Genomic DNA, 115,343 nt, shown 5'->3' with positions numbered 1-115,343 from the left:
AGCGGGTTAGAGATCAGGACATTAGGCGAATTCGTACCGATTCTCAATAAAATGAGGGATCAGGTGCGGTTGGAACTCACATTGGAGAATGCACTTCTCTGGGGTGAGGCAGTTATCCATGCAGCGGAAATTATCGAGGCAGTAAGATATGCAACAGGAGCACATGAATTTCTCCCCAGACCGTGGACAGGGTTTCTCTCTGACACTTATGTTCGTAAATGGGGTATCAAACACGTAGACTGGACGATCCCGGGCGAAGTTGTAATCGTTGGCCGCTTCCGGACCTCCGATGATGCCCTCAGGATTGTCAACAAGCTGGTGCAAAAGGGCTTCATGATCTTCCTGGTGGACGAAGTCATCGAGCAGTTGCTGGAGAAAGGATATAAGTTTGATATTGATGCTTGGCCGGTGTATCCGCTGGGTAACTTCACCCAGGTCATCCATGCCGTTAACTATGCTCTTCGTGCCTCCTCAATCTTCCCGGGCATCCCAGCCGGCGACAAGTTTATGCACAGGAACTATCAGCGTGACCGTATTCTCGTTTTCGTGATGGCGCTGGGAGAGAGGGATATAGTAAAGGTTGCCGCCTGCTTCGCTGCCATTTACCTGGGCTTCCCGTGCCTTGTCGATCAGCCGCTTGATGAAGACGAGATCTGGCCGGATTGGTACTTCTCTGTTCCCGATTACGATGAAATGGTGCAGGAAGGCATCGAGGTGCGCGGAATAAAGATTACCGCCATTGATATTGACGTTCCGATTGCTCACGGCCCTGCCTTTGAGGGGGAAGCCATCCGCAAGGCCGATATGTTTGTCGAGTTCGGCGGCGGGCGTTCCCCTGCCTGCGAGCTGGTCAAGATGGTTCCGGCGGAGGAGGTTACCGACGGCAAGATCGAGGTGATCGGCCCCGATGTCGACCAGATGGAGGAAGGGAAGGCCTATCCTTTGGGGATTTTGATCAAGGTTTACGGGCGGAAATTCCAGGAGGACTTCGAGCCGGTCCTCGAGCGGAGGGTACACTACTACTTCAACTACGGTGAAGGCGTCTGGCACATGGGTCAGAGGGACCAGAACTGGGCGCGTATCAGCAAAGCGGCACGTGAGAAGGGCGTGACCCTCAAAGATATCGGAAAGATTCTCTACGCCTACTACAAGAAAGAGTATGCTGCAATAGTCGACAGGCTTGAGGTGCAGTTCATGACAGATGCTTCAGAAGTCGAAAAACTATTAAAAGAGGCGCGGGAGAAGTACCAGAAGCGTGATGACAGGCTGAAGAACCTGCGGGACGATGCGGTAGACGTCTTCTACACTTGCACCCTCTGCCAGTCCTTTGCACCCACCCATATCTGTTTTGTGTCTCCGGAGCGGACGGGTCTCTGCGGTGCCGTCAGCTGGCTTGACGCCAAGGCAACTTATGAGATCGACCCGACTGGTGTCTGCCAGCCCGTACCGATTACGTCGGAGTATGTGATCGATCCTGTTAAGGGCGAGTGGTCTTCCCTTAACGAAGAGGCAGCAGCCAGAACCCAAGGGAAGACGACTTCGGTCTGCATGTACACCATGATGGACCGCCCGATGACTACCTGCGGGTGCTGCGAGTGTATCCTGGCGGTAGTGCCCGAGTGCAACGGCATCATGGTAACCACCCGTGAGCATAAAGGGGATACTCCCGTGGGTATGACCTTCTCTACCCTGGCCGGTATGGTCGGTGGTGGTAACCAGACACCAGGATTTATTGGAGTCGGTCGCCTCTACCTCGTAAGCCGCAAATTCCTGCCAGCCGACGGTGGAATCGGAAGGCTCGTCTGGATGCCCAAAGAGTTGAAGGAGCAGTTGCGGGATCAGTTGAATGAACGTGGTAAGGAAGAAGGCTTTGGGGACAACTTCGCCGATATGATCGCTGATGAAACAATAGGCGTTACCGCAGATGAGATCCTGCCCTACCTTGAGGAGAAGGGGCATCCTGCACTTAAGATGGATCCGCTGATGTAACGCTGAGAAGAACCCAGTACCAGGGTCACCGGTTCCTCCCGGTGACCCTGGGATGGTTCTTTAAAAAAAGAATAAAGTAAAGAAAGGAGAAGTGACAAATGGGTTTAACAGGACTAGCTATCTTCAAGCTGCTTCCAAAGACAAACTGTAAAGAGTGTGGCGTACCGACGTGCATGGCTTTCGCCATGGCTCTGGCAGCGGGGAAGGCTACGCTGGATCAGTGCCCTTATGTCTCCGATGAGGCCAAAGAAGCCCTGGAGTCGGCAACAGCTCCGCCGATTAAACTCGTAAAAGCGGGGTCAGGGGACAAGGTGCTCGAGATGGGTGATGAGCAGGTCATCTTCCGTCATGACAAAACCTTCTATCACCCGACGGGTATCTTCATCGAGGTGGCTGATGACAGCAATGTTGAGGCGAAAGTTGAGGAGATTAACGGGATTGTCTTCGAGCGTGTCGGACAGAGGTATGAGATTGACGGTGTAGCCATAGTTAACGCCTCCGGTAATGCTGATACCTTCAAGAATGCCGTGGCTGCGGCTGCTGCCAAGACCGGCAAGGTGCTACTGTTGGTCAGCGAGGATCCGGCAGCGATAGAGGCGGCGGCAGCCGGTGTAGCGGAGCGGAAACCGATTCTTTATGCTGCCAACGGCGACAACTACGAAAAGATGGTTGAAATCGCTAAGAAGATCAATGCTCCCCTGGTTGTTAAGGGCAAGGACCTGAGCGATCTGGCAGATCTGGTAGGGAAAATCGTAGGGCTCGGTTACAAGGAGCTGATCCTGGATAGCGGCGAGCGTGAAACATCCAAGGTGCTGGCCGACCTTACCCAGATCCGGCGGCAGGCCATCAAAAAACGCTTCCGGCCATTCGGTTACCCAACGATTGCCTTCACCACAGAAGAGGATCCGTACCTGGAGGCCCTACAGGCGCAGGTCTATGTCTCTAAGTATGCCAGTGTCGTCGTTATGAAGACAACCGAACTTGCCAGCCTGTTGACGCTATTCAGCTGGAGAGACAATATTTACACCGATCCGCAGAAGCCGATCGCGGTGCAGCCCGGTGTTTATGCCATCGGCGATGTAACGCCGGATTCTCCTGTCTACATTACGACCAACTTCTCGTTGACCTTCTACACGGTGCAGACCGAAATTGAGGCGACCAAGCTTCCGAGCTACCTGATTGCCTTCGACACAGAGGGATTATCAGTGCTTACTGCTTGGGCGGGTGGCAAGTTCATCGGCGAAAACATCGGTCCCTGGCTGAAGGATTCTGACCTCAACCAGAAGGTAAGCCACAAGAAGCTCATAATCCCGGGTGGCGTCGCAGCGATCAAGGGCAAGATCGAAGAGCTCTCCGGGTGGGAGGTCATTGTCGGACCGCGCGAGGCCAATGGAATCGGGACCTTTGCAAAACTGAAATTAGGTGCTTAATAGATTAGACGGTTGGCCCGGGGAACCCGCTTGCTGAGCTGTAACAATAGATGGGCGAAAAAGAAAGAGAAAGGTGGGCTTGAACATGGCAAAGCATTTAGCAATGGCCGGAAAGGGAGGAACAGGTAAAACCACAATCGCTTCACTCCTGATAAGATATTTGATAGAGCAGAAGAAGGGTTCAATACTGGCAGTTGATGCTGACCCTAATTCCAATCTTAATGAGGCGCTGGGGTTCGAGGTTCCCAATACAATCTCAACAATTTTAGCGGACATTAAGAAGAACAACGTCCCGACCGGCATGACCAAAGAAACGTACCTGCAGTTAAAGCTTCACCAAGCCCTTGTTGAAACTAAAGATGTTGATCTGCTGGTAATGGGAGGACCGCAAGGGCCAGGATGTTACTGTTTTCCGACCGACCTGCTCAAGCGACACCTTGCCGTGTTGGACAAGAATTATGACTACATGGTGATCGATAACGAGGCCGGCATGGAGCACATCAGCCGGCAGACCATTCAAGATGTCGATATTATGTTTGTCGTTTCAGATGCCACGGCGAAAGGTGTGCGTACGGCGGGCAGGATCTATGAACTGGCAAAATCGTTAAATATTAAAATAGGAGAAGCGTACCTTATTATCACGAAAATATCCGACCCGGAGCCCCTCCAGAGTGAGATTGATGCTACCGCGCTCAATTTGTTAGGGATTGTGCCCAATGATCCAATGGTGGTGGAGTTCGATCTGGAGGGGAAACCGATGATGGATCTCCCGGCTAGCTGCCCTGCAGTTCAGGCAACGCGGGAGATGTTCGGTAAACTATCACTTTAGTAAAGAAAGGAGAGAAAATTATGCCAGCTGAGATTTTGAAAGAAAAATTTACTGGTAGAGTGCAGGAAGTAGTACTCGGCGCAACCAAGGATGAAGGCGGAACGAGAGCCTATACTGTTAAGCTGGGCGGCAGTTCAACCCTTCCCTTTCTCCAGTTTGAAGGTGATATACCCAACCGTCCGGTTATAGCGTTTGAAATCTGGGATATTAAGCCCGATTGGCACGAATGCTTTGCCGAGTACTACAGCGATGTTTGGGAAGATCCCGTAGCCTGGGCGAAAAAAGCCGAGGAATTGGGAGCGGATGTTATTTACCTGAAGTTAAGAGGTGCCGATCCGGAACTGGAAAATTCCAAGTCTCCCGATGAGTGCGCAAAAGTTGTCAAAGCCGTCTTGGAGAACACCGGAGCGCCTTTGATGGTAGAGGGGCCAGGTAACCCCGATAAGGACAATGAGGTGCTGCAGGCTGTGGCGGAGGCAGCTGCTGGTGAAAACATAGCTATAGGCCTTGCAGAGAAGGACAACTACCGCGGTATTGCTGCTGCCGCCATGATGGGCAAACACTGCATTATCGCCCGTTCACCGGTGGACATAAATATTTTGAAACAGCTGAACCTCATGATTACCGAAATGGGAGTTGCACCCGAAAAGATCATAAATGACCCCTTGACTGGTGGTCTGGGATACGGAATCGAATACTCCTACTCCATTATGGAGAGAGCGCGCTGGGGAGCTCTGATTGGCGACAAGATGATGGCCTTCCCGGTTGTTTGCCTGGCTGGTCCAGAAGCCTGGCGGGCGAAGGAAGCCAATGCTCCTCTTGAGGATGCCGGCCCCGGTTGGGGTGAGCAGAAGCCGAGGGGCATTATGTGGGAGGCCATGACTGCAGCCGCTCTTCTGCAGGCGGGTGGTGACCTCGTCTTGATGAGGCATCCTGAGGCTGCGAAGCTGCTGAAAAAGCACATTGAGAGCCTGATGGTGCCTAACGTGTATTAATTTCATGGGTGAGGGGTAAGCGATTTACTTATAAAAAAGGAGGAGGTAAGCAGATGGCTTTTTATATGATCGGTGAGAGAATTAATGGTATGTTTAAGGACATCGGGGAAGCCGTCGCCAAGTTTGATCCGAAGCCGATCCAGGAATGGGCTATTAAACAGACAGAAGCAGGGGCGGCGTATCTTGATGTCAACGTAGGTCCAACGGCGGCCGATCGTGTCAAATCGATGCGCTGGATGGTGGAGGTCATTCAGGAGGTCTGCGATACCCCGCTCGCCCTGGACTCTACCAACTACGATGCCATCGAAGCAGGCCTGGAGATCTGCAAAAAGCCGGCTTTGATAAACTCCTGCCCCTGTGAGAGGCCGAAGATCGAGCGCGTCTTCCCAATGGCGAAGAAATACGGCGCCAAGATTATCGCCCTGACCATGGATAAAAGCGGTATTCCCAAGAGCGCCGATGCTCGTGTTGCCTTCGCCATGGAACTGGTGGCGGCTGCAGACGAGTTCGGGCTTTCGCCGGACGATCTGTTTATAGACCCCCTGATCCTGCCCTGCAACGTTGCACAGGACCATGCCCCCGAAGTTTTGGAGGCGCTGCGCCAGATCAGGACACTTTCCGATCCGCCGCCACATACTACACTAGGGCTTAGCAACGTTTCCCAGGGCACCCCGTTCCGTCCTCTGATCAACCGGACGTACTGCGTCATGGCAATGACCTGCGGGCTTGACTCGGCGATTATGGACGTTAACGACGACGAACTGGTAGATGCCATAGCCACCGCAGAGGTGCTGTTGAATCAGTCGATTTACTGCGATTCTTATGCGAAAGTGTTCAGGCAGAGATAAACATCAGCAGATAGTGAGGTCCTGCCGTTAAGCAGGACCTCACTAAAAACATTTGGTTATCTGTAAGTGGGGTGTGAGAAAAGTTCGTTTTTCAATAGGGGGAAACTCAATGAGCGAAAAGAAGAATATCAGACTGGGTATCTACCTCTGTGACTGTGATGGTAAATTGAAAGATTCCATCGATCTGAACAAAGTTAAAACAGTTATTCAGAGTGAAGCCGATTTTGAGTATATTCGGGTGGCCAGTGTTCTTTGCGGAAAGCTGGAGCAGGAAAAGATGGACAAAGAGATTGATAAGTATTCCCTCAATCGTCTACTAATTGCCGGCTGTACAGATTCCACTGTCAAACGGCAGTTCTTACAGCTAGCTGAGGTAAAAGGGATCAGCCGTTATGAAGTAGAGTTTGTTGAGCTGACAGTTCCCGGAAGGGATAGCACCGAGGGGGCGATAGCAACCATCAACGAAGTTCTCTCACAGCTCCATGCCCGCAGTGAAATTTATCTTGAGGAGATCGATGTTCTACCCAATGTTTTGGTGATCGGTGCCGGCCGGGAAGGGGCTGCTGCTGCGCTGGCGATTGCCGAAGGTCAGCCTGTTACGGTGATCGACAATGAGGGAACTCATGAGGGAATAGCTCAGGTCCAGGGAAGAAAAAACATAACCGTCAAAACAGGGGTCAAAGTCATCGGGCTTGACGGATTTCCGGGCAACTTTTTGGTCCGTTTTTTGGACAATGGCAAGTACACAAAACAAAGTTTCGGGTCGATCGTGATCGCTCTCGAGGCTCAACCGGTTTACGATAAGAGTAAGTACGATGGTGTAGAACCGGGAGATCGAATCTTGACGCTGTCTCAGTTTCTGAAAGGAGAAGGGGATTATGCCGGTCAGAAGATCACCTTTGTTTTAGGTAAAGCCGATAAGGATTCACTTCTTTCCTGCGCTGCGGTTCTATCGAAAGCAATTGCGCTAAAAGAACGGGGGGCTGAAGAGGTTAATGTTCTCTACGAAGATATGAAGGTGTCTGCCGATCGGTTGGAACAGGATTATGAGCGAGCACGCGCCCGAGGTGTGAATTTTTTAAAGTATAGCGAGGATTTGCAAATTCTTACTACTGTCGTTGCGGCAACAGTTCGCTACAAAGAACCTTTTCTCGCCAAGCGAGTCAAGCTGGTAACGGATTATCTCGTATTGGCCGAGGATTATCTGCCGGCACAGGGGACCGCGGAACTCGCTGCGGCTCTGGATCTAAGGCTGGGGCCGGGCGGGTTTTTCCAGGAGGATAATGTTCATTTTCTGCCTATTAAATCAAACCGAGAGGGTATCTTCTTCGTCGGTAGCTGCCATGGCCCCATTCACGGGGTTGATCTGGATAAAGAGATCGCAGCTGTAAAGGCTGAAGTGGGCAAGTTTGCCGGCGGTAAGGTCAGAGTGCCTGCTCTGCAACCGCGCGTTACAGCAGAGAAGTGCGCTGTATGCCTTACCTGCTACCGGAGTTGCCCTCATCATGCTATTGAAATAATTCATGATCAGTCACTCAACAATATGTATCATTCGGCAGCGAGAATGAACCCACTGGCTTGCCGTCGCTGCGGAACTTGTGCTGGGGAATGCCCGGGAAAGGCTATTCAGTTGCCCTTCTATTCTGACCAGGAGATACTTGTTAAGGTTTCCCGTCCTCCTAAATTGGTTGCCTATGCCTGCGAGAACTCCGGCGCACTGGCGGCTGAGTTTGCGAAGGAACTCGAGCCGGGTATCCAAGAGAATCTTCAGATAGTGCCGGTACCCTGTTCCGGTAAAATCGACGCCCTTTACCTGCTTAAGGCGCTGGAGCGAGGCGCAGATGGAGTATTGTTGCTCGTCTGCCATAAAGGAAACTGCAAATATGTGTGGGGCAATGAAAGGGCTGAAAAGCGCAAAGAGCAGGTGCGCAGGAGGTTAGAGGAGATCGGTTTAGAGGGGGATCGCGTCGAGATCGTACATATCGCCGCCAACCAGGGCAATCAGTTTAATGATATTGTACGCTCGATGGCTGCTCGTATTCACCAGTTAGGAACAAATCCGGGGAAGGTGATAAAATGATCGTTGTTGAGAATAAACCTGTTGAAGAGATACTCCAAATGATCGCACCTTATAAAAAGATTTTAATAGCCGGTTGCTATGGCTGTGTTACTGTTTGCCTGGCCGGTGGGGAAAAAGAGGTCGGTTTGCTTGCCTCCCAGATTAGGATGGCCCGCAGCAAAGAAGGCAACGAAATCGAGGTGCTCGAACAGACTGTAGAGCGCCAGTGTGACAAGGAGTATTTGCTGAAATTCCAGGACAATGCCAGGGAAGTGGAAGCGATCGTTTCGCTCGCCTGTGGAATCGGAATTCAGTACCTTGCCGAAATTTACGAGCCCATTCCGGTTTATCCGGGTGTAAACACCCAATTCCTGGGGGCCAACCGCGATATAGGAAAATGGGAAGAGTTCTGTATGGCGTGCGGCGAGTGCGTTCTTGACAAAACAGGTGGCATCTGCCCGATAGCACGCTGCTCCAAACACCTATTAAACGGTCCCTGCGGAGGATCCCAGTACGGTAAATGCGAAGTATCTAAAGATGTGGACTGCGGCTGGCACTTAATCTACGAACGGCTCAAAGCACTTGGCCAGCTGGATAAGATGGCGGAATTTATCCCGGCCAAGAACTGGCACCGAGATAAGGGCCCGAGAAAACTGGTGAAGGAGGAATTGACCCTTGAAAGAGATTAATCCTGAAAAGCTGAAAGCTGGCAGCAACCTGGAAAAGGTATTGGTTTCGGGTCAGTTTGCCTGTACCGGAGAAATTGGTCCTCCAACCTATGCAAGCTTTGATGTGATCGATAAACACGCTGAGGAAATGCGGGGCCTTGTCGACTCCATCAACTTCACCGACAACCAAACAGCCGTTGTGCGGCTTTCCAGTTGGGCGGCTTCTGTGCATTTGATTCAGTTAGGTTTAGAACCCAATCTGCAGATGGTCTGCAGAGACCGCAACCGTCTGGCCATGCAGAGCGATTTGCTGGGGGCTTATGCTTTAGGCGTTCGCAATGTCCTCTGCCTTACCGGTGATCACCAGGCTTTCGGTAACCACCCCGGATGCAAAGGCGTCTTCGATGTTGATTCTGTTCAGCTGATCCATATGTTGAAGAGGCTGCGTGACGACGGATGCTTTGAGTGCGGGGCGGAATGTAAAGTTCCACCTAAGTTCTTCATCGGCTGTGCCGAAAACCCCTTCGGAGATCCCTTTGAGTTCCGGGCTATTCGCCTGGAAAAGAAGATCGAAGCTGGGGCCGACTTTGTGCAGACGCAGTGCATCCTGGATATGGAGAGATTTGAGCTCTTTATGGAGAAGGTGCGCGAGCGCGGCCTGCATAAGCGTGCCTATATCTGCGCCGGAATCATGCCGGTAAAATCACCCAGGATGGCGCGCTACATGCAGACAGGGGTTCCCGGAATGCTGGTCTCTGAGGAATTCTGCCAGCGACTGGAAAAGGCGGAAGACCCTAAGGCAGAAGCGGTTGAAATATCTGTCGAATATATCAAGAGGTGCCAGCAAATCGAAGGCGTAGCAGGTGTCCACATTATGGCCGTTGCTTGGGAGTCAATTGTGCCTACAATTGTTAAAAAAGCCGGTCTCGCTCCCAGGCCGACCTTTTAACAGTGCGGCAACGGGAGGGGTGCAATTTGGAAAAGAAAAGGGTGCTTGTTATCGGTGGTGGTACCGCAGGAATGACCAGCGCTCTGGAAATGGCCGAGCGCGGGATTGAGGTAATTCTAATTGAAAAGGAAAAGGAGATCGGCGGCAGGGCTGCTACATATTGCTGCAAGGCAACGGATGAATGCAATCGCTGTGCTGCATGCCTGGTTCTACAACAGAGGGACGATGTGTTGAAGGAGCCCAGTATTCAAGTCTACACAGATGCTCGTATAACAAAGATCGGCAAGAACGGAAGGGGTTTTCAGGCGACTATCATCAGCAGTGATGCCACCGTGAATTTGGAAGTAGGTGCTGTAATCCTGGCAACAGGTTTTGATCCTTACGATCTTAGCAAAAGAAGTGAATTTGCTTATGGTCTTGAAAAAAATGTAGTCACTGGACTGGAACTGGAGAAAGCCATCAAGGAGAAGGGAAGCATTACTGCTGCCTACGGAGCAGGAATTAAAAGGATAGGGTTTGTTCAGTGTGTGGGAAGTCGGGATCTTTCCATCGGCAACGGGTATTGCTCAAGAGTATGCTGTATGTACGCCGCTAAGCTTGCTAAAGTGATTCGTCATGAACTGCCTGAGTCTGAAATTGATATATTTTACATGGACTTCCAGACTTTTGGCAAAGGGTTCAGCGCTTTTAAAGAAACTCTGCAGGAGACAGACAAGGTTAGACTGGTTCGGGGTATTCCCTCAAAAATTTACGGGTTCCCCTACGACCGGCTGACACTGCGCTATGCGGAATCTCAGGGCGGCAAGCAGTGCGAAGAGAAGTACGATTTGATCGTCCTTTCCCTCGCTATAACCCCGACGAAGGAGAGCAGGGAGTTGGCGGAGCAGTTGAACGTAGACTTAGATTCGTACGGCTTTATGACCGCAGGGCCTGAAGGTGTTTTCCTTGCCGGTGTCTGTGAGGGGCCGAAAGACATACCTCAGACAATTGGCCATGCGAAAGCCGCTGCTGGAGCTGCTTACCGTTACCTGTGCAGTTGATCTGTTATTAAGGAGTGCCCCCGGTAGTTCTTACTACCTGGGGGTTTTTATTTTGGAATAAAATAACTGGCGCCGGAATAATGATCTTATGGAGAAGGTACAAGGTGGGTGAGGGATATGTCATATGAAGAAAAATTTCCCGAAAAGCAGATCCTGGACATGGTGGACCGGCTTGCAGCAATAATCGGATCTCTCAGAAAAAAGGAGTATGATAAAGAAAAGTTAAGAGAGGGGCATCTTTGTACACAAAAACTCCTGGCTATGCTCGAACAATTGATCGGCTCGCACGAGGAATACCTGAAAGAGGCTGTAAAAGAATTGGTCAGACAGAGGATGAGCGGCGAGGAGTGGAATCCGGGTGTTGAAAATATTCTTGATGATTTTTACAGGCAGGTGCGCAATACCCTTGATTCCGGTCCTCAACCGGATGACGATTTCCGGACCGAAACGGCGGTAAAAAGTCCGCCGGATAAACTGGGTCGCGCCATAAATTATTTATTCCCCCGTTGCAATGTCATTAAAGGCTTCAGGCATAGAGATCGGTTTTATCAGTACTATCTTCCTGAACTCAATCTGGCAGTTCTGGACTGTTCTGAGGTGAAGAGTAGTGCTAGGAAACTGAATAGGGGATGCAGCGATAAGCAAGCAGGTATCAGAGTTGTTGCTGTTGACTGCCGGATGTTGCCGTGCTCCCGTGAAATAGCTCGAGCGATAAAAAGGCAGGTTGACACTGGCGGGATCTCTATGCTAAAATCAGGCCAATAACAGAATAATGTATTACCCGTGAAGGGGAAGAGTAGGTGTCATCTGCCTCTAAAAGCGAGCCGGTGAGGGTGAGAGACCGGTAGAGCAGAGCACTGAAGGCCGCCCTGGAGGTGCCTGCTGAAAGGGTTTTACCCGAGTAAGCGAGGACGGTCTCACCGTTAAAAGAGCAAGAGTTGGACCTTTCCATAAGGTCAATTAGGGTGGTACCGCGGAAACCCCGTCCCTTTGGGACGGGGTTTTTATATTATGAGGCAGAAAGAGGGAGTAAGGATGAATGAGAGGAGAATTATGCAAGAGAAGAATAAAGAAGGATTTGTATCCGATATTGTGCGGAATCTTCCGCCATCAGGAATTCGCAAATTCTTTGATCTCATAGCCCGTACCTCCGGAGTTATTTCCCTTGGGGTAGGGGAACCAGATTTTATCACACCGGAGGTTATTCGCGCCGCCTGCCGTAAGGCTTTACAGGAAGGCAGGACAAAATATACCTCCAACGGAGGAATGCCGGAGCTCCGTCAGGCAATTACTTGTTACTTAAAGAGGTTTGACTTAAATTATGAAGCTGAAAATATCCTGGTTACCGTTGGTGTTAGTGAAGCTGTGGATCTCGTCTTACGAGCGATTGTCAACCCCGGCGATGAGATATTAATTGCAGAGCCCTGTTATGTGTCTTATGTTCCCAGCACAAAACTCGCAGGTGGAGTTCCGGTAATAGTCCCTACCAGTGCTGAGGATGAATTCAAGATCAAAAAAAAGGATTTAATTGCCAGGATTACCCCCAAATCCAAAGCGATTATTATATCCTATCCCAATAACCCAACTGGTGCCATTATGGAGCGAGCCGATCTGGAAGAGATAGCACAGGTGGCGAGGAAGTACAACCTGCTAGTTATTTCTGATGAGGTTTATGCTGAACTAACATACGGAACAAAGCACATCAGTATTGCCTCTCTACCCGGCATGCAGGAGAGGACAATCCTGCTCAACGGGTTTTCCAAAGCTTTTGCCATGACAGGCTGGCGCCTTGGTTTTGCTGCAGGACCGGCGGAGATAATTGAGGCCATGCTCAAAATTCATCAATATACAATGCTTTGCGCTCCATCGATCAGCCAGTGCGCTGCTTTGGCTGCTTTGCAAGAAGGATTTCCCTTTATTGAAGAAATGGTTTCCTCATATGACAAAAGGAGACAACTTATGGTTCACGGTTTGACAGAGCTGGGGCTGACCTGCTATCGTCCCAGGGGTGCATTTTATGTTTTTCCTAGTATTAAAGAAACGGGAATGAGTTCTGAAGAATTCTGCGAAAAGTTGTTATTCGAAGAAAAAGTTGCCGTAGTTCCTGGGAATGCCTTTGGCCAAAGCGGTGAAGGTTTTGTTCGCTGCTGTTATGCAGCAGCGCAAAATGAGATCGAGGAGGCCCTGGAAAGGATAGAGCGGTTTTTACGCCGGCTTCGGAGATTACCGAGAACGGCTATTGTATAAGGCACTTGCGGCGATTTTTCCTTATTTTGTTTTGTATATTAATGTTAAGGCTTCTTGGTAGCTTACAGCCAGCAGACGCCTAATAAAGGGGTGCTTTGTCCAGGGAATGACTTCTCCGAGTGTGATGAATACTGCCGAGGCCTTCTTTACCAATGAGATGTCAGGGCATCTTCTAATGAAATTAGCCAGTGTAAAAAGAATCTGTTGTTTGCGGGATAGATTAAGAAAGAGCTCTAACTTATACTCATCAGCAGCAGTGAAGGTATATTTGGAAATGGCATTCCAGAAAGGTGCCATTTCTGGTGCAGTAAAGTAGACACCGCTAAAATCGGGGAGCTCTGCCAGCAGCTCTGCCTGCTCCATGTAAAAAGGTAGATTGGACAGTAGTTCCTCCTGCGATTCCGGTATCAACTTCCGATAATAGGGATTCGTTTTCAGCAGGTTCAGGTTCTTGAAAAGTAAGAAACGATGTTGAGGTGAGGCTTTTGGGCTATTGATGGCAAGTATCAGAACTTCTTTGATGATAAAGCGTGCCTCCCTGCTGAGGACGAATTCACTATCCGACAATACCTCTCTTTCCATAGCATTCTGTAAGATGGTTGTGTATTCGGCAAAACCCCGGTAAATGTCTTCAAATTTCGTTATAAAAAAGCGTCGCAGGGCCGAAAACGAGTTAATAGCAGGATGTGTGGGATAGAAGTCGAAGAAGATTTTATTTAGTACTAGTTCGGGTTGTTGATTGACTAACTGAAGAAATTTTTTTTGTGAGAAAGAGTTGTTGGAATTGTTGAATCTCCAGTCATCCAAAACTTCTGACAGCAAGTTGTTAATATAGTGGCTCATCTTTATTCCTCTTTTTATTCTTGTTTATATAATTTTTTCCTGAATAATCACATTTTATTTATTTTCAAAGAAGGTTTAAAATTATTTCTGGCTGAGGCAGGTTTTTGCAGGAGGCCGGCTAATAATTCAAATAGAAGAATAAAAGGGATGGTATCCATGAAGGACTGCGGCAGGTTTCATATACCGGCACTCTTCAGCAAAGACTTTTTTGCGGCGGGGTTTACGCTGATACCCAATTTGCTTCTTAAGTATAGTGGGAGACTGAATCTCGATGGGACGGATATCTTAGTGGTAATTGCCTTCTGCTATTATCAGCAGACGGGGAAGCATGAACTTGAGATAGCAGATTTTTCTGAGCTTTTGCATATCCCTGAAGTACAGATACAGGAATCTTTGAAAAAAATGTGTGGCCTGGGACTGCTGATCAACTCCGGAAGCTCATTGGATCCGACCGGCCTTTTTCAGAAGATGGCGGATTTGTGGGCTGAAGAAAAGCTTCAGACTATACAGAAAACGCCACAGGAAATTGCAGCAACATTACAGATCCGAGATATGAACGGGAAGGATATAGAAGAAATCTGTCAGCCTGTCCTTAATCTAATCAAAACCTTCGAACAGGAATTCGGCAGGCCTTTAACGCCCATAGAAACAGCGCAGATTGAAAGCTGGTATCGAGATGAAGGTTATTCGGAGGAATTAATTAAAGAGGCATTAAAGCGGGCGGTATTGCGGGGTGTCCTTAATTTAAACTATGTAGACCGGATTTTGTCTCAATGGGCAAAAAAGAACTTACGAACACCTCGTGAGGTTATACAATATGAAAACGAGTTTTTATCAAAACGGCAGAAAAATAAAGAACAGGGCTGTTGGGAGCATCAGAGGATGGGAGACCGTTTTAAGGATATCTACATCACATAGCCGGGTAGGATGAAAATGAGGAGGATTATGGATATCCTTAATAGCTTGCAGAAGTTGCTGCGAAATAAGGGGCAGGAGCAATATTCTCTCAAAGAAAAACCTCGTTGCCTTATCTGCTGTGATCGAGGGGTTATTATCGAGGGAGAAAAGGCCCGTATTTGCCCTTGCGTTAAACAACAATATTTAGAGCGGCGATACGCTTATGCTAATATTACGCCGGAGATCAGTTCCTACACCTTTGAAGGGTTTTCTCTTGACTATTACCAGGGGGAGCACAGGGAAAGGGCTGCCCGGGTTCTCCAGGGAGCTCGCCAGTTCGTCCAAGATTACTTAAGAAATAAGAAGACGCCTGGGCTTTTATTAACAGGCGATGTAGGTTCAGGTAAAACGTACCTTGCAGGAGCGATTGCCAATTACCTGCTTCAAAAAGGGGTTCAAGTTCTCTTTCTGGTAGTGCCCGACTTTCTAGATGAGTTAAGGTCGACTTACCATCGTGGAACGCCCGGTGAAGCAGCAGAAATTGATGATGTGGCCTTATTGAACGGAGCACGACGAGTAGAAGTCCTCATATTGGATGATTTGGGAGCACATAACTACACCTCCTGGACCTGTAATAAATTGTACTCGCTTTTCAATTATCGCTTAAATTATCAGTTGCCGGTTATTATTACGACCAATCTTGACCTTTCGGAAATTGAAAAATATCTTGGAAAACGAACAACATCCAGAATTGTTCAGATGTGCAACGTTTATAGGCTAACCGTTGAGGATGATATCAGATATCAAAAGTCACGGGAAAAACGTAAAAATTAAGAGGGAGGTATCTAAGTTGTCTTATCAGTTTGTGGAGGAGCATAGTTCTGCATACAAGGTCCAGTGGGGTATTAACGAGGTCCTCTATTCGGAGAAAACGCCGTATCAAAACCTGTCAATCGTTGACTTTGTTGAGCTAGGCCGTGCCCTGGTCCTGGATGATGCGGTGCAGACGACAATTCAGGATGAGTTTTATTACCACGAAATGATCGCTCATGTGCCTCTCTTTACCCATCCTGATCCGCGGGATGTTCTCATTATTGGAGGCGGAGACGGAGGAACGGCACGAGAGGTTTTAAAACATAAGAGTGTACGAAGGGTTGACCTGGTAGAAATTGATGAACGCGTGATTGCAGCTTGTAAAAAGTACCTTCCTGAAATAAGCTGTTCTTTTGATGATCCCCGCTTAAACGTTATTATCGCTGATGGGGTTGAATATATAAAGAGGCCAGAAAACGAATACGATGTTGTCATCATCGATTCCTCTGATCCGGTTGGGCCTGCCATTGAATTATTTAGCAAGGATTTTTATAAAGATGTTTACCATTCGCTTAGGCCCGACGGCATTATGGTTGCTCAGACGGATTCCCCCTGTTTTAACGCCAAATTCTTTAAGGAAATCTTTTTTAGTATAAGTGCTCAATTTTCCTTAACAAAAGCTTATTTGGTTTGCGTGCCGAGCTATATAAGCGGTTTCTGGAGTTTTACACTCGGCTCCAAGAAGTATAACCCCGTCGAGGATTACCGGAAGGAGCCTGTTATTGCAACTCGTTTTTATACACCGGAATTGCATAAGGCTTCTTTCGTACTGCCCCGATTTATTGAAGAACTGCTTAAATAATATAATCTTAATAATCTTACTGCCGTCGATTTGCAGCAGGAGATTATCAATTTTTGGAGAAGATAAATGTTTAGGAGGGGTAAGAATTGGATGATGTGAACAGACTGGGACGCCGGGCGATATTTGATCTTAAACCATACGTACCTGGCAAACCGATTGAAGAAGTTGAGCGAGAATACGGAATTACCGGGGTCATTAAATTGGCGTCTAATGAAAATCCGCTGGGGCCATCTCCTGCTGCATTGAATGCCCTGAAGGATGCTATAAATAAGGTCCATAACTATCCGGATGGCAATTGTTATTATTTAAAGAAAGAACTAGCAAACAGCTTACATTTACCTGAGGATCACTTTATCATCGGCAATGGTACCGACGAGATTCTTAAGATGTTGGGAGAAACCTTCCTGAATCCGAGGGAACGTGTTATCTTCGCATGGCCGTCTTTTTCGGAGTACGATTTTATCACCAGATTAATGGGTGCCAGACCTGTAACGGTCCCGCTGAGGAACTTTGTTCATGATCTGGATGAAATAGCCCGGCAGGTAGATGAAGAGACGAAGCTGATCTTTATCTGCAATCCCAATAACCCCACAGGTACTATAGTGGACGGTCAGGATTTGCGTCTGTTCTTAAATCAAATTCCCTCAGGTGTTCTGGTGGTTGTTGATGAAGCATATTATGAGTATGTGACCGCCCCTCAATACACCAGTGCAGTTGAGCTGGTGAAAGAGGATGAGCGGGTCATTGTGCTGCGGACATTTTCGAAAATATATGGGTTGGCGGGGCTGCGAGTAGGCTATGGTATAGCCGCACCGAAGATCATTCAATTAATTAACAGAGTGCGGGAGCCGTTCAATGTTAATCTGCTTGCCCAAAAGGCAGCTGTAGCGGCTTTGCAGGATAAGGAATTTCTGCAACAAAGCAGGGATGTGGTTCTGAAAGGAAAAGAATACCTTTATGATTCCTTTGCCAGGCTTAAGTTGGAGTATGTTCCATCGGAGGCCAACTTTATTTTCTTGAACCTAAAAAGGGATTCCCGGGAGGTTTTCATGTCCCTGCTGAAAGAAGGTATTATTGTGAGAACTGGGGACATATTCGGTTATCCTACGTGGATTAGGGTTACAGTAGGCACACCGGAGCAAAATAAGCGCTTTATCGCCAGTCTGGAAAAGATTTTGGATGATCGGGTGTGATTTCTTGAGGGGTGTTTTCTTTTGGAAGTGCGCTGCGCCCTTTGCGGAAAGAAAGAAATCATTACAGACGCCCATAAAGATTATGAAAAACTCGAGAAGAATCCGAACTCAACCTACTTTTGTGATCTTTGTTTGGCCAAGCTGCAGTATGATGCTTTAGAGTACAATAAGCCCAAAAAACCTATTGGCTGATATTCGCGAAAAGCCAACAGAATAAGAATAAAATTAAGGTTCAGGGTTTATAAACCCTGAATTTTGTTTTTAAAAAGTTATTAAGGTACCGGTATTTCGTCAGCATATTCCATATTTACCGAAGGATTCCAGGCGGTAGATAGCGAAGATCCCTCCTAATTAAAAAAGAGGAGGTTGGTAAGGGTGGCTAAAGTTAAGCCCGAACGCAAGATTTCAGAAGTTTTTAACGGTCGCGGTCGAGACGAAGACTTTACCTGGGAGCTGGGGGAGGATTTCAGGGATAATGACCTGAAGAAAAACAGTTCGGTAAAAGAAAAAAAACAGGACATGGGATTGGATCTTGCCGAAAAAAACAAAGTAATCAATGCTCTACGCAAACAAACTGAAGAACTTGTTCGTGCTCTGGAGGAAAAAGAAAAAAAGCTACATGAGGCCCAAATTCTAATCAAAACCATGGAGGCGAATCTCCATCAGCTGGAAGGGGAACGTCGTCAGTTTCTGGAGAGGATAGAGGAATACGGTAAAGAAATCGCCAAGCTTCAGGATAAATACTCGCAGGCAGAGGAGGATATTAAGAATCTAACCGGTCAGCTAAAGTCACGTACTCAGGAGAATATCCTGTTAAATAAAGAGAATAGGGATCTGCAACGCGATAACAATCATCTCCAGGAAACCGTTGCCTTGCAGGAGGAGAAGATAAGGAACCTGGAAAGAGAATTAAGCCAGTTCGAGCCGGCCAGAGCCGAGATGGAAAAGAAGTATAACCGAGCGCTGGAGAGTTTACGAACTGAGGTCAAAGCCAAACATCAGGAGATATTGAGACTCAGCAAGGAAGTAGCTGAAATGAAAAAAGCATATCAGGCACTTCAGAGAACCAATGAGAATCTGGAATTGGAGCTCGATATGCTTAACACTACGAATATTTCCCTTCAGAAGAAGATAGAAAAAATAACTTTGCAGAACAGCATTTTAGAAAAAAAGCTGCAGAATAAGCTGGTTCGGTTTGTTTTGGCTATTTGTGCTCTCTTCGGCTGGAATCCTGAGCGAAAAGTAAAAAAACTGGATATCTCCTGATAAAAAAATGGCGCGCCCGGCAGGAATCGAACCTGCGCACCTGGCTCCGGAGGCCAGCGCTCTATCCCCTGAGCTACGGGCGCACATCTGTATTTAATTTTACCATGGCCATGAGAATTGTCAACAGAAGCTTTTCTGGCTCTCTCACCGGCTGTAAAAATGTTATTATGCCCTTGAACCCCTTTAACGATTCTTACAGGAATGAGAAGGAAGAACTCGGCCTATAACGAATTAATTAATTAAAACTCATTAAGGGGGGTTAGGGCATGGAAATGAGTAAATTCCAATTTAAAAATAAATCCTTTATGAACTGGGATGTTACGCTGGATGTTGCTCAGAAGCAGCTTGGAGAATTTGCGCCAGAGAATATTGCATTCAGAGCAGGAGTCAAATATTTGGAAAAAGAAAAGGAAATAGTTGTGCCTTTTTTGAATAAAGAGTACCGTGTTCGTTACCCGTCCGGTGAAGTCTATCAGGAACAAGAAGGAGAGGTGCCGGTTGTCAACAAGATATTGATACTTCATTACCTGAACTCAGCAGAAGGTGTCGCTATAAAAAATCGCTGGATATCCTTTAAAGAGCTGCCTGCGGGGCAGATTTATATCAATCCTTTTCATAACAGAGCGATTCGCCCATTGATCAAGTTCTTCGGCGAGCGGCCGGAAAATCTTATAAAAGCGGGTAGTATTTTAGGTGGGGTGCGGGAAAGTTTCGGTGATGTCAGCATACGCATCCCAGTCCTCCCTATGGTTCCCGTCGTCTATGTAATCTGGCGCGGGGATGAGGAATTTCCGGCCTCGGGGAATATCCTTTTTGATGCATCGGCACCGAATTACCTGCCTACGGAGGATTATGCGGTTCTCAGCGGAATGGTGGTCTTTGAACTCAAAAAAATAGCTGACCAACAAAAGGCGGAAAAGGTGTTGTAATGAAAGCACATAAGACGGCACGCTGAATATAATAGGACCAAAAGTTAAACCGAGAGGTGATCCTTTTGAAGGTATATTACATCAAGCTGCCGCGTTTTCTGTTAAGCTTTTTAAAAAGAGTTCTCAATAAATAAAGGTTTTCCTACCTTCTAGCGGGTTTTATGAAAAGGCAATACCACAGGCTCCACCTGCAACTGCTGCCACGAGCGCATAGATTCCTTTTATGCCCAGAGTTGCTGCCGATAAGGCAGCCGGATTGGTTAACAGCAGAATCAAGGAGAAAAAGAGAAAATATGCGATCCCTATTTGGGCACCATAGAGCAATGCCTTGCCCCCCGATTTTTTTGTGGCGAGAAAGCCTCCTGCAAAAGCACCTAAGAGATACAAAACCGTTCCTGCAGGCCTAAGATATAGTTCGGAGAAATTGGTGAAATAGGTACAGGATGCCAGGACGAGGATCCCTAATAGACCGATAAGAATCGCTGCCGTAGTACCAAAGATTAATGGGCTGGTGAGGAGAGATTTTTTTTCTTCCGGCATGAGAGCTCTCACCCTTTCCTTATATCTTTCTTTAAAATTATTACGAGTGGTTCTGCAATATGAAAGATGCCGGTTCTTAATAATTGGAATTTTGTATTCTGGGGTTTTATTGTTTAAGGAAATTTTTAAAAATAGTTATATAATAAAGATCGGTGAGGGCTTTGAGAGTTCAAACCAAGGTTTTAATTGTTGATGACGATCCGATAGTGACTCAATTGATAAAGGATACTCTCGGAAAGGCCGGATTTAGTGTTACTGTTCTTCACGATCCCGGCAAAGCCCTTGCTTTTGCCCAGGAATTGCGCCCGGACATTATTCTAATAGACCGGATTATGCCTGTTATGGACGGTTGTGAGCTCTGCCGAAAGATTCGCGAGAATCACCATACAGCCCATCTTCCGATACTTATGCTTACCTCGCGTTCCGAAACGGCAGATGTAATTGCCGGATTGGAGGCCGGTGCCGATGACTACCTTTGCAAGCCATTTGAACCATTAGAACTGGTAGCCCGGCTGCGCGCCTTACTGCGCCGCATTCAACAAGAGCGATACACAAACCCTTTAAGCGGCTTGAGCGGTAACCCCGCTGTGGAAAAGGAGATTAAAGAACGCATTCTTTCTGGGGAAAAATTTGCCGTCCTGTATATCGATATCGATAACTTCAAATCTTACAATGATACCTACGGGTTTTTGCAGGGGGATGAAGTCATTAAATTTCTGGCAGAGATCCTTGTATCAACAGTCGATAAGAAGGGAACTCCAAATGACTTTTTAGGACATATCGGCGGTGATGACTTTCTCGTGATTACCTTACCTCAAAAGGTAGAGGATATCTGTCATCATCTGATAACCGTTTTTGATGAAGGGATCCAAAGATTTTACAGTAAAGAAGATTGGGAACGCGGCTACGTGCTGACCGTTGATCGGAAAAATAGGGAGCAGCTGTTTCCTATTATAAGCCTTTCAATCGCTGTAGTTTCCAACGAGCACCGTAAAATCGACAGCCACTGGGTGGTAGGGGAGATAGCGGCAGAGCTAAAGAAATATGCAAAAACTTTTCCGGGAAGTATCTTCGTAAAGGACCTCCGCAGGAAATAACCGGATTGGGAGGATTCAAGTTGCAGAACAAATTGAATTCTTATTGTAAAAAATTGCAAGCCAATGCCTATAAAATAACCCCGCAGCGGCAGCTTATTCTGAAAGCGTTGCTAGATCATGCGGATGAACATTTATGCGCTGAAGAACTACATTTAATCGTTAAGAAAGAGGATCCTGAAATCGGACTGGCGACGGTTTATCGAACTCTGGAGCTGCTTGCAGGGCTCGGCATCTTAAACAAGCTTGACTTCGGTAACGGTTGCGCAAGATATGAATTAGCCGAACAGCAATCCCACAACCATCATCATTTGATCTGTGTCAACTGCGGCAGGGTGATTGAGTTTAATGATGATTTGTTGGAAAGCCTGGAAACTTGGATTGAGAAAAAAACAGAATTTCGGATCGTTGATCATCAATTAATTTTTTACGGTTACTGTAAAGAATGCCGGCATAATCAATAAAACTTACTTTATTCTTTTGTGTCAAGCAGAACCTCGTGCGTAAACTAAACGAGGTTCTGTTATTTTTTTCATTATTACAAATTTTTTGTGAATGACGAAGAAAGGGGAAATAAGATGGTAAATATTAGCAGGAAATGACTGCTTCGGTAGAGAACTTATACCCAGCAACGTGGGTTAAAAGGAGGCGGTCTAATGCAGTCATCACCTTTTCGGATAGCAAAAATCTTCAGCCAGCTTCTGTCGCTGTTGGAAAGGTGGAGGCGCAGGGAGAGAGGGAAAAGCTTACAGAAATTGTATTTTGTTCGTACAGAGCCCATTACTCTGCAGTATCACTTTTCTCCGGCAGGTGAGTGCCAGCAGGATTCTCCGGAAAGCTGGTGTTGCCGGGCAGAGGAAATGATAAGTAATGCCTGCTATCGAGAGGCCGAAATATGTTTTGATTGCGCCTTAGAGGTCGAGCCCAGCAACGGAAGGGCTCTTGCCGGTAAGGGATTTTGTTTATATAAACTCGGTGATATTGAGAAAGCTCTCAGCTACTTATTAAAGGCCAGCCAGGCTTCTCCGAAAGATAAGATATTACTGAATAACATTGCTATCTGTTATTGTCACCTGAATTGCTATCGGCAAGCGTTGCAATATCTAGAAAAAGCCCAGAATTTCGGGTTGGTTTCCGAGGCTTTATTAAATAACAAGGGGTACTGCCTGGCCAAGTTGAACCGCCATGCAGAGGCTTGTGCTACCTTCAAAAGTGCCCTTGAAACAAGCCAAGAAGAGAGCGTGGAACTGCTCAGCAATCTGGCTGCGGCATTGCTTAAGTCCGGCAAACCCAAAGAAGCTGTCTATTATTTCGATCTCGCTTTGCACCTTAAACCGGACGAGCCGGTATTATTAAACAACGTCGCCGTCTATCTTGCAGAACAGGGCCGTTTGGATCTTGCATTGAAGTGTTGCAACCAAGCTCTTTCGTTGGATCCGGGCAATTTAACCTTTTTGTGCAATAAAGGAGCCTGCTTAGCGCTGATGGGTAAATATGAAGAGGCTGTTAACTGTCTGAAGAAGGTAATCGCTCAGGATAGGGAAAATTATCATGCCTGGAGTATTATGGCAGTTATACACCAGCGAATGGGAGATCAGGTTAGCGCCCTCAGCTGTTTCAACAAGTCATTGGGCTTGGCTTAGATTATCAATTTAAAAATTTAATATCCTCCTGATTCTTGCAGGATATCCCCCCCCATTGACGAATAAAAGTATGGTTAGTGTTATCGGGAGCCGATATTACCATTTAGCGGTAATATATTAGACCTTCTTCAAGAAAAGCATTGATGGGGGGATCAGAACCAAAGTGGACCGGGAAAAGATCTTGCAGGGGGTACGTTTGATTCTAGAAGGTATCGGTGAAGATCCTGAGCGTGAAGGGCTGCGCGGAACTCCGGATCGCGTTGCTCGTATGTATGAAGAGATATTCTGCGGGTTACACCATGACCCCAAGAAAGAATTGAATGTAATTTTTTCGGAAAATCATAATGAGATGGTTTTAGTTAAGGATATACCCATGTATTCCACCTGTGAGCATCATTTCATGCCCTTTTACGGGAAGGCACATGTGGCCTATATACCGCGACAGGGAAGAATAACCGGTTTGAGCAAGCTGGCCCGGGTAGTCGAATGCCTCTCTAAGAGGCCGCAGCTGCAAGAAAGGTTAACATCGCAGATTGCTGACACGATCATGGAGGCTTTAAATCCCCTGGGAGTGATCGTAGTGATTGAAGCGGAGCATATGTGCATGACCATGAGGGGGGTTAAAAAGGCCGGGTCTAAGACGCTTACCTCTGCGGTACGCGGTATCTTTCAAACAAATGAGGCAACGAGGGCGGAGGCATTTGCGCTGATCAGAGGGGGAAATTAACCTGCAGAAAAACTTCTATGGAGCGCCGGATAAGGCGCTTTATTATTGCCAGCATTGGCAGCTTCTTTATTGCGTATTTCATTGGTTCGCGGTAGACTATATGTTGAGGTTGTGGTGGCCATGAAAAAGTTGAGAATTCTTCTGACAAATGACGACAGCATTTATGCTCCCGGGCTGGCCGTTCTCTGGGATGCCCTTCAGGATATAGCAGAGGTTGACGTAGTGGCGCCGGACCGCGAAAGGAGCGCTACCGGTCATGGAATAACGGTAGATCAACCCCTGCGGGCCGAGCGGATCTCTATGTTTGACGGCAGGGCCTGGGCGGTTAACGGCACACCTGCTGACTGCGTTAAGCTTGCTATCAGTTGTCTCCTTAAGGAGAGGCCCGACCTGGTTATCGCCGGCATCAACAGGGGGCCAAACCTGGGGATTGATGTGCTTTATTCCGGCACTGTATCAGGGGCACTCGAGGGGCTGATTTCCGGGATTGCGGCCTTGGCCGTTTCGGTTACAGATTATCATTCTCCGGATTACAGATATGCCGCCTCATTCACCAGAAAACTTGCCCCCCTGGTGCTGGAAAACGGTTTTTGCCGTGATTCGCTGCTCAATATCAATGTGCCGTCCCTTCCCCCAGAACAAATCCGGGGTGTGAAAGTAACAAGATTGGGCAACCGTAAATACGTCAACTGTTTTGAAACTCGAACGGACCCCAGAGGTAGGGCCTATTACTGGTTAGGCGGAGATGTTATCGATGTCATTGATGATTCTTCGGGGATGGATACAGATGTTGCCACTATTAGGGAAAACATGGTTTCTATTACACCGATCCATATTGATTTAACTAATTACCGGGTGCTGAACATTTTAAAGGATTTATTGGGAGAATTATCAGGGGAAGAGAAGTGATGCTGCTGCTCCTGTTGGGTTTATTTATATTGACGCTGATATTCTTTTTTGTTTTAAACTTCCACCAGATTCGTCGGGGACGCTTTGTATTTCAATGGCGGTCTTTCATCCTTCCTTTTTCTCTGAGCCTGGCTCTCCTCATCGTAGATCTATTCTTAAAGGTTGCCCTTCATTATGCCCTGATTATTTTTGTTTTTGTTGCTGCTTCTTGCTATTTACTGCTGCATCTCCTGGCGAAAAGGAGTAAGCCTGAGAGGTGACCAGTGTTGGAAATAAGTCTCGACACTCTACGGGATGGCTTCGCTCAGATGGGCTATGTCATTAAAGAAGAAGCACTCTCTGTTGTTTACCTGGCCCTGAAGCTGGAAAAGCCGCTGCTTGTCTGCGGTGCTGCCGGGGTTGGAAAAACCGAACTGGCAAAGGCCTTGAGCGGCATCCTGAAGGCCAGGCTGATTCGCCTTCAATGCCATGAAGGGCTTGATGAAAGCAAAGCTATTTATGACTGGAATATCCAGCGGCAGCTCGTCAGGATTCACCTTGCCGGCAAAAACAGGAGAGAGGATACTGAGGATCTCTTTTCTCTTCCTTATATTCTTCAGCGCCCGTTGTTGCAGGCCATCACCCAGGAGGGGCAGGTTCTCTTATTAATCGATGAGATTGACCGTGCAGATCGCTCCTTCGAGGCTTTATTACTGGAAATCCTTTCAGATTTTCAGGTCTCGATTCCGGAGATCGGAACCATTAAAGCTGCCCACAGGCCTGTGGTGGTAATTACCAGTAACGGAGAGAGGGAACTCTCTGAGGCCATTCGCAGGCGTTGCGTCTTTTTATATCTTGATTACCCCGATATTAAAGAAGAGGCGGCGATCCTGCGGCTCCGAGCCTCTGAGGTGATTGATGCCCTCGACGAAAACATTGCGCTGGCGGTAGCCCAGGCGCGCGAACAGGGTTACCGGCTGGGAACTGGATCGTCAGCTGCTCTCGATTGGGCGAGGGCCGTCTTTATATTAAATGCAGACCGTTATCAAAAGGATTATGTGGCTGGAACTCTCGATGCTCTAGCCAGAAACAAAGAGAATATCGTTGCCCATGAGGCGTTTCTGCAGGGGGGTGGTTTTATCGGGCACCTGGCAGGAAAAAGGTCTGAAAGCAGAGAATTGAGAGAGTATCACGAGGGGGGAGGGAATGATAACAGTGGCTCTTAGGGAAGATGAACTGAAAGTAATTCGTGAGGAAACGGAAGCAATCCTTAAGAATCACGAAACCGAGCGCCAGGAATTGATCCCTGTGATCCAGGAGGTACAGGAGAGGCTGGGGTATCTCCCGAAAGAAGCAATGCAGCAAATTGCAGAGGCGATGGGGATCCCTGAAGTTGATGTTTACGGCGTAGCTACTTTTTACAATCAGTTCCGTTTAAATCCGCCTGGTAAACACCAGATTAAGGTTTGTATGGGTACTGCCTGCCATATGATGGGCGGCCACATCATTCTGGACTCCTTTGAGCGCCGATTAGAGATTAAAGAAGGAGAGACTACACCTGACCGGGAATTTAGTTTAGAGCGTGTTGCTTGTGTTGGGTGTTGTGCGCTTGCTCCGGTGGTTGTTGTTGATGAAAAGGTAGAGGCAAAGGTTTCTCCTATTCGGGTCGACGGAATTTTGCTCGCCTTTGAAATGCAGAAAGCGGAGCAGGAGAAGGGCAAGAAAAAGAACCCGGAGGAAGGAGGCCAGGAGAATTGAGCATTGCTGAAACTGTAGGACAGAGGTATGAAGCTCTAAAGAGAGCTGCTTTACAAAAAATATCCATTTTAAAGTCGAAGCCGCTCGTTCTTGTTGGGACGGCAACATGCGGGAGAGCAGCGGGGGCCTTGGGGATTCTATCTGTTTTTAAGGAGGAAGTTGATAAGAATCAGCTGGATGTAGAGATTAGAGAGGTCGGATGCATGGGACACTGCTACGCCGAGCCCTTGGTTGTGATCGCCAAGCCCGGGTTTCCAACTCTGTGCTACGGGCCTGTCGATGAAGGGACTGCCAAAAGGATTGTTTCTGATTACCTCCTGGGGGATGACCCTTGCTATGATTTTGCCCTTTTTGCACTGGACCCTAATGATGAATTTCCCACTTATGAAGATTTCCCGCGCGGCGTTATCGAAAAGAAAATCATTCTTGCTGACTGCGGTTTGATTGACCCGGAGGATATTGATCATTATATAGCACGAGATGGCTATGCTGCCCTTACCGGAGTTTTGGAAAAGAAGCCCTCATACGTAATTGAAGAGATCAAAGAATCTAAGCTGAGAGGCCGCGGTGGGGCCGGATTCCCTACTGGGCTAAAGTGGGAAAGGTGCTACCTAGAAAAGGATTTCCCCAAATATGTGATCTGCAATGCCGATGAGGGCGATCCCGGTGCTTTTATGGACAGAGCAATTCTTGAGTCCAACCCCCATCAGCTTATCGAAGGATTGATCATCGCCGGTTATGCAGTGCAAGCAGCGAAGGGATACATTTATGTGCGAGCCGAGTATCCTTTGGCCGTGTCCCGTCTCCGGGTTGCGCTGGCCCAGGCCCGTGAGCGGGGGCTGTTAGGCAACAATATTCTAGGAAGCGATTTTAGCTTTGAGATTGATATCTTCCAAGGGTCTGGGGCATTTGTTTGCGGTGAGGAAACTGCCTTGATTGCCTCTATTGAAGGGTGCGCGGGAGTGCCCAGATATCGCCCTCCTTACCCAGCTACCTGCGGTCTTTTCGGCAAGCCGACGGTAATCAATAATGTCAAAACCCTTTCTTACATTCCTCATATTATGCGCCAGGGAGCTGCCTGGTTTAAAAGTATAGGGACGGAAAACAGCCCAGGTACTGCTGTTTTCGCCCTGGCAGGAAAGGTCGTCGGCACCGGCCTGGTAGAGGTGCCGATGGGAACAACTATTCGAGAATTGATTTACGATGTAGGAAACGGAATCAAGGATGAAAAACAGTTTAAAGCCGTGCAGATCGGCGGCCCCTCGGGCGGCTGCCTTCCTGGATCCGCTCTCGACCTGCCCATCGATTTTGACTCCCTGCAAGAGGCGGGGGCTATGATGGGCTCCGGTGGTCTCGTGGTTTTGGATGAAGATGATTGCATGGTGGAAATTGCCCGCTTTTTCCTTGACTTCACTCAAAAAGAGTCATGTGGTAAATGTACCTTCTGTCGTTTAGGTACCAAGCAGATGCTGGCTATCCTTACAGAAATCACCGAAGGGAAGGGTAAACCCGAGGATATTGAGCTCCTCCAGGAACTGGCGGAAGATGTTAAAATGGGTTCATTATGCAGCCTTGGAAAGACAGCACCCAACCCTATTCTGACAACGCTTCGCTATTTCCGGGATGAGTATGAGGCACACATCCAGGAGGGCCGCTGTCCGGCGCTGATGTGCAAGGAATTGATAACCTATGTGATCATACCCGAGAAGTGCAGCAAGCTTTGCGATGTCTGCATCGGCAGCTGCCCGACGGAAGCCATTTACACAAGGCCAGATATGTTGAAGGCTATTCATCTCGATAAGTGCGTCAAGTGCAACAGCTGCATGGTAGCCTGTCCGCCCCAGTATAAGGCCGTTGTTAAAATATCTCCTCCACTGGCGGTTGAGAAGGAGGAAGGGGGCGCAGAAAGTGAAGGGTAAAGTGACGATAACGATTGACGGGCAGCAGTATCAGGTGCCTGAGGGGGAAAAACTGCTTTGGGCGGCGCTGGACTGCGGAATCTACATTCCGCACCTGTGCAGCATAAGGGGAGAGGAAATCCCAGAGGCGAGCTGCCGGCTTTGCTTTGTGGAAATCGAGGGACTACCCGATCCGGTTACCTCCTGCACCCAGCAGGTATGGGATGGAATGGTGATTAGAACCCGGACACCTAGAGTTGACAGGTTAGTGCGGACTGCTTTTGAACTTCTGCTTTCCAACCACAAGCTGCGTTGTTCAGAGTGCCTGAAGAATCGCAATTGCGAGTTGCAGAAGATTGCCCGGGAAAGAAAGTTGAAGTTAAAGCTAACCCGACTCAGGCCTATGCTGGAGGAAAAGCCGGTGGATGACAGCCCGGACGGTTTCATTTATGATCCCAACAGATGTGTTCTCTGCGGCCAGTGTGTCCGGGTTGACAGGCTGGTTGGAACAGGGGCTATTGGCTTTGTCAACAGAGGCTTTTCCAGAAGGGTTGCTACTTTCGCTGATATACCTCTTGCCGCATCACGCTGTAACCAGTGTGAAGAATGTGTTAAGGTTTGTCCTACCGGTGGTTTGGTCTTCAAAAAATAAAAATAAACAAAAGCCAGGGAGAGCCCTGGCCCGGGTGCACTTGTGGTTTGATTAAGATCGAAACAGATTTTCTGTCTGGAGACTGCGTTCGGCTCTTTCAATGGCGAGTTTTACCAGGTTACCGCAGTAGCGTGAGGGGACGCTTCCCCAGCCCTCACGCTGGACGATATCCAAAACACCCATTTCCTTAGCCAGTTCGTACTTCAGCGCTTCAGACATCAATCCTCTGTTTCGACGTCCCATGAAAACCTCCTTCGTGCACCCGTTAATATTGTTAATGTATCAGGGATCATTTATACTGTTAGTTTATGTCCCGGCGAGTTGTTTTTGACTTCAATAGTAATCTTATAATATAATATTCCCGTGTAATCAGGTGCCAATAAGGTCTTTGAAGCGCATAGTTGGGCGTTTTTACTAAGAGGAGGGAAAATAACCTTGAAAGTCTATGAAACCTCCCGCATCCGCAACATTGCCGTTATTGGACATGGAGGAGCGGGAAAAACTTCTCTTGTTGAAGCATTGCTTTACAATGCCGGTCATACCAGCCGCCTTGGTAAAGTGGATGAGGGGACGGCTACTACCGACTTCTTTCCAGAAGAAGTAAAAAGGAAGATATCAGTTAGCACTGCGCTGGCACCCTGTGAGTGGAAAGATAGCAAGATCAACATAGTGGACACGCCTGGTTATTCCGACTTTTTCGGCGAGGTCAAAGGTGCCCTACGGGTAGTTGACAGCGTCGTAGTCGTACTCTGCGCCGTTTCCGGTGTAGAGGTGCAGACAGAAATCGGATGGAAGGAAGCAGAAAAAGCTAATCATCCAAAAATTGCTTTCGTCAACAAGATGGACCGGGAGAACGCCAATTTTGACCGGGTGCTCCAGCAGATGAAAGATGTCTTTAAAAAGAATGTAATACCCCTTCAGCTTCCGATCGGTTCTGAAGCACAGTTTTCAGGGGTGATTGACCTTCTCAAGATGAAGGCATGCAAATACAACCCCAAAGATGGTTCGTATCAAGAGAAAGAAATTCCTGCAGAACTATCCGGAGCGGTAGAGGCGGCGCGAGATGCCATCATGGAGGCCGCAGCCGAAGGTGATGACGAGCTTCTCATCAAATATCTGGATGGAGAAGTTCTAACCGAAGAGGAAGTATCTTTAGGATTAAAAAAGGCCTTCTGGGCCAACAATTTCGTGCCTGCCTTATGCGGATCAGCCATCAACAACATCGGTGTCAGACATCTGCTGGATTTCCTGGTGGATGTTGCACCATCTCCAGTTGATGTTGCGGATGAAGAGTCACCAACAAATAAGACTTTCTCCGCTCTTGTTTTCAAAACCCTGGCCGACCCCTATGTGGGTAAACTGAGTTTCTTTAGGGTTTTCAGTGGTAATTTAAAGGGAGACAGCACGGTCTATAACGCGAATAAAGAAAAGGAAGAAAAAGTTGGGCAGATTTTCACCATGCGCGGAAAACAGCAAGAACCCCTTTCCGAAGTTAAGGAAGGGGATATCGCGGTGGTGGCCAAGCTCCAGGTGACCGAGACAGGAGATACTATCTGCAGCAAAGAAAACCCTGTGAAGCTCGAGGGGATAGAGTTTCCGGAACCCATGCTGTCCATAGCCATTGAACCGAAAAGCAAGGGTGACGAGGATAAGCTAAGCAGCGCTTTGACAAAGCTGATCGAGGCTGATCCAACTCTGCGACTCACAAAAAATGTAGAGACCAAAGAGACTATTCTGACAGGAACCGGTGAGACCCACCTGGATATTGTACTAGAGCGCCTGCACCAGAAGTACGGGGTTGATGTCAACTCCCATACGCCAAGTGTACCTTACCGGGAGACAATAAGGGGAACAGTCCAACAGGAAGGAAAATACAAAAAGCAGACCGGCGGTCGCGGCCAGTACGGCCATGTCTGGTTGACCCTGGAACCTTATGCCGACGGGGAATTTGCTTTTGAAGAAAAGATTTTCGGTGGAGCAGTTCCCAAGCAGTACTTCCCTGCCGTAGAAAAAGGCTTAAGAGAAGCGATCCAGGAAGGAGTTCTGGCGGGGTATCCGGTAACGGGGGTTAAGGCTACACTTTATGATGGATCATACCACCCTGTAGACTCTTCAGAAATGGCCTTTAAAATTGCAGCATCCATGGCTTTCAAGAAGGGAATGGAGAAAGCCGATCCGGTGCTGCTCGAACCCATTATGAACGTTGAGGTACTGGTGCCAGAGCAGTTCATGGGGGATATTATAGGAGATCTTAACGGCAAACGCGGCCGAATAATGGGTATGGAACCCCAGGAGGGTGGAATGCAGCTGATCAAGGCGCAGGTGCCTCTTGCCGAAATGCAAGACTATGCCACAGCCCTTAAGTCCATTACTCAAGGGCGTGGTTCCTTTAAGATGGAATTTGCCAGTTATGAAGAGGTTCCCGCTCGCCTGGCGGAGGAGATTATTGAAAAGCGCAAAGCGGAACGGGAGAAGGAATAAAAGGCAAGGCCGTCTCGGGAATTGGAGAGACGGCCTTGCCTTGTAAAATCACAGACACGAAACTCAAACATCCTATTTTCTTTGAATGAAACTCTGGTCCTTCTGCAGACCAAGTGATCACATCCTGAGTGATAACCAGTTTTTATCCCCAGTTTATAACAGGAGCAAAAAGAAGAAAATAAGAGAAAAAGCAGGAAAATAAGGATCCCCCCCGCGAAATTAGCTATAAACAACATTTCCAGCTTAGGGAGGATCCACAATATGAAGTTATCGAGTTTTGTCAAATTCTTTATAACATGGCTCCAAGGAATTCACAAGACCCAAATCAAAACCCTGGCCGTTTTAGTCTTTGCCCTGATGTGCACCTGGCGTCTCGGTGTTGCCTCTTTAGGCAGGGCACTGCCTGCGAGAACAGCAGAAAAGCACAGGATCAAAAGGGTAGACCGGTTCTTAGGAAACAATCGCATTCCCACAAAAAAAGCTTGCAAGAGCGCTGGTGCGAACGATAATCGGGCCGAGGAAGCTTGTTCTGGTAGCGATAGACTGGACCGACCTCCACGATGGCAAGCACCAGGTTCTTGCTGCAGGAATCATTGCCAAAGGAAGGGCACTTCCGATTTACTGGACTGTTGTGCGACATAAGCGAAACTTACCCTAAACCAGAACAGGATAGAGACAATTTCGTATCTGCTTTAAGGGAAATCCTCCCCCCGGGGCGGTACAGGGTGGTAATCCTTGCCAACCGGGGCTTTGCCAGGGTGACGTTCTTACAGCACCTGGGGAAACTTAAGTTTAAGTTCGTGGTCAGACCCAGACGAAGGTATGGGTGGAATCTGAAAGCTTCAAGGGAACACTGGGTACCTTGAAGCTTCCTCGGGGCACAAAAACAGACCTGGGGGTAGTTAGTTACCACAAAACAGAACGCTGGCCGGTGCGAATTGTTGTTTGCCTTGATGCAAAGCAAAAAGAGCCCTGGCTTCTGGCAACGAACGCAAAAGGCGAACCGCTCTCCAGGATCATTGCCTGGTATGGATGCCGCATGGAAGTAGATGAGTTTTTCAAGGACCTCAAGAATGAGCGTAACGGCTTTAAGCTGCGGGGGCTTGTACTCTCGTCTGCGGGGCGTTACAACCGTCTTCTTCTCGTTATGGCCTATGCCTATTTTCTTCTCACAGTAATCGGCCTTTGGGCCGAAAAAGGAGGGCTTCACCGGAGGCTTATGGCGAACACCGAAAAGAAGCGCACTCTTGCTTCTTTCCGGGTAGGCTTTTATATCTTCTGTTCCTGGAAACAAAAGTTTTGGCGGAAGCTACCCTCTTTAAAGTCCTTAGTTTTCAGGCACGTGGCGGATCTCTTAGGCGGGACGGGCTAAAAAAGAGGGGATGACTCAGGCCCGCGCGACCTCTTGACGAGGCGTAGATCCGACATTATAATTAGGGATAGAAATCGGGCGCGTAGCTCAGTGGGAGAGCACCTCCTTGACGCGGAGGGGGTCATAGGTTCAATCCCTATCGCGCCCACCATTTATTTTCTGAAAGCCTCGGGAGACAAGGCTTTGCGGGAATTTAAGAAATTGAAATCGGGGGTCAATGAAAGTTCCGCAAGTATCCCTAAGAATCTTGTAATATCAAGGAGTTTCCCTCAATCAAACCTCAAGTGGGTGACAAAGTGGGTGACAAAAAGACTGCAAGCAAAGGGCGCTTGCGGTTTTTTGTTTTTTAATAAATAAATATGGGCTAAAAATACAAGTGCTCGTATGATCTGCTAAGGTGATCGCCTTATGTTCAAGCTCTACGAAATGCCGCTTGACGAAATCCGGCTTAACCCCAACGGTTTACCCGTGGCCTTCCGGTGGCGGGAGCGGTGGTATATCGTGAAATCGTGCATCGTGAAAACGTTGTTGGGTCAGGGAACACCCCGACCGAGAAATAAATATGATTATCTCCCACGGTACCGCTGCGAGACTGAGCAGGGGATGGTGTGCGACCTGGTCAAAGATGGCAAGGTGTGGGTTTTGGAGAGAGTTTAGGATTGAGTAACCCGAAGATGGATGCTTGCCGAAAGGGAAAAAGCAGGAATTGGGCAGTTTTGGGAGAATGAATAAATTAGTTTAACAGGAGGCATTTTCTATTCTTTGTAAGAGCTAGAGAATCTAAGAACTGTTCGCTCCAAGGCAGCACCTCTACTCATTTTTATCCCATGTGGCGCCACTTGTGGTACGGGAGTATAGTCGATTCTTTGAAAGAAATCCTTCTCAAGGTAACTATTGAGCGCCTGGCCGCTATACGGACTGACTAGGGTGGAAAAAAAGTGATGGGAGGATGTTTAAGTGATACGACGACCTGGACCTGACATGAAAGGTTCAGTAAGGCAACTTCAGGCTCTTCTCACCCATCCGCGCGAGGATCTTCACATCGAAGTAAAGTGCTGGCTAGATCTGACTGATGAAGAGCATAAAGCTGACTTGGCCAAGGCAATGTTGGCCCTTGCCAATTCCAGTGGCGGTTATATTTTGTTAGGATTTACACAGGGAGACACTGGCTATATTCCACAACAACCTCGCCCGCAAGACTTGCGGGGGTATTCTCACGACATTGTAAACGGAATTATACGGTCTTACGCAGATCCTCCTTTTCACTGTGAAGTCTATCAAGTGCCCCATCCCGATACAGGAGAGCCTTTTCCCATAATTTATATTCCTGGTGGTCACCGTGTCCCCATTCGAGCGAAACGAGCAGGGCCTCGCGACCGCCACGTTCGAGAGAACGCTTATTACATCCGCAGGCCAGGTCCTACCAGTGAAACTCCCCGAACCGCGCAAGAGTGGGATGATCTCCTGCGGAGGTGTCTCCTAGCTCATCGTGAAGAACTGCTGAACAGTATTCGGGCAATTATTCTTGGGGAAACCTCATCTCCCCAGGCTGGATTGAAGGGAGCAGCGAATGCTCTGAATGAATGGATCTTGCAATCACGAGTACGCTGGGAGAAGGCAGTGACTCAACGACTCGGCGAAATTGGACAGAAGCGCTATGAGCACGGCATATGGAGCATAGCCTACTCCATCATCGGTGATTTCGAGTCGCCCTCGCTTTCTGAGCTGCTGGAGTTGCTTAGGGAGGTGAAGGTTCATGAGTCCGGCTGGCCACCATGGTGGGTGCCAACCCGAGACCAGATCAAGCCTTATGCCTATGAAGGTGTTATCGAATGTCTTATAGCCGAACCAGAGCACGATAGATTCTCAGACGGCGCCTACTCTGACTTTTGGAGAGCATCCCGTGAAGGGAAACTTTTTCTTCTTCGGGGTTATCAGGATGATAGTTCTGACGCACGGCAAAGAGGTGTTCAACCTGGCACTGTCTTTGATTTCGTGCTTCCAATATGGCGTGTAGGAGAATGTCTCCTTCACGCGCATCGACTCGCGATCAGGCTCGCCGATCGGTCCGTGTCCGTTCTCATACGTTTCGCATGGGATGGACTTGCTAATAGAGTGCTGTCAAACTGGGCTTGCCCACGGCGAGTTTTGTTCCACGCCCGGAGATGCTACCAAAACACAGTGACATCCGAGCTTCTAATACCAGCAAGCAACATCATTGACCAACTACCTGAAGCGGTCAAGGAGGTAACTAATCCACTGTATGAAGCCTTTGATTTCTTCGACATGCCGCTAGACGTCATAAGGGAGGAACTTGAAAAGATGAGGGGAAAGCGTGAGTAGGTGGACGTTCAGAGATTCACCTCAGGCACCCGGTACTATGGCATCTCCAGTGGTTTGACGTTCAAGGCGGTGCCAGGCCTCATACTGGAACGACTTGATGTTACCGATTTGTTGGGCCACATGACCGTTTACCGTCAAGGGGATCCCGGGCAGTAACCTCCAATGCTTACTGGGCACGAAAACCTGAACACACGGCCAGGTACATCAGGCCGGGGGGGGGGGGGCGACCTGGAGGTGGCGGTGGAGAAGATAGCGTGGGAGTTGATGAGCCTTCTATCGGAGATTGTTTCATGCAACCTACTGTGGCCTGATCATAGTCGGAGCCCTAAACCTGGGTGGTTTGATTGAAATGATACCCAATCCGGTTGCTGTGGCCAAACTGACGCTGTTATTGCCTCTATCCTCACGAAGGCATAATTTGATCTTCCTGATGAAAAAGATGCGAAGATCAACTATCGAGTTCTATACTGAGATACAACGGATGCTCTACTTAATGAGATTACTGATTGAATTTCTTTTTGATAACTCAGGCCAATATTTATAACAAGCTCTTATTAGAACCCCTTAGAACCTCTGAAGAAAATTCATATGTATATGCAACTTGTACGGGGAAAAAGACTATGAAGGTTTTTAACAAAATGTCAGGAGCAAGGGAGTCCAGCGCCGGTGATGATTTCCAATTGCTGTGGGCGGCGCGGAAAGCACTTAGCCTACTTGACCCTGCCACAGAATTGATGGCATTGAACATTGAAGGACCTGATAAAGATGAGACAGAATTACTTGATCCCGATGGTGACAAGCTCCTGGCAGTTGACCTCGCAGAGTACTTTGGTGGAGAACGTTTTGATACAGCGGATAATGTTGTTCTTTCACAGCTGAAGTACAGTACGCGAAATCCCGGAAAAGAATGGACGGCTGCGCGGCTCTGTGAGGGTAAAGACAGTACCGGTCGAGGTTCGGTCATTCGCCGGCTCGCTGACGCATTTGAACGTTATTACGGCGTTTATGGCCCTGAGGCCGTCATCAGGAAGCTTAAGTTGAAATTGGTTAGTAACCGTCCCACCAGCGAAAGACTTGAAAGTGCTCTCGACGCGGCTCAGGGGTTGCTCTATGAACATCCCTCAACATTTAGGACAGAGACTGTGCTTGAACATCTGGCAGAAGAAGAGCGTGTAGAAATTGAGCGGCTGTACCGGGCTTCCGGACTCGAGTCTGATAAGTTTACTGATTTCCTGAGGGTTCTTGACTTCTCTGACTGCGGTGAGCAATCCCGGTTCGGGCAGGAAATCGCCCTGGTGAAGGAACTGGGCCGCTATGGCCCGGGCGAGGTTTCGGCCCAGTATAGAGCGTTGACAGACCTAATCTGGGACCGTATGATGCCTGAGGCTTGGAAACAGAAACCCCTGACAAAGTACGACATTCTTCCTGTTTTTGGCTGTCCAACTTTTGAGAGAGTTTATCCAGCACAGCCCAAGTTTGAGCTGCCTCCATATGTTCTTGAGAGGAAGGAAGCCTCGGAATTTGCTCACACCGTGGTTGGTTCTGCTGGAAAACCAATCTGCTTGCATTCTTCAGGCGGGAAAGGGAAGACCATCCTTGTTCAAATGCTCGAGAAGAAACTCCCTCAGCATTCGGTTGTAATCGTTTTTGACTGCTATGGAGGAGGAACATATCTTAACCCCGCAGATACCCGCCACACGCCCAACCGGGCTATACTGCAGATCGCCAATGAGCTTGCTGCTCGAACCAGAGGGCCACTTCTGTTACGCTTTGACCTCTTGCCGGAAGATTTATTGCTTGAGTTGCTAAAGCGAGTGGAAATAGCTGTTTCATTAATACAAAAACTCAACCCAGATGCACTGGTGGTAATCGTGGTAGACGCGGCGGACAATAGCGTCTACGCTGCTAGTGAAAAAAACGAAAAGAGCTTCATTCACGACTTACTGGAACAACCGTTGCCCAGGGGATCACGATTGGTTGTTACTTGTCGTACTGAAAACAAGGAAATACTCAATTTGCCGGAGCACGAATCATTTGAACTCGGTGGTTTCGACCTTTCGGAAAGTGCTGCCCATCTTCGGCTCTATTATCCAGACGCAACAGATGAACAGGTCGAGGAGTTCCACCAGCTGACCAATGGTATTCCCAGACTTCAGGAATATGCACTCAGCTTCAGGCAGCAAGGTTTAGATGCCGTTTTGGCTTCCTTGCGCCCTGGCTGGAAGACTCTTGAGGGTTTTCTCGATAATTGCTTTGACGAAGCTAAAAAGCGGTCTGGAACTCCGGAAGATATTAACAGAATTTGCGAAGCTTTGATCGCTCTGCCGAGACCAATACCACTGGTTTATGCCGCGGCGTTAGCTGGTGTTCCACCAGAAGCATTGGAAAGCTTCCGCGTGGATATCAGATGTGGTGTGAGGATAGAAAACGAGACTATTTCTTTTCATGATCAAGATTTTGAAGATTACCTGCGGCAAAGATTTTCCAAAGTTGAAGATATTGCGGGGCGCATTGCCGATCTTCTCTACCAGAACCGCCACCGGGACCGTTATGCCGCCTATCACCTCGATACTTTTTTGGCGTGCACCGGGCGTTACCAAGAACTGCGCGATCTTGTAATCGAAGAAGAACTCGACAGTACTGTTACAGATCCTGTAGAACAACAAGAGATTAAGTTAAACCGGATTCGCTCTGCGCTCAAGATAGCAGCAAACTAGAAGGAGCGGGCAGACATCTTTAAGCTCCTGCTTATTGCTGCAGAGACAGTAAAGACGGATGCCGGCTGTCCGAAAGCTAATTATAGAGAATCCTGACTTGGTAGAAAGATTCGGCGACCCGCAGACGGTTCAACGGCTCCATCTAGATGTTAGTAGACAAAAGTGGCCAGTTCCCGGTCTCCTTCAATGCGCAAAAGTGCTCTCGCGGTTTGAAGCGACGAAGGCAAAAGCTAGAGAGAACCTTAAAGAAGCTGGTGGCTGGCTGAGGTGGCACGCAGACCTTCCGGAGGATCGGCTGCATTTGTACCCTATTGAAAACAGGGACATTGCGGCCGGTGCGGAAGCAATTCTACACCTTCATGGGGCGAAAGCGGCCAAGGATTGGTTGTGTGACTGGAGACCTCCGCGTGTCATATATGATTGCGCTTACCTTCTTGCTTTATCGGTATTACGAGGGGAAGATGGGAAGAACAATCTAAAACATCATCTCTCGAAGCTGACTGTGCGGGCCGATATTATTCTCGCGATACTTCGGGCCTATCGGGAAGCCAGTGTAAAACCACCAATCGAGCTTGTAGCGAGAGCGGTCAAGGTCTGGTGTCGATTCGGACGTATATAATGGACCCAAGATTTTAGACAGTGAGAAAGGGGTTTTTTAGAACCAAATGTCTGTTCGTAAACAATATTCGCCGGAATTCAAAAGCAAGATCGTGCTGGAAATTCTCAAAGAAGAGAAAACCCTCTCACAGCTATCATCGGAATACGGAGTCCATACCACTCAGTTAAAGAATTGGAAAAAAGAAGCGCTTGAAAACCTGCCCCAACTTTTTGATAAAAGAAATATAGAGGCCATGAAAAAAGACTACGAAAAGCAGATCCAGGACTTGTACGCTGAGATTGGCCGTCTGACCACACAACTGTCCTGGTTGAAAAAAAATCTGGCATCCACCATGACCCGTGAGCAACGCATAGCCCTGGTCGAGTGGGATAACCCGGAAATTCCCATTGCAACACAGGCCAGACTTTTGAGCCTTAATCGCACAAGCCTTTATTACAAGCCTGTGGGCCCTTCACCGGAGGAAATCGCTATCAAACACCGCATTGATGAGATCTACACAGAACATCCGTACTACGGCTCCAGACGGATTACAGCACAGCTTCGCCGTGAGGGCTTTGAAGTCAACCGTAAAGCGGTACAGCGACATATGCGGGAAATGGGGATCACCGGCATTCATCCCGGCCCAAATCTGAGCAGGCGCAGTCAGCAACATAAGGTTTATCCTTACTTGCTTAGAAACCTCGAAATCACTCATCCAGACCAGGTGTGGGGCATAGATATTACTTACATTCGCCTGCAAAAGGGCTGGATGTACCTGGTGGCAATCATGGACTGGTACTCCCGCTATGTGGTCGGTTGGGAAATGGATCTCACGTTGGAGATATCCTTTGTCTTGGATGCAGTCGAAAGATCTTTGGCCCGGTCCCGGCCGGAAATCATGAACAGCGACCAGGGAAGCCAGTTTACCAGCCCGCAATACATAGAACTTCTAAAAAACGCAGGGATCCAAATCAGGGCAACTGATAACATCTTTATCGAGCGCCTCTGGCGCAGTCTCAAGTATGAGGAAGTATACTTAAACGAGTACACCAGTCCCCGGGAAGCTAGACAAAGAATTGCCCGCTACCTGGACTTTTTTATAACTATCGCCGCCCGCACCAATCACTGAACTACCAGACGCCTGCAGAACTTTACATGCAATCCTACCAAAATATGCGAGAGGAGGTGGCTGCCACCAGGGATATTGTTACAGAAATGGTAGTAGGGATCGTTCAATAACCCTAACCACTTTGCTGATAACAAACCAACCGAACGTATGTTGGGCTCTTAAATTTTTAAAAAAACTGTCTTGACAATAGGGGCCACCTTGCTTAAAAGTTTGCCGCCAGATACGAAAGAAGTTATTTCAGAAATAGCGGATGTTCAATTAAGAACTAAGGACTTACTTGAAAAATTGGAACAAGATATTGCAATGTCTGAGGAGATGTTAAACGAAAAGAAAGAAATGCTTGATAAATTGGAAAAACAGCATGATTTACTTAAACTTACGCCAGAACAATTAAAGCTGATTCAGGATTATAATAAATCTATAGGAGAGTCAACAACATTTAAAGATTGGATTATGAAAAGAGATGTAAAATATGATTTAATTGCTTCGTTTATTATCTCAGCTGTATTCTTTTGGTTAGGTTTAATAGTAGGTAAGAAAAAGTTTAAAAATAGTTGAATGAACCTCCGGGGTCTTCTATATTATGCCCAGGAAGCGGTCAGCGTGAAGCAAAAGAGTTTGTAAAGTAAATTCCACCCTTCAGGCAGAGTCACCCTGATGGGTTCTTTCTTCCGGGAGAGCTTCAACACGAGGGTGTTATCCTCAATATCGAAGCCCTGCCTCTTCCAGGTGACGGTGCGGAGGTGGTTTTTCGGTTTAAAGTTCGGCGGGTTCATCTCCAGGTGGCCGTTTTCCTTGTGCTTGCAGTAGGCAGACACGGCCTCGAAGTACTCCTCCACTACCGCCTGGGCAGACTGGGAGTGGAGTTCCTTCCATGCGGCGAAAGCCTTAAACTTCGACTTGAGCTCTCCTTCAGTGGGCCACTTGCCTTCAGCTCCACGGATTTCCCTGCTGCACCAGACGCAGGAGTTCCAAATACGGTTGGCCGCCTGCGTGACGGGTCGGAAAACCGGCAGCATTTCCGAGCCCAGCGGGAACTGCTTGGTCAAAAGGAGGCGGTGCGGGTGCGATTTGCTGCTCCAAGCCATGTATTCTCACCTACTCATCCTGGCACTCTGCGATGTAGTGCTGAATAGTTTCGGCAGATACCGTGCCAGCGGTGCCCACGTAGTACGTTCTAGTCCAGAGCCGCGGTCCTGTTTGTTTGCTCAACTCCGGAAACTTCTGGCGCAAGTAGCGGGAAGTATACCCTTTAATGGTGTTGATGAGGACAGAGGGAGCATGTCTTGGAGGAGCTGAAATAAAGAGGTGCGCATGATCGGGCTGAATGGAGAGACTAAGTACCTTACCTCTCTTTCACTGCAAACCTTTCGGATTAGCCGTTCCAGCTCTTCGGCTATCGGACCTACTAAAATCTTACGGCGGTACTTCGGTATCCAGACGAAGTGATAGTTTATGTTGTAGTGAGCATACCTGGTCTTCTTGGTTTTCATAGCAACTTCGGTATACTACACTTGAACAAAAAAAACAATCTGTTTTTTCTTTTCTAACCTGGCCGCCGCTTTCATCCCGCCCCCTGAAGGAGGCGGGTTTTCCCGCGGCGGTTTTATAATAGCAAAAAAATCACCTCACATCCTAATACCAAAATGTCAATGCGAACCAGGGTGGACTGTTTGACATCCTGCTGCCACCCTCCTCTTTACTTATTACATAAAATGTAATATATTATTACGAAAACAGTAATATACCGGAGGTGCCTAACATGCCCGGTAGATTGTTTCCCGTCGGAGGTCCTGTTTCGGAGAAAGACATTGTGGATAGAGAAGACTTTATCGCTTCTCTTGAAGCAAGGCTGGCTGACGGCCAGAGCATAATGCTGGCCGGCCCACGAAGAATAGGAAAGACCTCTATTGCTTACGAAGTTCTCAGGCGGCTGAAAGAGCGGGGGTTTTACACATCTTCGGTGGATTTCTTCCGCCTTTCAGACAAACGGGAGTTTGCGTTCTCCCTGATCAACGCTTGTTTGGAGAACAGGACGGGGGTTCGCAGAACCTTGGAAGCGCTGAAAGACCGCGCCAAAAGCGTCGCCGGCCTGGCAAAGCTGACGGTCAAATTCAGCGACCTGGAATTTAGTGTGGACTTTCTCCGAGACGATCTGGATGAAAACGCGCTGCTTGAGTACGCCCTGGATCTGGCAGAAATCCTTGCAAACCGCGATAGCAAAAACATGGTGGTCTTATTCGACGAATTCCAGGACGCTTCACGCGTAGCCGGTCACAGCGACATTTATAAGAGAATGAGGTCTCACTTTCAAAATCATAAGAGCGTGTCTTATCTGTTCCTCGGCTCAAAGGAAGGGATGATGAATTCTCTGTTCGGAAACCGGAGAGAGGCGTTTTACCGCTTTGCCGTCGTCCTTCCCATCCCCCCTATTCCTGAAGATTCCTGGAGGATGTACATCAGCCAAAAATTTAAGGAGCAGCACATTAAAGCAGATGAGAAAGTTATCAGGGAAATCCTGCAAAAGACAGGCGGCCACCCCCAGGACACGATGCTTGTCTGCTCGGAGATTTACTATGCTCTGCTTGAAACAGGAGAAAAAACCGTGACGCTGGAATATGTCCGACTTGGGTACGACCGCGCCTTGTTAACACTGGCTCAGGTCTACGATGAAATCCTGGACGAGATCGGCCAAAGAGCCTGTGCTCGAGAAGTGCTGAAGCGCATCGCCGCGGGAGATAGGATTTATTCTAAAAAAGATAACCCCAACGAAGTTAAGAGAGCGTTGGATTTTTTAATCACTAAAGCAATCATTGAAAAGAATGGGCGTGGGTCGTATAAGTTCGTTGAACCGATGTTTCGGGAATACATTTTACGAGAGCTTTAACTTTTCCGCCGGGGAGCATCCTCCCATAAGAGAGGAACTTCTCGGTGGAAAAAGTTAAATCCGGAAGAGCAGAGCAAACTTTTTAAAAGACCTTCTCCGGCGAAATGTAGTCCCCAAAATACCGCCGGTCGTGGTCGCGGGAGAAGAGCCGCGCCCTGCAGCCGGGGTACTTTTCTGAAAACCGCTTCACGACCTCTATGATCCCGCCGTCCCCCACGGCGATGGGCTCGCAGAACCGCTCGCCGTCCTGGGTCTCGATAAGCAACAGCGCATAAGTGTCGTCTTGAAAAAGTTTCTCTTCCCACATTTTTAAAAAAAACAGCCTCCTCTTCAGTGAGATATTTTTTTAAAAAAAAACCGCTGCGGCAATAGTGGCGGTTAGTGCGATCTTTGAAAAAATTGTTTTTCATAGCCTGTCTTTTCCTGGAGGAAATGGCCAATAAATGGCGAAATATCCACTGATGACCATCCAGCCCCCGGGGATAGGGATAGCCCAGAAGGAAAAGAGGCTGCTGCTGATGGAGAGGATGCCTTTATATCTGGTGGTGTTTCAGTCCATTCCGGAAACCGCCATCCTTATTTCTTTAGGTTTGACCTTGCTCGGATTCAAGCCAAAGCTGAAAAGCGTCCTGATCATTGCTTCACTTGAATCGTTAGCTTCCTTCCTGATCCGCACTCTCCCGTTAACCCCCGGAATCAATGTTTTCCTCCAGCTGCCTGTGCTGATCGTCTTAACGGCCTGCTGCTGCAGCCTGAATCTGCTGGATGCGGCACTGGCCTCTCTTTTGGGTCTGGTCGTGTTGGCGCTGACGGAAACGGTGTTTAATTTGCTGATCTCCGCCGTTAGCGGGATCGCCGTCCGACAGGCCCTTGAGGATCCCCTGCTGCGGCTGTTGTTCCCGCTTCCCGAGTTCGTTTTTTTGACAGTTGTGATTATTATATTAAGGCGTTATAATTTGGCGCTTTTCGATATTCAGGAGCTGAAGAGTTTGGAGCGGTTGAAAGGTGATGAAAAACAGAAATAACTTATTTATTACTATCTTTGTAATTTTGTTTTCGGCCGTAGTCCTGGTAACTCTGGGTTTTGACTTCCAACGCCTGGTGGAAAGCGGTCGTGTGGTTTCTCCGGAACTGGCGGTGGTCATCATCAATGTTGTTATTTTTAGCATGGTTCCGGTTTGTTTTGCTTGTTATGTCAAGGAAGCTGTTTTTGCTGGAAAGACAGGAGAAATTCGTAAAGATCCAGGAGCTTTATATCGGGAATTTGCAGGAGCTCGTCCGGGTGACGAGGGCTCAGAGGCATGATTTCGTTAATCACCTGCAGGTCATTTATGCTTTGTTGAGAACCGGCAAAATTGAAAAGGCGCAGAGTTATATCGAGAACCTTTATCATGATGTGCGGATATCCGGGGAGATCCTGCGGGTGAATATCCCGGAACTGGCGGCTCTGTTGCTGGTAAAAATGGGCGTCGCCTCATTAAAGAACATCTCCTTCACGATCGAAGTTGATGCAAACTTGAACATGCTCCGGGTTAAAGCCACCGATTTGAACACGGTAGTCGGAAATCTGGTGGATAATGCCTTCGAGGCCGTCGAGCCTTTAAATGCGGATAAAAGGACGGTTGTCCTGAGAATATTCGAGACCGGCAAGTATTTTGTCTTTCAGACCGTCAATCCGGGTTTTATTGAAAAGGAACTCAGGGATAAAATATTCGAGCCGGGCTTTTCCACCAGGTCCGGCAATAGAGGCTTCGGCCTGGTTTCTGTCAAGTCGGCAGTTGAAAAAAACAGGGGGAAAGTCCTGGTGAGCAGCTTCAAGGACCGGGGGACGAAGTTCACAGTGCTTTTCCCTAAACAACGGCGGAAGTGGTAACATGCCGGGTATCCGTGAACTGGCGGAAAAAGCTGCGTGTTACATTGCCGGCGAGTTGGGCCTCGAGAGGCAAAAAGAGAAAATGTTGACCTTCGGCCTGGAGCTGCTGCTGGGTTCGGCGCTGGAGTTTGCCCTGATCATGGCGTTGGCCTCCCTCTTCGGGATATTCCGGGAGACCCTGATCCTGGTTTTAACCGCAGGGATCCTGCGCCTGGTATCCGGGGGTGAGCACTGCCAAGCCTATTACCGCTGCCTGATCGGAGGGACGGTCTTCTTTTTACTGATGGGCTGGCTGGTAAAATGGCTGAATTACGTTATCGCCTGGCGAGGGTTTATTTTGTTAACGATAATTACTTTTATAGCGGTTCCCGGGGTCATCTGGAAGTACGCCCCCGGGGAAACGGAAAACAAGCCGCTGACAGAAAAGGAAAAAGTCAGAGGCAAGAAGCTGTCTTTCATGGTTACAGAGATTTTCGCGGGCGTGGTGATTCTGCTGGCAATTCTCAAAGACGAGCAGAAGTATGGGCTGCCAGTGCTTGCCGGTATGCTCTGCCAGGCCTTTACCCTCACCCCCTGGGGATACCGGTTCATCAGGTGGGTTGACGGCATGTTGAGTTTTAGGGATCAAGGTGGTGACAGTGGTGGGCTTGAAGGTCCTGATAGCCGATGACGACCCGGCAACCGCAGCGTACTTAAAGAAGGTCATCGAAGAGGTGCCCGGGGTCGAAGTGGTTTCCATCGCCGGGGACGGTAAGGAGACCATCAGGCAGGTGGAGATCTACCGGCCTGATGTGGTGTTTCTGGATATTGATATGCCGGGAATGAATGGAGTGGAAGCAGCTAGGGAGCTGGCGGAAATGCGGCCGGGGCTGTACTTTGTTTTCGCCACTGCCTATCCCGACTACACACTGGAGGCATTTGAACTCTATTCGTTTGATTACATATTAAAGCCCTTTGATGAAAAAAGGATCAGGAAGACGATCCGGCGCTTGAGAGATAAAGTTCGTAAAAACCAAACCCAGCATAAAGAAGTTATCTTAATCAAATCGGATAAGCACAAACTGGTGATTCACCCGGAAGAAATTCTTTTTATTGAAAGCCGCCGGCACAAAATTCTCATTAAAACAGAGAGAGGAGAACACCTTGTACCTGGCAGATTGGGCGAACTGGAACGGCAGCTCGATCCCCTGCTTTTCTTCCGGTGCCACAAGGGATATCTCGTTAATTTAGAAAAGATCAGGGAAATTATTCCTTCAGGTCAAACATATGTGATTATTCTGCACTCAGGTGACAGGGTTTTATTAAGCCGGGAGCGAGAGAAGGATTTGCTCAAGAGACTTGGAATGGAGTAGTGCCAGTACTAAAACAAAAAAACCCGCGACAAGTTATTTTGCAGATCATAACCATTAGTTCAACGGTTATTTTTGTTTAAAATCCGTTCATGCAGCTATATCATCCGGTTGTGTAGCGATATGCTCCTTTTGGGAATATCAGGCAGGAAAACAGTTAGCAAAGTCTAAAGTGTTTTGCAATACCAATTTTCCGGGAGGTGAGAACATGTTCAAAACAGTCAAGACAAATCTCCTGCGGTTCGCATCAGCCTTGTTCCTGCTCGTAGCCGCTACGGGAGCAAGCACCGCTTGCTGGTTTCACTGGTATCAGCCGAAAGTGCCGGAAAAGTGATCCACTATATTTTCTTAAAGCTGCCCTAAACGGCCTGTTTCTGTCTAAATTGTATCACCAGGTTGAACAAAAAATTATAGATTAAAGAAAGAGTTGGTTTATTTCCTTGAGCCAGTGTAATTCGTATAGTAATGGTAGCAACCGATGCCAAAATGATAAAAAATGGAGGTGATTAAAAGAAGAGAATGTTTGGTGGAAAGATTAAAAAGGACAGTAAGTTCAAGAGCTATTTGTTTTTTTACTTTTAAGGGGGGTAGCCTGATGTTTGACAAATTGGGTGGACAGTGTTATCAAAGAAATATCCTTGCCTTATCCGTAATTGTTGTGTTTCTCTTTTCAGTATTATTTCCTGTGACTGGCACTTTTGCAAGTGATACTTCTTCTGTGAAAGTCATCTTTCTCTCTGAAAAAGTTGAAAAAGTGCAAGAAAAGGGAATCGATATATTAAGCGCAACACCTGATAAATGGAACGAGCTCGATAAAATTTCGGGAGATGTGATCTGGGTTAAGGGTAACGTCACGTTACAAAATGATGCGAACAGAATATATCTACGGAAAAAATTAGATGAAGGTGCGCGGATCTATTTCATAAAAAAAGGCATTTCAGTTGAAGACATGTTTTCGTATCTAGGAATCAAGGATTATAAGATTCAAACTACTGAGGGTGCCTCACCTGATCCTGCCGATGGGATGAAATCAAATTTGAGTTCAGAGGTAACAGGCATCCAAAGAATTGATAGAGTATACGGTATTTTCGCATTAAGGTTTCAGAACCCGACACCTGCACTGGTAATGGAATCACTGGCAAAAGATTCCCAAAAAGATTTTATCAAGCTCTTCAGGAGTTCAGAATCTAAAGATTTTGTGATTCAAGCCATTGATGACTGGCCGATTGCCTTTATCAGTTCTGTAACGGATTACTACACTCAGGGTACTGTCTCGTTCAGCTATAAACTCTCTGCTCATCCAACTAATCCTATTAATTATAAGTACTATTATGTAGGGCACGAAATTGTTGAAGTAACTGCTAATTACTCTCAGGAAGAGAACTGGGCCAGTATAGACTATTTCTACCCTTGTATCAGTGCGGGTAACAATGGAACAGTTTATGATTACAGTCCCTCCTCAACAACAACGAGTGGTTTAAGTATTACCGTAACCCTTCCATACAACGTTGGATGGACGTTCCCTGTAGGTGCTCCTGGCTCAGGTCTCCAGTTAAGTATGTCTAAGTATAGTGGTGGTATCGGAGGTACATGGGTAAAATGGTGTGCTGAGGCCGTTGATTTATTGGGCAGGCATTGCTACTGTGTAAAAACCTTGAGAGCCGAACCTAGAATGGAATTCTATGTTAATTCGAGTGAGGCAAATGTAAGAGCATATTCTAGCTATACAGTTGATTTTAGAAATAATTACTCTGGATCAGTTGTTTCCTATTTCAACAGTTTTGATGCATGGGTACCGCAAATGTGAGGTCAGGCTAAAGTACGGTTGGGAAGTGATGAAGTAATATTATTGCCCCTTTACTGGGTAACAAGATCGATCAAAAATTTCGGAGTAGCCGGATTGCCGACCTGGGTCCTTTGCTAACACAATTTGCATTCATTATAAGTGCCCAAGCTGAGAAAGTCGAGAAAGGACAGCCAGTGAACACCGATCAGCTAAACGATCTGTTAGATAGTATGAAGAAGGCTGATTTGGCTGTACAGATTAGCAGTTCCAATAGGTGGAGGCTTCTCGGGAGTTCGGTCAAAAAATTGTTATCCCATAAATGATAGAGAAACGCTTTTTCTTTAATCGTTAGTCCATCTTTACCCAACTGCTTCAGGCTGTAAGATAGACTACATCAGCACCGCGCTTCTTTATCTCCACCCCTACCACGAGGTGATTCACGCTAACCCCGCTCACGTAGCCGGCAGAGCAGCGGACATAAAAAGAATTCCTCGTGATCTGGATTATCGTGCCGCAGGTAGGATAGCACTCTTCCCTAAACCGGAAAGGGCGTTTTTCTGGCCTCCCTATTTGATGGGGACCTGATCGCCTATTTTGAATTTTGAAGCGATTTTTGGAAAGTCTGTTTTATACACAGTAATCAGCTCCTTACAAAATAAAAAGACCGCGCCTCAAAATTAAGAAGCGCGGCTTTCTTTCTTTATTTTTATTTTATTACTGGGCCGGAGCGGGAGCCGGAGAAGTCTGCTGTACGGTCTCCTTAGAGCCGGATGTCAGTTGCTCCGCGGTCTGCGGCTCTTGTTCCCCAGGACGGAGCTCCCGGTGCAAAGCCATAGCTTGCCCGTTCTTGACAAGCAGGTCCACCTGGTCGCCCTTCCGGAACCACTTTGTTAAATCGGTCTTTTCGTTAGGTTTGTTGACGAACCCCATACCTATCTGGACGGAAGTATACTCGTTCGTGCGGTACGTGACGGTCTTCCCTTGCTCGAGCTGAGCTTTAGTGACATGGACCGTGATCTGCTCGGGCTTGACATCAACTACCTCTCCGTGTCGGACCATCTTGTTAAGCTCTTCTTGCTGCTTTTTGGCCATCTCTTGCGCTTTCTTCTGCGGCCCTACAACATAATGGTAGTACCCCCTGCCGAAGCCCGCTGCCAGGCCGACGGCAAAAGATACGATAATGATTAAGGCGATAATCCCTCTACGCATTAATCAACTGTCCTCCTTTGAAGCATTTTCTGAATTTTCATTGCTTCCCGCAACGGAAGCGGCGATCTCAGCCATCTTTTCAACCTTCTCTTTCACTAGCCCCACCACGGCGTCGGCCTCTTTTAAAAAGCCAGATATTTTCGTCACAGCGCGTTCCAGCCGCTCTTTCTCAGCCTGTTGCGCTTGTTTACAGCCTTTTAGCACCACCTCCATTTTTGTAAGGATTTCTTTCGCTTCGTTCGCCGAGATCTTGCTTGCGGAGCATTCCGAAATTACGCTCATAATCTCCGCCCCGGCGCTCCTCAGCAAACAGTTTTTGAAAACAAGCGCCAAACCGAGGAATAAGCAGAACGAAACTCCCCCGGCGACGAGAAAAACGAGCGTCAGATCCTCCCCCGCTTGTGGGAGAAGCATAAAACCCCACGCCAACACTGCTGAAACCGCCCCTGCAAGCGGCGAAAGCGCCACCAACGGGGACGCTCTCTTTTTGACAACCTCTATAACTTTTTCCGGATTTGCGGCGCTTATTTTAACCATCCCCTTCTATTGTTGTGTTTTCAACCTCGTGTTTGGCCGCCCCCTTGACGGTGAATACGAAATGGTCAGGGAAAGCATTGTCGCTTTTAATCAACCGGAAAAGCCGCGTAAAAGGGTTCGGCAGATAATAAGTGATCGTGCATGTCGCCCACTCTCCCGTATCGCTGAACTCTACGGCCACCCCCCTTTCTCCTCTCGCCGGCGTCGCCCCGTCTGCCAGGAAGTCCGACCCCGGCGGCATCAGGCCCTCCGCTTGCAGGGTATCCCTGACTTTCTCTTCCGCTATGTCCCGCGCCGGGAGATAGGGGTTTTCGAGGGCTATCCCGTATGCCCTCGCCCCATCCCTTGCAGCCATAGCGACTCCTGCCCGCACCCTGTCCAGGTGCAGGAACACCGCCCCAAAGAAGAAGATAAAAAAGACGAGGGGGACGATGACCACCCAGCTGACGACGTCCCCCCGCTGGCATCTTAAAAATCTGACAACCGTTTCTATCATGTCTGATCACCCGTCTCCCCTGAAACAAAGAAAGCTTCTCCTATCAGTGATCTCGACGGCGGCTCCTCGCCCCTCCACAGAGGCACCCCAGCGTTAGAGACCATTCTCCAAAAGCCCTTCAGAGGTACCGGATAGTGGTACGTCACCCGGCAATAAGCGTATCCGTCCGCCCGCGGCTGCCCGACGGGGTCGCCAGCCGGAGCTTCCGGGTCGCCCGCGACAGGGTCGTTGCAGAGCACGTCCTTATCGAGGTCGAAAGTAACCACCGCGTTCCAATCGCTGGGGAAATATTCCTCAATCGAAGAGACGAGGAATATTTTCTGCTCCGGCCCCTTGCCATCCCCCCACACAATGGCGTCTTTGCCGGCCACGGTGGAAAGGTCGGGACCCTGAGAGTCCAGGAGCGTCACCCCGATCCAGTAGTCCTCCCCGTCGTAAGTGATCATTCCTTGAAGCAGATCCCCATCGGGGATCTGCACATCGGCCTTTATGTAGGGGCAAGGGTCTTGATCGTCCTCGCACCACCACGCCAGGCCGTTCTGAATGACAGAGGCCATACTGATTACGAGGGAATACGCCCCTGGTTTGCTTGGCGCGGCTACGGCCATATCAAAAGTGACAGAACTACCGGGCTGCACATTTAAGGGAAGGTCATAACCCCTTTCGTTGAGCTTTTTGCCGTTTTTGTCCACCCAATAGTAGCCCAGCCTGCATTTAGACTGCGACCACGCTGTAGTCCCCTTGTTGGTGACCGTCACTCTGATGGTGTAACGTTGCCCTGTGATCATATACTTGGGGACAGCGACCGGACTGAAATAAACGTCTCTCTGCTTGCCGCCGACCAGTATGTTCGCTTCGATTGTCGGCCAGTTCACCCCCTGCACCGGGCCGAACCACGCCACGTCCTCCTGGGCGCAGTCTATCACCAGTTTGTATGTCCCCGGTTGGCTCGGGGCTTGAATAGTCATGGTCCGGTTAACAGCCGTTCCGGGGTTCACCACGCCTGGAAAAGACGTCTTCAAACCGCCCATGACGACGAGGTTCCCCGACTGGTCGTACCAGTGGTACGAAAGCCTCGTAATCCCGTTCCCGTATGAGGACGGCCACCAGCTGGGCACCGCTGTCCCGTACCACTCTTTGTGCCCGGTGTTCGCAACTTGCACCTGAACGCTAAACGTCTTCCCCGGCTGAACATTTGTAGGCAATGTCACGGAACTGTATTTCACACCGTCAACAGGCGTATACTGCCAACTTGAATCGGTGCAAACCACTGAGTACGGCTCCGAAAAAACAACCTGGACGTCGTTGAAGGGAGTAGAACTTTTTACATAAATCAAGTAAGCAGGGTAATTTCCTCCTGTATTGGCTTCAGCAAAAAATGTTAATGTTCCGGTACCCTCGTAGTTTGTAGAGCCGTTCCAAACCCTAATAGTGATCGGGCTTCCTTGATTGTTTTTCGCTGTCACCATTACATACTGGGCAGTCGGCACTCTAACCCAGGGGGTAATAATACCCATTGTTGTAAGCGTTGTATCCCTTATATGAAGTGTCCCAGTGCCAACCTGTATGCTTCAGCGCGAAAATGGCCCCCGCTGGGCCGTAATCGTTCCATGCATTTATGGTAAACACTGAAGCGAACTCTTTTGGGTACATAGAGCTTCCCGGCTTAGTGACCCACAAAGTTTTTTCTGATGCCGGGACTACCCCATTTACCCAAGTGGTGTCGCCGCTCAAAAAACTCGGATTGGAATAACTTTGGGAAGAAAACTGAACCTTAAAGTGGTCATCAGCCGCGGCGTAAGCGGTGTAAGTAGCGTAATAAGTAAGGAAACAGCTCTTCGACAGCTGCACCTCTTGACCGCTGAGGGCGCACCTGTCTGCACCGCTCTACCCCCAGATCCACCATGTACTACTATCGAACGGGGAACCATTGATTGGGCGATCAACTACAATTTCCGGCACATCTACATAAGTCGGACTGTAAAGAACGCTTCCGTCAGTAGTTAATCTCGTTTTCAGTTTTGTCACGTTGTATTTTGACACATCTATCCATTTGTCGTATTCAGCATTAAAAGAAGGGCTGCACTCTTTGGCTAATTGCACCCAGGAGGAACCGTTCCACCCGTAAAGATACCCGTAATCGTAATTACGTTCGCTCTTTCCTTTCATATGGATGCAGAGGATCTTTCCAGCGCCCGGCGCTGCCCACGCCCCGCTGTATTTGTCAGCGCGGTGGGACCTGACTTGGACCCTCAACGCCCTGTTGGAAGAAACCGAAAGAGAGGACGGATGGTTAGTGTCCACCTCAACCACATCTACATACGTCGGGCTATACAGAACGCTCCTATCGGTGGTCAGCCTCGTTTTCAGCTTCGTCACATTGTAAGACGACACATCCACCCATTCGTCGTATTCAGCGTTTGAGGAAGGGCTGCACCTTTTGACGAGCTGAACCCAGCTTGAGCCGTTCCACCCATAAACATATCCGTAATCATAATTCCGCTCGCTCTTCCCTTTAATGTGAATTCGGTAAATCTTTTTTCCGTTCGGAGATATCCATTCACTGCTGTATTTGTTAGTATTGTGGCTGGTGGCTTGGATTCTCAAAGCCCCATTCGTGGGCACGGTCCCAGAACCCTGTTGGGGGGAGGCCCATGCCCCCCACTTCGTCCCCCAAGGCCCCTCCCCGTACCGCGCCAGGGCAGCCGCTGCGAACGGCCCGGGGTGCCTCGTCTGGCCCACCGTCCTCACCGCTCTGTTCCGGGACTGTCTGATTTACCGTTTGGGTTTCGGGTGGATTTGTCGTGGCGACCTCCACTTTGAAGACATCGACGTTTTTCCAAGTCCCATCAGCTACAACAGTGCGGTTAAGCAAACTTTCCATTGTCTTCTTAATGCTTCCGTTAGCTGGTTTTACTTGGACAGAGCCAAAATTTCTGTCTGTTATGTAATACTTATGGCCGATTTTAGTCAGCTTTCCGATCAGCTTATTATTCAAGTTGGGGGCGTCAATGTTCCCCCCTGCGATATATTTGCCGCCTATTGCCCCCTCAACCACCTCGGCGGCTCTCGCTTTCGCTCCGTCAATGTCCCCCGGGTGAGCGGCCAACCACCTCGCTCCGGCGCGGGCGGCCTCCTCGACCACGTTTTGGGCGTCGGCCATGTGGCCGAACCACGAGATTCCAAATGCTACTACAAGAATCAGAGGGGCGAGGATGACGAAGCTTACGACAGGAGACGAACCCTTTTTTGAAAAGAGCAGCTTTTTATTGCCGCTACAGTGCGGTTAAACATTTATCCCTTGCCCTCCTTTCTGTTCGTTATTGACTCGGCATCCGCTCCGTTGGCCACTAATAAGACAATGTTGTGAGGGAACAACGGAGCGGCCTTTCCCGGCAAGCTAAACATCTCTGCCGTGTGAGCGAACGCCTTTTTAAACAAGCCCCTTACCTTTCCGTAATCGCTGTCCCATGGGTGCTTGCGGACGGTGTTCATGCAGACCACCCCTCCGGGCGACAGCGCTCTCGCCACGCTCTCAAAGAACTGCCCGGTGAGGAGTTCTTTCGGTGGGCACATCCCGTCGAAAGCATCGATGAACACGAAATCGAAAGGGCCGCGGTCTCCCCGAAAATAGTCCCGCGCGTCCATCAAAATCAGTATCGCTTCCGGTGGAACGTCAAAGTATTCTCTCGCTATGGCCGGCATTACGGGGTCGACGTCTATCGCCTCAACCACGGCGTCAGGCCAGCAGTGCTTCACGGTGTGCAGAAAGCTGCCCCCGCCGAGGCCGACCATAAGGAATCTCTTCATCTCCGGCATTTTGCGCAAAATTTCAGCCACTGCGCGGTAGTGAGAAGAACAGGGCGCCCACGGTCTCCGCTTGTTCATGGCCGTCTGAATGACGAACGGGCTTGACCGGAGGCAGCGGCAAAAAGGGTTTTCGGTGATCCAGATTTCACCGAAGACCCCGCTGGGAATCACATCCACCACCCGCTCACCTTGAAGCCAAAGTAGCGGGTGATCAAACCAGCGCATAGGACCATCTCCAGAGCAGAAAGATAGATATGACGAACCCGGGCAAAAAGAAAGGCGCCAGCGGCACCTTATCGATCTCAGGGGGGCAGTCCTCGGGGTCGGGCCGGAGCTTCCTCTTGGTCAGGTAGTGCCACACCCCTTGCCGCTCACTCTTCAGGAAGCCTTTGAGCCCCAGCTTTTTTATCCGCCTCGGGGCGGCCCACACCACCAGAATAGCGAGGGCGCAAATGACCGTGAGCAGCATCGCGTCAGGCCCCACGAGGCCGCTCAAAGCGGCCAGGGCCTTGGCGTCGCCGGCTCCGATCAGGCCAATTAGGTAGAACAGCACGCCGATGCCCAAGCCCAGCCCCAAGCTCTTAAAGACAAAAGCCCACTGCGAATGCGCCCCCCAGATTACCACCGCAGCTACGGCGGCGGAAGAGATTTTGCGGATCACCGAAGCTGACTACACGCTCACCGGCCACTACCACTTGCCTTTTGAAATATCTGATGGAGAAAAGCGGGTGGTCAACCCCGGGGCGCTCGTGCGGCTTTCGGTGATTCAAGAAGAGATTGACCGGACGCCGTCCGTTATGCTAATTGAATGTTCACAGAGCGGAATAAGCCACCGAATAATCCCACTCGCTTGCGCCAAACCCGGCTCTGAGGCGCTCGACCGCTCCCACCTCGATATAGAGCGGTTGCGGGACGAGCGGAGACAGGCTTTCCTCACCAGCCTGGACGAGTTCCGCGGCGACCGCTTCGCCGCGCTGGAGCCGGAAAAAGTGTTAAATGAAGTGCTGAGTCACTTTCAAGCATCTCCAGAAGTCCAGGGGGAGGTGTGGAGGAGGTTTCAGGAGATAATGTCTTCCCAATAAAAGAAAATGCATCGGACATTTTGTCCAATGCATTTCCTAAAAATTACCTTTCTCAGAGGGTGGGGGAGAAAATGATTACCAAAATAACCATCAAAAACTTCCAGCCCCACGCTCACACCGAAATCGAGCCCGCCCCCGGCCTGACCGTGCTAGTTGGAGAATCCGACCAGGGCAAGTCCGCCGTGATCCGCGCCTTGAGGTGGCTCTTTCTCAACCAGCCGAGGGGAGCGGGGTTCGTCAGGGCGGGGGAGAGCAATTGCCGCGTGGTTGTCGAATATGAAGACGGCACTCAGGTAGGCAGGGCGAGAATGGGAGATGACAACGTTTACCTCGTGTCGTTCCCCGGTCAAGAGCCAGCGGTATTCAGGGGCTTCGGAATAGAGACACTTGCCGAAATCAGAGAAACAACCGGCGTGTCCGAGATCGACGTGGGTGGGGAAGCAGTAGCCCCCAACATCGCCGGGCAGCTTGAGGCCCCGTTTTTGTTGGGTGCTTCAGGCCCCATGCGGGCGTCCCTCATAGGGATGATGGCCCGGGCGGATGTATTTGATGAGGCGTTGAAGAACACATTGGCCGACATCTCTAGGGTGCGCCGGGAGAAAAGGGAAAACGATGAGAGAATAGCGGAACTCGAAGAAGAGATTGGCAAATTTGACAATCTCCCCGCCCTCGAAAGTGCGGTCGGGGAAGCGAGCGCCCTGCTGTCCGAAATAGAATCGAGCTCCCAAAGAAAAGAGTTCTTGGAGCAGACCCTAGCGGAGGTCAACAGGCTCAGGCAAGAGATACGGCATTCAGAAAAGGTCATTACCGCAACGGAAACAGCTGACACCGCAGAGAACCTGCTCGGTAGGGCAACCACAGACATCGCAAAAAGCAATATGCTCCACACTCTCTCCCGGCAAATAAGCGAAGCATCCCGCTCAATACACGAGGCTTTCCGGACCCTGGAAGCTACGAGCGGAGCTGGCGAGGCGGCGGATCTTCTCGAAATTTCGACCCAGCAGACCGCCAGGCTGCTGAACCTCATAAGCGCCGCCAGCACCGTAAAGGAGGCGGCAAGAGCAATCGCCGGTGCGGAAACTGTGATAACAGCGACTGAAAAAGCGGATGAAGCCGCCGGCCTTTTGCTGAAAGTAGAGATAGGCAAGGAGCGGGAGAAAGCACTTGCCGACCTCTCCGTTGCAAGGAAAGAGGCTCAGGTTGAACGAGGGCACGCTGAAGCAATAATTGAGGTCTGCCGGGGAATTCCTGAATCGGCTTCCCTGCTTGAAGGGTGCGTCAGCGCGTTGAACAAGGCTGCTGTGCTCAAGCCCCTTGCGGCTCAGGCTTCACGCTTCAAGAGCGAGATTCGAGAGCAAGGTACGGTGTTGGCTAAGGCGAAAACTGCTCTTGACAGGACTGTTGAGGAAATGAAAAAGACGATGGTTGCTTTGGGGCGGTGCCCCGTGTGCTTCAATCCATTGAATGAGGAGGCTGTTGAACATGCCGTCGAAAGCATTGTCGGGTGTTAATGTTAACGGTGCCAACGGTGCAGAGGTGAAGTTGAACGAACTGAAGGCCCGCATTGAGCGGGCGAAGACCGCCCGCATCCAGGCGGAAGAACGCAAGGCCGCCGCAGAGCGGAGACTTCAGGAGCTTGAGGCACAGATCCGGGAATTAGGGGTGGACCCGGAAAATGTGGAAGAGGAGATCGCCCGGCTAGACCGGGAGATTAATGAAAAGATCGCAAGGATTGAGGAACTGCTGGCTCCGTTTGAAGAAATGGTCGGTAATGCCTAGCTCAGAGGCTTTATCACTGAGACTTCGAGGAGATGACCGGCAATGCCAGAAGTGCTAGAACAGCTTAAGGAGAAATTGGACGCCACCCGCTCCGAGTGCGCCCGCATGAAGGGGCGGCTGGAACGGCTGGAAGAAGAGAAAGCCCGGAGGGAAGCGAAGAGTGCCGAATTGGAACACCAGGCGGAAGTCTTGGAAAAGGTCTCCGAGGTTTTCCGGGCGGCGTCCGAGTCCGCCCGGGAGCGCGCCCGCCGCAAGGTCGAGGCGGCGGTCACGGACGCCCTCCAGGCCGTCTTAGGGCCGGGGATCCGCTTCAAGGCAGCGGTTTCTGACCGCGGTGGCCGCCCCTATGCCGATTTCACCGTGGAGTCCGAATACGGCGGAGCGCGGACGGAGACCCCCATACTCGATGCCAGGGGCGGGGGAGTTGTTGACGTGGCGTCCCTCGCTCTCAGAACGCTGGCGGCGGTGGTCACCAGCCCCGGGAAAGCGCCGATAATCCTCGACGAGCCGGGCAAGCACTTGAGCGAGGGGTACAGCGCGGCGTTCGGGGAGCTGTTGAAGAGCATCTCCAGCCGGTCTTCCGCACCCTGCCATTAATAGTTTTCCGCAACTATGCAGACAATCCGGCAGACAAATCGGCAGACAATAAAAAGTAATAAAATGGTAACTGTAAGTTGTGGACTCCAGTTTTTTAAGCCCTCCGGATAAACCTTCCGAGCCTTTTCTTTTCCCCCAAACAGGCGTTCTTGTGTCCCACATATCGCACCCTGGGGTGAAAACGACCTTTAATTTTACTGATGGCTAAAAAAGGCACCTAATAAAAGCTTGTTGGCATAAGGAGACCTCCCATAATTCGTACAAGAGTAAATCTCTTCACTGAAACCGGCCAGATGCAAGAGCCGGCGGATGTCTTCGGTCAACTGGTTCTCCGAAACCTGATGGATAAAACCGGAATCGGTTTCAATAGTGGCTATGGTAAGTGGTTTCAGCATCTCCAGCAGCATTGTCCCCGTTGGGTTGAAAGACTTGCGCTTCCCGGGGATCGTCAAAGGCTTGCTTTCTTTGGCCAGATTACGCCGCACCCGACGCTTGATCACCTGCTCCTCTTTGATTTCGATCTTCAATTCAAAGAGCGGTGAAGCATGCTTTGCCAAAAAAATCTCCAGTTCTTTTTTGGCATCGGCCTCGCAGAAGAATTTCCTTTTAGCAAGCTCATCACAGGCAGAAGGCAGCTCCGACTCCCTGGTTTCGATCATCTTCTTGATGCTTTTCTCTTTCTTCTTGTCCAGGTGCACTACGATGAACCGGTAGGTGCGGCCGTTGAGTTCCCTGACCGCCTGCTGGATCCTGTAAACTGCGGCATCCTCCTACTACCCGATTGTCTAATTGATTTTGCCATTTTCAAATCTCTCCTTGGAATTGACGGAATTGAGGTTAAATGGATATACTGATATTAAACATATGAATATATGATCAAGTTTCAATGGGAAGTGATACCGTGCATCAATATCATGCTCTCCATGAACAATCTGTCGGTTTCCTCGATCATAACGATCTTGTAAAACTGGTGAGAGAAAAAATGCCCGATGATGAATGCCTTTTTGACCTCGCAGAGCTTTTTAAAGTTTTCGGTGATACCACAAGAGTGAAAATACTTTTTGCTTTATTTAAAGCGGAAATGTGTGTTTGTGACCTGGCAACTCTCTTGAGGATGTCCCAATCCGCCGTTTCCCATCAGCTCAGGGTGTTAAAACAGGCAAGGCTGGTCAAATGCAGAAAAGAAGGCAAAATGGTTTATTACTCCCTGGATGATGAGCACGTCAAACAGATTTTTGACCAGGGAATGGCTCATATCACCCACCGTTAGATTGGGCAATCCGGATATTATCTGAAAGCAGGTGGCTAGATGAATATAGGCCGGGGCTGTGAAAGCTGCACAGTTAATATAAGGCAAAAGACATATAAGAAAACCTATAACACAGGAATTACTAAAAAAACGTTTCTATTGAAAGGGCTAAGCTGTGCTGAAAGTGCTGCCAAAATTAAAAAAGAAGTGGACAAAATAAAAGGTGTGCGTTACTCCTTTCTGGATTGTGTGGACAAGAAGCTTTCGATCCACATATGCGACGAGCGGAACTTAGAAATTGCAGATGAAGTTGCTGAAATCATTAAAAAAATAGCACCGAATGTTGATGTCTTTGAGGACCGTGAGGCTAAAGGTACCGCTCTGGTCGAGGATGAGTCGCTCAATAAAAAGGAACTGATCAAGATCGGTACCGGGGTGGTGTTAACCTCTTTTGCTCTTGCATTTGAGTTCTCTTTTGCTGCTGAGCTCGTATTGTTTTTGGTGAGCTATGTTATAGTTGGTGGAGATGTAGTGCTCAGCGCTGTAAGAAATATCTTCAAGGGACACGTTTTCGATGAAAACTTTTTGATGAGTGTGGCCACCATCGGTGCTTTTGCCATCCGGCAGTTTCCGGAAGGGGTAGCGGTCATGCTCTTTTATAAGGTAGGGGAATATTTTCAGGATCTGGCTGTCAAGCGCTCTCGCAGTTCTATTATTGCTTTGATGAATATCCGGCCGGACTACGCAAATTTACAGGTAGGAGATGATATCAAAACAGTACCCCCTGAAGAGGTAAAGATAGGAGATGTGATTCTAGTCAAACCAGGTGAGAGAGTTCCCCTGGACGGGGTAGTCATCGAAGGAAGATCGATGGTTGATACTTCTGCCTTAACAGGAGAATCAGTTCCCCGGGATGTAGAGGAAGGAAGCAGTATCCTGGGAGGCTTTATCAATTTAAACAGTTTGCTCAAGGTTCAGGTTACTAAAGAGTTTGAGGAATCTACCGTTTCTAAAGTCCTTAATTTAGTTCAGGACGCCAGCAACAAGAAAGCGCCAACAGAACATTTTATAACTAAATTTGCCAGATACTACACTCCTGTCGTGGTCTTTGGTGCTCTAGCCCTGGCACTGATACCACCGATTGTCACTCAAGGCGCAAACATTAATCAGTGGATCTACCGCGCCTTAGTTTTCCTAGTCGTTTCCTGTCCATGCGCCCTTGTTATTTCGATACCGCTAGGATTTTTTGCCGGCATCGGCGGAGCTTCTCGAGCGGGAATCCTCGTTAAAGGAGGCAATTACCTGGAAGCATTAAATGATGTTACTACGGTTGTCTTCGATAAAACCGGAACATTGACAAAAGGGATTTTTAAGGTTACAAAAGTTGTGCCGAAAAACGGGTTCAGCAATAATGAATTGCTCGAATTAGCAGCGTATGCCGAAGTGTTTTCCAATCATCCCATTGCTGCTTCCATTAGAGAGGGTTACGGAGAAGTAATTGATAAAAGCGCCGTTGATAGTTATGAAGAGATCCTGGGATATGGGGTCAAGACAATAGCCTGTGGGAAAGAGATTTTTGCCGGGAATATAAAGTTGATGAAAAAAGAAAACATACCCTACGACGAAGTTGAAATACCTGGAACAGTTGTGCATCTTGCCGTTAACAAAAATTATGCCGGTTATATTATTATTTCCGATGAAATTAAAGAAGGCTCCAAAGAAACAATAAAAGCCCTAAAAAATCTCGGTATTAAAAAAACCATAATGCTAACCGGAGATAGCAGAATGGTGGGTGAAAGGGTAGCGCAGGAGTTGGGAATCGATGAGGTTTACACCGAGATGCTTCCTGACCATAAAATGCAACAGGTGGAAAGGCTGAAGAAGGAAATAAATAAAAAAGAAAAGCTTGTTTTTGTCGGGGATGGCGTCAACGATGCACCGGTGCTGGCAATGGCCGACATCGGGGTTGCGATGGGGAATTTAGGCTCAGATGCTACTATTGAAGCTGCGGATGTGGTTTTAATGACAGATGAACCGGTGTTACTAGAGAAGGGTATCCGAATTGCCAAAAGAACGAGGAGTATCATCTGGCAAAATATTGTTTTTGCATTGGGAGTTAAAGGATTTGTGCTTGTTTTATCCATTTTCGGATTTGCCACCATGTGGGCGGCAGTTTTTGCCGATGTAGGGGTAGCCCTTATAGCAGTCCTTAATGCAAGCAGGTCTATGTATGTAAAAAATATCTAAAGAACGAGATGCAGATTTTTTCTGCTGGATCAACAACGAACCGCACGTCTAAGGTGCGGTCGTTTTGTCCAGCCGAATTTCCTCTTAGCCCCTTATCCATAGGAGGAGTTAGATTGTTCCGAATAGAAAAGATTGATAATGTCCTCTAAAGACAGCGAATTTTAAATAGCTTTTGGGCTGGAAAGCATCTGGAAATTTTGAATGAGGCGACAAGCTTCTATTACAGATGAGTAGTAAATCACAAAACACTTGAGCAGAAAGCCGAGAGGTCTGCCTGGTAAGGAGGTTGTTCTATGCGAAAGGTAGCCGTACAAAACCTGCAACCGGGTATGTTCCTTGAAAAACCGGTTTATACCAAAGGTGGCCGCATTCTTCTCGACAGGGGGGTTAAGCTTACGGAAAGTTACATCAGGAGGCTAGGCGAATTTGGAATCCCTTTTGTTTATATTTGGGATGAGCGCATCGCCGAGATAGAGATCGACGATTCCGTAAATGATGAGACGAGGCTCCGGGCGGCCGAAATTGTACATGAGTCAATGGAAAATATCAGGCTGGGGAAAGGGCTGGATACTCAGGAGATTAAAAAAATGGTTGAAGATATCATCAAGCAAATCCTCGATAACAGTGAAGCCCTACTTCATCTGTCTGAGATCAGGATAGCGGGAGAGCAACTCTTTCATCACTCTGTGAATGTTGCGATTTATGCCATATTAACCGGTGTCAACGTTAGGTACGGTGAAAAAGAGCTGTTGGAACTGGGGACAGGGGCGCTTCTCCATGATATTGGTAAAAGCAGACTCCCTGCACGCATTCTCAACTCTCCGGAGCCATCTTTCTTTTCAGATTGTGAGGAGTTTAGGAATCATACATCTTACGGTTTTGAAATCATGCGCCGGGAGAATAACCTCAGCCTCCTTTCCGCCCACGTAGCTTACCAGCACCATGAATGTTATGACGGCACGGGTTACCCGCGAGGGTTGAAAGGGGAGGAGATCCACGAATATGCCCGTATTGCAGCTATTGCCAACACCTACGACATTCTGGTGAGCGGATTGTACGGAAAGCGATTAGCTCCTTACCAGACAATTGAGTATATTATTGCTCAGGCCGGTCGGGCCTTTGATCCTAAACTGGCACGAATCTTCTCCACTAACATCGCCGTTTACCCCCTGGGTAGCCTTGTTCGGCTTAATACTGGCCAAAAAGGGTTTGTCATCCATATTCCCAAGAACTATCCGACCAGGCCGATAGTCAGATTGATCGCTGATGCTGATGGGAAAAAGTATACAGGTAATTACCCGGAAATCAATCTTCTCCAGGAGCTGACGGTTTTCGTTGAGGAGGTTTTAGAGGAAGAGAGTTAGGCGGTAAAAAAAGTATTCAGGAAAACCCCTTCCGAATAATAACATACTATGTAATAGATAATATATTTTATCAGTGAGGAAGGGGTGATTTTTGTGTCCTTCCGGTTTCTCATCGGAACCATCTCCTATGCAGATGAACTCCGGAAAAGATTGAATCTTGAGCTTAAGTTTTTACAGAATGAACAAGCGGACGTACTCTACCGGGAAGTAGAAATCCCCCCCTGGTCATTTATGATGGTTGGGATAGAGCGGGCTGAGCGCCAAGGGGAGCATAGATTCGCCTGCCGCTTTGCCGTAGCCAAGGCGATCACCGATTTATTCGTTAATCACCTGGAGGCCAATTATGTAAAAAATTACATCGAAAAAGTTTATAATTATTGCTCTCCGCAGGATCGTTTTGAAATAGTCAGCTGTACACTGGAAACGCTGGAAAAATTAAAAATTATCCGGCGAAACCGAATTCTGCAAAGTGTTTACGACTTCCTAGCCGATAACAGGAGCATCAATATAGAGGGTTTCGCCAAATTTCGCCTTCGTAATTACTGGAAGCAGCTCCAGTGCCTTGTCAGGAGAACCGGTCAAGAATATTTGAACGCTAAGGATTATCAGGAGTTCGTTCGGCTGCTTCGCTGCTTTATAGAAATGCAGGAGCCGAAAATGGACGAGGTTCATATTTTTGTCACAGTTGAGAGCACCTTTTTTATCTGCGACCGCAGAGGAAACATTATCAGAAAGGAACATCTGTGCACCCCGTCCTTTTCCGTAAACGGTGGAGAGTTTAATTATAAAGATTATTTGTTGAGCATGTTGATTACTCTGGTTCCGAAAACCATAGTTTTTCACGTTTCGGATCATACATGGGAATCCGATCCCTTGCGGACAATCCAGCAGGTTTTTGAGGATCGCATTTGCCGCTGCTCTGGTTGTGATAGATGCCGCCATTTGCTCGGTCGTCAACAATGAATATTTATATCCTGAAAACGTCCTTGGCTAGGAACAAGATGTCAGACCGACTAGTTGTAGAAAGATCAGGAAAGGTCTCCAGCGGTATCGATAGAAAAAAGAATGAAGCGTAAATTTTTTGTTTTGATTATATTGACTTGATGATAGGAAGTGTTATACTTTTTTCGAAGGGCCTTTAAGCTGGTCCTGTGAGGCCGGCAAGGTATTAATAGAAAGTTTGCCGCGCGCCTGCTTACAAGGTACCTTGGAAGCAGGTTTTTTGGTGTAAATGAGGAGGGATAGCCTTGTCCCCGCACGAAAAAGCCCAGATTATGGATGCAGATGCTATTAGAAGGGCGTTGACGAGAATCGCCCACGAGATTCTGGAAAAGAACCAGGGAACCAAAGACCTTGTTTTGGTAGGTATCAGAAGGCGGGGTGTCCCCCTCGCCCGGAAGATCGCCCAAACTATTAAAGAAATAGAAGGAACTTCAGTTCCCCTGGGGATTCTGGACATTACCCTTTACAGGGATGACCTGAGCCAGCTAGGCTACCAGCCACTGGTAAGAAAGACTGAAGTTCCCTTTGATATAACCGGCAAAAAGGTTATTCTCGTTGATGATGTGTTGTATACGGGGAGAACGGTGCGAGCTGCTCTGGATGCTCTCATCGACCTGGGAAGACCAAAGTTGATTCAACTGGCAGTTTTAATTGATAGGGGGCATCGGGAACTACCCATCAGGGCCGACTTTGTAGGAAAGAACGTACCCACCTCCCGGAAAGAGGAAATATCTGTGAGCGTCCAGGAGATCGACGGGGTTGATAGGGTGGCGATAATCGAAAGGAAAACGTAAAAAAAGAATGCCCTTTAAATCTAGTCCTGTGAGGCTAGCAAGGGGGTTGCGGGAAGAGGGAGACACCTCTTTGTTAGCCTGGTGCGGCGAACAGAGAGGTTTTTTTATGCGAAGGGGGTTCCGGATTGCATGGTATTTACGAGAAAGGATGTTCTCGGCCTTGAAGACCTTACTGCCGAAGAAATCAGTTTGATTTTGGACACGGCAGAGTCGATGAAAGAGGTTCTGAAAAGGGAGATCAAAAAGGTCCCCACACTGCGCGGCCGCTCGGTTGTGACCCTCTTCTACGAACCGAGCACCCGGACGCGTACCTCTTTTGAACTGGCTGCGAAGTACCTGGGCGCTGACACCACCAGCATTGCAGTAGCTACCAGCAGCGTGCAGAAGGGAGAGAGCCTGCGCGATACCGCCAGGACTATCGAAGCTATGGCTGCGGATGTGATCATCATCAGGCATTCTGCAGCAGGAGCTCCCCATCAGCTGGCGCGTTGGGTGAGTTCACGGGTAATCAATGCCGGTGATGGCGCCCATGAGCACCCCACACAGGCCCTCTTGGATTTGTATACGATTCGAGAGAAAAAAGGATGCTTCCGAGGTTTGAAGGTAGCTATTCTGGGGGACATCGCTCACAGCAGGGTTGCTCGATCCAATATCTGGGGTTTGACCAAACTGGGAGCCGAGGTCCGGGTTGTTGGCCCGGCTACATTAATGCCACCTGACATTCATAATCTAGGGGTTAAGGTTTACTACAACTGGGAGGAGGGTCTCAAGGATGTAGATGTTATCAATGTCCTGCGCATCCAGCTGGAGCGGCAGAAAAAGGGCCTTTTCCCCAGCATTAGGGAGTATACCCGGTTGTATGGTCTTGATGAGGAAAAACTGCAGGTGGCCAGCCCGGATGTTCTCGTCCTCCACCCGGGTCCCGTCAACAGAGGGGTTGAAATCAGCGCCGAGGTACAGGACGGCCACCATGCGGCGATCAATGAACAGGTAACAAATGGCGTTGCCGTACGGATGGCCCTGCTTTATCTTCTGATGGCAGGAGGTGAAAAAGATGAAATATCTGCTTAAAGGCGGGATGGTCGTCGATCCGGTGGCTGAAACGGTTGCCCCCCTAGATATCCTTGTGGATGAAGGGAAGATCGCGGCGATGCGCCCCGGTATCGAAGACAGCGATGCCGAGGTTCTGGTAGTGGAAGGAAACTATGTCTTTCCGGGCTTTATAGATATTCACTGCCATCTGAGGGAGCCGGGGGAGGAGCTAAAAGAGACAATTCTCACCGGCACCCGGGCTGCCGCCAAGGGAGGCTTTACTGCCGTTGCCTGTATGGGGAATACGAAACCTCCGGCAGATAACGGTGCGGTTGTTACCTATATCAAAGAAAAGGCTCAAAGGACATCTTTCCCGGTTTATCCCATCGGTTGTGCCACCAAAGAAAGGAAAGGGGAGGAGCCTGCAGAGATCGGCGACCTTAAAGAAGCGGGTGTGGTTGCCCTGTCAGATGACGGAGATCCGATCATGAACGCTGAGGTCCTGCGACGGGTAATGGAGTACGCCCGGATGTTCGAACTCCCTGTAATCAGCCACTGTGAGGATAAGAATCTGAGCGGAAGCGGTGTGATGCATGAAGGCTACATCTCAACACTGCTGGGGCTGGAAGGGATCCCTGCTGCGGCTGAGGAGGTGCACGTTGCCCGCGATTTGATTCTGGCCGCAATGACAGGGGTACACCTTCATGTTGCTCATGTGAGCACCGGCGGTTCGGTGCACCTGATTAGAGAGGCGAAGAAACGCGGGGTAAGCGTAACTGCCGAGGTTACCCCTCACCACCTCTGTCTGACTGCAGAAGCTGTAAGGGGATATGACACCAATACCAAAGTAAATCCTCCTTTGCGGACCAAAGATGACATCCGGGCCCTGTTAGAAGGTCTTAAAGACGGGACGATCGATGTTATCGCCACGGATCATGCCCCGCATAGAAAGGAGGAAAAGGAAGTAGAGTATAATTATGCCCCCTTCGGCATCTCCGGATTGGAGACCGCTGTACCCTTGATGTGGGAATACCTGGTGGCAAGGAAGGTGCTCAGTCCGGTAGAACTGGCGAAGAAAATGGCCTTAAACCCGGCACGCATTATCGGTCTCCCGGATCGGGTAATCAAGGTCGGAGGTGAGGCCAATATCACCGTTGTTGATCCTGACTTAAAGCGCCCGGTTGTAACCCGGGAATTCCTTTCTTTGGGCAAGAACAACCCCTTCGAAGGCCGATTGCTGCGGGGTTGGCCTGTGCTGACGATGATCAGGGGCGAGGTCAGGTTTACCTGGGATACCGGGTACAATAAGCAGGAGCGAGCAGTTACGAGCAAGAGCAAGCGGTAAGAGCAAAATCAGGTAAAGTTTTGGTTAAGGAAGGAGCGCTACTGTTTATGGAAGCCTGGTTGGCTTTAGAGGATGGAACTGTCTTTCGGGGGAAGTCCTTCGGCAGTACCGGAATAGTGACCGGAGAGGTTGTCTTCAATACCAGTATGACCGGCTATCAGGAGATACTCACCGATCCTTCGTATTGCGGTCAAATTCTCGTGCTCACTTACCCTCTGGTGGGGAATTACGGGATCAATGAGGATGATTTCGAATCCGATAGGCCCTGGTTACAGGGCCTTATCATCAAGGAGCTCTGTGAATACCCCAGCAACTGGCGTTGCCGGATGAAGCTCGACGAGTTCTGCAGCCGGCATGGAATCATCGGCCTGGCCGGTATCGACACCCGGACTTTGACCAGGCGACTGCGCAGTTGTGGTACCATGAGGGGTGTGATTGCCACAGGGGAGCAGGACGCCGACTCCCTTATTGAGAAGGCACGTCAGGCCCCCCCCATATCAGGAAGGAATCTGGTTAAATTTGTTAGCACGAAGGAAGAGAAGGTTTTTGGGAACGGCCCCTTCAAGGTGGTGGTTTTGGATCTGGGGGTGAAGCGCAACATTATTCGCTTCCTTATACAGAATAACTGCACCGTTTACGTTGTTCCTGCCTGGACACCGGCGGAGGAGATTTTGAGCCACCGTCCTCACGGTGTGGTACTCTCCAATGGCCCCGGCGATCCCAGGGACGCCGTTGAGGTTGTGGAAACCACACGCCAGTTGATCGGTAAGGTGCCGTTGCTAGGGGTTTGCCTTGGACACCAGATCCTCGGTCTGGCATTCGGTGGGGAAACGTATAAACTCAAATACGGGCACCGGGGAGCCAATCATCCCGTCAAGGATCTGAAAACAGGGAGGGTTTATATTACTTCCCAGAACCATGGGTATGCTGTCGACGAAGAGAGCATATCAGCTGGTGAAATAGTGGTAACCCATCGCAATTTGAATGATGGCACAGTCGAAGGCATCAGACACCGGACAGAGCCCATCTTTTCCTATCAGTTTCATCCCGAAGGTTCGCCCGGTATCCTTGATACCACTCACCTTTTTGAAAAGTTTGTATCCTGTTTCTGATAAAAATTTAACGAACTAGCTAGAACTAGGAGGGATGACCCATACCTCGGAATAAAGACTTACGTAAAGTTATGGTTATCGGTTCGGGGCCCATCATCATCGGGCAGGCGGCTGAATTCGATTACGCCGGGACACAGGCTTGTCGCGCCCTCAAGGAAGAAGGAATGGAAGTGGTCTTGGTCAACAGCAACCCCGCTACGATCATGACCGACCGTGAAATGGCCGATAAGATCTACATCGAACCGCTAACCCCCGAATTTATAACGAATATCATCGATAAGGAAAGGCCGGATGGTCTTCTCGCAACCCTCGGTGGCCAGGTGGGCCTTAATATGGCAGTGCTTTTGGCCGAAAACGGGGTTCTGGACAAATACGGAGTCCGTCTCTTAGGGACGCCTTTAGAAGCGATCCGGAAGGCTGAAGATCGAGAGCGCTTTAAGGAGATGCTTGAAGATATCGGCGAGCCTGTTCCGGAGAGCAAGGTCGTGAGATCTCTGGAGGAAGCCCTTGATTTTGCCGGAACAACCGGCTATCCGTTGGTGGTGAGACCGGCCTATACCCTCGGCGGCACCGGCGGCGGGATAGCGTATAACGAAGAGGAGCTCCGACAGGTGGTTGGACGCGGTTTGGCTCTGAGCATGATCGGGCAGGTGCTGCTTGAGCGCAGTGTGGAGGGCTGGAAGGAGATCGAATACGAGGTGATTCGTGACAGCGCCGACAACTGTATTACTGTCTGTAATATGGAAAATATCGACCCTATGGGGATCCACACAGGGGATAGCGTCGTTGTGGCGCCCACCCAGACCTTGAGCGATGATGAAGTACAGATGCTGCGCAGTGCTTCCCTCAAAATCATCCGCTCCTTAGGTGTGGAGGGGGGATGCAACATTCAGTTTGCACTCGACCCCAAGAGCTTTAATTACTACGTCATCGAGGTCAACCCACGCGTCAGCAGATCCAGTGCCCTGGCCTCGAAGGCTACCGGTTACCCAATTGCCAGAGTGGCCACTAAAATTGCACTTGGCCTGCGGCTTGATGAGATAGAAAACTTCGTGACCAGAAAAACCAGTGCATGTTTTGAGCCAACCATAGATTATTGTGTCCTTAAGTTTCCCCGCTGGCCCTTTGACAAGTTCCGGATGGCCAACCGCTCCCTGGGAACTCAGATGAAGGCCACCGGTGAGGTTATGGCCATCGATCGCTCTTTTACGGGGGCTTTGTTAAAGGCCGTCCGCTCATTGGAAATTCCGGTAACCGGACTGTCCTTCGCCGGCCTTACGGATTGGGATACGGAGAAGCTCGTAGAAAAGCTTTCTGTGCCTTCTGATGAGCGCCTCTTTCTGATCGCCGAGGCCTTCCGGCGCGGCCTGACAATGGAGAGGCTAGCGTCAATTACCAGGATCGATCCTTTCTTCTTGAAGAAGATCGAAGAGATCACGACTATGGAAAAGGAGCTGGCAACCGCGGTTTCCCTCTCTTCCGAACTGCTGGATAAGGCTAAAAGCATGGGTTTTAGTGACGCCCTGATCGGCAAACTGAGAGGGATCAAAGAAGAGCGGATCCGGAAGATCAGAACGGAAAAAGGTATCCGACCGGTCTACAAGATGGTCGATACATGTGCGGCCGAATTCGAAGCTGTAACCCCTTATTTCTACTCTACCTATGAAGAGGAGAATGAAGCCATTCCCAGTTCCAGGCGCAAGGTGCTGGTGCTGGGAGCGGGGCCCATCCGGATCGGCCAGGGGATTGAGTTCGACTACTGTTCAGTGCAATCAGTTTGGGCGCTCAAGTCCGAGGGTGTCGAAGCCATAATCATCAACAACAATCCGGAGACAGTGAGCACCGACTCCGATACGGCCGACCGGCTTTACTTTGAACCGCTGACCCTGGAAGATGTTCTCCATGTTGTGGAACTGGAAAAGCCTGAAGGGGTAATTGTTCAATTCGGCGGGCAGACGGCCATCAATCTGGCAGGCCCACTGGCCGAAAACGGCGTCAAGATTCTGGGGACGTCTGTGGATAAGATCGATGAGGCCGAGGACCGTGAGAGGTTCGAACGGCTGGTCAACCGGTTGGGGATCCCAGTGCCTCCCGGCCGGGGAGCCACCTCCCTTGACGAGGCCATGACCATTGCGAGGGAAATCGGCTTCCCCGTGTTGGTACGGCCCTCCTACGTTCTGGGGGGGAGGGCTATGGAGATCGTATACAACGAAGAGGAGCTGGCCAGCTATGTAGAGTCAGCAGTAGCGGTATCCTCACATCATCCTATTCTTGTCGATAAATACTTCCAGGGGCAGGAACTAGAGGTGGATGCGATCAGCGACGGTGAGGATATCGTAATACCAGGCATAATGGAACATATCGAACGGGCAGGTGTCCACTCCGGTGACAGCATCGCCGTCTATCCGGCCCGTCTTGAAGACGAGGTGCGGGATAAAATCATCAACTACACCAGGAAACTGGCGCGCGCTCTTGAGATAAGGGGATTGCTTAACATTCAGTTTGTCTACTATCAGGGGGAGATTTATGTTCTGGAGGTCAATCCCAGAGCGAGCCGGACGGTCCCCTATCTGAGCAAGATTACAGGAATCCCCATGGTCGGTTTGGGGACCAGGGTTATGCTCGGCAAAACGCTCAAGGAAATGGGCTACCGGAGCGGTCTGGTTGAACCTAATTCCCTGGTGGCGGTGAAGGTACCCGTTTTCTCCTTCGGAAAATTGACGGAAGTGGATACCTTCCTCGGCCCTGAGATGAAGTCTACCGGTGAGGTAATGGGTGTGGACTATTCCGTACCGCGCGCCCTCTACAAGGGACTTTTGGCCGCCGGCTGTTCTGTTCCCCTTTCGGGGACGGTGTTGGTAACCATCGCCGACCGGGACAAAGAGGAGGTGCTTCCGATCGTTGTCGGCTTGAAGGAAATGGGGCTGCGCTTTGTGGCAACGACGGGAACTGCCCGCTTCTTAAGAGCGCACGGGGTGGAAGTGGAAGAGGTCAACAAGATCGAGAGCGGTTCCCCCCATGTTGTCGACCTAATCAACTCCGGTAAGATTGACTTTGTTATCAATACCCACAGCGGTGGCCGGGGAGCGGTTAAAGACGGATATCAAATCAGGAGAGCGGCAGTGGAGCATGGTATACCCTGCCTCACATCCCTGGATACGGCACGGGCGATGCTCGATTGTATTTCTTTCTTGAAAAGCGGGCAGGAGAGCGCTCTCCTCTCCCTTGACGAATATACAAACTAGTTTGGGAAGGATGCAAAAAATGATTGAGCCAGGAGAATACACTTGCAGGGTAATCGTTCAGAACTGCCTGTCACCTGGGTATTACCTGCTCAGCCTGGAGGCTCCTGAACTGGCACGCGGAGCGCTTCCCGGCCAGTTCGTTATGATACGGTGTGGGGACTGTTACGATCCCTTTCTGCGGCGTCCTTTGAGCATCCACTATGTGGACGGGGAGAAAGGAGAGGTTCAGTTCCTCTATCAGGTACGGGGAAAAGGAACGGCCCTGCTGGCAGAAAGGAGCGCCGGAGACAAGGTTCAGCTGTTGGGGCCATTGGGCCGCGGTTTTTCCTGCGCCGAAGAAGGAAAGAAAGGTGTGCTGTTAGGTGCAGGGGTAGGTGTGGCCCCTATCCTTTATCTGGCATCCTCTCTGAAGAAGCGCCGTTGGGAGCTCCTCATTCTTATGGGGGCACGCAGCCGGGAGGGAATTCTGCGGCCTGAAGTGTACGAGTTATACGGCCGGGTAGCAGTGGCCACTGAAGACGGCTCTAGCGGATGGAAAGGAAGCGTTCTCGGGCTTCTCAAGGAAAAGCTGAAGCAGTTCTCTTTTGATAAGATCTTTGCCTGTGGCCCTCTTCCCGTCCTCAAGGGAGTGCAGCAGTTGAGCATTGAAAAAGGCATTCCGGCCGAAATCTCGCTGGAAGAGCGCATGGCTTGCGGTGTGGGCGCCTGCCTGGGGTGTACCTGCAGGGGTAGTGGTGGAAAACAACTGAGGGTCTGTCTGGAGGGGCCGGTTTTCGCCGCTGAGGAGGTGATCTTTGATGGTTGACCTCTCGGTGGAAATCGCCGGTATTAAAATGAAAAACCCGGTCCTTGTAGCCTCGGGAACCTTCGGATCCGGGGTGGAGTATGCTCCTGTCTTCGACGTGAGTAAACTGGGTGCTCTCGTTACCAAGGGATTGACCCTCGACCCCTGTCCGGGAAACGAGCCCCCGCGCATCTGTGAAACTCCTGCAGGTCTGCTCAATGCTATCGGCCTGCAGAACCCCGGCGTAGATTCCTTTATCGATGACCTCTTGCCGCAGATGCTCGACTTTGGCATACCGGTGATCGCCAATATTGCCGGCCGCACCAAAAAGGAGTTCATAGCCCTGGCAGAACGCCTGACCAATGCGGGTGTGGCGGGCTTGGAGATGAATATCTCCTGCCCCAACGTCAAGGCCGGTGGGATGGCCCTTGGTACGGTTCCCGAGGCGGCGGCCGAAATCGTAGAAGCCGTTGTGCAGTCCACTGATCTTCCCGTCATCGTTAAGCTTACCCCCAACGTGACCGATATCGTGGGCCTTGCCAGGGCCGTTGCGGATGCCGGAGCGCACGCCCTTTCTTTGATCAATACTTTGCTGGGAATGGCCATCGATGTTGAGGCTAGAAAACCGCTTCTGGGCAACGTTACCGGTGGCCTCTCCGGCCCGGCAATCCGGCCGGTAGCAGTGCGGGCGGTTTGGGAGGTATCGCAGGCGGTCGATCTTCCGATCATCGGCATGGGGGGGATCTGCACCGGTCGTGACGCTCTGGAGTTCATCCTTGCCGGGGCCTCAGCGGTGGCGGTTGGCTCGGCCTTCTTCCATGATCCCCTGACAGCGGTGAAGATCATCGAAGATCTGCAGAGTTACTGTGCCAGGAATAAAATCGAGGAGCTTAGATGTTTAGTCGGAGCCGCCTGGAAAAATCAAGGCTGTAAGGAGTGAAGGAAGAACTGATTATGGATACCAAGGAGCGGTTGATCGTAGCCCTGGATCTCGCCGAACGGGAACGGGTGCTGGGTTTGGTTTCACAGCTGCACGACTGCTGCGGAATGTTCAAGGTGGGACTGGAACCGTTTTGTAATTATGGTCCCGCTTTTGTGAAGGAGATTCAGGAAGCGGGGGGGCGTGTTTTTCTCGATCTGAAGTTTCACGATATACCCCGCACCGTTGCTCAGGCCGGGCGGGCCGCAGCGCGGTTGGGAGTGGCCATGTTCAACGTCCATATTGCCGGCGGCCGGGAGATGCTGAGAGCCGTGGTTGAAGAGGTGGAGGATGAGACCGGGGGGAAGCGGATGCCACTGATTATAGGCGTGACTGTGCTTACCAGCCTAGGCGCCGAAGAACTGTTTAACGACCTGGGCATCGAAAGACAGCCCCTGGATCAGGTACTCTTCTGGGCAGAAATAGCGAAGGAGTGTGGCCTTTCCGGCGTTGTGGCTTCACCACGAGAGATCGCGGCGATCCGGGAAAGATTTGGAGAAGACTTTTTGATCGTTACGCCCGGCATCAGACCTGCGGGATCAAGCGCAGGCGACCAAAAGAGAATCAGCACACCCGGGGAAGCCATTAATGCGGGAGCAGACTACATTGTGGTTGGTCGACCGATCTTGCAGGCGGTGGACTCACGGGAGGCCGCCCGGCGTATTCTCAGGGAAATGGAGGAATCAAGAGATGAAAGAAAATGAGCTTCTGACGGTTTTTAAAGAGCGCGGTGCTTTACTGGAGGGGCACTTTCGTTTGACTTCTGGTCTGCACAGCAACCGCTATATTCAGTGCGCCAAAGTTTTGATGTATCCCGATCTGGCCGAAGAACTGTGCACAAAGCTTGCCGCCCACTTTAAAGGACTGGATGTGGATTTAGTGGTAGGGCCAGCCATCGGGGGGATTATTGTTGCTCAAGAGGTAGGGCGTGCTCTGGGTGTGAAAGCGATGTTTACAGAGCGGGAACAGGGAAAGATGACCCTGCGCCGGGGATTTGAAATCAAAGCAGGAGAGCGGGTTGTGGTGGTAGAGGATGTTGTGACAACCGGCGGTTCGACCAGAGAGGTGATCGAGCTGGTCAAGGCGCAGGGAGGGGTCCTTATAGGGGTTGCCTCCCTTGTAGATCGCCACAGTGGAGATCTTGACTTCGGAGTGCCCTATTATTCACTGCTCAAACTCCAAATAGATACATACGATCCGGCCGACTGCCCGCTGTGCCGGGACGGCCTACCGGTCGTCAAGCCCGGAAGCAGGAGCTAGTGTTAGACGACCGAATAAACTGCGCCGACAATAATTAAAATGCTGAAAAGGGGTTGTCCGGTAGCCCGGATTGGCCTTTTTTTTTCTGCTGAGATGTAGATCTCTTAAGATTAGGCGAATTTTAGGAGGCATATAGGCTATATTAAGATATAATTTTTATGCGAATTACATTGTCTGACATAGTAGTATATGACACAATGTACATCAGGAGGGAATGATATGTCCGGCACCATCTCGAATGATCTAATTCGTGGACATACCGATACCATAATATTGAATATCCTCCGCCAGGGTGATAGCTACGGTTATGAGATCTGCAAAAAGATAATTGCGCTGAGCGGAAGGCAGTATGAGTTAAAAGAAGCAACTCTGTACAGCGCCTTTCGGCGATTGGAGCAGGATGGGTTGATCATTTCCTATTGGGGGAATGAAAGCCAGGGAGGGCGGCGTAAGTATTATCGCATAACGGATAAAGGTAGGGAGTTCTATGAAAAGAATAAAAAGGATTGGGAGTTCGCCAAAGAGGTTATAGAGAGGTTGATTAAGGGAGTTGCGGACGATGGCGTTTAGAGGTACATGGCTGTAGATGGAGTTATTAATGACTTGTTCATGATTGGAGGAGCAGATGGTATACAAACAACACATTACGATGATAAAGTCAAAAAACATATAGATAAGCTGTTCTCCGGGGGTGAACCGAGTCAACAGCTGTTCGATTTAAAGGAGAAACTCGCAACAAACCTCAAAGAAAAAATATATTTCCCAGGGAGCGTTTCCAGTTGCGATCATTCAGGGGTAGGAGCTTTAGGAGTTGCGTAAATAGTTTTGTGATTTTTATAAATGACAAACCCCGGACGCGCCCCTGCTGGTTTGCTGACGTATTTTCTTTTGGTGCAGTCAACAGGAACCTTAGAGGAGTATCTGGCTTCGCTGAAGTGAGCTGCCAGCCCTGCTGCCTCTTCCAGAGTAGACGGAGGTATCTCCTGACCGGGTTTGCTTTTGACTATCACATGGGCTCCTGCGCTATCTTTTACGTGAAGCCAGTAATCTTCATCGCGTGCCAGGCGCATGGTGATGTAGTCGTTCTGCTGGTTGTTTTTTCCGACAAGGATCTGATAGCCATCGCGGGAGGTGAACCGCATTATCTGCGGCGGTGCCTTTTTTGTCCCTTTGCTCCGGCGGCTTTTCTTGCCGTCGGATCGGATGTAACCCGCATCTTCCAGCTCTTCATGAATCTCCTGATAATCAGCCAGACACTCCGCCTGCTCGAGAGCCGTTTTAATGCTGTTCAGATACTGAATTTCCTCTTTGGTGCTCTTGATTTGTTTCTCCAAGGCCTTAATTGTATCTCTCGCTTTGTCGTATCTCCGAAAAAGACGCTGGGCGTTTTGCACCGCCGAAAGTGATGGGTCCAGCTCTATTTTTAATGATGGAGCATCCGGCTGGTAGAGGTTCGGAAGCTCTACTTCCCGGGACCCGGGTCTGATCAGGTGCAGGTGGGCGAAGATCATCTCCCCAAGGAGCCGCAGCTTAAGTGCTTCCCTGGCTTCTGCCTCGTCCTTTTCCTGAAGGGTGAGTTTTTTACTGCAGCGATCCATATTCTGTCTGATGACCGTTTCCAGATGGGTTTTGATCTGCTTAAGACGGTTGCTTTCTGCCTTCGCTGCGTAGTAGCGGTCAAGCATTTCGTTAACTGTTTCACACGGTATTGATTTTAATCCCCGGTAGTGAGTAAGAGGAAGAGGGGCGTAGTCTACTGCTGTTGTTCCCTGAAAGATGATTACCGGCTCCGGTTTGTTCCCTCTCAGCAGAGGAATGACGGTTTTCTGGAAGGACTGGAAAAGAGCGTGCAGCTCGTATTCACCGCAGAATTCCAGGCGCAGTTCGGGGTCCAGCCCCGCCCGATAGACCACTTCACGCGCCATTGAGCGCCCTATGCCGGCAAGGGTCAGCATAAGAACATCCTCCAGCTTTTTTTCTAGATGATTTGAAAGCAGCAACCTGACAAATTGTTCTTCATCAAGGTTAAGGAGGTGAGCTCTATTCTGGGGAGGGGGAGGAATGTATGGCAGTCCCGGCAGCACTTCGCGGTGTCTGCTCAAGGCGTGGGAATAACGTTTGATGCCGTCGATAATCAGGCCGGTTGCGGCGTCCACTAAAATCAGGTTGCTGTGCTTTCCCATGATCTCGCTGATCAACACCATATTCTGAAATTCACCGCTCTCCCCTAAGCGCGTGAAAACCAAGCGCACAATGCGATCTAGGTTCTCCTGTTCGATGCTGCTCAGACGGCTTCCTTCCAGATATTTGCGCAGTATCTGACAGAAAAGGGGAGGGTAGGGAGGGTTGGTTTTATCCTGTGTAGTCAAGTGGATCCGAGCAGATTCTGCAGCAGAGGAAATAAGCAGGCGCAGGCTGCGGCCGGAGTAGCGAATCACAAGGATGATCTCTTGCTTCTCAGGCTGGTAGACACGCTCTACCCTCCCCTGCAGAATTGTGGCTTGGAGCTCTCTCACAACGAGGTTCAAAGTAAGGCCATCTGGCAACATATAACATCCCTCTCCACTCAATAGCTGGAATTAATTCCACCTCTAAATTGTATCCAACTGTTAGCTTTTGATCCACTTGCCGATTTTGCGGATTTGAGTTAATCTAGTAGCAGGTGTTTTCTGGTACAGGAGAGGGGTAGCAGAGCGGAGGTTTTCGCCTGTCTTAAAGTCGCTTTAAGGAGGCCAGCCCGATGCAGTTCACCAAGTGGCACGGCTTGGGCAACGATTTTATTCTGCTGGAAACGAAGCCAGATAGTCTTCCCAAAGATAAAATCCCGAGCTTTACCCGTAGGCTCTGTGACCGGAATTTCGGGGTCGGCGGGGACGGCCTTGTCTTCGTTTTTCAGGACGAGCAAGGGATGATCAATATGCGCATCTTCAACGCCGACGGTTCTGAGGCGGAAATGTGCGGCAATGCCATCCGCTGCGTGGCCAAGTACGCCTATCAGAAAGGGTTGGCCAAGGAGATCATCTTTCAAATAAAAACAAAAGCCGGTGTCAAGGTACCGGAATTGATACTGGAAGAAGGCTCTGTTGCTGCTGCAAAAGTGGATATGGGGGAGCCGATCCTGGAACGGGAAAAGATACCTGTTGCTGGGGAACCGGGAGATAGGGTTGTGAATGAGGTAATTGAAGTGGGTGACAACATCTTGAAGTTTACCGCAGTCTCCATGGGCAACCCCCACTGTTTGATTTTCGTGCCCGATGCGGGAAGTGCTCCCGTGCGCACCTTGGGCCCGCGCCTGGAGTGCCACAGGTTATTTCCCAGCCGCACCAATGTAGAATTTGTAGAGGTGCTGAACCGTAAGGAGGCCAGGGTAAGGGTCTGGGAACGGGGTGTAGGAGAGACGCTGGCCTGTGGGACGGGTGCCTGTGCTACCGCCGTAGGGGGTGCTCTCGCCGGCTATCTGGATAGAAAAGTGCGTGTCTACTTGCCGGGTGGGGAGCTTCTGGTAGAATGGGCGGAAAACAATCACGTTTATATGACAGGACCTGCTGAGGAGGTTTTTCAAGGGTATCTTCACGACGAATTTATTAAAAGGATTTTGGATGAGAATCCGGAACCTCAAGCGAATGGAAGTAACAGGTAAACCATGCTTTCTGCCATCCTTCCTTTGGCGGAGGAAATGTGCTATTGCGATAGAGCAGGTTTAAATATGTGTGAGGTCATGTTGTCTTTCGCCTAATCTGATGATAGAATGACGAAAACTAGGGGGTTTACGAGATGAAAAAAGTTGCTGACCGCTTGGCTGCTTTGCCGCCATACCTCTTCGCCCGCATCGAACAGAAGATTGAGAAATTACAGAGCCGGGGTATTGATGTGATCAGTCTGGGAATCGGTGACCCTGACCTTCCTACACCTTCTCATATTGTAAAGGCTTTGATAGATCAGGCACAGAAGGCCGAGAACCATCGTTATCCAACTTCTGCAGGACTGCTGGCGTTCCGCACGGCAGTGGCCTCCTGGTACAGGCGCAGGTTTGGGGTTGAACTGGATCCCGCTTCTGAAGTAGTCACACTGATCGGCTCTAAGGAGGGGATTGCCCACATCTCCTTCTGCTATCTACAGGAGGGGGATCTCGCTCTGGTGCCGGATCCGGCATATCCCGTCTACGGTATAGGCGCTGCCCTAGCCGGTGCTGAAGTGTACTCCCTTCCCTTAAAAGGGGAGAACAATTTTCTGCCGGATTTGAGCAGTGTCCCTGTGGAGGTGGCAAGAAAAGCCTCTCTTTTGTTCCTCAACTATCCCAATAATCCCACCGGGGCAACATGCGACAAGGAGTTTTTTCAGGATGTAGTCAGCTTTGCCCGCCATTATGATCTCATCGTCTGTCACGATGCCGCGTATTCTGAAATAACCTTTGACGGCTATGTTGCTCCTAGTTTTCTTGAAGTGCCGGGTGCAAAGGATGTTGGAATTGAGTTTCATTCCCTCTCGAAGACCTATAACATGACCGGTTGGCGTATCGGCTGGGCGGCAGGGAATGCAGAGCTTATAAAGACCCTGTCTTCTCTTAAGTCCAATCTTGATTCCGGAGTCTTTCAGGCAATTCAGTATGCCGGGATAGCCGCCCTGGAGGGACCGCAGGACTGTATCGAGGAAATGCGCCGCATTTATCGGGAGAGAAGGGAGATTGCGGTGGCCGGTCTAAAAAGTCTAGGTTGGGATTTCTCCTTACCTAAAGGAACCATCTATCTGTGGGTGCCGGTGCCGTCCGGGTTGACGTCAACGGAATTTGCGGAAATGGTTCTGGAAAAGTCTTCTGTGGTAGTTACTCCGGGTATTGGCTACGGCAAATATGGTGATGGCTATTTTCGGATATCCTTGACGCTGGCAACGGAGCGGTTAAAAGAAGCCTTCCGGAGGATGAAAGAGGCTTTTGGTACTTTGTACCATTAAGCCCGCTGCAGAATGAATGAAGAGGTGGTAGCAACGAAAGTTAGAAAGAAAATAGAAGGGAGTGAAAGCCTGGCACGGGGTGATGTGTAACCCGAACCAGGATGCTAAAGTGCTCAGAAGCATGACCGGATTCGGCAGGGGTGAATACGAGAAGGACGGGCTGCATGCCACGGTGGAAATACGGAGCGTCAACCACCGTTTTTTGGAACTTGTAGTTCGTATCTCTCGCCCCTATTTCTCCCTTGAGGAAAAAATTAAGGAACGGGTGCAACAGGATATTGCCCGCGGCCATCTGGATATTTATGTTAATATAGAGGATCGCCGTGGTAAAAAACGTAATGTTAAGCTTGACAAAGAATTAGTCCTTGCCTATTATAATAGTTTAAAGGAAATGGCAAAAACGCTTAATATTGACTTCCAATTAAAAGTTAATGACCTTGCTCAGCTTCCTGATGCTTTGGTGGTCGAGGAATCTGAAGAGGATCTGGACGAGGTTTGGTCAGTTGTGGAAAAAGCTCTGGCAGAGGGAATGGCTCATTTGTCTGAGATGCGAACCCGTGAGGGAGCAAGGCTTTGCGAAGATTTAATCCCTCGCAAAAACCGGATTGCCGGATACGTGGAGGAGATTAAAAAACGGGCTCCGCTTTTGAGCGAAGAATTACGCAATCGGCTCAAGAGCAGACTCCAGACTCTGCTAGATGACTGCGAAATAGACGAAAACCGGTTAGCGGCGGAAGTGATTTTGTTTGCTGAAAGAAGTAGTATCACCGAGGAATTAGTACGCCTGTCCAGTCATCTCTCACAGTTAGAAGAATTCCTGCATTTAAAAGGAGCAGTCGGCAGGAGAATCGAATTTTTACTTCAAGAGATGAACAGGGAAGTCAATACAATCGGTGCTAAGGCCGCGGATTTGGTTATTTCACCGCTGGTTGTGGAGATTAAGAGTGAGCTAGAGAAAATGCGGGAGCAGATCCAGAATGTCGAGTAGAGAGGCAAGGCGTATACAAATTAGGGGAGGTAAACAATGGACATTAAGCTTATTAATATAGGTTTTGGCAATGTTGTCTCTGCCAATCGCATCATTGCCATCGTGAGCCCTGAGTCTGCGCCGATCAAGCGCATTATCCAGGAAGCCAGAGACCGGGGGATGTTGATCGATGCCACCTATGGCAGGAGAACCAGGGCAGTGATAATCACCGACAGCGATCATGTTATCCTGTCTGCTGTTCAGCCGGAGACGGTAGCCAACCGCCTTTCTACAAAAGAGCCTGCTTCGGCCAACGAAGAATAATCCAAAAGATGGAGGAACGAGAAATCATTGACCGAACAGCCACTGCTGATAGTCATATCAGGCCCTTCCGGATCTGGGAAAGGCACTTTATGTGAGTTGCTGCGCAAGGCATTGCCTAACATTAGTTATTCGATTTCTGTTACAACAAGGCCTCCCCGCATCAATGAAAAGGATGGGGTGGATTATTTTTTCGTGACCGAAGAAGAATTCAAAAGGATGCTTGAAAAAGGGGAATTGCTGGAATGGGCTGAAGTTTACGGTCATTATTACGGGACCCCCCGCTTTGCAGTAGAAAACGCTCTGCGCTCCGGTAAGGACGTATTGCTGGAGATCGACATCCAAGGAGCTCTTAAGATTAAAGAGATTTTTCCTGATGCTTTATTGATCTTTATAAAACCACCCTCCATAGAAGAGCTCAGCAAAAGGATTGCCAAGAGAGGAACGGAGGATGTTGAAACGATCGGAAGGCGGCTGAATTGCGCTTACCGGGAGCTCCAGGCTGCAGATATGTATGACTATGTCGTCCAAAATGACAGAAAAGAACGGGCATTCATGGAGCTTCTGGAGATCATCAATAAGGAAAAAAGCGCCCGGAATTAAGGTAAAGGGGTATAGAGCATGGAACAGCCGAGTCTCGACGTGCTGATAAAAAAGGTTGAAAGCAAATATGAACTGGCGGTAGCAGCTGCGAAGAGGGCGCGCCAGCTTACCGAATCCTGCAAAAATCCCGATAACCCCGAGACCATCAAGCCGGTGACCATTGCCCTCAAAGAAATTGCGGAAGACCAGCTGGTAATCAAGCGCACTTTGCTGAAAACGAAATGAATAAAGAGGACCGGATGAAGAAAAACATTGTACTTGGGGTTACGGGAAGCATTGCCGCCTACAAGGCGGCCGAAATCGCCAGCCTCCTTATAAAGAAGGGCTATAAAGTAGAAGTAGTGATGACCCGGTCGGCTACGCAATTCATCACCCCTTTGACACTGCAATCCATTACGCAGAGCCCTGTACATACGGAAATGTTTGCTGCCCCCCGGCAGTTGGAAATTGAACACATCAGCCTCGCTCAAAAGGCCGACCTTTTGTTGGTGGCGCCTGCTACAGCCAATATTATCGGGAAGGTGGCCGGGGGGATCGCCGATGATCTTCTGTCAACTACGATCATGGCAACAAGGGCGCCGGTGATTTTTGCTCCGGCGATGAATGTCGGCATGTATGAAAACCCCGTCTTTCAACACTGGATGAATTTTTTGCGGGGTTATGGCTTTCTTTTTATTGAACCTGACGAAGGCAGGCTGGCATGCGGTGCCAGAGGAAAAGGGAGATTGCCGCCACCGGAGAGGATCGTCTCTTATGTAGAGGATGTCCTCAACCGCCAGGATGAACTGTCCGGCATTCATGTCCTGGTCACAGCAGGCCCCACCAGGGAACCTCTCGATGCCGTGCGCTTTCTGTCCAATTACAGCTCCGGGAAGATGGGTTATGCCCTGGCAGAGGAAGCGAAAGAACGGGGTGCGAGGGTAACCCTGATCAGCGGCCCCACAAAGCTGGAGCCGCCGCAGGGGGTTAACCTGATTTCCGTGCAGACTGCGGAGGAAATGTTTAACGCCGTGAAGGAAAATTTTGCGGCAGCGGATGTTGTCATAAAGGCGGCGGCGGTAGCTGACTTCCGTCCGCGTTGGGTTACTTCAGGAAAGATTAAAAAAGAATCGGCGGACCTTCTGCTGGAACTGGAACGCACCCCGGACATTCTGGCCTACCTGGGGCAAAACAAGTCAAACCAGATCCTGGTAGGATTTGCGGCTGAAACCGAAGACCTGCTGGTTAACGCGAGGGAGAAACTGGCCCGCAAAAATCTCGATATGATCGTTGCCAATGATTTGACGGAAGAGGGGGCAGGTTTTGATGTCGACACCAATGTGGCCACTATTCTGTTTCCGGAAGGGGAAGCTGTTGAGTTGCCTCGCCTGACCAAAAAAGAATTGGCCGGTGTGATTTTGGATCAGGTGGCAAAACTGTTAAGAAGAACCAAGGAGGACAAACGATAATGGCGAAACGACTTTTTACTTCTGAATCGGTAACCGAAGGGCATCCGGACAAAATTGCCGACCAGATATCAGATGCGATTCTTGATGCCATCTATGAAAAGGATAATGAAGCTCGTGTTGCCTGCGAAACCATGGTGGCAACAGGGCTTGTCTTTATCACCGGGCAAATCACCACAGAATGCTATGTTGATATACCTCAACTGGTTCGTTCTACCATCAGGGATATCGGATACACGAGAGCAAAGTACGGCTTTGACTGCGATACCTGCGCCGTGATCACCTCCCTGGAAGAGCAATCCGCCGACATCGCTCTGGGTGTTGACCAGGCTCTGGAGAATAAAACCGGGGAGATCAGGGACACGATGGAACTGGGCGCCGGTGATCAGGGGATGATGTTCGGCTATGCCACCGATGAATCCCCAAATCTGATGCCATTGCCCATAGATCTGGCGCACAGACTGGCGCGCCGGCTGGCAGAAGTCCGGAAACAGAAAATCCTCCCCTACCTGCGCCCGGATGGAAAGACTCAGGTTACCGTAGAGTATGAGGATGACCGTCCGGTGCGGGTAGATGCGGTCGTGGTTTCGGCACAGCACCGCCCCGATGTTACTCTTGAGCAAATAAAGGCAGACATTATAGAAACTGTTATTAAGGAAACAATTCCACCCGAATACATTGATAAGAATACGCGCTATTATGTCAATCCCACCGGTCGCTTTGTTATCGGTGGGCCGCAGGGGGACACGGGACTGACGGGAAGAAAGATCATCGTCGATACCTACGGCGGGATGGCGAGACACGGAGGAGGCGCTTTTTCCGGCAAAGACCCTACGAAAGTCGATCGTTCTGCCTCTTACTTTGCCAGGTACGTGGCCAAAAATATAGTTGCTGCCAAACTAGCCCGCCGGTGTGAAGTGCAGGTCGCCTATGCAATCGGCGTGGCCAACCCTATAGCGGTGCATGTGGATACATTTGGGACGGGAGTCATTTCTGATCAGTCGCTCTGTAAGGTGGTGAGAGAGTGTTTTGATTTCAAGCCCGCTGCCATTATCAGACATCTTGATCTAAGGCGACCTATTTACAAACAGACCGCCGTCTACGGTCACTTCGGGAGATCTGACCTCGACCTCACCTGGGAAAGGACGGATTGTGCAGAGATACTTAAAAAAGAAGCGGAGAAGATCCCGCTGGGAGGATACTGTTAGGAGCCATCAGAACCCCTTTGAGGCCGGCGAGAGGTAAAGGAGCCGGTCTTTTCTGTTTCTGGGGCGGTTTGTTTGTCGATAGCTTTTTTCTGTTCCGGGTTAATGTTTTTGTTATAATTAATTGATAGTCTAGGAAAACAGTTGTCATGGAGGCGGGGCCGGTGGGGGAAGAGTGCGCCGAGGTTGTAGTAAACATCAATCATCCCGATCTGAACCGGATCTTTCATTATCGTTTACCTGCCGGGATGGGAAAGCCGCAACCCGGTACCAGGGTCACCGTTCCATTCGGATCCCGGCTGGTTGAGGGATGGATCGTCGGTTATAGTGAGCCGGAGCCAGGGATTAGTTTGCGGGAGATTGCCGGCTTAGGCCGGCCGGATTTTACAAAAGAGCTTTTAGACCTGGCCCGCTGGATGGCCTGGTATTACCTGCATCCTTTAGCGGAAATTCTGGAGCTGATGAGCCCACCGGACAGGCCTAAGAGGCTGGTTAAATGCACATCTCCGGAAGAGAAACTTTCCCCGCAGCGCCCTGAAGACTTCGACCTGACCGGAGAACAGCAAGAAGCCTTAAGGAGAATTGAAGAGGCGCTGAGCAATGAAAAAGGGGAAAGGTTTCTTCTCTACGGTGTGACCGGGAGCGGCAAAACTGAGGTTTACCTGCGAGCGACAGAATTTGCTCTTGCTTTAGGACGGCAGGTGCTCTACCTGGTACCCGAAATTGCCCTTACTCCACAGATAGGGGCGCTTTTTCAAGAAGCTTTCGGTGAAAGGGTGGCCGTCTGGCATCACCGCCTGGCACGCGGGGAGAAGTACCGCCTTTGGGAAGATGTCAGAAAAGGGGCTAAGGGGGTAGTGATCGGCCCCCGGTCAGCTGTTTTTGCGCCCTTTTGTAATCTCGGCCTGGTAATCATCGATGAAGAGCACGACCCCTCCTATAAAGAGCAGGAAAGGCCTTACTATCATGCCCGCCAGGTGGCTCTGATGCGCTCCTTTCTCAATAAGGCGGTTGTGGTTTTGGGGAGTGCCACTCCATCACTGGAGAGTTTTACGGCTGCGGTCAGGAAAAGGCTCCAGCTGTTGACAATTTCCAGGCGACCCCCTGGGCGCAGCCTTCCGAGGAACACAGTGGTAGACATGCGTCTGGAATTAAACAGTGGTGAACCTTCAATTTTCAGCAGGTATCTACAGGAACAGATAAATCTGCGCCTTAAGCGAAAAGAACAGGTTATTCTCTTTTACAACAGAAGGGGTTACGCTCCTCTCGTTTTTTGCCCTGGATGCGGTGAGGTTTTAAAATGCCGCAACTGCTCCATTTCTCTTGTTTATCACCGGCAGACAGGGGATCTGCGCTGCCATTACTGCAACACCCGTCTCCCGTTGCCGGCGAGCTGTCCTTCGTGCGGGAGCAATAAGAGGCTCTGCTTTTTAGGAACGGGGATTGAGCGCGTGGAACAGGAACTCTCATTGCTTTTCCCTGGGGCACGGGTGCTGCGCCTGGATTACGATACCACTCGCGGTAAGGGGTCCTACAGCCAGATCTTGAGCCTATTTGCCGGGAAAAAAGCGGACATTCTTCTAGGAACCCAAATGGTGACCAAAGGGCACGACTTTCCCGGCGTTACCCTGGTGGGAGTTCTTAACGCCGACCTCTCTCTGAATCTGCCCGATTACCGCTCAGCAGAGCGCACCTTTCAGATCCTCACTCAGGTAGCCGGGAGGACGGGAAGAGGGCCGCAGCCGGGCGAGGTTGTGGTGCAGACTTATCACCCCGAACACTACAGCATCATGGCCGCATGCAGAGGAGATAGCAACTCTTTTTATCGGGAAGAGGCAAAAAGAAGGCGTGCTCTGGAGTATCCCCCCTATGGGGAATTGATCAGGGTGCGCCTGAGCAGCCGCAGGGAAGAAGATGTTGTCGTACTGGCCTCTGAGCTGGCCGCAGAACTGAGGCGCCAGCTCTCAGGTGATCAGGTTGCAGTTCTTGGGCCCGCTCCGGCTCCGGTTCTGCGGGTCAAAGGTTTTTACAGGTGGCAGATATTGCTCAAAGGCAAGACCCTTCCTTTGCGCAGTCAAATTGAAGCCTGTCTCGCTGTTTATCGCAAAAACAATAGTGTTATAATTAGTGTGGAAGTGGATCCTTTTGGTTATTAATGTCAAGGGGGATTTTGATGCCGGCTTATAAAATAGTAGAACTGGGGGACCCAGTACTGCGCCAAAAAAGCCGTCCGGTACGTGTGGTCAATAAAAGTATACGCAAACTGCTTGATGACATGGCGGAAACGATGTACGCAGCGCAAGGTGTCGGCCTGGCTGCCCCACAGGTTGGTATTTCCAAGCGGGTAGTGGTGGTTGACGTTGGTGATGGCCTCTGGGAACTGATTAACCCGGAGATCATCTACCAGGAGGGCGAGGATGTCGGTGTTGAAGGGTGCTTGAGTATTCCCGGTGTTGCCGGGGAGGTTAAAAGGGCCTATAGAGTGCGAGTCAAGGGTCTCAACCGCCACGGTGGGGTACAGGTAATCAGTGCAGAAGGCCTAGGGGCAAGGGCGCTCCAACATGAGATTGACCATTTAGACGGTATTCTCTTTATTGATAAAGCAATAAGGATCAAGAGTTGACAGGGAAGGGGGCGGCAGCGATACTGAAGATCCTGTTTATGGGGACATCTTCCTTTGGGATTCCCACATTAAAAAGGCTCAAAGACACTGAGTGGACGCTGCTGGGGGTTGTTACCCGGCCGGACCGGCCGCGCGGTCGCGGCCGGCGGATTGCGGCGCCTCCCGTTAAGGAGTTCGCCGTTGAATGCGGCCTTCCTTTTTTTCAGCCTGAAGATGCCGGGGAGCTGAATAGGCTTCTCGAGGGAATGAAGCCACTACCGGATGTTATTGTCGTTGTGGCCTTCGGCATGCTCATGCCGCAGCCTGTTCTGAACCTGCCCCGTTTAGGATGCATTAACCTTCACCCGTCGCTGCTGCCGGCTTACCGCGGCGCGGCTCCTATTGAAAGGGCGGTTATGAACGGGGAAAGGAGCACCGGTGTGACCACGATGTTTATTTCTCCGGAAATGGATGCGGGTGATATTATTCTCCAAGAGGAGGTTCCTATTGGGGAAAACACCACTGCCGGTGAACTGGCGTCCCTTCTGGCAGAAAAGGGCGCAGCACTGATGTTAAAAACTTTGTCCTTGCTGGAAGAGGGCTCGGCGCCACGTCGGGCTCAAGATCATCGGCTTGCCACCTACGCCCCCCCCATCCGCAGAGAAGAGGAGTTAATTGACTGGAAACGCTCTGCCGGTGTCATATTTAACCAGATCAGGGGTATGAACCCCAGGCCGGGGGCGTATACTGTGTTTAAAGGGAAGACCCTCAAGGTATGGCGAGCCCTGGTAGTTTCAAATAAAGCAAGCGGCGGTGAACCAGGGGATGTTGTTGCCCTTGATCCGCAAGAGGGATTTGTTGTCCAGACTGGTTCCGGGCGGCTCCTCCTGACTGAGGTTCAGCCCGCAGGTAAAAACCGTATGAGTGGTGCGGAGTTCCTGCGCGGTTACCGGATTTCGCCGGGGATGCGCCTGGGGTAAAAAAATAAGGGTGATGATTAGAGGTAATGATGAGATGAGGAAAAACCCTCACCAGCGTACTTCGCCTGCCAGGGATGGCGCTTTGCGTGTGCTCATAGCAGTAGACAAAGAGGGGGCCTATGCCAATCTGGCCCTACAAAATATTAGAGCCGACCTGAAATTGGGAGCAGATGATCTCGCTCTCTTGACAGAACTGGTTTACGGTACTCTGCGGATGCGGGGAACGATCGATTGGGTGATTGACTGTTTCAGCAGCACGCCTGTATCCAAAATGAGCCATGCCGTGCGCAACATTGTGCGCCTTGGTGTTTATCAGCTTCTCTTTCTCGATCGGATACCTCCCTGGGCGGCCTGTAATGAAGCTGTGGAGCAGGCCAAAAGGTGGAGGCTTGCCGGCCTGGCAGGGTTTGTAAATGGGCTGCTGCGCAGCATTGCCCGCAAGCGGGAAGAGATATCCCATCCCGATCCTGACGTCGATCCTCTTTCACATATTAGCGTGAAATATTCCCATCCCGCCTGGCTGGTTGAGCGATGGCTGAACCGTTACGGTAAGGAAGAGACCATCGCTCTGTGCAGGGCAAACAACAAACCGGCTCCGCTGGTTATCCGCTGCAATACCTTAAAAATAACTCCGCAAGAACTGCAGCAGCAACTGGAAAGGGAAAATGTCATCGCCCGTTTCAGTATGCTGGTGCCTGAGGGTCTGGTGACGAATCTGTCATCACTGGCGGAACTACGGCTATTTCAGGAAGGCTATTTTGCCGTTCAGGATGAAAGCTCCATGATCGCCTCTCTGGTTTTAAATCCCGCTCCCGGATCTTTTGTCATCGATGCCTGCAGCGGGCCGGGGGGGAAGACGACCCATATGGCTCAAATCATGCAGAACAGGGGGAGGATCCTAGCCCTCGATGTCCATAGCCACCGCCTGGAGCTTGTCGCAAAAGCCTGCAAGAGGATGGGCGTCAGCATTGTAGAACCTAAATTGATGGATGTTCGAGAACTTCCTTTTCAACTACAGGAAAAGGCGGATTATATCCTCGTCGACGTCCCCTGCTCCGGGCTGGGAGTGATCAGGAGGCGACCAGATTTGAGGTGGAGGGTCAAACCTGAGGATCTACCGCAGCATGCCAGGCAGCAACTGGAAATACTTAAATCTGCTTCTCGCTGCCTCGCCGCTGGAGGTATTCTCGTTTACAGCACCTGCACCACGGAACCGGAAGAGAATACCGGGGTTATCAGGCAGTTTTTAGAAGAATGCAAGGATTTTCAGCCGGAAGATCTCTCCCTGCGGCTACCCTTTCCCCTGGTTTGGGAGGAGGATAAGGTAACCGCTCGGTCGGGGTTCCTGCAGTTGTTCCCCCACCGTCATGGAACTGACGGCTTTTTTGTGGCCTGTTTGAGAAAAACGATTAAGGGCGGGTGAGACCGTGGGCCTGGAAGATCTGGAAAGGATGATTTCAAAATTCTGGGAAGGCATTTTTCGCAAGGGCAAGCGCTCCCTGCAGCCTGTGGAGATTGCCCGAGCCCTGGTACGAGAGATGGTAGCCCAAAGGCGGGTGAGTGTATCCCGTGTTTATGCCCCAAATGTATTTACGGTAAGCTTGGGAAAAGATGATTTCGTAAAGAGCGCGCCGCTCCAGGAGGCTCTTAGCAGGGAACTTGCCGATTACATTAAAAATAAAGCGGCAGAGAAGGCTTATACCTTAATCGGTAGGCCGCAGATAACATTTACGGAAGATGATACCCTGGAAAGTGGAGAGATTGCAATAAGCTCGGCCTTTGCCAAGTCGGAAGAAAAAGCCTCTTACCCTCTAATTGATTCTATCAAAGCGGAAGACGAACCCCCAGATCAACCGGCAATCGATCAAACATTGATTTTTGATAAAAACGAGAGGAAAAACAGGAACAGAGTTAGGCTGGACCTCCTGGTGGTGAGCGGGCCCGACCAGGGGAAGCGGATCAACCTGCAGGGGGAGGAACGCTTCTATATCGGACGCAAGGGTACCAACCACCTGGTGCTTTCGGATATTAACGCTTCCCGGGAACACGCCCTGCTTGAATGGCGGGGAGGGGAGCTTTATCTTGTTGACCTGGGAAGCCGCAATGGCACCTTTATCAACGGAGTGCGCATAGAGCAACAGCGCCTGCTGCCGGGGGATCAATTCTTGATCGGCGAGAACCTGCTTCAGATTGAGGAGGTTTAAATTGTGTTCTGGCTGGTTCTGGTCCAGAAGTATCTGGTGCTGCTTCTCCTCCTTTTCTTTGTTTTCTGTTTAATCAGGGTGCATGTAGTTAGAAGGATCCCCGACCGGAGTCAGACAACATCTCTGGTTGTAGTAAATTCGGAGATTCCCGGGATCAGGCGGGGAAAGAGATGGATTTTAGGACGGGAAACGATCCTGGGCAGGAGTGAGCGTTGTTCGGTGGTTATCTCAGATCCCTATGTTTCCGGCAGGCACGCCAGAGTATTCTACCAAGGCGGCCGCTATTACATTACGGATCTGGGGAGCACCAACGGGACCATCCTCAACGGTCAGCGACTGACCGACACGAAACCTCTCAAGCCTGGAGCTCACCTGCAGGTAGGAAGGGTTACTCTCACTCTAGAGGTTGCTGCCGAAAAGAAAAAAGGGTGTTGCTCCCTTTTGCCCTTTTTCCCGGGGCTGATTCTGGCTGCCGGAGCGCCGGAACTGTACCGGGAACACCTACTGCGACCACAGGACCTTGTCCTCTGGCTGGTATTGGTCATTATTCTTACTATCAGTACCCTGGTTGCCGAGAAAAAATTAAGGAGCGATCCCCTGCTCGTTTATCTAACCGGTGTCCTGATTGCCCTGGGAATTATATTTATTTACAGAACCAACCCTTATTACGGTATGCGACAGAGTTGCTGGGCAATCGCCGGTATTGTCCTTTTCTGGCTGGTTCAGTTGATCTTAACAGAATACAGACACCTCCATAACTTCAAATACCTTTTTATGCTGACCAGTATCTTCTTTCTGGTAATGACAATTTTTTTCGGCACCGAGGCAGGAGGGGCGCGCAGCTGGCTGGCCCTCGGTTCATTTCGCTTTCAACCTTCAGAATTTGCAAAGATCCTGATGGTTATTTTTCTGGCCGGTTACCTCGACGAAAACAAGGAAATTCTCAAACAGGGCACGAAAAAGGTGGGGCGCTTCTATGTGCCGGACTGGCCCTATTTAGGACCGCTTCTTGCTGCCTGTGGACTGGCTATGCTACTGCTGGTTTTTCAAAGGGACCTGGGGATGGCCTTGCTCTTCTACATCGTCTTTCTGTTAATGGTTTACGTTGCTACAGGGCGACTATCTTTTCTGATGCTGGGGTTATTTCTTTTTATAGCAAGTGCTTTTGTCATGTATCATTCCTTTCCTCATGTACAGGAGAGAATAGATATCTTCCTTAATCCCTGGACCAAGGCCGATAGCGGGGGTTACCAAATCATCCAATCCCTTTTCGCCTTGGCGAGCGGTGGGATCTTTGGTTTGGGTTTGGGAAGCGGTTTCCCTGAACTGATACCGGCAGTTCATACCGATTTTATCTTCTCCCTGATAGGGGAGGAGTTGGGTCTGTTGGGCACCTTAAGCGTCATCGGTATCTATTTTGTTCTGGTCTGGCGAGGGCTCAGCCTTTCCCTCAATACCCCTGATGTTTTTGGAAGCCTGTTGGCCTTCGGTTTTAGTTCTTTGTTAGCCATGCAGGCCTTGATCATAATCGGGGGGGTGACCAAAATAATACCTTTGACGGGGATTCCCCTCCCCTTTTTGAGCTACGGAGGAAGCTCCTTTATTTCTAATTGCTTCCTGGTTGGTATGCTGGCCAGGATCGCTTCGGAGAGAGAGGCGAGCCAAGAAAGGAGTGCTTCTCCTTCTCGAATGGCGCCGGGAGAACATTAGTGTGGTGCAGGAGTAAGGAATATAGGAGGCTATCCTTGAAAAAAACGCTGCAACATCCTGGTGTGTTGCTTTTGCGCTAAAAGGGTTAGGGCCTGTTGCTAATGTCCGGTGACTGGCGAGACAGTGGCCATAAAAGGGATAACCGGTGGTCCTGCCGGAATGTCCTTGTGCAAGAAACGCTTTTCAGGAGCGGTGATGTATGAATGATTCCATAAAAAAGATCATGGTTATTATTGCCATTTGTTTTCTCATCTATGGCGGTTATATGGTTTTTATCACTTTGATCCAGGGGCCATCCCTTAACAGCCATAGTGCCAATCCTCGACCCTGGATCGTCGAAAATCGTGTAGTACGGGGAGGAATTTTTGCCCGAGATGGAGAAAAATTAGCGGAAAGCGTTCCGGATGGAGATCAATTAAGAAGAAGGTATCTCTACCCGCAGGCCTATTCGCACCTGATCGGTTATGTTTCCAGAACTTTGGGTAAAACCGGGCTGGAGGCCGCCTATGATGAAGAACTGCTGGGCCTCAGAGGTTCCTTTCGCCAAGCGCTGGAGGTGCGTTGGGGACTGCGTTCGCATCAGGGTAATGACATTTACCTCACGATCGACCACCACCTCCAGGAAAGGGCATGGGAACTGCTTGCCCCTTACACAGGCGCGGCAGTAGCACTTGATCCCAGAAGCGGTGAAATTCTGGCCATGGTGAGCACTCCGGGATTTAACTCCAATCCCGATTATCTAGAGAAGCAATGGGAGGCGATCAAAAATGATGCCAGGCGCCCTTTGCTGAACAGAGCCACGCAAGGGCTTTATCCGCCGGGATCAACAATGAAGATCGTCACTGCTGCTCTCGGATTGAAGAAATATCCCCAGCTGGATGAGGTAATTTATAACTGCCGCGGTGAGATTACAATCCAGGGAAGGGTTTTAAAGGACCTGCAGGCACATGGGAGTGTGGATCTCAACGACGCCCTGGCGGTTTCCTGTAACAGTTATTTCGCTGAGCTGGGGCTGAGATTAGGGACGGATGACTTCATCAGAGGTTTGGAATCTTTTGGCTGGGGAAAAAAGATACCTTTTGACATTCCAACAACAACGATTCCACTCCCGCGCAGCACCCTGCAGTGCCCCAACGGACTGGCGGAAGCAGCCATAGGCCAGGGAGGGATCGCAGTAAGTCCGCTGTTTATGGCCCTCGTGGCAGGATCTCTAGGTCACAACGGAATAATGATGAGGCCATATCTCGTCCAGAAAATCCGTTCCCCGGACGGGAAGGTGCTTTGGTCACAGAAGCCCAGCCTGCTCAGGGTAACAGCCTCTGCGGAAGTAGCCCTGGCTGTGCAGGAAGGAATGCTTGAGGTTGTGAAGCACGGAACTGGATCTGCTGCAGCCATTCCCGGCATTGAGGTGGCTGGTAAAACCGGTTCGGCAGAAAATCCTGCAGGTTCCCCTCATGCCTGGTTCGTGGCCTTTGCTCCGGCATACAGGCCGAGTGTGGCTGTTTGTGTGGTTGTAGAACACGGAGGACAGGGCGGTAGGGTTGCTGCACCGATAGCCAGAGAATTGATAACATTAGCCCTGTCACAGGGAGATTAAGGATTTTATGAAAGGAAAGATGCTCAGCAATAGATACGAAATAATCACAAAAATCGGCGCCGGTGGGATGGCTAACGTCTATCAAGCCCGCTGTACCGTCCTCAACAGGATTGTCACCGTTAAGATCCTGCGCGAGGAGCTGGCAGAGGATAAGGATTTCGTGCGCCGCTTTCAGATGGAGGCCCAAGCGGTAGCGAGCCTCTCCCATCCCAATATCGTTAGTATTTACGATGTTGGTGAAGAGGACGGCTTGCCTTATCTGGTTATGGAATATGTTGAAGGAACCAATCTTAAAGAGATGATCCGCAGGCGTGGAGCCCTTCCACCATCTGAGGCTATCAGCATTGGTGTTCAGGTCTGTGCCGCCCTCGAGCATGCTCACAGCAAGGGGATTATTCACAGAGATATCAAACCCCATAATATATTAGTGACACCGGGCGGACGGGTGAAAGTGACAGACTTCGGATTGGCGCGGGTGCTTTCAATTCCATCCGCCACTGTAACCCAATCGGGCACGGTGATGGGCTCGGTCCATTACTTTTCCCCAGAACAGGCCCGGGGGGAAGAGGCTACTCCCCAATCGGACATTTACTCTTTAGGAGTAGTTCTTTACGAAGCAGTTTCAGGAAAAGTACCCTTTCAGGGTGATAATCCGATTTCCATAGCTCTCAAGCACCTCCAGGAGGACCCACCGGGATTGCGGGATGAAAACCCGGCAATCCCCGAAGAGCTGGAGGAGATTATCCTCCGGGCAATGTCAAAGTCTCCTGCGAAACGGTTTCAGTCAGCACGGGAGATGCAAAAGGCTCTATCGGATGGTTTTATCTCCGAAGATTATGAAGATTATACAGAAGAGCGCACTCACTATCTGGCTCCGGTGAGTAAAAATCAAGTCGGCATCGAGCGAAGGAAACGCCGTCTGCATCCTGCAGCAATAGGGACTCTGGTCTTATTATTTTTAATTTTTCTGGCAGGAGCTGTTTGGGGCTTCTTCAAGTGGTATTTTGGAGAGACTGTTGCTGTCCCCGAAGTAGTAGGATATTCCCAGGCAGAAGCCGAACAGAAACTGAAAGCCGCCGGGCTGGAAGCCGAGGTTCTTACAACCTATGAAGAGGACAGCGATGAAGGAATCGTGGTACGACAGCTACCGGCGGCGGGCATGAAAGTTAAGAAAGGCCGTTTGGTTCAAATTTGGGTAAATAAGGGAAAACCCTTAGTTTGGCTCCCGGAAACCACAGGAACACCGGAACGGGAGGCGAAGATTGCCCTGGAGAGCAGGGGTTTCCAGGTTAGAATAACGAGGGAACACAGTGAAACCGTTCCCGAGGGGTATGTAATTAGACAGACCCCTGCCGGTGACCGCAACTATACCGAAGGAAGCTTGATAACACTGGTGGTAAGCGAAGGGCCTGTACCAAGAAATATTCCCGTACCCAAGCTAATCGGGCTGAATGTGGAGCAGGCTAAAGCCACGCTGGAGGCAGTTGGGCTTGTTTTGGGAGAGGTGCGTGAGCAACCGAGCGAAAAGTATGAGCAAGGGGTAATTATAAGCCAGAGTATCGAACCGGGGACATTGATTCGAAAAGGTGATCCTGTCGATGTGGTTCAGAGCAGCGGCCTCATTGAAGAACCGGAAGTAAAAACCCTGGATTTCAGAGTACATAATACCGGGGAGGTAAGGGTAGTCATCAAAGATGCTAAAGGCACAAGGGTGGCCTACCAGCAAATCCACGAAGCAGGCGACAGGGTGAAGATCCCATTTGAGGTTTATACACCAGGTGAGATTGAGGTCTATTTCCAGGGTCAGCTGGTTGATAAATATAAAATCGATGATTAATGGAAAAAGGGAGGTTTTATGGAGGAGGGTTTGATAATCAAAGGGTACGGAGGCTTCTATTTTGTCCGGTCAGGGAAGGAGACCTGGCGGTGCCGAGGGCGCGGTCGTCTCCGTCGGGACGGTTCTTTGCTAGTCGGTGACCGGGTCCTCTTCACCAAAATAGATTCCAAAGAGGGGTTAATTGAAGCGATCCTGCCCAGAAAAAACTCGATTCAGCGTCCACCTGTGGCTAACGTTGATCAGATGATCCTGGTTGTTTCACTTGCCCAACCAGAGCCCGACCTTAAACTGCTCAACAGGACTCTGGTTCTCGGCGAGATGGAAAAATTAGAGATTCTGATCTGCTTCAATAAAGTAGACCTCGTTGCAAGGGAGAAGGCGGAATCTCTGGAGGAGATCTACCGAAAAGCTGGGTACCGGACCCTTTTGACTTCGGCGCTGGAAAAAATTGGGGTGACAGAGCTGTATCGATCATTGGCTGCTGAGAGGAGAATCTCAGTTCTGGCCGGCCCTTCGGGCGCAGGGAAGTCCACGCTCCTCAATACCATTGATCCTGGCTTGTCCCTTGCAACAGGAGAGATCAGCCCAAAGCTTAAAAGAGGCAGGCATACCACCAGATATGTTCAGCTGCTTCCCATCGGCAATGGTTATGTTGCCGACACACCGGGTTTTAGCAATCTCGAACTCCCATCCATAAAGAGAACGGAGCTGGCCCACTATTTCCCGGAAATCCGCGAGTATGCGGGGAAATGCCGGTTTCTCGATTGCCTGCATATCGATGAACCGGACTGTGAAGTGAAGAACGCCTTAAAAAGGGGGATCATCAGTAACATACGTTACCAGGACTACCAACGATTCCTCGGTGAGATAATTGATAAGGAGCGAATGTACTGATGCCAATCAAGATTGCACCATCGATCCTGTCGGCAGACTTCTGTGACCTCCCCAATCTCATAGGACTTCTGGAAAAAGGGAAAGCTGATGACCTCCACCTCGATATTATGGACGGCCATTTTGTACCCAACATCACGTTCGGCCCTCCCGTCGTCAGATCGATCAGGAAAATTACGAAGTTCCCTCTTGATGCTCATCTGATGGTAGAAAATCCGGAATTCTTTTTCGATGACTTCGCCGCCGCCGGAGCGCGCAGCATTACCGTACATGCAGAAGCATGCCGTCATCTGCACAGAGTGGTTCAGACCATCAAGAAGACGGGGTTACGGGCAGGTGTTGCACTTAATCCGGCTACACCCCTGCAGGTATTGGATTTTCTATTAGCCGATCTCGATCTCGTCCTTGTCATGACAGTAAATCCAGGGTGGGGAGGACAAGAATTCATATCTGGCATGTTACATAAGATTAGAGAACTGCGCGAGATGCTGATCCGTTCCGGCTCACAGGCTGATCTGCAGGTGGACGGTGGAATCAACAGGGATAATGTCAAGGCTGTGGTAGAGGCTGGGGCAAATCATTTAGTTATCGGTTCCGCTCTGTTAAGGGAGGAAAACCCGGTCGCAGCCCTGCACGAATACAGGCTGGCCGCCAAGGCTGCTTATATCGACAGTTGGTGGCATGACCGAATATCCAGTAAAGGAGAATAAGGCCTTAAACTTGTCTTTTAGCCGATCTTCGTTGTGCAGGGGATGTTAATTCTCTTTTTTCTGCGAAAATAGACTAAAACGGCTTGACCCCCTGAAATTGGACAATTAGTCTTTGTTGCTAACTATTTCATAAAGTATCATTGAATTGTTTAATCGGTTAATCGGAAGGCGGCGGCCTTGACTGCCACCCCGCAGGTGGTAGGCCAGGAACTACCGACGGGGTGGCTCCGGGGAACATGTAGGCAAGGTGTGCACGCCCCGCCGGAAAACACATTTTATGCGGGGTCCCCGGCCGTCAAGGCTTCCCTGACGGCGCCGCCCAAAGACCTCCAGGGCCCACCAAAGAACATGTTAAACTTTTACTGGTTTTAACTCTACCTGGTTGTTTTTCAGCAGTTGATAGCATTCCAGCGGTGGTAAGTATTTAGTTGCTGAATGAATCCGGGTTTCGTTGTAAAAGCGGATGAAGTCGACAACCGTTGCATACGCTTCGGCATAGCTGGTAAACTCATGACGCGAGCATCCTTCGCTTCACAGGACAAACCGATATGGTAAGCTACAATGCAACGGTCAAAAACGTCAATGATCGGCATGATGAAAAAGAATCTATCTTCCCCGGCAATGTAGCCGTATTTAAGATCGGCTTCCCAGAGCTGGTTGGAAGCTGTAATGACCCGGTTCCTGGCCAGCCGGCGGGGGTGTTTGCGCTTTATTTTCCGCTGCGGCCTTAAGATATCCAGTTCCTTGCAAAGCCGGTACACCTTTTTCTTGTTAATGATCAGGTGAAACTTCCGGCGCAGGCAGTGGGTTAATTTTAAGTATCCATAGGCAAACCCTTCGGCGGTAATTAATTCGCACAACCATTCTTTGACCTGTTCGTGCTCACCACCTTGTTATCGCTGGTGAAGGTATAATGGGATTTAGGCCGGCCGCCGGCAAAGATCCTGGGTTTGGGTTGGCGCTTTAAATTAGCGTAATACGTGGAGCGGCTGATCCCGATAATCCGCAAAACCAGGGAGACTTTATATCCCAAAGAGATCCATTTTTGCGCCACGGCTATTTTATCGGGAAGGGTAGGTTCGTTTTTTTTAACAAATCACGAAGAATGGCGATTTCCAGGTCTTTTTCGCCCAGCAGTTTCTTTAGTTGCTCATTCTCCTTTGTTATCTTCTTGTAATCAGGAGGAATACAGGAGCCGTTTGTTCCTGGTACCTCCTTTTGCGAGTAAAATGTGCCGTATCTTTTATAGCACCTAGCCCAGCGGGCGACCAGGCTGGGTGCAATATCATGTCTTCTGGCCACGATCGAGGCATTGCCTGTTTCCAGGGTTTCTTTCACGATCTGTATTTTCATCTCTGGTGAATATTGTTTTCTGTTCAACTAAATCATACCCCCTTACTTAACTGTAACAGATTGTGGTCTAACTGTTCAATCTCGTTAGGGGGCTAAATAGAAAATAGATTTTAAAAATTAATTTCTTGGTGATAAAAGTGACATTTAGGCCGAAAGCTAACAGTTTCCGAAAAGTTTTGTCACCTTTACTTTCCTACGTCTTCACAGATAAGTCTGTGGCTGGATTTTTATTGGTTACGGGCGTAGCCTTTCTTCTTAGATTGGCGTGGAATCTTACTGTTCACACTTATCCAATCTCGGACTTTGCCTGGTATCATGAACGCGCAGTTGGACTAATCCAAGGCGAAGGATACTCGGTTCACGGTAACCCTACTGCTTATTGGCCTATCGGCTATCCTTTGTTCTTGGCCGCGCTTTACAAGGTATTTGGGGTTCATTTTTATGTAGCTAAGGTTTTCAACATTATCATGAGTTCTGTTACAGTTGGGTTGACCTTCCTTCTCGGGCGCAATCTATGGAGCTTTGCAGGAGGCTTGTGTGCTGGCATTCTGTTGGCTATATTGCCGAGCCAAATCGAGTGGACCAGCGTACTTTGCTCCGAAGTGCTCTATACATTCCTTTTGGTTACTTCCTTATACATATTTACGCTCAAAAAGCCAGAGGAGCAGAATTGGTTCCACCCGTTAGCTTCCGGAGTATTGTTGGGACTGGGATGTTTAGTTCGACCTGTGGGTCTATTGTTGCCGTTGTTTTTGTGGTTTATCTATTTCTTTTCTACTAAAAACTTCAAGCGTGGAGTCGTTTTGGGAGGGATACTTGTTGCGAGTACGTTACTTACTATTTCACCTCTGACAATTCGGAATTATATAGTCTTCAAATCGTTTATACCCGTTTCTACAAATGGGGGGATAAACCTATGGCAGGGTAACAATCCCAATGCCACAGGTGGATACTACTGGCCCAGTGATCCCGAATCCAATCCTTTAACGCCTTATTTCAACGATGAAGTTAAACGGGATCAAGTGGCGAGAAAATTAGCCCTGGAATTTATATGCAACAATCCGGATAAGTTTTTAAGACTTGGGTTAGTAAAGCTCTACAACTATTATAAGGACGACAGAAATGCCTTAACTTTCAGTCTAAATCCCACTTACCCGCGACTTTCCGAAAAAACAAAGCTCAGAATTACCAATATAGCAAATCGTTATTATCAAATTTTCATGTTGATAGCGCTATTCGGAGCGGCGATCTGTTTCTTAAGAAAAGAACATGTTAATAATCAATTCATTTTCTGTACCGCAATCACTGTCATTTTATATTTTTCAGGCGTTCATTTCGTTTTTCCCGCTTGGGATCGTTACCGCTTTCCAATAATGCCCATGTTTTCGTTATTTGCTGGTCTTGGGCTTACGATAATACTGAATAGGCTCAATTTCCTTGGTACGAAACTTTTACGGATTAACAAGCGCAAGTGAGTAATGGCTTAGTATGACTGGATTCTGACAGTAAACCACCGTTTTAGGATGCCACGGAGAGCTCTAGCCCTTGAAAAACGCACGTCAGGGTTCTGGATTTTTGAACTTATTGTGCCACGTCTTGTTGATAGTGACTCGCTGTGAGCAGGTAATTGTGCTTATTCTTAGTGCCATGCTTATTAGAACCAAGGTTTCAAGAACAAGGATGGTAGCACAAGGACCTAGCTCCAGCTGGCGATCAGGGAATAGGTAAATGGGAAGGTGCGCCAGAAGGTCATAGCTAGACTGGGCCGCCTGGATGAACTACAGGAGGGAGGTGAACTCGACCGGTTTATCGAACCCCTGGCCAAGTTTTTCAGGAACCAGTGGATAAAGGAGCAGGTCCAAGAGTTTTTGGCAAAGTGGGCTCAAGACTCTCGGGTCCAGCGTATATACTCGAACGGTTGTGGAAAGTGTGATTTTTCAAACTAAACTCACCAAAATTTTGCGAATTAAACTGACCAGTTAATTCAAAAAAACAAGGTAAATTTTCAGAATAAAACATTTCATCGAGAGCCGGTTTATCAAATTGTCACAATCGTTTAGGGAACCTAAAAGGGCTGAGTACGTCACACCTCAGCCCTTCCTGAGCAACAGTGTTTTCAGAACCCCAGCTCACCCGCAGCCTGCCTGACGATATCCTCATCCACAGGACACACCTTGAGCTGAGCGCCAAGCATAAGAGCGGTGCCGGCAAGATTGTTCACCATTCTCGGCCAGCCCCGGGAGTTGGAAGCGATGGCCTCGATAGCCGACTCGGTGAACAGGGTATGATTGGCTCCTGCCAGCTTCAGGTGGTGTTCGATCCTTGACCTCATCCCTCTCCAGAGGTTCCATCTTGTAGCGCATCACCACCCGCTGGGCGAGGGACTGGGTCTGGCTTAAGCCCAGGCGGTTCAACAGGAACGGCAGTCCGGAGAGAACGAAGACAAACGGGTTCAGCGAATCCATCGAGAAATTGAAGAGAATACTCAAATCCAGCAGGAACTTGGGTGAAGCTAAGTGCATTTCATCCAGGATAAAGACGGGAGTGCTCTTTTTCTCTTGAAAGAGGTTGAGCACAGAGCGCTGGATCTGCTCGAAGAGGTCGATCTTGCGGAATTTTGGCTCCTCGCCCAGCCCGCCTGCCAGCCCCCGGTAAAAATCCATCACCGTTCCGGTAGACAGGGGGAGGTAGATCACTCTGTAGAGGGCGGGGTTCAACCCTGCCGCAAGGGAGCGCAGGGCAAAGGTCTTTCCCGACCCCGGCTCCCCCACCAGTACCCCGATTCCCCTTGCTTTCACAAGGTACTGCAGCCTGGCCTTTGCCTCCGACCAGTTTCTCGATGAAAAGCAATTCTCCGGTGCAATTCCTTTTGAGAAAGGCTCCCCTGACAGGGAATAAAACGCCCGGTACATTACCCTTTCCCCTCCTCATCAAGCATCCTGGCGAAAGAGAGTGACCGGTCTCTTTTCACCCGGGCGTTGTCGGCCAGGTTGACAGGCTTCGCCTCGGCAACCCTGACACCGCCGGCAAAGACGAACACCCGGCCGGGATTCTCAGGGTCGAAGCGGACTTCTATCTTCTGCCCGATGAACTGGGGTGGCACCTCGAAGAGTCGCTTGTTGAGGGAGATGGTGCCGTCATGCTTCACGGTGCGCCTCTCCCGCTGCAGGAACAACTGCTCCAGGGAAGCAGGGTCCTCTACCATTCTGACCTGGCTTGCCTGGGACAGAAACTTGTCCAAAGGGCTCATCCCCAGAGCAGTGTGTACGCTCCGGTGGTAATCGGTCTCCAGCCATTCCCAGAAGGCCCGGTTCAGGGATTCAAGAGAGGATAGACTGTCCGGTTCCAGCCGGGAGTAGAAGCGCTGTTTCACCGTTAAAAAGAACCTCTCGATTTTCCCCTTGGCCTGGGCATCATAAGGCCTGGTGTGGATGAGGGCGATACCTAAAGAGGCGCAGACCACGTGGAACTGGTCGGAGTGGTAGATCTTTCCGTTTTCCACGTAAACCATCCTGGGTATCCCCCGGCGCAAGATCGCCTCCTTGAAGACGATCTTCAGCGAATCGTATTTCCCCGAGAGACAAAACTGGGCAAAAGGGATGAGGCGCGAGCAGTCGTCGATAAAGGCAAAGAGGAAGGCCTGCACCTTCCTGCCGTTCAACTTGAGGTAGGGGCCGTAGGACACATCCCCCTGCCAGAGCGCATTCACGGTGTCGTAGGCAAACCTCTTGCGCTCGCGACTTCTCCTAGCGAATATCTCCCCTCACCAGGTCATGTCTTTTCAAAAACCGGTAGACTGAGGAGTAAGAGAAGTCACAAGGGAGGATGACCCCTTTGGCGATCAGCTGATCGTAAAAGACCGAGACCGGGATACAGGGTTGCTCCTTCCTCAGAGAAAGCAGCCTCTCCTGCAGCTCCGGGGGGATCTTCCTGCTCTGCCCCCTGTCGGAACGGGCTTTGGGTTTAAGCCCTTCAAACCCCCCCTCCGGTAATCCCTCACCCAGCACTCGATGGTCTTGGGGGTGTACTCCTTCGGGCCATAGTAGGGGACCTGGTGCACCCTTTCGGCTACTTCGGCCAGATACTCCCGGATGTTGGTCACCTGCCCCTGCAGGATAGGGGCAATCAGGCCAAAGCGAAACAGCGCTACCTTTTCTCTTTCCTTTTCGTCCATAGGATCTTCCTCCTGAAACATTGGTTTTGGTGCCGTTCGGCCACACGTAAAAGTCTAAAGCCGAGAGGAGAAAGATTCCATGCAAAAGTTCTGTGTTTAAAAAGTTCTTTCCATTAGCCCCGGAGGAATAGTAAAATTAAAGTGCCATAAAGCTGTGATGAAAATGACTGAAGAACCTTTGGGAAAAAGCCGATTCGTCCATGGAATCTGCGGCGCATCTCCTGATCATTTTCAGCAGCTTTATGGTCTTGATCCGGTTCCGGGATCTGCTCTTTTGAGCCCTGGTCCCTGAAAAACATCTCCACCGCCTTCAGGTTCTTGAGAAACCGCCTCCTGTAGAACTGGACCTTCTGGTAGTACGTTTTGAGCTTCCCTAAGATAAAATGGCCTCTCAAGCATCCCAGGATGAAGCCCACAGTGTGCTGGTAGTGAGGAAGTAGAAAGGAAGGCAGGACAGAGAACGTCTTCTTGCAGCAGGAGCACTTGAATCTCCTGATAGCAATCTGCAGTTCTTTCTTAAAGGACAAGACGTATCTTGAGTAAAAACCGTGTTTCTTCAGGGTGCCCTTGGCGTTGCACATGGGACAGGAATCGATGAAGGGAAAGTCGTTATTTTCTCTCCTGTTGCTGTACTCTACAGGTGTTACTCCAAAGTCATGGATGATCTGCAAAGCAAGTTGCCTCCCCGGAAGTGATAAAAAAAAACGTGCCATAATTTTAGCACAATAAAGAGGCAACTTTTCTCTTACAAAGAAATTTATTTTGACAAGATCATTCCGGTTCTGGAGGGTTTACTGGAGAAATTCACAGGAAAGCACTAGAGCTATGCTCTACCTTCCGCCACCTGATGAAGCTGACGGACATAGAGACCAATTTTGAATAAAACACCTTTGCCATGGTGCTGACCCGGATTCTCGACTCTATACCTAAGCTCGCGTTCTGGAATAAATAAAGACAGTTTACTGGCCTCAGTGGGAGTTGGAGTTGCACCATCTCTACCGTGCTCTGGGCTTTCTGATTGACCACATGTAGGAGATAGAAGGAGCTTTCTACTGTAGGGTACAGGACTTGTTCAACCTAAAGTTGGACCACGTGCTTTGGGATACTACCACCTTTCTCCTAATTTCTTCCGTCCGTTTCTGCCAAAAAGTGGGGATCACTCAGCCTGTCAGAGCAATAGGACAGTAGGACAAAATAAACTGAGCAGTGTGTTTAGTCTTTTTTCTATTTTTGCGAGAAGAAAGGGGATGGTAGCTTGCTTCTAGGTATCGTGATCCCTGTTTACAACGAGGAGATGCGCCTTCTCTCCATGTTCCGCGTTATCAGGGAAGAGTTGAAGGGGATTGACTACGTTGTCATTATCGCCGACGATGGCTCTTCTGACGGCACGGTCGAGGTAAGGACGCTCATCAGGGCCCTGGTCAGCTGGGGTTTTGCTTCTCTCGCCAGGCTCCTCACGGGGCTACCTTACCGGGACTTCCAGTGTGGGTGCAAGGCGTTCACGGCGGAAGCAGCGCATGCACTCTTCTTGGAGCCGTTTCGGTGCGGGAAGTTTGCCTTCGACGTGGAGGTCCTGCTCAGGGCGCGGGACGTTGGCTTCGTCGTTACCGAAGTTCCGGTGCTCTGGCGCGCGGGGGACGGTTCAAAGGTGAGGCTCCTAAAGCACGGCCTAGAGATGCTGAAGTCATTGCTCGCCCTGCGGGCGGCCTACGGGAGGGGTGGTGCCCGTGCGCGTGTGGCTCTTCGCCCTGGGGGCGGTGGTTCTCGGCTCCACGGGGCAGATGTGCCTTAAACTGGGGGTCAACGGGGGCATCGTTAAATCGCTGTCCAACCCTTGGACGCTCATTGGTGTCTCTCTCTACGGGCTCTCGTTCCTGTGCTGGCTCGAGGTCCTCGCCGCCTGGCCCCTCTCCAGGGCCTACCCGGTGCTCGCTCTGAACTTCGGGCTCGTGGCGTTCTTCGCGGCGGTCTTCCTTAAGGAGCCACTCACGCCCATGCAGGTAGCGGGGACGCTCCTCTGCGCGGCAGGGGTAGCACTCATTGGAGCAGGGAGATGATATGACGTGCTGTTTCTTCTCCAAGGTCGCGCCCTGGGCCACAGTGTTCTGCTCGGGACTGGTCGCAAGCGCCGCTCTAAATGGGGAACGGCGTCGTGGGCCCGGTTCGCCTTGCTCGGGATGGGAAGCTACACCTGTGGGCGTGTCCGACAAAGCGGGGGAAGTTGGCCTTTTTCTCTTCATCTTTGGGAACAACACCTTCATTGCCTTTCTCTGCCTCGTTCTCGGAAAGCCGTCGCGAGCATTCTTCTCTACCCTCGTCTGCTCTCTCAACGGCACCCTTGCTGGGGCGGCGCTAGTGGCGCTTTCTCATTGGGGGGTTGAATCGTCCACTCATTTTCCTTGCCATCTTTGCTTGAACGTGGGGAGTCTTGCGGCACCTGCTACCAGTGGTTGTCTGGGACTTCTTATACCCAGCCTGGTGCTGATGGCGGCCGTATCGGGTAACTACGCCGACCTCGTCAACTGGTTCACTTTGCGGAAGACTTAATTGCCGCATCCTGGCCGAGTTTTTGCTTGCACCGATTTCGCACGCCTCTCTCTTTGCAGGATATATTTTAGGAGCGGCAGGCAAAGGTTTTGCAACCGCTCTTGCAGTTTTTCTCGCCACCTACATCTTTGTTGAAGGGTTTCACAATGCGCTCCTGTTTTTCCTCTAGTTTTTCGTCGTCTGTCTCTATGTGTAGATTGTTAAGGGTCTGTTGCCAAACTTTTTTTCAACCACCAGCAAATTCAGGTATTCAATGGAGAATTAAGGTAAAAAGACCTAGAAAATTTGCCACCCTGGTGGCGACTTAGAAAAGATGATAGGATACAAGTCAACAAAGCGCAAACTGTTCTACATGAAGCGCAAAGAGAAGTTTGGTGCTGGTTTCGTCTATAACGATAAAGAAGGTCTTTACATCTGTCCTCAAGGCAAGAAATATACCGTATGAAAGCTTACGAAAACAGGTTTGTCTTCAACCAGAGGCAGAAGTCTGCCTGTAGAAGCTGCGCTTACCAAGGGTTTCTCTGCAAAGCAAAGCGACCTTCCATCGTAAGAAAGACAAAAACAGAACTTGTAGATTGGGTTGACCAACATCTAGTAACAGAAAAGGCGCAAGAAAGTATTAAAAAGAGAGCACCTTGGGTTGAAACTGTATTTGCTGAGATGAAAGCTGTGCATGGTTTGAGCCGGGCGAAATTACGGGGAAGGGTCAAGGTTCAGATACAAGTGCTGTTCGCTATGGCGCTGCACAAGATCAAGCAGTTGTTGAAGTTGCTGAAGGAACCCAAAAGAAAAGGGAGCCAATGTTGTTTGCTGTCTTTTGCCATCAGTTTCCGGCGTTTAGTTTTTAGGTCTTGAGCATCAGATCCTTGTTGATCAATAGGACTGAGTGATCCCCAGTTTTTGTCGGGCACAGGCGAGAGAAATTGCAAGAAAGAGAGAGGAAAAAATAAGGATCCTCCTGCGAATTTTACCCGAGGCAACACTTTCAGGAATGGGGGGATCCTCGAAGTGAAACCAAACATTTTGCTAAATTTTTTATAACATGGCTTCAGGGATTCCACAAGACCCAAATCAAGAATAGCCCTTCTCGCTTTTGCCCTGATGCAGACTCAAAGGCTAGAAGTTGTCCCTTTAGGCAGAGCGTTGCCTGCAAGAACAGCGGAAAAGAACAGGATAAAAAAAGTCGAGCGTTTCTTGGGAAATAAGTGCATTCCGCTCGAGTAGCTTGCAAGAACACTTGCCCGAACGATCATTTATCCGAGGCAACTCATTCTTGTGGTAGTAGAGTGAGGTGACCTTCATGAGGGAAGCACCATGCACTTGTTGCTGGAATTATCGCCAAAGAGAGAGCACTATCTTTTTTCTGGCGTGTTGTTACCAAGGCAAAGTTCACCTTGAACCAGAACAAGGATAGAGGGAAACTTCTTCTCTGCCTTGAGAAAGCTCTTGCCCTGGGGCTGTAGGGTGGTAAAACTAGCAGACAGGTGTTTTACGAGGGTAGCGCCTTTAAAACACGTTGGGAGGCTTAGGTTTGTTTGTGATGCAGACCTAGATGAAGGTGTGGGTGGAATCTAAAAGTTTCAGGGGGTCATTGGGTGAGCTCAAGGTTCCCCGAGGCACAAAGCTGGACTTTGGCTTGTATGATACCATAAAGTGGCAGAGCACCTGGTTTGTATTGTTGTCTGGTTTGAGGCGAAGCAGAAAGAGCATTGGCTTCTTGTGACGAGTGCGCACGATGAGCCTTCCTTGAGGGTCGTTCCCTGGTATGGTTTTCGGGTGAAGGTGGAGAGTTCTTCAGGGACCTCACTAATGAGTGTCAGGGGTCTAAGCTTTGGTATCTTAGGCTTTCTTCGCTGGGGCGTTATAGTCGTCTCCTTCTTCTCATGGCCTATGTTTACTTCCTTCTTGCCTTGGTTGGTCTTTGGTCAGAGAGGGAGGGGTTTCACCGAAAGCTGGTGGCGAACACTGAAAGGAAGCGGAGTCTTGCTCCCTTCGGGGTAGGGTTCTATGTATTCTGGTGCTGGAAACGAAGTGCGTGGGGCATGTTATCCTCAATGAAAGCCTTAGTTTTCAAGCAGGGGGCGGAGCTCCTGGATGTGGTGTTCTAAAAAATGGGGGTACCTCAGTCAATAGGAGGATTGCGAACATGGGATTAAGGGTTATGCCTTCCTTTCCGAAAGAGCCGAAGAGGCGTGATTATTTTCACTATCTCTGCTCCGCAGAGGAATTGGAGGCTTCTCGTGCTCGCTGCCGCTTATTAGGGGTTCCGGTTGAACTTGGAAGACCAGCGAAAATCCTTACTGACTCCTCTCTCACTCAACGTTTGGCAACGAACGCCTTACTCATTGCACTTAGCGAACATGTTATCACCCCGGATTGTTACACCGGCCCATCCGAAAATTTTCTCTACATCCTCTGCGATCCGGAATTAGTGGCGCTGAAAATTTTCGCGGCACCGGAGGTGTTAGTTGCCACTGAAGATCTTGGGATAAAACCTGGAACGGTCTTCACCGAGGCAAGTTGCGGCACTAATGCTTTGGCTCTAGCGCATGAGTATAATCGCCTTGTAGCCACCCGCGGGAAACAGCACTATTGCAAACTGTTCGAAGACTGGTGGTGCATTGCCAGCCCGGTAACAAATCAAAAAGGCAGGACTCTGGGTTACCTCGATATCTCAATGCCTGCCGCCAAAGAACTTGGCCTCGCCGTGGCATTTTTCAAAAAACTATTGAAACTGATTGAGCAACAGTTAACAACCTTAGAATTCAGAAAAGTTGACCACAGACCTTCAGATACACCTTCTCCACCACCCGCCGGTGATCCTAACTACAAAGCCCTCCAACTCACGTCACGCGAAGAGGAAATTCTCAATTTGAGATTACTAGGGTTGGATAACCAGGAAATAGCGGCAAGACTCTGCATAAGTCCCAATACGGTTAAGGTCCACTGCGCGCGCATATACCGTAAGCTTGGCGTCCACAGCTTCCCCCAACTTATCGCCAAAATTTATCGTTGATTTACCTCTCTCGTTCCCCTCCCAAGCTTATTAGAGTCTAGCTTTTTCTTGCCCTTTTAGCGAGTCACCCACTGGGTTTGATGTAATATTTTTGGATCATTATGCATAATTCCCCAGAATAAGGTAGATACCCCTCTGGGGTAATAGACAATCAAATCTTACCAGGTTAAGGTATAACCGAGGTTGTTGGGCGGTGATGAATTCCAAGTTGAGGAGGTGGAACAGGGAGAGTTACAGCCCACTCACAAGTAAAAGTAGGTTGAATAAGGGATGGGAGATGGTTTCAAAAAAGTTAGCCCAAATCAAAAAGGAGTTGAAAAGAGATGAAAGCGGTGAAAGCAATGGTAGAGCGTCGTAGATTGGTTGTCTATCTTAATCTTATAATACTTGTAGTTCTAGTATTTTCGCTCCAAGCACCAATGGCATTCGCAGCGTATAGTAACGACCAGCTAATACCGGCAGTAAACCCTACCAATGTAGCTAACAATCTTTCTTGAACATTCACCCCTGTCACGACCGATTACAAGCTTTTTGTGAGTAATAGTCCCGAAGATCCAACCAGCACCGGTTTACTTTATAAAGATAGTGAGATTAACGGTACTGGCAAATTCAGGGTATACTGGTATCACAAGAATACTACAGGTAGTTCCAAGTACATTGGCTTTGGTGTTTGGAACAATACAGGTAAAACTGTCAAAGTCAATTTAGGTAAGCGTGCATACGCTATCCAACAGTCAGGCGAATCAGGTGCTTCCATGGGACAGAGACTGCTTTCTTCTTGGTTAAGTTCAAGTGATTCGGAATATACTTACGCACTACTAAATAACGGCTCATATACGTATGTCGGATTTTCAATTCCTAACGGACTAAGAGGAACCGGAATGTATAATGTGATTATAAGAGACGCCGCCACTGGGGATATAGTAACAGGTGGTATTACCGTAAAGACGTACATTTCCAGCACTTCAGACCCAGGTAGTTTAAGGAACATCTTGCCGAAAGACTCCAGTCCAACCAGGCTCATATATAAGAGGACGATTCGATCATGCTCCAAAATATTTGACCTGGAATGCCTCAACCAATCAGCAGTTTACTTCCACTTCAACTTTGAGTAACAATTGGCCTGTACCAATAAATGATCTGAATAGAGGATACAGCGCTATTGATTACGAATACGTCTATGGTTACGGAAGTTACGGGCAAGATCTAAATATCATCGTAAACACGCCGAGCGGTAACTGGGCTTTGGTCCTTGAACCGTCTCTGGGCGTCGATGGAAACGGTGGAGGGAGCGTCATTCATTATTTAACTGCCTATGTATCTAATCGTGGATCAATGGTCAGTAAAACTATTCCTGCAAATAATGGTTGGGTGATAACAACCGGAACAGGTACACAAGCGGTCACGATAAGAACCTCTTTACCTGGTGGAGAGATGGCTCCATTACATTTAGTCTGTCTTCCAAACAATTAGCTGCAAAATTGCTGTTGATTTAATGTTATCTTCTACACGAACGTGGCCATCTGGAATTTTAGTGAGCTCAAGCTTTTTATGTTTCACGCTGGCCGATGAAGCACGAAAAGCTGAAGGAGATAGCACAGTTAAAGCCAGTAAAAAAACTAAGTCCTTATATGCATTAACAAGCTTTCTCATAGTTACCTTCCCGTTGGGTTTATCTTCGTTGTATACCTTGAAGCTAGGATTTTGAGCGTTCGGGCCTCTTGAGGAGAAGACCTTTGTGTGTAGATACTTACTAGATCTTGACATGGACTGTGCAGGGTGAAAAGTTGACGTATTTTTTTTAGAAGGTGTATAATGCTTTAAGAAAAAATAATGAATATGCAGGAAGGACCTTCGGGGGATGGTGGAATTCCACACCGGCGGTGATCCTCATTTAGAGGTAAGCCCGCGAGCCCGATATCCGATCGAGAAAGGCCCCGCGGTTAAAAGGCAACTGTGACCGGAATCAGGGCCTTCAGAGAGCGGGTTGATCCGGTGAAAGTCCGGAGCCGACAGTTAAAGTCTGGAAGGGAGAAGGAATTTCTTCTATTTAGGTGTTATTTTGTGACCCCGGCCTTTTCTGCCGGCTTTTATATTTTTAGACCGAATGGCGGCCAGGGGTTCTTTGCCAAGACATGTGGTTCCCGCAACTCAGTTTGCTGTAAAATCACGCAGAAATGGGGAGTGGGTCAGATGGGAGAAGAATCGCTAAAGCAACACATCCGCTTTATGAGCAGGGCTTTGGAACTGGCAGCACTTGGGAAAGGTAAGACCAGCCCCAATCCAATGGTTGGTGCTGTTGTAGTTCGGGATGATGTCATCATTGGTGAGGGGTATCACATGAAAGCAGGAACCCCTCATGCTGAAGTCCATGCTCTGCGGGCGGCAGGAGATCTGGCAAAAGGATCAACCCTCTATGTTACTTTGGAACCCTGTTGCCACTATGGGAAAACCCCACCTTGCACAGAGGCAATTATAAAAGCCGGTATCCAAAAGGTGGTTATTGCTACCTGTGATCCCAATCCTCTTGTAGCAGGGAAGGGGATACGATCGCTAAAAGAAGCAGGAATAGAAGTTCAGGTTGGTATTATGGAAGAAGAAGCACAGCGGCTCAATGAAGCCTTTTTTAAATACATCAGAACGGGTCTGCCATATGTTGTACTCAAAGTTGCTATGAGCCTGGACGGAAAGATCGCTACCTGCAGCGGCGACTCTAAGTGGATCACAGGTGAAAAGGCACGCCTTAAAGTACAACACCTTCGGGCGGAAAGTGACGCAGTTATGGTTGGTATTGGCACCGTATTGGCGGATGACCCTCTTCTGACCGTTAGATTGCCCGACGAAAGCAAAAGACCCCTGCGCGTTATAGTGGACAGCAGCCTGCACCTTCCTGTAGATTCTCGGCTCGTTCAGACGGCTGGTGAGGCTCCTGTGGTCGTTGCCGCTGTACCTGGAAAATATCAGAAGGATAAAAAGTTGTTGTTGGAAAAAAGAGGGGTCGAGGTTTTAGACATGCCAGGTGAGGATGACATGGTCAGCATTGAGGAACTACTCCAAGAGCTCGGTAGAAGAGGTGTAATGACCCTCCTGTTGGAGGGAGGGGCAACCCTCAACGCGAGCGCCCTGCAGGCGGATATCGTAGATAAATTTGTTTTTTTTCTCTCCCCGTTGATCATTGGTGGGAAGAATGCACCGGGCGCCTTCGGGGGAAGCGGTTTCGATACCCTTGATAAAGCCCTGCGCCTAGAATCCCTTAAAATTGAGCGAGTTGGTGAAGATTTTCTGATCTCGGGATACCCGGCAGGAAGGAGGGTTATTGATACTTGTTCACGGGTCTTATAGAAGAACGAGGAACGGTGCGGAAAATAACAAGAGAGCATTCATCAATTCTGCTGACAATTGAAGCTCAAAAGGTGCTTGCAGGAATTAATCTGGGGGAAAGCATAGCCGTGAACGGGGCCTGCCTCACTGTAACCTCCTCCACTGCAGATACCTTTACAGTCGATGTAATGCCGGAAACTCTTGACAAGACCAATCTGGGGTTGCTTGCTCCGGGAAGCCAGGTCAACCTAGAACGATCCCTGCAGGTGGGGGGAAGGCTCGGCGGCCATTTGGTCACAGGGCATGTAGATGCTACCGGTGAGATTCTGCGTTTGAACCGGCGGGGTATCGCTGTGGAAATGTGGATTCGTCTGCCGTCCCACCTAGATCGATTCCTGGTACCCCAGGGTTCTGTTGCTATCGACGGTGTCAGCCTCACGGTAGCCGAACTGCAGCCCGATGCCTTCATGGTAAGCCTGATTCCTCATACGCGCCGGGAAACAACACTGGGCTCAAAGAAGATTGGAGACGTAGTGAATATTGAGGCCGACTTGCTTGGAAAGTACGTCTTCTATCTTGTCGGTAGAATAATGACGCCAGATAACCAGAAGAGTATTACGCCGCAGTTTCTTGCAGAACATGGCTTTATATAAACTAATAAACGGGAGGCTTTAGGGATGGCGGAACTGGAGTTTTTTAACACCATTGAAGAAGCTATTGAAGAAATTAGAGCTGGTAAGATGATTATCGTTGTCGATGATGAGGATCGGGAAAACGAGGGAGACCTGATCATTGCAGCGGAAAAGGTAACCCCTGAAGCCATCAACTTTATGGCTACTTACGGCAGGGGGCTCATCTGTGTGCCAATGACAGGGAAGCGCCTGGATGAACTTGATCTGCAGCCGATGGTTGCCCACAACACCGACAAGCATGAGACTGCTTTCACCGTATCTGTTGATGCAGCCACTTCCACCACCGGTATTTCGGCATTCGAGCGAGCTGCAACGGTACGGGCGCTTATTGATCCCAAAACCAAACCTCAAGATCTGCGGCGCCCGGGTCACATATTTCCCCTTCGGGCAAAGGAGGGAGGTGTTCTCAGAAGGGCCGGGCACACCGAGGCCGCTGTTGATCTTGCCCGCCTGGCCGGACTTTATCCAGCTGGAGTGCTCTGTGAAATCATGAATGATGATGGTACCATGGCGCGCGTACCGGAGCTGATGAAATTTGCCAGGAAACATAACCTGAAAATAATCACTATCGCCGACCTGATCAAATACCGACGCCGGACGGAAAAGCTGGTCCAGAAGGTAACCAGCACCCACCTTCCGACAAAGTACGGGGAATTTACTGCTGTTGCCTATAAATCCCTTCTCGATGATAACTGCCATATTGCCCTCATCATGGGTGACCTTCGGGGAGTAGAGCCGGTACTAACCAGGGTGCATTCGGAATGCTTGACCGGTGATGTATTTGGTTCTTTGCGCTGTGACTGCGGAGATCAGCTGGCGCAAGCTTTAAAAATGATTGCCGCCGAAGGGAGGGGGGTTCTCCTTTATATGCGGCAGGAAGGGCGAGGCATTGGTCTGTTAAACAAGATCAGAGCCTACGAGCTTCAAGACGGTGGTGCTGATACTGTTGAGGCCAATGAATTGCTTGGATTTCCACCAGACCTGCGGGACTACGGGATCGGAGCACAAATTCTTGTCGATTTGGGGTTAAAAAAGATCCGGCTTCTTACCAACAATCCGCGCAAAATTGCCGGGCTAGTGGGATACGGACTGGAGGTCGTAGAAAGGGTACCCATAGAGATACCTCCGCGGGAGGAGAATCGCGGTTACTTAAGAACCAAAAAAGAGAAACTGGGGCATCTGCTGGCCCTGAAAAAATAGAAAGGAGAATCTAAATGGTGAGAACATTTGAAGGAAAACTGATTGGCCAGGGCCTTCGTTTCGGCATCGTTGTGTCCAGGTTCAATGAATTTATCACCAATAGGCTTTTAAGTGGTGCTCTGGATATCTTGGTGAGGCATGGCGTGAGCCGCGAAGCAATCGATGTCGCCTGGGTTCCCGGAGCCTTTGAAATCCCCCTGGCTGCTCAAAAGATGACCGGTTTGGGATATGATGGGGTGATCTGCCTGGGAGCCGTAATCAGAGGAGCCACCCCGCATTTCGATTACATTGCCAGCGAAGTGACCAAGGGAATCGCCCAGGTCGGTTTGAAGTCAGGAATACCGGTTGTATATGGCCTGATTACAGCCGATACTTTGGAGCAGGCAATTGAAAGGGCCGGTACTAAAGCAGGTAATAAAGGGGCGGATGCTGCCATGACAGCTCTAGAAATGGCCAACCTCTTCCGAGAGATGAAAGAACAGGGGGGTGTTGGTCATGAGGATCGGGATCGTCAGTGATACACACGGGTCATTAACAGCGTGGGAACGAACTATAACAGCTGTTTTTCGCAGTGTTGATCTGATTGTTCATGCGGGGGACGTGCTTTATCACGGCCCCCGCAATCCCTTACCTGAAGGGTACGCTCCCCGGGAACTGGCGGCAGTCATAAATAAGGCTCCTCTCCCGGTGGTTATCGCTCGCGGTAATTGCGATGCAGAGGTAGACCAAGTTTTGGTTTCCTGGCCGCTGTTATCCCCTTATGCTTTTCTGCAAATAAGAGACCTCCGCATACTGGTACATCACGGACACGGGCTAGAACACACTGAGATGCAGGCACAGGCACAGCGCTATCAAGTGCAGCTCTTTATTCACGGGCACACACATATCCCCTTATTGGAGGAGAAAAACGGGATTATCTTTCTCAACCCTGGTTCTCCCTCTCTGCCCAAAGGCGAAGGGAGAAGACCTACAGTCGCCCTCCTGGAGGATAACAGAGTGTCCCTCATTGATCTTGACTCCGGGAATAGCATAAAGAGTTTAGCGCTTCCTAAAGCTTAAAGAGCACGCTTCACTTTACCGGCTTTGAGACAACGAGTGCATACTTTCATGCGAACCGGTTTTCCGTTGATAACCGTTCTTACAGGCTGTAGATTGGGCGTCCAGGTCCTTTTTGTACGGACATGGGAATGGCTAACCCGCATTCCGACGCGGACCCCTTTACCGCAGATGGCGCACTTTGCCATTTTTATATCCTCCTCACTTAATATTTTACTCTTAATTCTGAACTGTTTAGCCTATGCGATGCAACGCCATCTTATCACAAGGCCTATTCTAGCAAAAAAGGTGCTGTTTTGGCAAGGGAAATATATCACGACCAGTGCTGACGCACGAAATATTTTACAAAGTTCTTTGAATCCTTTTTCGACCCCCGGCGGTATCGTCCTTAGGCAAAGGTATGTTTTTTACTGTAAATTTAGCAGTAGCCTGATTATTTACAGGATTCCCCGGACAGGATTGATCCAAGCAGGATTAGGCGAGGTGGCCCTCGCCCGAAGTGATTTCTTAGTTTGGTTAGATAACTTGCTTGATTAAATCACCAGACGAAGTTGAGCCGGTTTATCGCGGAGCCTCTTCAACCTGGAGAGGTCAAGCCAGTTGCCCGTGAATGTCTGCCATAAAAACCGCAGAGTGCCGCGCATGCCCAACGTTTGCACCGTTTCCCATAAGGCCACGGTGTGCAGGGTAAGAATGTTGATCAGGTGGGCCAGACGCATCAGGGCATGCCACCCTTTCAAAGCGTTCCAGTCGTATGAAAATGGGTGTTCATAGTTGTATCCGCGGCGTTTTTCAATCAGGAAGTTCTCTTCAATACCCCACCGGTGACGGGCCGCCCGGTTGCAGCGGTCGATTGCGTTTTTTTTGGTAATCGGGGTGCCCGACACCCACGCCCAGGTAGTCTGACAGGTTAGTCCGTTTTCTTCCCAGGTTTCGTTGCAAACCACCACGTGGATCACCAGGCGATGATGCGAAAAGATAATGACCCCTCACTTTTCGCCACAGAAGTTGCAAACCACCACGTGGATCACCAGGCGATGATGCTGGTTTTGGGCGTCCCGCCAAACGTAGACAATGTCGTTAGCCCACCAGAAGTTCTGTGTCCGGTTGCCCCACTGATGGGTCCGGGTTTGCTCCGGTTCCAGCTTGTGGATTCCTAAAGCATCCTCCCAGACCGATTGAAGACAGTTTGATGGCAGGACGATCATGAAGTCCCAGTTGTTCTTCCGGCAAATCTGCATCACCGGGCCACCTGCGTAAAGACCGTCAGCCACGATCAGAAGAGGGAGTTTGCCCATCAGTTCTTTGAGACGCGGAGCCAGACGATAAAAAGCCTTTAATTCGCAGTCTTGTTTATCGGAGCGCCTCCGGGGCGAAGGGAACGGTCCGGGTGAACTTCTGGGTGCCGTCGATGGCGACCACATAGCGCTTCTCGACCAAAAGCGCCTGTAACTTCTTGTTGCGTAAGAGCTTGCGGACGGTGGTCCCCAATATGTTTTCGATTTGCTCGGCCGGGATCCTTTCCAGGAGCCGGGCCAGGGTGTCCAGGTGGGGAATGCTGTCTACATCGGGAAAGACAGACCGCAGCGCATCTAAGATAGCTGGACAGCTGAGCTCCCGGTTGGCCTCGCGCCGGGAATTATACTGAAAGATAAACAAACATAAGCCAAAAACCATGAGAACGGTAAGTTTGTGCCTGATGCTCCCGGGCCGGCGGGGATCCTTTAAGCGGCCGAACTTTTCTAAAAGGCCGGGTAAAATCGCCCGCCAGGCATTGAGCTGGGCCTCCACGGCCGACTGCCGGGCCTCTTGCTCTTCCTCCACCGTTTTCCAGGGGCTTTTGCGGTTGGGTAAGGTGGCCGAATTGATTGCCTCCGGATTACGCATCAAACTCATCGCACTTGCCCGCCACCGGCGCTGGTGCGCAAAGCTCCTCCCGCCATTCCCGGACCAAGGGGTAAACGAACATCAGCCTGACTACCGGACTGCCTTTTTGCCTCCGGGGTTCTCTGCCCAGGCCGGCTGTTTCGCCGATGCACTGCCAGTTGGCCGCCCGGTAGCAGGTCCCCTGGTGCGGTGGGGTGACAAAGGTCTCTAAAAGCACCGGGGCATACCCGTACCGTTTTTGCCAGTCCGCCCGGATGCGCCGGGCGACCAGCGCCAGGGCATGGCTGGCCAGGTGGGGTATTTGCACCCCCGGCAGAATTAAAAAACGGCTGTTGTTGATGATGCGGTAACGGAATCGCTTGCACTCCACCGCCGTCCACCCAATCCAGGATTCCCGGACGGCCACCTTCCTGGCCGCTGCGGCAAATAAGAGGGCGCCCAGGATCTCGACCCTCCCTTCAGCCCGGCTGTGGATCCAATACCGCTGGTGGGCGCCAAAGGGCTGGCGGTAACCGAGCGGGTGATAAGCCGCCATCGTTGCGTTCCAAAGGGGTTGTTCT

General features: G+C 49.7%; 114 protein-coding genes, 2 tRNA genes, 5 pseudogenes, 1 riboswitch and 1 other annotated feature (2 of these 123 running past the window's edge). Of the genes and pseudogenes, 92 read left to right on the top strand and 29 right to left on the bottom strand.

Annotation, left to right across the window (positions count from 1 at the left end; all coding sequences use genetic code 11):
* The 11 genes from acsB to TPH_RS07530 form a co-directional block, all read left to right on the top strand.
* Positions 1-1,989: the 3' portion of an acetyl-CoA decarbonylase/synthase complex subunit alpha/beta gene (acsB, locus tag TPH_RS07580; protein WP_015050604.1), read on the top strand. The gene continues 231 nt to the left of window position 1, outside the view; only the last 1,989 of its 2,220 coding nucleotides appear in the window; its start codon lies off the left edge, out of view; it ends in the stop codon at positions 1,987-1,989.
* Positions 1,990-2,087: 98 nt separating this feature from the next.
* Positions 2,088-3,419: an acetyl-CoA decarbonylase/synthase complex subunit gamma gene (gene acsC, locus TPH_RS07575; protein WP_015050603.1), complete on the top strand. Its 1,332-nt coding sequence runs from the start codon at positions 2,088-2,090 to the stop codon at positions 3,417-3,419.
* An 85-nt stretch (positions 3,420-3,504) separates the two neighbouring features.
* Positions 3,505-4,248 (top strand): ATP-binding protein, encoded by a 744-nt coding sequence (locus TPH_RS07570; protein WP_015050602.1) that lies wholly within the window; start codon positions 3,505-3,507, stop codon positions 4,246-4,248.
* 20 nt (positions 4,249-4,268) lie between these two features.
* Positions 4,269-5,243, top strand: a complete 975-nt coding sequence (locus TPH_RS07565) for an acetyl-CoA decarbonylase/synthase complex subunit delta (RefSeq protein WP_015050601.1) — start codon at positions 4,269-4,271, stop codon at positions 5,241-5,243.
* Positions 5,244-5,296: 53 nt separating this feature from the next.
* Positions 5,297-6,091 carry a methyltetrahydrofolate cobalamin methyltransferase gene (locus TPH_RS07560; protein WP_015050600.1) on the top strand — a complete coding sequence of 265 codons (795 nt, stop codon included), beginning with the start codon at positions 5,297-5,299 and terminating at the stop codon, positions 6,089-6,091.
* 109 nt (positions 6,092-6,200) lie between these two features.
* Positions 6,201-8,171 carry a hydrogenase iron-sulfur subunit gene (locus TPH_RS07555; protein WP_015050599.1) on the top strand — a complete coding sequence of 657 codons (1,971 nt, stop codon included), beginning with the start codon at positions 6,201-6,203 and terminating at the stop codon, positions 8,169-8,171.
* Positions 8,168-8,839: a methylenetetrahydrofolate reductase C-terminal domain-containing protein gene (locus TPH_RS07550; protein ID WP_015050598.1), complete on the top strand. Its 672-nt coding sequence runs from the start codon at positions 8,168-8,170 to the stop codon at positions 8,837-8,839. Before TPH_RS07555 ends, TPH_RS07550 begins: the two co-directional genes overlap by 4 nt.
* Positions 8,826-9,767 (top strand): methylenetetrahydrofolate reductase, encoded by a 942-nt coding sequence (locus tag TPH_RS07545; protein ID WP_015050597.1) that lies wholly within the window; start codon positions 8,826-8,828, stop codon positions 9,765-9,767. The genes TPH_RS07550 and TPH_RS07545 overlap by 14 nt, the downstream gene beginning before the upstream one ends.
* A 26-nt stretch (positions 9,768-9,793) precedes the next feature.
* A complete protein-coding gene (locus TPH_RS07540) occupies positions 9,794-10,807 on the top strand; it encodes an FAD-dependent oxidoreductase (RefSeq protein WP_015050596.1) in 1,014 nt (337 codons plus the stop codon).
* A gap of 108 nt (positions 10,808-10,915) precedes the next feature.
* The gene (locus TPH_RS07535) at positions 10,916-11,572 is read left to right on the top strand and encodes a hypothetical protein (RefSeq protein WP_148275877.1); all 657 of its coding nucleotides are present in this window, start codon (positions 10,916-10,918) and stop codon (positions 11,570-11,572) included.
* A gap of 9 nt (positions 11,573-11,581) precedes the next feature.
* Positions 11,582-11,800 (top strand) — a binding site (T-box leader).
* Positions 11,801-11,842: 42 nt separating this feature from the next.
* Complete coding sequence (locus TPH_RS07530; RefSeq protein WP_015050594.1) at positions 11,843-13,054, top strand: aminotransferase class I/II-fold pyridoxal phosphate-dependent enzyme; 1,212 nt, start codon at positions 11,843-11,845, stop codon at positions 13,052-13,054.
* 21 nt (positions 13,055-13,075) lie between these two features.
* On the opposite strand, the gene TPH_RS07525 is transcribed toward TPH_RS07530, so the two are convergent.
* Entirely contained in the window at positions 13,076-13,897 is an 822-nt protein-coding gene (locus TPH_RS07525; RefSeq protein WP_015050593.1) for a hypothetical protein, read from the bottom strand.
* Between TPH_RS07525 and TPH_RS07520 the strand changes: the two genes are divergently transcribed.
* From TPH_RS07520 to TPH_RS07500, 6 genes are all read left to right on the top strand, one after another.
* Complete coding sequence (locus TPH_RS07520) at positions 13,889-14,815, top strand: DnaD domain-containing protein (RefSeq protein ID WP_028990966.1); 927 nt, start codon at positions 13,889-13,891, stop codon at positions 14,813-14,815. The two genes, TPH_RS07525 and TPH_RS07520, sit on opposite strands and share 9 nt — an antisense overlap.
* Positions 14,816-14,842: 27 nt before the next feature.
* Entirely contained in the window at positions 14,843-15,628 is a 786-nt protein-coding gene (locus TPH_RS07515) for an ATP-binding protein (RefSeq protein ID WP_015050591.1), read from the top strand.
* A 16-nt stretch (positions 15,629-15,644) separates the two neighbouring features.
* Positions 15,645-16,469 (top strand): polyamine aminopropyltransferase, encoded by an 825-nt coding sequence (gene speE / locus TPH_RS07510; protein ID WP_015050590.1) that lies wholly within the window; start codon positions 15,645-15,647, stop codon positions 16,467-16,469.
* 95 nt (positions 16,470-16,564) lie between these two features.
* Positions 16,565-17,662 carry a histidinol-phosphate transaminase gene (gene hisC, locus TPH_RS07505; RefSeq protein ID WP_236608864.1) on the top strand — a complete coding sequence of 366 codons (1,098 nt, stop codon included), beginning with the start codon at positions 16,565-16,567 and terminating at the stop codon, positions 17,660-17,662.
* A gap of 27 nt (positions 17,663-17,689) precedes the next feature.
* Positions 17,690-17,854, top strand: coding sequence for a DUF2197 domain-containing protein (locus TPH_RS14775; RefSeq protein WP_248642574.1), 165 nt, complete (start codon positions 17,690-17,692; stop codon positions 17,852-17,854).
* 183 nt (positions 17,855-18,037) lie between these two features.
* Positions 18,038-18,928: a coiled-coil domain-containing protein gene (locus TPH_RS07500; protein ID WP_015050587.1), complete on the top strand. Its 891-nt coding sequence runs from the start codon at positions 18,038-18,040 to the stop codon at positions 18,926-18,928.
* A gap of 8 nt (positions 18,929-18,936) precedes the next feature.
* Here TPH_RS07500 and TPH_RS07495 read toward each other — a convergent pair.
* A tRNA-Arg gene (locus TPH_RS07495) sits at positions 18,937-19,011 on the bottom strand.
* Positions 19,012-19,194: 183 nt separating this feature from the next.
* Here TPH_RS07495 and TPH_RS07490 point away from each other — a divergent pair.
* Positions 19,195-19,857, top strand: coding sequence for a DUF3786 domain-containing protein (locus TPH_RS07490; protein WP_015050586.1), 663 nt, complete (start codon positions 19,195-19,197; stop codon positions 19,855-19,857).
* A gap of 159 nt (positions 19,858-20,016) precedes the next feature.
* On the opposite strand, the gene TPH_RS07485 is transcribed toward TPH_RS07490, so the two are convergent.
* On the bottom strand, positions 20,017-20,397 hold the full coding sequence (locus TPH_RS07485) for a TIGR04086 family membrane protein (RefSeq protein ID WP_015050585.1): 381 nt from the start codon (positions 20,395-20,397) through the stop codon (positions 20,017-20,019).
* Positions 20,398-20,549: 152 nt separating this feature from the next.
* Between TPH_RS07485 and TPH_RS07480 the strand changes: the two genes are divergently transcribed.
* The 9 genes from TPH_RS07480 (at position 20,550) to TPH_RS07435 (ending at position 29,057) form a co-directional block, all read left to right on the top strand.
* A complete protein-coding gene (locus tag TPH_RS07480) occupies positions 20,550-21,494 on the top strand; it encodes a GGDEF domain-containing response regulator (protein WP_015050584.1) in 945 nt (314 codons plus the stop codon).
* A gap of 20 nt (positions 21,495-21,514) precedes the next feature.
* Positions 21,515-21,955, top strand: a complete 441-nt coding sequence (locus tag TPH_RS07475) for a Fur family transcriptional regulator (protein ID WP_015050583.1) — start codon at positions 21,515-21,517, stop codon at positions 21,953-21,955.
* Between the two features lie 192 nt (positions 21,956-22,147).
* Complete coding sequence (locus tag TPH_RS07470) at positions 22,148-23,134, top strand: tetratricopeptide repeat protein (protein ID WP_015050582.1); 987 nt, start codon at positions 22,148-22,150, stop codon at positions 23,132-23,134.
* 163 nt (positions 23,135-23,297) lie between these two features.
* Positions 23,298-23,861 carry a GTP cyclohydrolase I FolE gene (folE, locus tag TPH_RS07465; protein ID WP_015050581.1) on the top strand — a complete coding sequence of 188 codons (564 nt, stop codon included), beginning with the start codon at positions 23,298-23,300 and terminating at the stop codon, positions 23,859-23,861.
* A 120-nt stretch (positions 23,862-23,981) separates the two neighbouring features.
* Complete coding sequence (surE, locus tag TPH_RS07460; RefSeq protein ID WP_015050580.1) at positions 23,982-24,770, top strand: 5'/3'-nucleotidase SurE; 789 nt, start codon at positions 23,982-23,984, stop codon at positions 24,768-24,770.
* Positions 24,771-25,033: 263 nt separating this feature from the next.
* Positions 25,034-25,975 (top strand): AAA family ATPase, encoded by a 942-nt coding sequence (locus tag TPH_RS07450; protein WP_015050578.1) that lies wholly within the window; start codon positions 25,034-25,036, stop codon positions 25,973-25,975.
* On the top strand, positions 25,956-26,507 hold the full coding sequence (nuoE, locus tag TPH_RS07445; RefSeq protein ID WP_015050577.1) for an NADH-quinone oxidoreductase subunit NuoE: 552 nt from the start codon (positions 25,956-25,958) through the stop codon (positions 26,505-26,507). The genes TPH_RS07450 and nuoE overlap by 20 nt, the downstream gene beginning before the upstream one ends.
* Positions 26,508-26,509: 2 nt before the next feature.
* Positions 26,510-28,426 (top strand): NADH-ubiquinone oxidoreductase-F iron-sulfur binding region domain-containing protein, encoded by a 1,917-nt coding sequence (locus tag TPH_RS07440; RefSeq protein ID WP_148275977.1) that lies wholly within the window; start codon positions 26,510-26,512, stop codon positions 28,424-28,426.
* Positions 28,416-29,057: a 2Fe-2S iron-sulfur cluster-binding protein gene (locus TPH_RS07435; RefSeq protein ID WP_015050575.1), complete on the top strand. Its 642-nt coding sequence runs from the start codon at positions 28,416-28,418 to the stop codon at positions 29,055-29,057. The genes TPH_RS07440 and TPH_RS07435 overlap by 11 nt, the downstream gene beginning before the upstream one ends.
* A gap of 51 nt (positions 29,058-29,108) precedes the next feature.
* Here the strand turns inward: TPH_RS07435 and TPH_RS07430 are convergent, their stop codons facing one another.
* A complete protein-coding gene (locus tag TPH_RS07430) occupies positions 29,109-29,300 on the bottom strand; it encodes a small, acid-soluble spore protein, alpha/beta type (protein ID WP_015050574.1) in 192 nt (63 codons plus the stop codon).
* Between the two features lie 192 nt (positions 29,301-29,492).
* Here TPH_RS07430 and fusA point away from each other — a divergent pair, with 192 nt between their 5' ends.
* The 9 genes and pseudogenes from fusA to TPH_RS07380 all read left to right on the top strand — a co-directional run bounded on the left by fusA (position 29,493) and on the right by TPH_RS07380 (position 40,255).
* The gene (gene fusA, locus TPH_RS07425) at positions 29,493-31,538 is read left to right on the top strand and encodes an elongation factor G (protein ID WP_015050573.1); all 2,046 of its coding nucleotides are present in this window, start codon (positions 29,493-29,495) and stop codon (positions 31,536-31,538) included.
* An 826-nt stretch (positions 31,539-32,364) separates the two neighbouring features.
* Positions 32,365-32,910, top strand: coding sequence for a hypothetical protein (locus TPH_RS07420; protein WP_015050571.1), 546 nt, complete (start codon positions 32,365-32,367; stop codon positions 32,908-32,910).
* A 76-nt stretch (positions 32,911-32,986) separates the two neighbouring features.
* A tRNA-Val gene (locus TPH_RS07415) sits at positions 32,987-33,061 on the top strand.
* 257 nt (positions 33,062-33,318) lie between these two features.
* The gene (locus TPH_RS07410) at positions 33,319-33,567 is read left to right on the top strand and encodes a hypothetical protein (protein WP_015050570.1); all 249 of its coding nucleotides are present in this window, start codon (positions 33,319-33,321) and stop codon (positions 33,565-33,567) included.
* Positions 33,568-33,891: 324 nt separating this feature from the next.
* Positions 33,892-34,311: pseudogene (locus tag TPH_RS16520) on the top strand (AlbA family DNA-binding domain-containing protein); the annotation flags it as partial.
* Between the two features lie 219 nt (positions 34,312-34,530).
* Positions 34,531-35,253 (top strand): hypothetical protein, encoded by a 723-nt coding sequence (locus TPH_RS15965; RefSeq protein ID WP_236608771.1) that lies wholly within the window; start codon positions 34,531-34,533, stop codon positions 35,251-35,253.
* A gap of 506 nt (positions 35,254-35,759) precedes the next feature.
* Positions 35,760-37,970: a P-loop NTPase family protein gene (locus TPH_RS07395; protein ID WP_148275876.1), complete on the top strand. Its 2,211-nt coding sequence runs from the start codon at positions 35,760-35,762 to the stop codon at positions 37,968-37,970.
* A gap of 665 nt (positions 37,971-38,635) precedes the next feature.
* A complete protein-coding gene (locus TPH_RS07385; RefSeq protein WP_015050566.1) occupies positions 38,636-39,697 on the top strand; it encodes an IS3 family transposase in 1,062 nt (353 codons plus the stop codon).
* Between the two features lie 198 nt (positions 39,698-39,895).
* Positions 39,896-40,255: a hypothetical protein gene (locus TPH_RS07380; RefSeq protein ID WP_015050565.1), complete on the top strand. Its 360-nt coding sequence runs from the start codon at positions 39,896-39,898 to the stop codon at positions 40,253-40,255.
* 23 nt (positions 40,256-40,278) lie between these two features.
* Here TPH_RS07380 and TPH_RS07375 read toward each other — a convergent pair whose 3' ends face one another.
* Both TPH_RS07375 and tnpA read right to left on the bottom strand, forming a co-directional pair.
* On the bottom strand, positions 40,279-40,785 hold the full coding sequence (locus TPH_RS07375; protein WP_015050564.1) for a transposase: 507 nt from the start codon (positions 40,783-40,785) through the stop codon (positions 40,279-40,281).
* Between the two features lie 10 nt (positions 40,786-40,795).
* Positions 40,796-41,190: pseudogene (tnpA, locus tag TPH_RS14770) on the bottom strand (IS200/IS605 family transposase).
* Positions 41,191-41,459: 269 nt separating this feature from the next.
* Here tnpA and TPH_RS07370 point away from each other — a divergent pair.
* On the top strand, positions 41,460-42,584 hold the full coding sequence (locus tag TPH_RS07370; RefSeq protein WP_015050563.1) for an AAA family ATPase: 1,125 nt from the start codon (positions 41,460-41,462) through the stop codon (positions 42,582-42,584).
* A gap of 82 nt (positions 42,585-42,666) precedes the next feature.
* On the opposite strand, the gene TPH_RS07365 is transcribed toward TPH_RS07370, so the two are convergent.
* The gene (locus tag TPH_RS07365; RefSeq protein ID WP_015050562.1) at positions 42,667-42,891 is read right to left on the bottom strand and encodes a hypothetical protein; all 225 of its coding nucleotides are present in this window, start codon (positions 42,889-42,891) and stop codon (positions 42,667-42,669) included.
* Between the two features lie 136 nt (positions 42,892-43,027).
* Here TPH_RS07365 and TPH_RS07360 point away from each other — a divergent pair, with 136 nt between their 5' ends.
* From TPH_RS07360 to TPH_RS07340, 7 genes are all read left to right on the top strand, one after another.
* Positions 43,028-43,609, top strand: coding sequence for a hypothetical protein (locus TPH_RS07360; protein WP_015050561.1), 582 nt, complete (start codon positions 43,028-43,030; stop codon positions 43,607-43,609).
* A complete protein-coding gene (locus TPH_RS15435) occupies positions 43,590-43,889 on the top strand; it encodes a hypothetical protein (RefSeq protein ID WP_158502674.1) in 300 nt (99 codons plus the stop codon). Before TPH_RS07360 ends, TPH_RS15435 begins: the two co-directional genes overlap by 20 nt.
* Positions 43,867-44,457, top strand: a complete 591-nt coding sequence (locus TPH_RS07355; protein ID WP_158502673.1) for a sensor histidine kinase — start codon at positions 43,867-43,869, stop codon at positions 44,455-44,457. Before TPH_RS15435 ends, TPH_RS07355 begins: the two co-directional genes overlap by 23 nt.
* Position 44,458: 1 nt before the next feature.
* A complete protein-coding gene (locus tag TPH_RS07350) occupies positions 44,459-45,127 on the top strand; it encodes an accessory gene regulator ArgB-like protein (RefSeq protein WP_015050559.1) in 669 nt (222 codons plus the stop codon).
* The gene (locus TPH_RS07345; RefSeq protein ID WP_148275875.1) at positions 45,099-45,809 is read left to right on the top strand and encodes a LytR/AlgR family response regulator transcription factor; all 711 of its coding nucleotides are present in this window, start codon (positions 45,099-45,101) and stop codon (positions 45,807-45,809) included. The genes TPH_RS07350 and TPH_RS07345 overlap by 29 nt, the downstream gene beginning before the upstream one ends.
* Positions 45,810-46,014: 205 nt before the next feature.
* Complete coding sequence (locus TPH_RS14765; protein WP_015050557.1) at positions 46,015-46,140, top strand: cyclic lactone autoinducer peptide; 126 nt, start codon at positions 46,015-46,017, stop codon at positions 46,138-46,140.
* A gap of 261 nt (positions 46,141-46,401) precedes the next feature.
* Complete coding sequence (locus tag TPH_RS07340; RefSeq protein ID WP_015050556.1) at positions 46,402-47,613, top strand: hypothetical protein; 1,212 nt, start codon at positions 46,402-46,404, stop codon at positions 47,611-47,613.
* A gap of 693 nt (positions 47,614-48,306) precedes the next feature.
* Here the strand turns inward: TPH_RS07340 and TPH_RS07330 are convergent.
* From TPH_RS07330 to TPH_RS07295, 8 genes are all read right to left on the bottom strand, one after another.
* Positions 48,307-48,801: a hypothetical protein gene (locus TPH_RS07330; protein WP_015050555.1), complete on the bottom strand. Its 495-nt coding sequence runs from the start codon at positions 48,799-48,801 to the stop codon at positions 48,307-48,309.
* A 3-nt stretch (positions 48,802-48,804) separates the two neighbouring features.
* Positions 48,805-49,338, bottom strand: coding sequence for a hypothetical protein (locus TPH_RS07325; protein WP_028990975.1), 534 nt, complete (start codon positions 49,336-49,338; stop codon positions 48,805-48,807).
* Complete coding sequence (locus TPH_RS07320) at positions 49,331-49,834, bottom strand: hypothetical protein (RefSeq protein ID WP_015050553.1); 504 nt, start codon at positions 49,832-49,834, stop codon at positions 49,331-49,333. The genes TPH_RS07325 and TPH_RS07320 overlap by 8 nt, the downstream gene beginning before the upstream one ends.
* Entirely contained in the window at positions 49,831-51,351 is a 1,521-nt protein-coding gene (locus TPH_RS07315) for a COG1361 family protein (protein ID WP_015050552.1), read from the bottom strand. Before TPH_RS07315 ends, TPH_RS07320 begins: the two co-directional genes overlap by 4 nt.
* Positions 51,352-51,721: 370 nt before the next feature.
* Complete coding sequence (locus tag TPH_RS07310) at positions 51,722-52,441, bottom strand: hypothetical protein (RefSeq protein ID WP_158502672.1); 720 nt, start codon at positions 52,439-52,441, stop codon at positions 51,722-51,724.
* Positions 52,410-53,051, bottom strand: coding sequence for a TadE family protein (locus tag TPH_RS07305; protein WP_269077496.1), 642 nt, complete (start codon positions 53,049-53,051; stop codon positions 52,410-52,412). The genes TPH_RS07310 and TPH_RS07305 overlap by 32 nt, the downstream gene beginning before the upstream one ends.
* Positions 53,052-53,128: 77 nt before the next feature.
* A complete protein-coding gene (locus tag TPH_RS07300; protein ID WP_015050549.1) occupies positions 53,129-53,869 on the bottom strand; it encodes a spermidine synthase in 741 nt (246 codons plus the stop codon).
* The gene (locus TPH_RS07295; RefSeq protein ID WP_049886100.1) at positions 53,856-54,221 is read right to left on the bottom strand and encodes an A24 family peptidase; all 366 of its coding nucleotides are present in this window, start codon (positions 54,219-54,221) and stop codon (positions 53,856-53,858) included. Before TPH_RS07295 ends, TPH_RS07300 begins: the two co-directional genes overlap by 14 nt.
* On the opposite strand from TPH_RS07295, the gene TPH_RS07290 reads away from it, so the two are divergent.
* The 4 genes from TPH_RS07290 to TPH_RS07275 are packed head-to-tail and all read left to right on the top strand — an operon-like array spanning position 54,202 to position 57,102.
* Entirely contained in the window at positions 54,202-54,726 is a 525-nt protein-coding gene (locus tag TPH_RS07290; protein ID WP_049886099.1) for a hypothetical protein, read from the top strand. The two genes, TPH_RS07295 and TPH_RS07290, sit on opposite strands and share 20 nt — an antisense overlap.
* Positions 54,690-56,237 (top strand): AAA family ATPase, encoded by a 1,548-nt coding sequence (locus TPH_RS07285; RefSeq protein ID WP_015050546.1) that lies wholly within the window; start codon positions 54,690-54,692, stop codon positions 56,235-56,237. The genes TPH_RS07290 and TPH_RS07285 overlap by 37 nt, the downstream gene beginning before the upstream one ends.
* Positions 56,209-56,505: a hypothetical protein gene (locus TPH_RS07280; protein ID WP_015050545.1), complete on the top strand. Its 297-nt coding sequence runs from the start codon at positions 56,209-56,211 to the stop codon at positions 56,503-56,505. The genes TPH_RS07285 and TPH_RS07280 overlap by 29 nt, the downstream gene beginning before the upstream one ends.
* 42 nt (positions 56,506-56,547) lie before the next feature.
* Positions 56,548-57,102 (top strand): cell division protein ZapB, encoded by a 555-nt coding sequence (locus TPH_RS07275; RefSeq protein ID WP_015050544.1) that lies wholly within the window; start codon positions 56,548-56,550, stop codon positions 57,100-57,102.
* Between the two features lie 194 nt (positions 57,103-57,296).
* Here TPH_RS07275 and TPH_RS07270 read toward each other — a convergent pair.
* Positions 57,297-57,872, bottom strand: a pseudogene (locus tag TPH_RS07270) (hypothetical protein); the annotation flags it as partial.
* A 197-nt stretch (positions 57,873-58,069) separates the two neighbouring features.
* Between TPH_RS07270 and TPH_RS07265 the strand changes: the two are divergent.
* The 15 genes from TPH_RS07265 (at position 58,070) to TPH_RS15130 (ending at position 74,334) form a co-directional block, all read left to right on the top strand.
* Positions 58,070-58,372 (top strand): ArsR/SmtB family transcription factor, encoded by a 303-nt coding sequence (locus TPH_RS07265; RefSeq protein ID WP_408033294.1) that lies wholly within the window; start codon positions 58,070-58,072, stop codon positions 58,370-58,372.
* Positions 58,373-58,411: 39 nt separating this feature from the next.
* Entirely contained in the window at positions 58,412-60,598 is a 2,187-nt protein-coding gene (locus TPH_RS07260; protein WP_015050541.1) for a heavy metal translocating P-type ATPase, read from the top strand.
* 293 nt (positions 60,599-60,891) lie between these two features.
* Positions 60,892-61,962: an HD-GYP domain-containing protein gene (locus TPH_RS07255; RefSeq protein ID WP_015050540.1), complete on the top strand. Its 1,071-nt coding sequence runs from the start codon at positions 60,892-60,894 to the stop codon at positions 61,960-61,962.
* Between the two features lie 93 nt (positions 61,963-62,055).
* The gene (gene ytxC, locus TPH_RS07250) at positions 62,056-62,925 is read left to right on the top strand and encodes a putative sporulation protein YtxC (protein WP_028990981.1); all 870 of its coding nucleotides are present in this window, start codon (positions 62,056-62,058) and stop codon (positions 62,923-62,925) included.
* Positions 62,926-63,209: 284 nt separating this feature from the next.
* Positions 63,210-63,758 (top strand): bifunctional pyr operon transcriptional regulator/uracil phosphoribosyltransferase PyrR, encoded by a 549-nt coding sequence (gene pyrR / locus TPH_RS07245; RefSeq protein ID WP_015050538.1) that lies wholly within the window; start codon positions 63,210-63,212, stop codon positions 63,756-63,758.
* A gap of 129 nt (positions 63,759-63,887) precedes the next feature.
* A complete protein-coding gene (locus tag TPH_RS07240; RefSeq protein ID WP_015050537.1) occupies positions 63,888-64,829 on the top strand; it encodes an aspartate carbamoyltransferase catalytic subunit in 942 nt (313 codons plus the stop codon).
* A complete protein-coding gene (locus TPH_RS07235; RefSeq protein WP_015050536.1) occupies positions 64,813-66,135 on the top strand; it encodes a dihydroorotase in 1,323 nt (440 codons plus the stop codon). The genes TPH_RS07240 and TPH_RS07235 overlap by 17 nt, the downstream gene beginning before the upstream one ends.
* 47 nt (positions 66,136-66,182) lie before the next feature.
* A complete protein-coding gene (gene carA, locus TPH_RS07230; protein WP_015050535.1) occupies positions 66,183-67,247 on the top strand; it encodes a glutamine-hydrolyzing carbamoyl-phosphate synthase small subunit in 1,065 nt (354 codons plus the stop codon).
* 41 nt (positions 67,248-67,288) lie between these two features.
* Positions 67,289-70,492 carry a carbamoyl-phosphate synthase large subunit gene (gene carB / locus TPH_RS07225; RefSeq protein WP_028990982.1) on the top strand — a complete coding sequence of 1,068 codons (3,204 nt, stop codon included), beginning with the start codon at positions 67,289-67,291 and terminating at the stop codon, positions 70,490-70,492.
* Positions 70,493-70,511: 19 nt separating this feature from the next.
* Entirely contained in the window at positions 70,512-71,297 is a 786-nt protein-coding gene (locus TPH_RS07220; RefSeq protein ID WP_015050533.1) for a dihydroorotate dehydrogenase electron transfer subunit, read from the top strand.
* Positions 71,290-72,216, top strand: a complete 927-nt coding sequence (locus TPH_RS07215; protein WP_015050532.1) for a dihydroorotate dehydrogenase — start codon at positions 71,290-71,292, stop codon at positions 72,214-72,216. The genes TPH_RS07220 and TPH_RS07215 overlap by 8 nt, the downstream gene beginning before the upstream one ends.
* A 14-nt stretch (positions 72,217-72,230) precedes the next feature.
* Positions 72,231-72,959: an orotidine-5'-phosphate decarboxylase gene (gene pyrF, locus TPH_RS07210; RefSeq protein ID WP_037999016.1), complete on the top strand. Its 729-nt coding sequence runs from the start codon at positions 72,231-72,233 to the stop codon at positions 72,957-72,959.
* Entirely contained in the window at positions 72,946-73,515 is a 570-nt protein-coding gene (gene pyrE, locus TPH_RS07205; protein ID WP_015050530.1) for an orotate phosphoribosyltransferase, read from the top strand. The genes pyrF and pyrE overlap by 14 nt, the downstream gene beginning before the upstream one ends.
* A 219-nt stretch (positions 73,516-73,734) precedes the next feature.
* The gene (locus TPH_RS07200; protein ID WP_015050529.1) at positions 73,735-74,085 is read left to right on the top strand and encodes a PadR family transcriptional regulator; all 351 of its coding nucleotides are present in this window, start codon (positions 73,735-73,737) and stop codon (positions 74,083-74,085) included.
* Between the two features lie 6 nt (positions 74,086-74,091).
* Positions 74,092-74,334, top strand: coding sequence for a hypothetical protein (locus TPH_RS15130; protein ID WP_148275873.1), 243 nt, complete (start codon positions 74,092-74,094; stop codon positions 74,332-74,334).
* On the opposite strand, the gene TPH_RS07195 is transcribed toward TPH_RS15130, so the two are convergent.
* A complete protein-coding gene (locus TPH_RS07195) occupies positions 74,301-76,064 on the bottom strand; it encodes an Rqc2 family fibronectin-binding protein (protein WP_015050528.1) in 1,764 nt (587 codons plus the stop codon). The two genes, TPH_RS15130 and TPH_RS07195, sit on opposite strands and share 34 nt — an antisense overlap.
* Positions 76,065-76,255: 191 nt before the next feature.
* On the opposite strand from TPH_RS07195, the gene dapF reads away from it, so the two are divergent.
* The 18 genes from dapF to rpe all read left to right on the top strand — a co-directional run bounded on the left by dapF (position 76,256) and on the right by rpe (position 95,537).
* Positions 76,256-77,155 carry a diaminopimelate epimerase gene (gene dapF / locus TPH_RS07190; protein ID WP_015050527.1) on the top strand — a complete coding sequence of 300 codons (900 nt, stop codon included), beginning with the start codon at positions 76,256-76,258 and terminating at the stop codon, positions 77,153-77,155.
* A gap of 134 nt (positions 77,156-77,289) precedes the next feature.
* Positions 77,290-78,465, top strand: coding sequence for an LL-diaminopimelate aminotransferase (locus TPH_RS07185; RefSeq protein ID WP_015050526.1), 1,176 nt, complete (start codon positions 77,290-77,292; stop codon positions 78,463-78,465).
* 61 nt (positions 78,466-78,526) lie between these two features.
* Positions 78,527-79,453: a YicC/YloC family endoribonuclease gene (locus TPH_RS07180; RefSeq protein ID WP_015050525.1), complete on the top strand. Its 927-nt coding sequence runs from the start codon at positions 78,527-78,529 to the stop codon at positions 79,451-79,453.
* 36 nt (positions 79,454-79,489) lie between these two features.
* Entirely contained in the window at positions 79,490-79,756 is a 267-nt protein-coding gene (gene remA, locus TPH_RS07175) for an extracellular matrix/biofilm regulator RemA (RefSeq protein ID WP_015050524.1), read from the top strand.
* A gap of 27 nt (positions 79,757-79,783) precedes the next feature.
* Positions 79,784-80,356, top strand: coding sequence for a guanylate kinase (gene gmk / locus TPH_RS07170; protein ID WP_015050523.1), 573 nt, complete (start codon positions 79,784-79,786; stop codon positions 80,354-80,356).
* 18 nt (positions 80,357-80,374) lie between these two features.
* A complete protein-coding gene (gene rpoZ / locus TPH_RS07165) occupies positions 80,375-80,581 on the top strand; it encodes a DNA-directed RNA polymerase subunit omega (protein ID WP_015050522.1) in 207 nt (68 codons plus the stop codon).
* A 14-nt stretch (positions 80,582-80,595) separates the two neighbouring features.
* A complete protein-coding gene (coaBC, locus tag TPH_RS07160; RefSeq protein ID WP_015050521.1) occupies positions 80,596-81,804 on the top strand; it encodes a bifunctional phosphopantothenoylcysteine decarboxylase/phosphopantothenate--cysteine ligase CoaBC in 1,209 nt (402 codons plus the stop codon).
* Positions 81,804-83,009, top strand: coding sequence for a methionine adenosyltransferase (gene metK / locus TPH_RS07155; RefSeq protein WP_015050520.1), 1,206 nt, complete (start codon positions 81,804-81,806; stop codon positions 83,007-83,009). Before coaBC ends, metK begins: the two co-directional genes overlap by 1 nt.
* Positions 83,010-83,170: 161 nt before the next feature.
* Positions 83,171-85,162, top strand: coding sequence for a replication restart helicase PriA (priA, locus tag TPH_RS07150; RefSeq protein ID WP_015050519.1), 1,992 nt, complete (start codon positions 83,171-83,173; stop codon positions 85,160-85,162).
* A gap of 17 nt (positions 85,163-85,179) precedes the next feature.
* Positions 85,180-85,629 (top strand): peptide deformylase, encoded by a 450-nt coding sequence (gene def, locus TPH_RS07145; protein WP_015050518.1) that lies wholly within the window; start codon positions 85,180-85,182, stop codon positions 85,627-85,629.
* Positions 85,626-86,588 carry a methionyl-tRNA formyltransferase gene (fmt, locus tag TPH_RS07140; protein ID WP_015050517.1) on the top strand — a complete coding sequence of 321 codons (963 nt, stop codon included), beginning with the start codon at positions 85,626-85,628 and terminating at the stop codon, positions 86,586-86,588. Before def ends, fmt begins: the two co-directional genes overlap by 4 nt.
* Before the next feature lie 13 nt (positions 86,589-86,601).
* Entirely contained in the window at positions 86,602-88,011 is a 1,410-nt protein-coding gene (gene rsmB / locus TPH_RS07135) for a 16S rRNA (cytosine(967)-C(5))-methyltransferase RsmB (RefSeq protein ID WP_201764511.1), read from the top strand.
* 4 nt (positions 88,012-88,015) lie between these two features.
* Positions 88,016-88,792 (top strand): FhaA domain-containing protein, encoded by a 777-nt coding sequence (locus tag TPH_RS07130; RefSeq protein WP_015050515.1) that lies wholly within the window; start codon positions 88,016-88,018, stop codon positions 88,790-88,792.
* Between the two features lie 3 nt (positions 88,793-88,795).
* Complete coding sequence (locus TPH_RS07125; RefSeq protein WP_015050514.1) at positions 88,796-90,502, top strand: FtsW/RodA/SpoVE family cell cycle protein; 1,707 nt, start codon at positions 88,796-88,798, stop codon at positions 90,500-90,502.
* Positions 90,503-90,701: 199 nt separating this feature from the next.
* Positions 90,702-92,099 carry a peptidoglycan D,D-transpeptidase FtsI family protein gene (locus tag TPH_RS07120; protein WP_015050513.1) on the top strand — a complete coding sequence of 466 codons (1,398 nt, stop codon included), beginning with the start codon at positions 90,702-90,704 and terminating at the stop codon, positions 92,097-92,099.
* 7 nt (positions 92,100-92,106) lie between these two features.
* The gene (gene pknB / locus TPH_RS07115) at positions 92,107-93,936 is read left to right on the top strand and encodes a Stk1 family PASTA domain-containing Ser/Thr kinase (RefSeq protein ID WP_015050512.1); all 1,830 of its coding nucleotides are present in this window, start codon (positions 92,107-92,109) and stop codon (positions 93,934-93,936) included.
* 18 nt (positions 93,937-93,954) lie between these two features.
* Entirely contained in the window at positions 93,955-94,830 is an 876-nt protein-coding gene (rsgA, locus tag TPH_RS07110; RefSeq protein ID WP_015050511.1) for a ribosome small subunit-dependent GTPase A, read from the top strand.
* A gap of 5 nt (positions 94,831-94,835) precedes the next feature.
* Entirely contained in the window at positions 94,836-95,537 is a 702-nt protein-coding gene (gene rpe / locus TPH_RS07105; RefSeq protein WP_148275975.1) for a ribulose-phosphate 3-epimerase, read from the top strand.
* A 351-nt stretch (positions 95,538-95,888) separates the two neighbouring features.
* Here rpe and TPH_RS16515 read toward each other — a convergent pair whose 3' ends face one another.
* The 3 genes and pseudogenes from TPH_RS16515 to TPH_RS07095 all read right to left on the bottom strand — a co-directional run bounded on the left by TPH_RS16515 (position 95,889) and on the right by TPH_RS07095 (position 96,917).
* A complete protein-coding gene (locus tag TPH_RS16515) occupies positions 95,889-96,002 on the bottom strand; it encodes a hypothetical protein (RefSeq protein ID WP_408033293.1) in 114 nt (37 codons plus the stop codon).
* Positions 96,003-96,262: 260 nt separating this feature from the next.
* Positions 96,263-96,397 (bottom strand): annotated as a pseudogene (locus TPH_RS16510) (transposase); the annotation flags it as partial.
* Between the two features lie 196 nt (positions 96,398-96,593).
* The gene (locus TPH_RS07095; protein WP_015050508.1) at positions 96,594-96,917 is read right to left on the bottom strand and encodes a transposase; all 324 of its coding nucleotides are present in this window, start codon (positions 96,915-96,917) and stop codon (positions 96,594-96,596) included.
* Between the two features lie 188 nt (positions 96,918-97,105).
* On the opposite strand from TPH_RS07095, the gene TPH_RS07090 reads away from it, so the two are divergent.
* A complete protein-coding gene (locus tag TPH_RS07090) occupies positions 97,106-98,365 on the top strand; it encodes an ArnT family glycosyltransferase (protein ID WP_158502671.1) in 1,260 nt (419 codons plus the stop codon).
* A 681-nt stretch (positions 98,366-99,046) separates the two neighbouring features.
* On the opposite strand, the gene TPH_RS07080 is transcribed toward TPH_RS07090, so the two are convergent.
* The 3 genes and pseudogenes from TPH_RS07080 to TPH_RS07070 form a co-directional block, all read right to left on the bottom strand.
* A complete protein-coding gene (locus TPH_RS07080) occupies positions 99,047-99,802 on the bottom strand; it encodes an ExeA family protein (protein ID WP_015050506.1) in 756 nt (251 codons plus the stop codon).
* A pseudogene (locus TPH_RS07075) lies at positions 99,802-101,064 on the bottom strand (Mu transposase C-terminal domain-containing protein). Before TPH_RS07075 ends, TPH_RS07080 begins: the two are co-directional and overlap by 1 nt.
* Before the next feature lie 113 nt (positions 101,065-101,177).
* On the bottom strand, positions 101,178-101,735 hold the full coding sequence (locus tag TPH_RS07070; RefSeq protein WP_015050504.1) for a DUF6431 domain-containing protein: 558 nt from the start codon (positions 101,733-101,735) through the stop codon (positions 101,178-101,180).
* A gap of 584 nt (positions 101,736-102,319) precedes the next feature.
* Between TPH_RS07070 and TPH_RS07065 the strand changes: the two genes are divergently transcribed.
* The 5 genes from TPH_RS07065 (at position 102,320) to TPH_RS07040 (ending at position 106,627) form a co-directional block, all read left to right on the top strand.
* Positions 102,320-102,856 carry a glycosyltransferase gene (locus tag TPH_RS07065; protein ID WP_015050503.1) on the top strand — a complete coding sequence of 179 codons (537 nt, stop codon included), beginning with the start codon at positions 102,320-102,322 and terminating at the stop codon, positions 102,854-102,856.
* The gene (locus TPH_RS07060; RefSeq protein ID WP_148275974.1) at positions 102,846-103,121 is read left to right on the top strand and encodes an EamA family transporter; all 276 of its coding nucleotides are present in this window, start codon (positions 102,846-102,848) and stop codon (positions 103,119-103,121) included. Before TPH_RS07065 ends, TPH_RS07060 begins: the two co-directional genes overlap by 11 nt.
* A gap of 136 nt (positions 103,122-103,257) precedes the next feature.
* Positions 103,258-103,611, top strand: a complete 354-nt coding sequence (locus TPH_RS07055) for a hypothetical protein (protein ID WP_028990989.1) — start codon at positions 103,258-103,260, stop codon at positions 103,609-103,611.
* A gap of 441 nt (positions 103,612-104,052) precedes the next feature.
* Positions 104,053-104,466, top strand: coding sequence for a transposase (locus TPH_RS07050; protein ID WP_015050500.1), 414 nt, complete (start codon positions 104,053-104,055; stop codon positions 104,464-104,466).
* 1,291 nt (positions 104,467-105,757) lie between these two features.
* Positions 105,758-106,627, top strand: coding sequence for a LuxR family transcriptional regulator (locus tag TPH_RS07040; RefSeq protein ID WP_015050498.1), 870 nt, complete (start codon positions 105,758-105,760; stop codon positions 106,625-106,627).
* Positions 106,628-108,076: 1,449 nt separating this feature from the next.
* On the opposite strand, the gene TPH_RS15125 is transcribed toward TPH_RS07040, so the two are convergent.
* Positions 108,077-108,280, bottom strand: a complete 204-nt coding sequence (locus TPH_RS15125; protein WP_028990991.1) for a hypothetical protein — start codon at positions 108,278-108,280, stop codon at positions 108,077-108,079.
* Between the two features lie 193 nt (positions 108,281-108,473).
* A riboswitch (FMN riboswitch) is annotated at positions 108,474-108,670 on the top strand.
* 150 nt (positions 108,671-108,820) lie between these two features.
* Here TPH_RS15125 and ribD point away from each other — a divergent pair.
* The 5 genes from ribD to yfcE are packed head-to-tail and all read left to right on the top strand — an operon-like array spanning position 108,821 to position 112,899.
* Complete coding sequence (ribD, locus tag TPH_RS07030; RefSeq protein ID WP_015050495.1) at positions 108,821-109,969, top strand: bifunctional diaminohydroxyphosphoribosylaminopyrimidine deaminase/5-amino-6-(5-phosphoribosylamino)uracil reductase RibD; 1,149 nt, start codon at positions 108,821-108,823, stop codon at positions 109,967-109,969.
* The gene (locus TPH_RS07025; protein WP_015050494.1) at positions 109,951-110,601 is read left to right on the top strand and encodes a riboflavin synthase; all 651 of its coding nucleotides are present in this window, start codon (positions 109,951-109,953) and stop codon (positions 110,599-110,601) included. The genes ribD and TPH_RS07025 overlap by 19 nt, the downstream gene beginning before the upstream one ends.
* Positions 110,602-110,625: 24 nt before the next feature.
* Complete coding sequence (locus TPH_RS07020) at positions 110,626-111,840, top strand: bifunctional 3,4-dihydroxy-2-butanone-4-phosphate synthase/GTP cyclohydrolase II (protein WP_015050493.1); 1,215 nt, start codon at positions 110,626-110,628, stop codon at positions 111,838-111,840.
* 17 nt (positions 111,841-111,857) lie between these two features.
* On the top strand, positions 111,858-112,358 hold the full coding sequence (gene ribH / locus TPH_RS07015) for a 6,7-dimethyl-8-ribityllumazine synthase (RefSeq protein ID WP_201764543.1): 501 nt from the start codon (positions 111,858-111,860) through the stop codon (positions 112,356-112,358).
* Complete coding sequence (gene yfcE, locus TPH_RS07010) at positions 112,336-112,899, top strand: phosphodiesterase (RefSeq protein WP_015050491.1); 564 nt, start codon at positions 112,336-112,338, stop codon at positions 112,897-112,899. Before ribH ends, yfcE begins: the two co-directional genes overlap by 23 nt.
* On the opposite strand, the gene rpmB is transcribed toward yfcE, so the two are convergent.
* From rpmB to TPH_RS06990, 5 genes are all read right to left on the bottom strand, one after another.
* Positions 112,896-113,084, bottom strand: a complete 189-nt coding sequence (gene rpmB, locus TPH_RS14760; protein ID WP_015050490.1) for a 50S ribosomal protein L28 — start codon at positions 113,082-113,084, stop codon at positions 112,896-112,898. The genes yfcE and rpmB overlap by 4 nt on opposite strands.
* Positions 113,085-113,429: 345 nt before the next feature.
* Positions 113,430-113,843 (bottom strand): hypothetical protein, encoded by a 414-nt coding sequence (locus tag TPH_RS15670; protein WP_201764510.1) that lies wholly within the window; start codon positions 113,841-113,843, stop codon positions 113,430-113,432.
* 42 nt (positions 113,844-113,885) lie between these two features.
* Complete coding sequence (locus TPH_RS15665; RefSeq protein WP_236608834.1) at positions 113,886-114,194, bottom strand: hypothetical protein; 309 nt, start codon at positions 114,192-114,194, stop codon at positions 113,886-113,888.
* Positions 114,195-114,249: 55 nt separating this feature from the next.
* The gene (locus TPH_RS15660) at positions 114,250-114,792 is read right to left on the bottom strand and encodes a transposase family protein (protein ID WP_049886093.1); all 543 of its coding nucleotides are present in this window, start codon (positions 114,790-114,792) and stop codon (positions 114,250-114,252) included.
* Positions 114,776-115,343, bottom strand: partial view of a Druantia anti-phage system protein DruA gene (locus TPH_RS06990; protein ID WP_201764435.1) — the 3' portion only. Its footprint extends 287 nt past the window's final position; 568 of the gene's 855 nt are visible here — the last part of the coding sequence; its start codon lies off the right edge, out of view — the gene reads right to left on this strand; its stop codon occupies positions 114,776-114,778. The genes TPH_RS15660 and TPH_RS06990 overlap by 17 nt, the downstream gene beginning before the upstream one ends.

This window comes from Thermacetogenium phaeum DSM 12270 (genome assembly GCF_000305935.1).
GTDB classification, from domain to species: domain Bacteria; phylum Bacillota; class DSM-12270; order Thermacetogeniales; family Thermacetogeniaceae; genus Thermacetogenium; species Thermacetogenium phaeum.
This window is presented reverse-complemented; position numbering and strand designations above follow the sequence as displayed.

Excerpts from the sequence above, each read along its gene's own strand:
- acsC (WP_015050603.1), top strand. The coding sequence starts at position 2,088 with ATGGGTTTAACAGGACTAGCTATCTTCAAGCTGCTTCCAAAGACAAAC.
- TPH_RS07570 (WP_015050602.1), top strand. The coding sequence starts at position 3,505 with ATGGCAAAGCATTTAGCAATGGCCGGAAAGGGAGGAACAGGTAAAACC.
- TPH_RS07565 (WP_015050601.1), top strand. The coding sequence starts at position 4,269 with ATGCCAGCTGAGATTTTGAAAGAAAAATTTACTGGTAGAGTGCAGGAA.
- TPH_RS07560 (WP_015050600.1), top strand. The coding sequence starts at position 5,297 with ATGGCTTTTTATATGATCGGTGAGAGAATTAATGGTATGTTTAAGGAC.
- TPH_RS07555 (WP_015050599.1), top strand. The coding sequence starts at position 6,201 with ATGAGCGAAAAGAAGAATATCAGACTGGGTATCTACCTCTGTGACTGT.
- TPH_RS07550 (WP_015050598.1), top strand. The coding sequence starts at position 8,168 with ATGATCGTTGTTGAGAATAAACCTGTTGAAGAGATACTCCAAATGATC.
- TPH_RS07530 (WP_015050594.1), top strand. The coding sequence starts at position 11,843 with ATGAATGAGAGGAGAATTATGCAAGAGAAGAATAAAGAAGGATTTGTA.
- TPH_RS07525 (WP_015050593.1), bottom strand. The coding sequence starts at position 13,897 with ATGAGCCACTATATTAACAACTTGCTGTCAGAAGTTTTGGATGACTGG.
- TPH_RS07515 (WP_015050591.1), top strand. The coding sequence starts at position 14,843 with ATGGATATCCTTAATAGCTTGCAGAAGTTGCTGCGAAATAAGGGGCAG.
- TPH_RS07490 (WP_015050586.1), top strand. The coding sequence starts at position 19,195 with ATGGAAATGAGTAAATTCCAATTTAAAAATAAATCCTTTATGAACTGG.
- TPH_RS07485 (WP_015050585.1), bottom strand. The coding sequence starts at position 20,397 with ATGCCGGAAGAAAAAAAATCTCTCCTCACCAGCCCATTAATCTTTGGT.
- TPH_RS07470 (WP_015050582.1), top strand. The coding sequence starts at position 22,148 with ATGCAGTCATCACCTTTTCGGATAGCAAAAATCTTCAGCCAGCTTCTG.
- surE (WP_015050580.1), top strand. The coding sequence starts at position 23,982 with ATGAAAAAGTTGAGAATTCTTCTGACAAATGACGACAGCATTTATGCT.
- nuoE (WP_015050577.1), top strand. The coding sequence starts at position 25,956 with ATGATAACAGTGGCTCTTAGGGAAGATGAACTGAAAGTAATTCGTGAG.
- TPH_RS07430 (WP_015050574.1), bottom strand. The coding sequence starts at position 29,300 with ATGGGACGTCGAAACAGAGGATTGATGTCTGAAGCGCTGAAGTACGAA.
- TPH_RS07410 (WP_015050570.1), top strand. The coding sequence starts at position 33,319 with ATGTTCAAGCTCTACGAAATGCCGCTTGACGAAATCCGGCTTAACCCC.
- TPH_RS07385 (WP_015050566.1), top strand. The coding sequence starts at position 38,636 with ATGTCTGTTCGTAAACAATATTCGCCGGAATTCAAAAGCAAGATCGTG.
- TPH_RS07375 (WP_015050564.1), bottom strand. The coding sequence starts at position 40,785 with ATGGCTTGGAGCAGCAAATCGCACCCGCACCGCCTCCTTTTGACCAAG.
- TPH_RS07370 (WP_015050563.1), top strand. The coding sequence starts at position 41,460 with ATGCCCGGTAGATTGTTTCCCGTCGGAGGTCCTGTTTCGGAGAAAGAC.
- TPH_RS07365 (WP_015050562.1), bottom strand. The coding sequence starts at position 42,891 with ATGTGGGAAGAGAAACTTTTTCAAGACGACACTTATGCGCTGTTGCTT.
- TPH_RS07360 (WP_015050561.1), top strand. The coding sequence starts at position 43,028 with ATGGCGAAATATCCACTGATGACCATCCAGCCCCCGGGGATAGGGATA.
- TPH_RS07350 (WP_015050559.1), top strand. The coding sequence starts at position 44,459 with ATGCCGGGTATCCGTGAACTGGCGGAAAAAGCTGCGTGTTACATTGCC.
- TPH_RS14765 (WP_015050557.1), top strand. The coding sequence starts at position 46,015 with ATGTTCAAAACAGTCAAGACAAATCTCCTGCGGTTCGCATCAGCCTTG.
- TPH_RS07340 (WP_015050556.1), top strand. The coding sequence starts at position 46,402 with ATGTTTGACAAATTGGGTGGACAGTGTTATCAAAGAAATATCCTTGCC.
- TPH_RS07330 (WP_015050555.1), bottom strand. The coding sequence starts at position 48,801 with ATGCGTAGAGGGATTATCGCCTTAATCATTATCGTATCTTTTGCCGTC.
- TPH_RS07325 (WP_028990975.1), bottom strand. The coding sequence starts at position 49,338 with ATGGTTAAAATAAGCGCCGCAAATCCGGAAAAAGTTATAGAGGTTGTC.
- TPH_RS07320 (WP_015050553.1), bottom strand. The coding sequence starts at position 49,834 with ATGATAGAAACGGTTGTCAGATTTTTAAGATGCCAGCGGGGGGACGTC.
- TPH_RS07315 (WP_015050552.1), bottom strand. The coding sequence starts at position 51,351 with ATGGGTATTATTACCCCCTGGGTTAGAGTGCCGACTGCCCAGTATGTA.
- TPH_RS07300 (WP_015050549.1), bottom strand. The coding sequence starts at position 53,869 with ATGCGCTGGTTTGATCACCCGCTACTTTGGCTTCAAGGTGAGCGGGTG.
- TPH_RS07290 (WP_049886099.1), top strand. The coding sequence starts at position 54,202 with ATGCCCAAGCCCAGCCCCAAGCTCTTAAAGACAAAAGCCCACTGCGAA.
- TPH_RS07280 (WP_015050545.1), top strand. The coding sequence starts at position 56,209 with ATGCCGTCGAAAGCATTGTCGGGTGTTAATGTTAACGGTGCCAACGGT.
- TPH_RS07275 (WP_015050544.1), top strand. The coding sequence starts at position 56,548 with ATGCCAGAAGTGCTAGAACAGCTTAAGGAGAAATTGGACGCCACCCGC.
- TPH_RS07260 (WP_015050541.1), top strand. The coding sequence starts at position 58,412 with ATGAATATAGGCCGGGGCTGTGAAAGCTGCACAGTTAATATAAGGCAA.
- TPH_RS07255 (WP_015050540.1), top strand. The coding sequence starts at position 60,892 with ATGCGAAAGGTAGCCGTACAAAACCTGCAACCGGGTATGTTCCTTGAA.
- TPH_RS07240 (WP_015050537.1), top strand. The coding sequence starts at position 63,888 with ATGGTATTTACGAGAAAGGATGTTCTCGGCCTTGAAGACCTTACTGCC.
- TPH_RS07235 (WP_015050536.1), top strand. The coding sequence starts at position 64,813 with ATGAAATATCTGCTTAAAGGCGGGATGGTCGTCGATCCGGTGGCTGAA.
- carA (WP_015050535.1), top strand. The coding sequence starts at position 66,183 with ATGGAAGCCTGGTTGGCTTTAGAGGATGGAACTGTCTTTCGGGGGAAG.
- TPH_RS07220 (WP_015050533.1), top strand. The coding sequence starts at position 70,512 with ATGATTGAGCCAGGAGAATACACTTGCAGGGTAATCGTTCAGAACTGC.
- TPH_RS07215 (WP_015050532.1), top strand. The coding sequence starts at position 71,290 with ATGGTTGACCTCTCGGTGGAAATCGCCGGTATTAAAATGAAAAACCCG.
- pyrF (WP_037999016.1), top strand. The coding sequence starts at position 72,231 with ATGGATACCAAGGAGCGGTTGATCGTAGCCCTGGATCTCGCCGAACGG.
- pyrE (WP_015050530.1), top strand. The coding sequence starts at position 72,946 with ATGAAAGAAAATGAGCTTCTGACGGTTTTTAAAGAGCGCGGTGCTTTA.
- TPH_RS07200 (WP_015050529.1), top strand. The coding sequence starts at position 73,735 with ATGTCCGGCACCATCTCGAATGATCTAATTCGTGGACATACCGATACC.
- TPH_RS15130 (WP_148275873.1), top strand. The coding sequence starts at position 74,092 with ATGGCTGTAGATGGAGTTATTAATGACTTGTTCATGATTGGAGGAGCA.
- TPH_RS07195 (WP_015050528.1), bottom strand. The coding sequence starts at position 76,064 with ATGTTGCCAGATGGCCTTACTTTGAACCTCGTTGTGAGAGAGCTCCAA.
- dapF (WP_015050527.1), top strand. The coding sequence starts at position 76,256 with ATGCAGTTCACCAAGTGGCACGGCTTGGGCAACGATTTTATTCTGCTG.
- TPH_RS07185 (WP_015050526.1), top strand. The coding sequence starts at position 77,290 with ATGAAAAAAGTTGCTGACCGCTTGGCTGCTTTGCCGCCATACCTCTTC.
- remA (WP_015050524.1), top strand. The coding sequence starts at position 79,490 with ATGGACATTAAGCTTATTAATATAGGTTTTGGCAATGTTGTCTCTGCC.
- rpoZ (WP_015050522.1), top strand. The coding sequence starts at position 80,375 with ATGGAACAGCCGAGTCTCGACGTGCTGATAAAAAAGGTTGAAAGCAAA.
- coaBC (WP_015050521.1), top strand. The coding sequence starts at position 80,596 with ATGAAGAAAAACATTGTACTTGGGGTTACGGGAAGCATTGCCGCCTAC.
- metK (WP_015050520.1), top strand. The coding sequence starts at position 81,804 with ATGGCGAAACGACTTTTTACTTCTGAATCGGTAACCGAAGGGCATCCG.
- def (WP_015050518.1), top strand. The coding sequence starts at position 85,180 with ATGCCGGCTTATAAAATAGTAGAACTGGGGGACCCAGTACTGCGCCAA.
- rsmB (WP_201764511.1), top strand. The coding sequence starts at position 86,602 with ATGATTAGAGGTAATGATGAGATGAGGAAAAACCCTCACCAGCGTACT.
- TPH_RS07120 (WP_015050513.1), top strand. The coding sequence starts at position 90,702 with ATGAATGATTCCATAAAAAAGATCATGGTTATTATTGCCATTTGTTTT.
- pknB (WP_015050512.1), top strand. The coding sequence starts at position 92,107 with ATGAAAGGAAAGATGCTCAGCAATAGATACGAAATAATCACAAAAATC.
- rsgA (WP_015050511.1), top strand. The coding sequence starts at position 93,955 with ATGGAGGAGGGTTTGATAATCAAAGGGTACGGAGGCTTCTATTTTGTC.
- TPH_RS07080 (WP_015050506.1), bottom strand. The coding sequence starts at position 99,802 with ATGTACCGGGCGTTTTATTCCCTGTCAGGGGAGCCTTTCTCAAAAGGA.
- TPH_RS07060 (WP_148275974.1), top strand. The coding sequence starts at position 102,846 with ATGTGCCTTAAACTGGGGGTCAACGGGGGCATCGTTAAATCGCTGTCC.
- TPH_RS07050 (WP_015050500.1), top strand. The coding sequence starts at position 104,053 with ATGAAAGCTTACGAAAACAGGTTTGTCTTCAACCAGAGGCAGAAGTCT.
- TPH_RS07040 (WP_015050498.1), top strand. The coding sequence starts at position 105,758 with ATGGGATTAAGGGTTATGCCTTCCTTTCCGAAAGAGCCGAAGAGGCGT.
- TPH_RS15125 (WP_028990991.1), bottom strand. The coding sequence starts at position 108,280 with ATGAGAAAGCTTGTTAATGCATATAAGGACTTAGTTTTTTTACTGGCT.
- ribD (WP_015050495.1), top strand. The coding sequence starts at position 108,821 with ATGGGAGAAGAATCGCTAAAGCAACACATCCGCTTTATGAGCAGGGCT.
- TPH_RS07020 (WP_015050493.1), top strand. The coding sequence starts at position 110,626 with ATGGCGGAACTGGAGTTTTTTAACACCATTGAAGAAGCTATTGAAGAA.
- yfcE (WP_015050491.1), top strand. The coding sequence starts at position 112,336 with ATGAGGATCGGGATCGTCAGTGATACACACGGGTCATTAACAGCGTGG.
- rpmB (WP_015050490.1), bottom strand. The coding sequence starts at position 113,084 with ATGGCAAAGTGCGCCATCTGCGGTAAAGGGGTCCGCGTCGGAATGCGG.
- TPH_RS15665 (WP_236608834.1), bottom strand. The coding sequence starts at position 114,194 with ATGGGCAAACTCCCTCTTCTGATCGTGGCTGACGGTCTTTACGCAGGT.
- TPH_RS15660 (WP_049886093.1), bottom strand. The coding sequence starts at position 114,792 with ATGAGTTTGATGCGTAATCCGGAGGCAATCAATTCGGCCACCTTACCC.